Here is a 110,070-nt window from a genome sequence, read left to right as displayed (position 1 = left end):
TAGCGACATGCGCGCGGCTACTGTGCCGGCGCAATCCGACGCCATTGCGGCGCGAGCCGGCAACGCGCCGCGGCGGGCCGCCGGGCGCTGTCAGAAGCGCGGGATTGTTGATGGAGGGGTGTCGCCGGCGGACAGCTCAAACAGCGCCCTGAGCCTGCCATTTGTCCCAGCCGGCGCGGCGCAGCTTGCAGGCCGGGCATTCGCCGCAGCCATAGCCCCAGGCATGGCGCGCGCCGCGCTCGCCCAGGTAACAGGTGTGGCTTTCCTCGACGATAGTCTCGACCAAGGCGTCGCCGCCCAACTGCTTTGCCAGCGCCCAGGTTTCGGACTTGTCGATCCACATCAGCGGCGTCTCGATGGTGACGCGGCTTCCCAACCCCAACCCCAGCGCCACCTGCTGCGCCTTGATGGTGTCGTCGCGGCAATCGGGATAGCCCGAAAAATCGGTTTCGCACATGCCGCCCACCAGCACGTCCAGTTGGCGCCGGTAGCCCAGCGCCGCCGCCAGCGTCAGGAACAGCAGGTTGCGTCCCGGCACGAAAGTGTTGGGCAAGCCATTTTCCTGCATCTCGATGGCGCGGTCGCTGGTCATGGCGGTGTCGCCCACCTGGCCCAGCACCTTCAGGTCGAGCAGATGGTCTTCGCCCAGGCGCGGCGCCCATTGCGGAAAGCGCGCGCGGATCTCGCGCAGCACGTTCAGGCGCGCATCCAGCTCGATGCGGTGGCGCTGGCCATAGTCGAACGCCACGGTTTCCACATGGGCATAGCGGTCCAGCGCCCAGGCCAGGCAGGTGGTGGAATCCTGGCCGCCCGAAAACAGCACGAGCGCGCGACGTTGGTGGTTCAGCATAAAAGGGGGTTTCTGCAAAGACTAAGGGATAGAGCCAGACTTTACCGCAGCCGGCCGTCTTCCCCGTAAGGAAGCCTGCGTAAAATCGGTGCCGTTCTCATTCATGGCTTCCCCCGCAGTGCGCATCACCTGACTCCTCCCTTTCTCCAGCAGCCCGACGGATCTCCCGCCCGATGAATGCCGCCCGCCCGCAGTCCGACCCCGCAGAACCCTTGCGTCACGATATCCGGCTGTTAGGCCGATTGCTTGGCGAGGTCATCGCCGAATGTGAAGGCAAACGCGTCTTCGACACCATCGAGACCCTGCGCCGCACCGCCGTCAAGTTCCGCCGCGAAGGCAATGCCGCCGACGGCAAGCTGCTGGAGCAGCGCGTCAAGCAGTTGCAAGGCAGCGATCCCAACTCGGTGGCGCGCGCCTTCAGCTATTTCCTGCACCTGTCCAACATCGCCGAGGACCGCGACCAGAACCGCAGCCAGCGGGCCCGCGCCCTGGCCGGCGACGCGCCCGCGCGCGGCAGCCTGCGCGACGCGGTGCAGACCCTGGGCCGCCACGGCGTGACGCCCGCGCGCATCCGCCGCCTGCTGGCCGACGCCTGCGTCATGCCGGTGCTGACCGCCCACCCCACCGAAGTGCAGCGCAAGAGCACGCTCGACGTGCATCGCGAGATCGCCGCCGCGCTGTCCCAGCGCGACAACCCGCTGACGCCGGAAGAACTGGCCGAACTCGACGCCGCGCTGCTCGGCCGCGTGGCCACGCTGTGGCAGACCCGCATGCTGCGCTACACGCGCCTGACGGTGGCCGACGAGATCGAGAACGCGCTGTCGTACTACCGCAGCACCTTTCTGCAGGTCATTCCGCGCGTCTACGGCGACCTGTCCAAGCTGCTCAACCGCGATGCCAAGCCGTTCGGCGCGCCGCCGCCGCCGCTGGAACCCTTCCTGCGCATGGGCAGTTGGATCGGCGGCGACCGCGACGGCAACCCGAACGTCGATGCCGGCACGCTGGAACGCGCGCTGCTGCGCCAGGCCACCGTACTGTTCGAGCACTACCTGCAGGAAGTGCATGCGCTGGGCGCCGAGCTGTCCATCACCACGCTGCTGATCGCGGTCGACCCGGCGCTGCTGGCACTGGCCGAGCACAGCGGCGACGACTCGCCGCATCGCAGCGACGAGCCCTACCGGCGCGCGCTGGTCGGCGTCTACGCGCGCCTGGCCGCCACCGCGCTGCGCCTGACTGGCCAGAACCTGGCGCGCCGCAGCACGGTCGCGGCGCAACCCTACGACACGCCGCAGGAGCTTTCCGCCGACCTGGCCGTCATCGCGGCCTCGCTGTCCGCGCATCATGGCGCGCCCATCGGCAAACTGCGCCTGGGAGGGCTGCAGCAAGCGGTCGAGGTGTTCGGCTTCCATCTGGCCACGGTCGACCTGCGCCAGAGCTCCGACGTGCACGAGCGCGCACTGGCCGAGCTGTTCAGCCGCGCCGGCGCCACCCGTGACGGCCAGCCGCTGGACTACCTGGCTCTGGACGAAGACGCGCGCGTGGCCCTGCTGCGCGCCGAACTGGCGCAGGCGCGGCCGCTGGCCTCGCCCTGGATCGCCTACAGCGAAGACACCACGCGCGAACTGGCGGTGTTGCGCGCGGCCGCCGCCGGCCGCCAGCGCTATGGCAAGCAGGCCGTGCGTCAGACCATCGTCTCGCACACCGAAACGCTCAGCGACCTGCTGGAAGTGATGGTGCTGCAAAAGGAAGCGGGCCTGATCGCGCCCGCCGGCCAGGACATCCCGCCAGAAGACGGCCTGATGGTGGTGCCGCTGTTCGAGACCATCCCCGACCTGCAGCGCGGCGCCGACATCATGGCCGCCTGGCTCGACCTGCCCGAGATCCGCGAGCGCGTGAAGCGCGCCCAGAACGGCGCCCAGGAAGTCATGCTGGGCTACTCGGACAGCAACAAGGACGGCGGCTTTCTCACCTCCAACTGGTCGCTGTACCAGGCCGAGCGCGCGCTGGTGGACGTCTTCTCCAGCCGCCACGTGCGCCTGCGCCTGTTCCATGGACGCGGCGGCTCGGTGGGCCGGGGCGGCGGCTCCAGCTTCGACGCCATCCTGGCGCAGCCGCCGGGCACGGTGGCCGGCCAGATCCGCCTGACCGAACAGGGCGAAGTCATCCAGAGCAAGTACAAGGACGCCGAGGTCGGCCGCTGGCACCTGGAGCTGCTGGTCGCCGCCACGCTCGAATCCAGCCTGGCGCCGCGCGCCGAGGCCACCAGCGCGGAAGACGCGCACATGGCGCAGCACGGCCCGGCCATGTCGTTCATGTCCGAGACCGCGCAGCGCAGCTACCGCGGCCTGGTGTACGACACGCCGCGCTTTGCCGAATACTTCTTCGCCGCCACCCCCATCGCCGAGATCGCCGGCCTGAACATCGGCTCGCGCCCCGCCTCGCGCAAGAAGGGCCAGCGCATCGAAGACCTGCGCGCCATTCCCTGGGGCTTTTCCTGGGCCCAATGCCGCCTGATGCTGACCGGCTGGTACGGCATGGGCTCGGCCATCGAGGCCTATCTGGAGACCGGCGCGCCGGGGGCGCCGCGCTCGCAGCGCGGCCGCCTGGCCCAGTTGCGCGAGATGGCGCGGGACTGGCCGGCCTTCCGCACCCTGCTGTCCAACATGGAGATGGTGCTGGCCAAGTCCGATCTGGCCATCGCCGCGCGCTATGCGCAGTTGGTGCCGCAGCGCGCGCTGCGCGAGAAAATCTTCGGCATGATCAGCGCCGAACACGCCCGCACCCTGGCCATGCTCAAGCTGCTGACCCGGCGCGAGCTGCTGGCCGACAACCCCGCGCTGCAGGCCTCGCTGCGCGAGCGCTTCGCCTACATCGACCCGCTCAACTACCTGCAGGTCGACCTGATCCGCCGCCACCGCGCCGCGCAGAAGTCGCCCGCCGCCGAGGCCGACGAACGCGTGCAACGCGCGATCCACCTGACCATCAACGGCATCGCCGCCGGGTTGCGCAACTCGGGGTGAGACAAGAGGGCAAAGCCGCGCCGGGGCCTCGCGCTCCGGCGCGCGCTTTGCCCCCATTCCATCGATTCGACCTTCCATGCAGCACGCGACGCGGCCTTCGCAGGCGACCTCGCGCACGCTCCGCACTGTCCATCTGACGAACGCCCCAAAACGGCCATTTGTCCACCCCCGGCAACTTTTAGTACTATCTTCGTCAGAAATTCTATATACGCACAAATGTTCGCATATAGAACACAACGATTTTTCTGGCCCGCGCACAGGAAGACACCGACGGAAGAGACAGATCGCAGTTCCCTGGTTCCGCCTGTGCCGCCCGCCGCGCGCGCCCTGTAAGGCAAGCGAACCCTCATGGATACTCCCCTGCAGAACCTGGCCGTCATCGGCGCTGGCGCCATGGGCAGCGGCATCGCCGCGCTCTTCGCCTCGAAGGGATTGGACGTGGTCCTGGTCGATCCGATGGAAGGCGCCCTGGATCGCGCCCGCGCCGTCATCGAACGCCAGTTGAACGTCTACGCCCCCGGCCAGGTCGCCGCCGTGATGCAACGCATCCGCATGGCGCCCGGCCTGGACGCGGCCGCCGCCTGTGACCTCGTCATCGAGGCGGTGCCCGAGAACCTGGAACTCAAGCGCGGCCTGTTCGCCCAGCTCGACACGCTGTGCAAGCCCGAAGCGATCTTCGCCACCAACACCTCGGGCCTGTCGATCAATGCCATCGCCAGTGCTGTCACGCGCCGCGACCGCTTCGTCGGCACGCACTTCTTCACCCCCGCCGACGTCATCCCGCTGGTCGAAGTGGTGCGCAACGACGCCACCTCGGAAGACACCGTGGCGCGCGTCATGGCGACGCTGCGCCTGGGCGGCAAGCGCCCGGTGCTGGTGCGCCAGGACATTCCCGGCTTCATCGCCAACCGCATCCAGCACGCCCTGGCGCGCGAGGCCATCTCGCTGCTGGAAAAGGGCGTGGCCAGCGCCGAGGACATCGACGAAGTGGTCAAGTGGAGCCTGGGCATCCGCCTGGCGCTGTCCGGTCCGCTGGAACAGCGCGACATGAACGGCATCGACGTCCACTACGCCATTGCCAGCTATCTCTACAAAGACCTGGAAAACCGCACCGAGCCGTCCGACCTGCTCAAGAGCAAGGTGGAAAACGGCCAGCTCGGCGCCAAGAGCGGCCAGGGTTTCTACGCCTGGAGCCCCGAGGGCCGCGAACAGGTGCTGCGCGAGAAAAGCGCGGCGCTGGGCGAGCTGGCCGCGTGGCTCAACGCCAAGGCCGGCGATTCCTGACGCGGCAAGCGCAAGACCGAATACCTACACCATAAGGCGCGCGGCGATCCCTCCGACGCGCCAGCGGGCCACGAGCCCAACCACACAAAGAAACCGACCGTCCCATCCGCCAAGCGCCAACATCCGGCGCACGGCGGCGCAAGACACAAGAGCAATACGCCTTACCGGAGTTCGTAGGAGGCACCATGAATAAATTGGCATCTTTTTTCACTGAGCTGATGCGCAAGTATCTGCCCGATCCCTTTGTCTTCGCGATCGCGCTGACCCTGCTCACCGTGCTGCTGGCCATGGGCATCGAAGGCCAGGGCATCGGCGACGTGACCCGCGCCTGGGGCAAGGGCTTCTGGAGCCTGCTGGCGTTCACCACCCAGATGGCCGTGATCCTGGCCATGGGCTACGTGCTGGCCACCGCGCCGCTGACCGACCGCCTGCTCAACCGCATCGTCAGCCACGTGCACAAGCCGCACACCGCCATCATCGTCGCCACCCTGGTGGGCGGCATCGGCAGCTACCTGAACTGGGGCTTCGGCCTGGTCATCGGCGGCATCGTCGCCAAGAAGCTGGCGCTGAAGGTCAAGGGCGTGCACTACCCGCTGATCATCGCCGCGGCCTACAGCGGTTTCACCATGTACGGCCTGGGCCTGTCGGCCAGCATCCCCGTGCTGGTGGCCACCCCCGGCCACCCGACCGCCAAGCAGATGGGCATCATCCCGCTGACGGAAACCATCTTCTCGGTGCCGATGCTGATCACCAGCCTGGTGATCATCGTGACGCTGCCGCTGCTGAACGCCTGGCTGCACCCGAAGAAGGGCGAGAAGATCGTCGAAGTGGATCCGGCCATCGACCGCGACGCCAACGCGTCCAATGCGGCCGAAGACATGCTGGAGAAAGGCACCCTCGCCTCCAAGCTGAACAACAGCCGCATCCTCAGCCTGCTGATCGGCGCGCTCGGCGTGGCCTACGTCGCCTTTCACTTCATCGACGGCGGCTCGCTCGACCTGAACCTGATCAACTTCATCATCCTGTTCCTGGGCATCATCCTGCTGGGCACGCCGGCCGCCTACGTGGCCAAGCTGACCGAAGGCATCAAGACGATCTCGGGCATCATCCTGCAATACCCGTTCTACGCCGGCATCATGGCCATCATGGCCGCCTCGGGCCTGGTGACCACCATCTCCAAGGTGTTCGTGGACGTCGCCACGCCGGCCTCGCTGCCGTTCTGGGGCCTGATCAGCTCGTTCGTCATCAACTTCTTCGCGCCCTCGGCCGGCGGCCACTGGGTCATCCAGGGCCCGTTCATGATCGACGCCGCCCGCGAGATCGGCAGCGCGCTCAACCAGACCACCATGGCCGTGATGCTGGGCAACGCCTGGAACGACCTGGTGCAGCCCTTCTGGATCCTGCCGGCGCTGGCGCTGTCCAAGCTCAAGCTGCGCGACGTGATGGGCTATACGGTCATCATGATGCTGTGGGTCGGCGTGATCCACATCACCGCCGTCCTGGCCTGGGGCTATCTGACGCATTAAGCCCCCCCGTACGCGCTTGCGCGCGCCCCCCAGGGGGCGACACCTGCAGACCGGCAGAGCCGGATCTGGCGGTGTCCTCGCTGGGGAGGCAGATGGAATGTTGAGAGGCGGTGTTCTTGAGGACGTCGCGATTGAGAACTGAATTGGGAGCTGAGATGAGCAAACCTACCGCGTATCTGGTGACCGGCGGCAGCGCCGGGATCGGCGCCGCCATCATCCGCATGCTGCTGGATGCCGGGCACAAGGTCGTCAACATCGACTACCGCCTGCCCGAGCATCCGCCGGCCGGGCTGGTGTCGTACCAGGCCGACCTGACCGACGAGGCGCGCACCAAGGAAGTGGCCGCCGAAGTGACCGCGGCCTACGACATCGTCGGCCTGGTCAACAACGCCGGCGCCACGCGTCCCGGCACCGCCGACACGGCCACGCTGGCCGACCTGGACTACGTGGTCAACCTGCATCTGCGCACCGCGCTGATCCTGGTGCAGGCCGCGCTGCCGGCGATGCGCGCGGCCGGCTTCGGCCGCATCGTCAACATGTCGTCGCGCGCCGCGCTGGGCAAGCCGGACCGCGTGGTCTATTCGGCCACCAAGGCCGGCCTGGTCGGCCTGACGCGCACGCTGGCGATGGAACTGGGCGGCGACGGCATCACCGTCAACGCCATCGGCCCCGGCCCCATCGCCACCGACCTGTTCACCAAGAGCAATCCGGCCGGCGCGCCGCAGACCGAACGCATCATCAACAGCATCGTGGTCAAGCGCCTGGGCACGCCCGAGGACGTGGCGCGCGCCGCCATGTTCTTCCTGTCGCCCGACAACGGCTTCGTCACCGGCCAGATGCTGTATGTCTGCGGCGGCACGACGCTGGGCGTCGCCCCGATCTGAGACCGGCCGCCATGTCCGCCCGCCTGCCCGACTCCGCCCGCCCGCGCCGCCTAGCGGCGCAGCAGCGCGTGGTTGATCTGGTCGGCGGCGTGGCGCAGCGGCGGCAGGAAGGTCGCCAGCATTTCCTCGCGCGAGAAGCGGTTGGCATGGCCGCTGACGTTCATGGCGGCGATCACGCGGCCGCTGCGGTCGACGATCGGCACCGCCACGGATTGCAGGCCCGGTTCCAGTTCCTGCGCCACGCAGGCGTAGCCGTCGGCGCGCACACCGGCCAGGATGGCCTTGAGCGCGCCGATGTCGGTCACGGTGTCCTTGGTGTAGGCCTGGATCTGGCTCATGGCCAGCACCCGGTCCAGTTCGGCCGCGGGCAGGCCCGCCAGCAGCACGCGGCCCATCGACGTCACCCAGGCCGGCAGGCGGCTGCCCACGGCCAGGTTGATGGTCATGACCTTGTGCGTCGACAGACGCAGGATGTAGACGATGTCGGCGCCCTCCAGCACCGACACCGAGCACGACTCGCGCGTCAGCTCGGCCACTTCTTCCATGTAGGGCAGCGCCAGGTTCCACAGCGGCGTGCCCGACAGGTAGGCGTAGCCCAGTTCGAGGATGCGCGGGGTCAGCGCGAACTTGCGGTCCTCGACCGTGACGTAGCCCAGGTGCTCCAGCGTCAGCAGGATGCGACGCGCGCCGGCGCGGGTCAGGCCGGTCACGGCCGCGACCTCGGACAGCGTCATCTGGGAACGATCCGGGCCGAACGCCCGGATCACGGACAGGCCGCGCGCAAAAGATTGAACGTAGCTGTCGCTGGGTTGCTGGGTTGCTTGCTCGGCCATCCGTCTACCGCGAGAAAAAACGTTGCCGCTGCCGGCAACCCTGGACGGGGAGGATCGGGCCGCGCCGGCTTGCCTTGACGGTCGACCATCCCCATGAAACGATGTTCTTCAGAAGAACGAAAGTTCTAATTAAGAACAAATTATGACACGCCACCTATGAGCGAACACCATGATTTCTAAGCTTGTTGCAAGCGCGGCGGCCGCCCTCGCCGACGTCCCCGACGGCGCCACCGTCATGATCGGCGGCTTCGGCACCGCCGGCCAGCCCATGGAACTGATCGACGCCCTGCTCGAGCAAGGCGCCAAGGACCTGGTCATCATCAACAACAACGCCGGCAACGGCACCACCGGCCTGGCCGCCCTGCTGGGCGCCAACCGCGTGCGCAAGATCATCTGCTCGTTCCCGCGCCAGGTGGACTCGCAGATCTTCGACGGCCTGTACCGCAGCGGCAAGATCGAGCTCGAACTGGTGCCCCAGGGCAACCTGGCCGAGCGCATCCGCGCCGCCGGCGCCGGCATCGGCGCGTTCTACTCGCCCACCGGCTACGGCACCCCGCTGGCCGACGGCAAGGAAACCCGCGAGATCAACGGCCGCCAATACGTGCTGGAATATCCGCTGCACGCCGACTACGCGCTCATCAAGGCCGAGCGCGGCGACCGCTGGGGCAACCTGGTGTATCGCAAGACGGCGCGCAACTTCGGCCCCATCATGGCCAGCGCGGCGCGCGTGGCCGTGGCGCAGGTGCGTGAAGTCGTCGAACTGGGCGCACTCGACCCGGAAACCGTCGTCACCCCCGGCATCTTCGTGCAGCGCGTCGTGCAGATCGACGCCGCCCAGGCCGCCAAGGAGCAGCAATGAGCACCAAACTGACCCGCGACCAGATCGCCGCCCGCGTCGCCCAGGACATTCCTGAGGGCGCCTACGTCAACCTCGGCATCGGCCTGCCCACGCTGGTGGCCAACCACCTGCCGGCCGACCGCGAAGTCATCCTGCACACCGAGAACGGCATGCTGGGCATGGGCCCCGCGCCGGCCAAGGGCGAGGAAGACTACGACCTGATCAACGCCGGCAAGCAGCCCGTCACCGAACTGCCCGGCTGCTCGTTCTTCCATCACGCCGACTCGTTCGCGATGATGCGCGGCGGCCACCTGGACATCTGCGTGCTGGGCGCCTTCCAGGTGTCGCAGCACGGCGACCTGGCCAACTGGCACACCGGCGCGCCCGACGCCATCCCCGCCGTGGGCGGCGCGATGGACCTGGCCATCGGCGCCAAGGACGTCTTCGTCATGATGGAACTGCAGACCCGCGAAGGCCAGAGCAAGCTGGTCGACGCCTGCACCTATCCGCTGACCGGCGTGCGCTGCGTGTCGCGCGTGTACACCGACGTGGCCGTGTTCGACATCCGCGCCGACGGCGTCACGGTGATCGACATGTTCGGCGAAACCACCGCCGACGAACTGCTGCGCCTGACCGGCCTGCCGCTGAAGTTTTCCAACTGATCATTCCCCCCGCGCCCCGGCAACGCCGGGGCCGATTTCCTGGAGACACTCATCATGTTGTTCATGGTTCAAATGCAGGTCAACCTGCCCGTCGACATGCCGGCCGCCCAGGCCGACAAGCTCAAGGCCGACGAAAAGGCCCTGGCGCAGCAACTGCAACGCGACGGCAAGTGGAAGAGCCTGTGGCGCGTCGTCGGCCGCTACGCCAACGTCAGCATCTTCGACGTGCAGGACAACGACGAGCTGCACGCGCTGCTGTCGTCGCTGCCGCTGTTCCCCTACATGGACATCCAGGTGACGGCGCTGGCGCGCCATCCCTCGGCGATCTGAACGGAGCCGCCCATGCCCTACATCATCGAAACCTTCGACAAGCCCGACCACCAGGCCGTGCGCCAGCAGCATCGCGCCGCGCACCTGGAATACCTGGACGCCAACAAGCATCTGCTGCTGGCCTGCGGCGCCAAGCTGCAGGATGACGGCAAGGACCTGGGCGGCGGCCTGTACATCGTCGACCTGGACACGCGCGAGGCCGCGCAGCAATTCATCGACGCCGATCCGTTCGCCCAGGCGCAGTTGTTCCAGCGCGTGACCATCACGCGCTGGCGCAAGGCCTACGTCGACGGCACCTGCTATCTGTAATCGCCACGCGGCCGCCTCCGGGTGGCCGCGCTTTCATTCCCCGAGGATTTTCCGCATGTCTTACGCCGATCTCAGCCAGGCACGGCTGTTCTACGTCATCGATGGCCCCGCCGACGCGCCGGTGCTGGTGCTCTCCAATTCGCTGGGCACCAACGCCGACATGTGGGCGCGCCAGGTTCCCGCGCTGAGCAAGCACTTTCGCGTGCTGCGCTACGACACCCGCGGCCACGGCAAGTCCTCGGTCCCCGACGGCGAATACACGTTCGCGCAACTGGGCAACGACGTCGCCGAACTGCTGGCGCACCTGAACATCGAACGCGCCCACTTCTGCGGCCTGTCGATGGGCGGCCCCACCGGCCTGTGGCTGGCGCTGAACCGGCCCGAGCTGATCGGCAAGCTGATCCTGTGCAATACCGCCGCGCGCATCGGCTCGGCCGAAGGCTGGAGCGCCCGCATCGCCGCCGTGGCCGAACAGACGCTGGAAAAGATGGCCCCGACCCTGGTCGAGCGCTGGCTCACCGACGGCTACCGCGCCGCCGAGCCGGGCCTGTCGCAAGTGCTGGTCGATATGCTGCGCCGCACCCCCGACGCCGGCTACTCGGGCAACTGCGCCGCGCTGCGCGACGCCGACTTCCGCGAACAGGTGTCGGCCATCAAGGCGCCGACGCTGGTCATCAGCAGCACCCACGACCTGGCCGCCACGCCCGCGCAGGGCCAGGAACTGGCCGCCGCCATCAGCGGCGCGCGCTACCTCGAACTGAACACCTCCCACATCTCCAACTGGGAACAACCGGAAGCCTTCACCCGCGCGGTGGTCGACTTCCTCGCGGAGTAAGCCATGCAGCGCTGGACCCATCGGCCCGAAGGCTCCAACTGGGGCGACTTCGGACCCGACGACCAACTCGGCCGCCTCAATCTCATCACCGAAGAACAGGTCCTGAAAGGCGCGCGTGAAATCCGCGCCGGCAAGACCTTCTGCCTGTCGCTGCCGCTGGACCTGCCCGGCGGCAACGTGCTCAACCCGCGGCGCCATCCGCCGCAGTTGAGCCCGACCCGGCTGGCCGACACGCCCTACCTGAACTTCCCGCTGCGCAACGTCAACCCGGACGCGGTCGACGTGCTGAGCGACGACCAGGTGCTGCTGTCGATGCAGTACTCGACGCAATGGGACGCGCTGGCGCACGTCGGCGCGCTGTTCGACGCCGACGGCGACGGCCAGCCCGAGCTGCGCTACTACAACGGCTTCCAGGCCGGCGTCGACGTCATCGGCCCGGCCGATGGCGACCACACCGGCTGCGGCTGCAACAGCGGCGGCCCCTCGGCCGCGCTGAAGCTGGGCGTCGAAAACCTGGCGCAGAAAGGCATGCAGGGCCGCGGCGTGCTGCTGGACCTGGCGCGCCACTACGGCCCCGGCCGCACCCTGGTCGGCCACGCCGAGATCCAGCACGTGCTCAAGACGGACGGCATCGAGATCGAGCCCGGCGACATGCTGGTGCTACGCACCGGCTACGCCGAAGCCGTGGTCGCCATGGCCGGCAAGCCCGACGCCGAAGTGCTGCACACCTACGGCGCCGCGCTCGACGGCACTGACGCCGCGCTGCTGCAGTGGATCACCGACAGCGGCATCGCCGCCATCTGCGCCGACAACTACGCCGTGGAAGCCTATCCCGCGCGCGAGAAAACCGGCCCGCGCGCCATGCTGCCGCTGCACCATCACTGCCTGTTCAAGCTGGGCCTGCCGCTGGCCGAGCTGTGGTACCTGAAGGATCTGGCCGACTGGCTGCATGCCAACGGCCGCCACCGCTTCATGCTGACCGCCCCGCCGCTGCGCCTGCCGCACGCGATCGGCTCGCCGGTCACGCCGATCGCGACGGTGTAGGCGACGCGCCTCGGGTCGCGCCGGGCGCGGCCGGGAGGCCCGCCTGGCAGGCAGGGCCGTCCACGACCGTGCCGCGATCCTGGCCCACGGCAACCGATCACGCCCTGCTTGCGACGCGCAGAAAAAAGCGCCGGTCCGTTCAACGGCCGGCGCTTTTCACCTGCGCGGAATCCACGCCGCGTTCAGCCTTTCAGGCAGGTGCTCATGAAGGTCTTGCGCTTGTCGCCGGTCAGCTTCTGTTCGCCGGCCTTGGCGTTGCAATCCTTCATCTTCTGCTGCTGCGGCGTCAACTGCTTGGCGGGCGGCGGCGCCTCGCCCTTCAGGCAGGCGCTCATGTACGTCTTGCGCTCGTCGCCCTTCTTGCCTTCGGCCGACTTGTTGCAATCGGCCATGCGCTGCTGCTGCGGGGTCGGCGTCTTGGCTGCCGGCGTGGCGGCGGGCGCGGGGGTCTTGGCGGGCGCGGGCGTGGCGGCCGGCGTCTGGGCGTGGACGGCGCCCAGGAAGCAGGCGGACAACACGATGGCCGAAGCCAATTGGCTAGTACGAGAAAGCATGAGTTCCTCCCTTGATCGCCCGCCGGCGCCAATCTGGCGCGCGCCCGGGCCGCAAGATCCGCCGGCCAAGTTGCCGGCGTGGTCATCATCGGACAAAGCCGCATGCTCCGCAAGCGCCGAAAGGACAACAAATGCTAACGCCGCCGCGATCATTCAGCTTGCGGAAAGGTGGCGCCAGGCAGTTCCGGCGAAGGCCACTTTTCCTCCGAAAACCGTGCGCCCCCCACCCGCGCCATCGCGCCGAGATTCCACCCAAATCGCCTGAAACGCCCACAAGTTGGAGACATTCCGATGCACTTGTGGCATCCAGGGCGGAATCTGCGGCTATCCCCAGCAACCTGTTACCCATTCATCCCTTTGGGCCGTTGTGCCCGGGTCGGGAAAGGTGTGAGATAGACGCATGCCCTGACACGCGACGCCAAAGACCGCGACAGGGACGCCCCGCCAGCCGGGCAACAGGAGACCGCCATGAAATCCGCCCTCGCCATCCTCGCATTGCTGGCCGGCCTGACCGGCGCCGCCAACGCGCAAAGCCTGTACGGCGTCACGCTCGGCAATATCCAGGCCGTCCGCGACACCAACGAAAACCAGTCCACCATCACCGGCTTGCTCGCCAACCAGTCCAGCCGCGCCGTCAACTACGTGATGCTGACTTTCGTCCTCTACGACGACCAGGGCCGCGAGATCGGCCGGGTGCGCGATGACGACATCGGCCCCCTGGCGCCGGGCCAGATCAAGACCATCCGCGCCATCACGCCGCTCCGATTCGCGAAGGTCACCGCCCTGGACATCCGCGCCCGATGAATGGTTGGCCCCCACGCTGCGCGCTGCGCGCTTGCTGCCCCCCGAGGGGGCTGTCCGGCCTTCGGGCGGCCGGGCGGCCGGACGGCTTTTCTTGCGCGACGGACGTGCGCTTTCCACGCTGCGCTTACTTGCCCAACGGATTGCTCCGGCAAAAAAACCCTTATCTGGATAGGGTTTAGTCAAGCCGGCGTCAGGCCAATTGTGGGAAAATTCCGCAGCCGACTCGACAAAAGGGGCTTCCACACGAAGCCCCTTGTTGCGTCTGCCGGCACGCCGGCATGCCCGGCCTCGTTACCAAGGAAGTGAAAAGATCATGTTTCCCAAAAGACTCACCGAAGGCTATCAGTCCTTTCTCGCCGGCCGTTTCCATTCCGAACGCAGCCGCTACGAAAAGCTGGCCGAAACTGGGCAAAGCCCGGAAATCCTGATCATCGGCTGTTGCGACTCGCGCGTCTCGCCCGAAGCGATCTTCGACGCCGGCCCCGGCGAAATGTTCGTCGTGCGCAACGTCGCCAACCTGGTCCCGCCCTGTGATCCCGATTCCGAGTCCTCGTACCACGGCACCAGCGCCGCGATCGAGTTCGCCGTCAACGGCCTGAACGTCAAACACATCGTCGTCCTCGGCCACGCCTCCTGCGGCGGCATCCGCGCCTTCTTCGACGACGCCAAGCCGCTCACCAAGGGCGACTTCATCGGCAAGTGGATGTCCCAGATCGCGCCCGTCGCCGAAGAACTCGGCCCCGGCGGCGACGACCGCGCCGCCAACCTCAAGCGCCTCGAACTCGCCGTCATCGGCCACAGCCTGAACAACCTGATGACCTTCCCCTCCATCCGCCGCCGCGTCGAAAGCGGCGACCTGGAGCTGCACGGCACCTACTTCGGCGTCGCCACCGGCGTCCTGTTCCTGCGCGACCCCGCCACCGGCGAATTCAGTCCCTGCCTGGAAACCGGCCTGCCCGGCTGATCGCTCCGCGAACGCGGCGGCTCGGCCGCCGCGCGCAGGCAGCGCCGCCACATCCGTCACAAATAGCGCAGCGCAAGCCGGCCGCCGGCGTGCAGGCATGCGTCGCATCCGCGCCATGCAACCGCGACAAGCGCGCCACTCACGCGCCCCAATCGCCCCTGGCCATCACAGCGCAGCCACAACATCACGGCCAACGCAGCGCCACCCCGAGCGCGCAGCGTCATCCCGCCGACGCAACACACCCAAACGCCAAAGAAGGCCGCCCGCGCGGCCGCCTTTGGCGCCCCCGCAAGACCTTCCCTTACCCCCGATCGCTGGCAAAAACGCCAAGCAAACAACTAGCCCCCACGGCCCCCGTTAAGTCTCATCGCGAGCGGGTGACGGGGCAGGCGGGGGATGGCGGGGCGTGTAGATGCGCCCGAGGGAATCTGAAGGGAAGGCCGCAGGCCTGGACGAAGATGACGAAGGGGGAGTCCGGAGCGAACGCTCCGGACCGCAATCGTAGCCCCGCCATCCCCCGCCTGCCCCGTCACCCGCGGCTAAAGAACCCAACCGCCAGCCCCCTTAGACCCGATAGGCCTGCGCCAACCTCTCATAATTACTCTTGAGAATGATCCCCGCATAGTAGACATGCTCCCGCATCAGATCCTCAGCCCGCGCCCCATCCCGCGCAATAATGGCATTGACGATCCGATGATGATCATCATGCGACCGCAGAATGATCCCATGATCCTCCCACAGGATGATCCGATCCGACGCATACGGAATCGCCTGCGCCTGCGTCGCGAACCGCTTCACCCACGGATTGCCCGCCGCCTCCAGGATCCCGTTGTGCAAGGTGATGTTGACCTGCTGGTACGGCAGATGATCCTCCGCCAGCAGCACGCCCTTGCCGAGAATGCGATCGCCTTCGTCCAGGCAGTTCTTCAGCACCGCCACGGCGTCATTCGATAAACCGCGCAGTGCCGCCTGCCGACAGGCCAGGCCCTCGAGCGCCGCGCGCACCTCATAGGCCGCCACGATCTCGGCCAGGTCATAGGCCCGCACGGTGTAGCCGCGCTTGGGCAGGTGCTCCAGCAACCCCTCGTTGCCCAGCGTCGCCAGGGCCGCCCGCACCGGCGTGCGCGACACCCCCAGTTTCTCGGCCAGCGGGATTTCCTCCAGGCGGGCCCCGGGGCTGAACTTGCCATGCAGCACCCAGTCCCGCAGCGTATCGGTCACGTGTTGAGATAGCGTATCCATGCCTGCATTGTATACATGAAGAATACATGCGACACCGCCCCTTACCACCGCGCTAGGGCTTTCCCCAATGAGAACAATCAAATCCCATCGGTAGATGCGGGAAACCCCCTATACCTGCCATCCCATCATGTATACATAATCGCCAAAAATTCAGATCAGCGGGCGCCCCTCCCAAGGCAGGCGAATCCGCCTCACAGGAGACAGCATGTCCAATGTATCCACGCCGGCCGCGGGCCCGGCCCCGCGGCTCGCGCTCGTCACCGGCGGCGGCGGCGGCATCGGCGCCACCATCTGCCAGGAGCTGGCCCGCGCCGGCTACCGCGTGGTGGTGTCGGACGTGGACGCCCAGCGCGCCCGTCGCGTGGCCGACGAACTCGGCGCGCCGCACAGCGCCCATGCCTTCGACGTCAGCGACGAAAGCGCCGTCGAAACGGCGTTCGACCAGATCGAAAAGACTCACGGCCCCATCGCCGTGCTGGTCAGCGCCGCCGGCCTGCTGCTGTTCCAGGCCAACGGCGAACGCCCGCTGATCAAGGACACCACGCTCGACATCTGGGAACGCAGCTTCGCCGTCAACGCGCGCGGCGTGTTCCTGTGCGGCCGCGCCTACCTGCGCCGGCGCGAAGCCGCGCCGCTCCAGCATGGCCGCATCGTCACCTTCACCTCGGTCGCCGCGCAGTTGGGCGGCTATCGCTCCAGCGCCTCGTACATCGCCGCCAAATCCGCCGTGCTGGGCCTGACCAAGGCCATGGCGCGCGAATCCGCGCACCTGGGCATCACCGTCAACGGCATCGCGCCGGGGCTGATCGACACCGACATGCTGCGCAGCACCGTCACCAGCAGCGGCGCGCTCGCGGCGGCCGCCCAGGCGATTCCGCTGGGCCGCATCGGCACGGTGGACGACGTCGCCGCCGCGGTGCGTTTCCTGGCCTCGGAAGAAGCGGGCTACATCACCGGCAGCGTCATCGACGTCAACGGCGGCTACCGCATGCAGTGAACCCTGTGCAATGAACCCAATCCGGCGGCTTCGCCGCCAAGCAGCAACGCGCCATGGATAAAGGCGCGCACTCAAAAAACGGGAGACAAACCATGAAGCCCCTTCGCCGCCACGCGGCCGCCGCGCTATGCGCCCTTGCCCTGGGCGCCTCCGCCCAGGCCCAGCAGGAACCCGGCATCACCGACAAGACCATCCGCATCGGCCTGTTCGCGCCCCTCTCGGGCAGCGGCATGGCCTATGGCTTTGACGTGCTGAACGCCGCCAAGATGTGGTACGCCAAGGTCAACAAGGAAGGCGGCGTCCACGGCCGCCAGATCGAACTGGTGATCGAGGACGACCGCTGCAACGCCAACGACCTGGTGGCGGCGGTCAAGAAGCTGACCGAGCAGGACAAGGTGTTCCTGCTGAACGGCGGCTCATGCTCGGCCGCCGTGGTGGCCGCGCGCGAATACGTCGAGCGCGAGAAGGTGCCGCTGGTCATGCTCAACGCCTCGGGCGACGGCGCGCTGTATCCGCCGTCCAAATACATCTACGGCGCGTTCTCGATCTCGCAGCACGCCGTGGGCGGCTCGATGGTGCAGTTCGCCAACGAGCACCTGAAGGCCGCCAAGATCGGCTACATCAACCATGACGACGCCTACGGCGGCTGGAACCTGGAAGCCGCGCAGGCCCAGGCCAAGCAGTTGGGCAACGTGAACCTGCAGGTGCAATCGGTCAATCCCAACATCACCGACGTCACCGCGCCGATGCTCAAGATCCGCGCCGCCAACCCGGACGTGCTGCTGCTGACGACCTATGCCCGCCCCGCCGCGCTGATCATCAAGAAGGCGCAGGAACTGGGCTGGAACAAGCCCATCGTGCTGGCCGTCAACGGCACCGCCGACCTGAAGCAACTGGTGGAGAACGTCGGCAACAAGGACGCCTTCAAGAATGTCTACATCCAGGAAGTGCTGAGCGACATGCCCGGCGGTCCCAAGCTGACCTGGGTCTACGACATGTACAAGCAGGCCTATCCGGACCTGGCCGCCAAGCCCGGCCATCCGCAGACCTACATGCCCTACGGCCTGCCGCCGGCGATGGCGGTGGTCAATGCGCTCAAGGCCGCCGGCCCGCAGCCCACCCGCGAGAAGGTGCTGGCCGCGCTGGAGACCATGAAGTTCGATTCCGGCGTCATGGCCGGCCCGATCGAGTTCGGCCCGAACGACCGCGCCGCGCAGGAAGCGGCCATCTACATCAAGTTCGACGGCACCAGCATGTCGCTCGTGCCGGGCGCCTTCAAGAGCGTCTGGCAGTACCAACCGTAACCGCCGCCACAGGCCGGTGTGCTGTCCCGTAGATACGTGCGCACGACGTGCGGGCGCATCTGCGGGACAGCGCACCCAGTCCGCGCCGCGGCGCAGCGCCGCGCGGACCGCCGGAGACCATCATGAGCTTTGCCGATATCTGGTTGTTCCTGCAGCAGGGGGTGCTGTCGGGACTGGTGACGGGCAGCGTGTACGCGCTGCTGGCGGTCGCCGTTGTCATTATCTTCAAGACCACCGACGTGCCCAACTTCGCCCAGGGCGAGATCTTCATGGTCGGGGGCTACATCGCCCTGTTCCTGACCCTGGTGATGGGCTGGCCCTACCTGGCGGTCATTCCGGTGACGCTGGCCGTGGTGGCCGTGGTCTCCGGCCTGTTCCAGCGCGTCGTCATGGAGCGCGTCATCGCCTCCAGGGGCGTTGGCGTGCAGATGGTGATCGCCACGCTGGGCCTGGCCTACGCCCTTAAAGGGCTGGTGCGCCAGAGCGGGCTGGGCGACACGCCGCGCTCGCTGCCGCCGCTGGCTCCGACCGACGCCATCCTCATCGGCGACGCCGTGCTGACGCAACTGGACCTGGTGATCTTCGCCGTGGCCGTGGGCGTGATGCTGCTGCTGTACGGGATGTTCACCTATACGCGTGTCGGCAAGGCCATGCGCGCCGTCGGCATGAATCCCAAGGCCGCGCGCCTGGTGGGCGTGAACCTGACGCGCATCCGCATGATGGTGTGGGCGCTGTCCGGGCTGATCTCGGCCGTGGCCGCGCTGCTCATCACGCCCAAGATCCTGATCACGCCGGACATCGGCCACATCGCCATCCTGGCCTACGCGGCCGCCATCGTCGGCGGCATCACCAGCCTGCCCGGCGCGGTGGTCGGCGGTTTCGTGATCGGCGTGGCCGAGAACCTGGTGGGCCTGTTCATTTCGACCAACGCCATCGTGGTGGCGCCCTTCGTCGCCATCATGGTGGTGCTGCTGCTGCGTCCGCAAGGCCTGCTGGGCGGCAAACTGCAGGTGAAGAAAGTATGAAATCCAATACCGACCGCGCCCTGCTGGCGCTGATGGCCGTGGCGCTGGCGGCCCTGCCGTTCATGGCCAGCGGCTATGTGATCTACGTCGTCAACCTGCTGATGGTGTTCGTGGTGCTGGCCCTGGGCCTGCACATCGTCATCGGCGAGACCGGACAGTTCGCCCTGTCGCATGCCGCGTTCTATGGCGTCGGCATCTATACGGCGGGGCTGATCAACAATCTCTGGCATCCGCCCTTCTTCGTGTCGATCGTGGCCGGCGGGCTGCTGGCCGCGCTGCTGGGCTACGTCATCGGCGCCCTGGCGCTGCGCATGCGCGATATCTATCTGGCGCTGTCGACCTTCGCCTTCGGCGAGGCGATGCAGTGGGTGTTCCTGAACTGGCAGTCGGTGACCAATGGCTCGAACGGCTTCCGCATTTCGCCGGCCACGCTGTTCGGCTATGAACTGGTGACCGACATCAAGGCCTATCCGTTCGTGGTCGCGATCGCCGCGCTGCTGCTGTGGATCACCGTGGCGCTGTCGCGCTCGCAGCTAGGCTCGGCTTTTCGCGCCGTGCGCGAAAGCGACGTGGCGGCGCAGGCCATGGGGGTGAACGTCAACGCCATCAAGCGCACCGCCTTCACGCTGTCGGCCGCCTACGCCGGCATCGCCGGCGGCATGTACACCACCTTCGCCTCGTTCATCCACCCGGAAAGCCTGGGCTTCCAGACCACCATCCTGATCCTGACCATGGTGGTGGTGGGCGGCATCGGCTCGGTGCGCGGCGCCATCGCCGGCGCCATCGGCTTCGGCCTGATCTCGGAGCTGCTGCGCCAGGCGCTGTCATTCCAGGAAATCATCTACGGCGTGATCCTGATGGGCTTCATGATGTTCGCGCCCAAGGGTCTGTTCGCCAGCCGCGAGGCGCGCCGCCGCGCGCCGCCGCCGGCCGCCCCGTTGCCCGCGCGCCGGGGCGCCCAGGGCGCCACCGCCAAACCCACGCAAAGGAGCGCGGCATGAGCGCCCACCCCTACCTCGACGTCCAGGGCCTGACGGTGAAGTTCGGCGGTCTGACCGCCATCAACGGCCTGTCGATGCAGGTCGAGCGCGGCCGCATCCACGCGCTGATCGGCCCCAACGGCGCCGGCAAGTCCACCACCTTCAACTGCGTCTCGCGCTACTACCGGCCGACGCAGGGCCGCATCGTGTTCGACGGCGTCGACATCACGAAGAAGAAGCCGCACGAAATGGCCGCGCTGGGCGTGGCCCGCACCTTCCAGAACCTGGAACTGTTCAGCGCGCTGACGGTGCGCGAGAACGCGCTGCTGGGCACCTATGCGCACGGCGCCAGCACGGCCGCGCGCCTGCTGCGCCCGGCCAATGCCGAGTCGCGCGAACGCGTCGAGCACCTGCTCGAACGCGTCGGCCTGGCCGACTTCCTCGACACGCCCGCGTGCAGCCTGGACTTCGGCCGCCAGAAGATGCTGGAACTGGCGCGCGCGCTGGCCATCTCGCCCAAGCTGCTGTTGCTGGACGAGCCCGCCGCCGGCCTGCGCAACCGCGAGATCGAGACGCTCGACCGCATCCTCACCGAGCTGTGCGAACGCGACGACATCACGGTGCTGCTGGTCGAGCACGTGATGCAACTGGTGATGTCGATCTCGGATCGCATCACCGTCATGTCATTCGGCGAGAAGATCGCCGAAGGCACGCCCGCGGAGGTGCGCAGCAACCCCCGTGTCATCGAAGCCTATCTGGGCAAGGGAGCCGCCGGTGGCTGAGAACCTGCTTGAAGTCGAATCGGTCAGCGCCGCCTACGGCAATATCCGCGCCCTGCAGGATGTGTCGCTGAAGGTGCCGCAAGGCGCCATCGTCGCGCTGCTGGGCGCCAACGGCGCCGGCAAGTCCACCACGCTCAACGTGATCTCGCGGCTGGTGACGCCCACCGCGGGCAGCGTGCGCTTTGCCGGCGAAGCGATACACCGCCAGCCGGCTGACGCCATCGTCGGCCGCGGCATCGTGCAGGTGCCGGAAGGCCGCGAGATCTTCCGCGAGATGAGCGTGCGCGAGAACCTGGAGATGGGCGCCTACCTGCGCCAGGACCGCCAGGCGGTCAAGGCCGACCTGGACATGGTCTGCGACACCTTCCCGCGGCTGCGCGAGCGCTTCGAGCAGAAGGCCGCCACGCTGTCGGGCGGCGAACAGCAGATGCTGGCCACCGGTCGCGCCATGATGGCGCGACCGCGCATGATCCTGCTGGACGAACCCTCCATGGGCCTGTCGCCGCTGGTGGTGGAACAGATCTTCGACATCGTGCTGCGCCTGAACCGCGAGCAGGGCATCACCATCCTGCTGGTGGAACAGAACGTGAAGCTGGCGCTGTCGGTGTCCAGCTATGCCTACATCCTGGAAAACGGCGAGATCGCGCTGGAAGGCGCATCGGCCGCGCTGGCCAGCGACGAAGGCGTGCAGCGCGCCTACCTGGGCGGCTAGGAGCCAACACACCATGACCCTGATGATGCAAGACAAGCGAGTCCTGGTCACCGGCGCCGGGCGCGGCCTGGGCGCCACCATCGCGCAGGGCTTCGCCCGCGAAGGCGCCAGCGTGATCGTGGCCGACCTCGACCCCGCCCTGGCGCGCGCCAGCGCCCAGGCCATCGCGGCCGCCGGCGGCCGCGCCATCGACGCCGCGCTGGACGTGACCGACGCCGCCGCGGTGCGCGCCTTCGCCGCCGAATGCGAAGCGCGCCACGGCCCCATCGACGTGCTCGTCAACAACGCCGGCATCTCGGCGCGCGCGCCGTTCGACGATCCGCAGACCCCGCAGATCTGGGAACGCGTGATGAACGTGAACCTGCAGGGCACCTTCAACGTCACCCACGCCTTCGTCGAACAGCTCAAGGCCCGCCGCGGCGCCATCGTCAACCTGTGCTCGATCGTGGCCTACGGCTGCGGCATCTCGACCGCCGGCTACGTGGTCTCCAAGGGCGGCGTGCGCTCCTTCACCGAAGTGCTGGCGCGCGACCTGGCGCCGCACGGCGTGCGAGTCAACGCCGTGGCCCCCGGCCTGATGGAAACCGAGATGACCGCCGGCCAGCGCGCCCAGGCCCACGGCACCGACTGGTATATGCGGCGCGCGCCGATGGCGCGGGCCGGACGCGCCGACGAGATCGTCGGCCCCGTGCTGTTCCTGGCCTCGGCCATGGCCAGCTACGTCAATGGCGTGGTGCTGCCGGTGGACGGCGGCTACCTGGCCGTATAGGAATCGATATGGAACCCCTCAACTCCCTCGGCACCGCGCTGGTCACCGGCGGCGCCAGCGGCATGGGCCTGGCGATCGTCGAGCGGCTGGCGCACGACGGCTTTCGGGTCGTCATGGCCGACCGCAACGCGGCCCTGGCCGACCAGGAAACCCAGGCGCTGCGCGCGCAGGGCCTGGACGTGGACTACCGCGTGGTCGACCTGGCCGACGAACACGCCACCCGCGCCCTGGTGCGCGAACTGGCGCCGCTGGCGGCGCTGGTCAACAACGCCGGCCTGTTCGACGAACGCAAGTTCTTCGACGTCTCCAGCGACGACTACCGCCGCATGTTCGACGTCAACCTGCTGGCGGTGGCCACGCTGACGCAGGAAGCCGCGCGCGACATGGCCGCCGGCGGCAAGATCGTCAACATCGCCTCGCGCGCCTACCTGGGCGCACGCAACCATCCGCACTACGTGGCCTCGAAGGCCGCGCTGGTCGGCTACACCCGCGCCTCGGCCATGGAGCTGGCGGCGCGCGGCATCCTGGTCAACGCCATCGCCCCCGGGCTGATCGACACGCCGCTCTTGCGCAACCTGAGCGCCGAGCGCCTGGCGGCCCAGTTGGCCTTGCAGCCCACGGGCCGCGCCGGCCAGCCGCGAGACGTGGCCAACGCGGTGTCGTTCCTGGCCTCGCCGCAAATGGACTTCATCACCGGCCAGGTGATTTTCGTGGACGGCGGCAAGTCGCTCGGCGGGTCGGGAGCATAGGCAGCATGGACAGCATCAAGTGGGACAAGGAAGTCGACGCGCTCGTGGTCGGCTCGGGCGCGGGCGGCATGAGCGCCGCGCTGACCGCCAGCGTGGCGGGCCTGGAGGTATTGCTCATCGAGAAGACCGACCGCATCGGCGGCTCGACCGCCATTTCCGGCGGCGCGCTGTGGATACCGCTGAACGCGCAGACCGAGGCCGCCGGCCATCCGGACAGCTTCGACAAGGTCTGGACCTATCTGCAGGAAACCGTCGGCGCCGCGGCCTCCGACGAGATGAAGCGCGCCTATCTGGACGCCGGCCCGCGCATGATGGATGACCTGGTCGCGCGCGGCTTCCTGCAGGTGGCCGCGCGCACCGCCTCGCCCGACTACTACCCCGATCTGCCCGGCGCCGCCATGGGCGGCCGCTCGCTCGATCCGGTGGAGTTCGACGGCCGCAAGCTGGGCCGCCATTTCAAGACGCTGCGCGATCCGCTCAAGGAATTCACGGTGCTGGGCGGCATGATGGTCAACATCACCGACGTGCGCCACCTGCTGCGCGCCACCCGCGCGTTCGCGTCATGGCGCCACGCCATGAAACTGGTGCTGCGCTATGGCGCGGACCGCCTGCGCGGCTACCATCGCGGGACCCGTCTGCTGCTGGGCAACGCGCTGGCCGCGCAACTGTTCCACGCCATGCTGGCGCGCAAGGTGCCGTACTGGCTGAACACGCCGGCGCTGGCGCTGCTGCGCGATGCCGACGGCGCGGTGCTGGGCGCCACCGTGGAGCATCAAGGCCGGCGCATCAACATCCGCGCCCGCCGTGGCGTGGTCATGGCCACGGGCGGCTTTCCGTGGGATTCGACGCGCCGCCGCCAGACCTATCCCCACCCCACCGACGACTGGTCGATGTCGCCGCGCGACAATACCGGCGACGGCATCCGCCTGGCCGAGGAGGCCGGCGCGGCGCTGGGCCAGGGGCATTCCAGCCCCGCCTTCTGGGCGCCCGTGTCGATCCTGGAACAACCCGGCGGCAAGCGGCTGCACTATCCGCACCTGGTGTGGGACCGCGCCAAGCCGGGGCTGATCGCCGTCAACGGCGCCGGCCGCCGCTTCGTCAACGAATCGACTTCGTACCACGCCTTCGTGCAGGCCATGTACCGCAGCCACGAGCAGGTGCCGACCATGCCGGCCTTCCTGCTGTGCGACCAGCGCTTCATCGATACCTGGGGATTGGGCCTGGCGCTGCCCGGCGGACGGCCGCGCCAGCATCTCATCGATGCCGGCTACCTGCTGCAAGGCGCAACGCTGGAGGCGCTGGCGCAGAAACTGGGCGTGCCGCCCGATGCGCTGCACGCGACCATCGCGCGCTACAACGAATACGCGGCGCAAGGCCTGGACCCCGACTTCGGCAAGGGGAGCACCGCCTACAACCGCTACCTGGGCGATCCCGAGCACCAGCCCAACCCCTGCCTGGCCCCGCTCGGCGCCGGTCCGTACTACGCGGTCAAGGTCTATGCCGGCGACATCGGCACCGCCTGCGGCATCGCCGCCAATGGCAACGCGCAGGCGCTGGACGCCGCCGGCCAGCCGATTCCCGGCCTTTACGTGGCCGGCAACGACATGCATTCCGTCATGGGCGGCGCCTACCCCGCCCCCGGCATCACGCTCGGACCCGCCCTGACTTTCGGCTGGGTCGCTGGACAACACCTGGCCCGTGCCCAACACTGACGCACCACCCCTGACAAGGACCCTCATGAAGATCTACTTCTCGCCCGCCTCGCCCTTCGTGCGCAAATGCATGGTCATCGCCCACGAACTGGGCCTGGCCGACCGCATCGAGAAACTGCCCAGCGCCGCCGGCCCCGTGGCCCGCGACCAGAACATCATCCCCGACAATCCGCTGGGCCAGGTACCGACGCTGATCACCGACGACGGCCAGCGCCTGTTCGACAGCCGCGTCATCTGCGAATACCTGAACGACCTGGGCAAGGGCGCGCTGTTCCCCACCGGCGCCGCCCGCTGGGCCGCGCTGGCCGAGCAGTCGCTGGGCGACGGCATGCTGGGCGCCGCGCTGCTGGCGCGCTACGAAACCGTGCTGCGTCCCGAGCCGCTGCGCTGGGACGGCTGGTACGAAGGCCAGATGGGCAAGGTGCGCGATGGCCTGGCGCTGCTCGAGAAGACCGCCGCCCGCCTGGAAGGCCGCCTGGAAGGCCGCCTGGACATCGGCACCATCACCGTCGGCTGCGCCCTGGGCTATCTGGACTTCCGCTATCCCGATTTCGACTGGCGCGCCGGTCATCCCGCCGTCGCCGCCTGGTTCAAGGCGTTCAACCAGCGCCCCTCGATGCAGGCCACGCTGCCGCACGCCTGACCCGCTCCGGTTTGGACGGCCGCCAGGCCTGGGGAACCCGCCGGGCTCCAGGCGCAACGGCCGCCCGGTACGGCGCGCCCCCTTGGGCCCGCCGCTCGCCCCTGGCGCTTGCCAGGGGCTTTTTTTTCTTACAGATCGACATACCGCTGCGCCGACGGCCGTCTATATTGAACTTCCGAGGTCCCCGCCGGACCAACGGGTAGAACCCACAGACCAGGGAGCCCACGCATGAACGTGACCGCCGTCTCCCCCATCGCCCGCGTCGCCCCGCCGTATGCCGCGCGCGTCCCGTTGCTGGACGATACACGCCCCGTCTGGGAAGCCGAATGGGCCGCCCGCAACGCCGCCACGCGCCAGGCGCAACGCAGCGCGCAGGCGCAGGCCGCCTGGCAGGCCCAGCGCATCGCCCGCGCTGCCCCGCCGCAGGCCGACGACGCCGATACCAGCCGCGTCGTCGCCAACGCCCCGTCCAAAGCGGTCGCCCTCGCGGCCGCCGCGCCTGCCGCCATCAACGTCGACCAGTTGCGCGACCTGTACGCGGACGCCCGCCTGCGCCGCGCCATCGACGAATTCTCGGCGCGCCCCGATCCGGTGGCGCTGCGCGCCGACAGCGCCAACGACCTCGGCACCATCGAGGGCCTGACGCCGCTGCAACCCTACCGCGTGGCCATGGGCAATCCGCAAGTGCAGGAACTGCAGACCGCCGTGGCCCTGAAGGCCGCGGGCCTGGGCATCCCCAAGGTCGAGAACATCGGCCCCACCGAGAACGTGACCGACCAAGCCCGCTACCGGCCCAACGCGCGCACTTGATTGAACCGCGCAGGCGCAATCCGCGCCTGGCCCCCCGCGCGCGACACGAAGGCTCGGGTAGAAACGCCTCGGATAACGCTCACGTGCGCCGCTGCGCCGATCCAGGCAAGAAAAAAGCCGCCCACACGGGCGGCTTGTCACTTGCCGGACGGCGACGTCCGATCAGTGGAAGAACTCGGCGATCATCGTCGCGCCCAGGAAGGTACCGGCGTTGGCCGCCAGCGACACCACCACGATCTTCCAGCCCAGCTTGCGGAAGGCCGGCAGGTCTTTCAGGATCGACAGGCCGGCCATCGCCAGGATCACCGTGGTGAACGGCAGGAAGTTGACCTTGTTGACCGCGGCGATGATCTGGTCCGAGTACGGCACCGCGCCGGGGCAACCCACGGTCATGGCGATCAGCGACAGCACCGCCACGGCGGGCAGCTTGGGCACCACGCGCAGCAGCAGGTCGGCGATCACGACCAGCAGGATGATGATCAGCATGCCGGGCAGCGCGTCCAGGATCGGCACCTTGTAGCCGAACTGATTGCCGACCAGCGCGAACAGGCCGCACACGGCGTAGGCGGTCAGGCGGTCGCCGAAGCCCATCTTCACGGCGTGCGACGGCGCCTCGGTGGCGGCCGCGGCATCGGCGGCCGTGTCGGCCTTGCCGCGCGAGAAACGGCCCAGCACCGGCTCCAGCTTGCCGTACAGGAATACGGTCGTCGGCAGCGAGATGAACAGCGTGAAGTACACGCCCACCACCGTGGTCAGCAGGTTGGCGGCGGCGGCCAGCGCAGCAACCTGGTGCGCCACTTCCGGCGTCTGCTGCGAAGCGATGGCGCCCACGCCCGCGGCCATCATGCTGCCCGAGCCCACGCCGGCGCCCATGGCGAGCGAACGCGGATCGAAGATGTTCAGGCTGGTGATGAAGCCGGCCATCAACGCCACGAACAGCGCGCCGATCACGGTGCCGGTGATGTACTCGGCCATCACGCCGCGGCCTTCGGGCGAATTCATGCCATAGCGCTCGCCGATGATCGCCAGGCTGGGCTCGCGGCCCACCGAGAACGTCGCGCCGATGGCTTCGCGCTTGATGCCCAGCAGCAGCGCCAGCGGCAGGCCGATGGCCATGGTGCCGAAGAAATGGCCGAACTCCTGGAACACCAGGGCCCAGCCGGCTTCGCGCACCTGCGGCAGCGAGCCGCCCACCATCAGGCCCAGCTTGGCCAGGAACGGCAGCAGCGCGTATTGCAGGTAGCCGCTGATGCGGGTCTGCATGGCGGTGTCGATACCCGCGTTGGCCGGCAGGCGCTGGCCGAAGGCGGCCACGACCGCGCCGATGAAGATGGCCCAGAGCATGGGCTGCAGAACGATCTTGCCCGGGCCCACCGCGAAGGTGACGCTGCCGATCGCTTCGGACACGAGCACCACCAGCAAGATGGCGACAAGCATGCGAATGCGGCTCGAAAGCGACATGGCGGGCATGGCCAGGCTGGCGCTGGCATGAGACATCGGATTCCCCTGAGTACGTGAGTAGGTATGGCGCGGCCCGATCGGCGCGTGCGTGGCGCACTCCCCGGGCGCGGCGACCGGTACGGGGGATGGCTCGCGGCGCGAGCAGGCGGCAGCCGCGATTTTCGCCCGGGGGCCGGCGCGCCAACCATGACAGCGCCAGGGCTAATGTGTTGCGTAAAATGCAACGGACGCCCCTGGACAGGGAATTTTTTGCAAGAACCAGCAATATATAAGGGAAAACCCTCAATATGTTGCGGACCGAACCGATGCCTTTGCGCCACGGAGCTTCCCCATGGACGAAAAACTCGACGCCCGCCGCACCCATTACTTCATGCAGGTCATGAGCCGCGGCTCGGTGCGCGGCGCCGCCGAAGTGCTGAACATGGACCCGTCCGCCGTCAGCCGGGCGATCGCGGCGCTTGAGCGCGACTGCGGCATGACGCTGTTCGAACGGCGCGGCCGCGGCGTGGTGCCGACCGACGCCGGCCACATCCTGGCGCGCTACGTGAAGCGCCAGCAGAACATCCAGGAGAGCTTCTTCTCGGAAATCGACAGCCTGCGCAAGGCGGAGCGCGGCCACATCGACCTGGTGCTGGGCGAAGGCTTCGTCGAGCTGATGTTCGACCGCGTCCTGCCCGGCTACTGGCGCAATCATCCAGAAGTCACGCTGGACATCGACGTGGCCCGCACCTCGGAAATCGTGCAGCGCATCGTCGACGACCAGGCCTACATCGGCCTGGTGTTCCAGCCGCCCAACGATGCGCGGCTGCGCACGCACTATTCGCGCCCCGAGCCGATCCGCGCCATCGTGCGCCAGGAGCATCCGCTGACGCGCCTGCAGCGTCCGCTGCTGCTGACCGACCTGGGCGAGTATCCCGGCGCCGCGATGCAGGAAGGCTTCGGCGTGCGCCAGCACATCCAGGCCGCCGAGATCAGCGAACAGGTGCGGCTGCGCAACGTGCTGACCACCTCGTCGTTCAAGGCGCTGTGGCAGTTCGCCGCCACCGGCATCGGTTATGCCCTGACGCCGCCGATCGCCGTCACCGCCGACATGGCCGCACTGCGCCTGGCCAGCCTGCCGCTGGCCAACCCCATCCTCAACCAGGGCAGCCTGCACGTGCTCAGCCGCGCCGGCCGCCACATCTCGCCGGCGGCGCGCGAACTGCTGGACCACATCGTGCGCGGCATCGGCACGCCCGCCGACGCCATCTGATATGGTCGCCAGGGGCGAATCTGCATCTGCCGCGCCCGCGCCGGGGCGGCTACAGTGGGTCCATCCCCTGTCTGGAGACCCGCCATGCTCAGCTTCCTGCGCACGGTCAAGTCCGTGCTGTGGGGCTTTTTCGGCGTGCGCCGCGGCCGCGGCTACGACGCCGACATCGCCCACAACAAGCCCGCGCCGCTGATTCTCACCGGCCTGCTGATGGCCGCCTGCCTGGTCGTGATCCTGGTGCTGGTGGCACGCTGGGCGGTCAACGCCGCGCTGTAGATCGCCACGCGATCTGCAATGACGCCATGGCGTCAATGGGCGGACAGCGTGCCCGCGTAGCCGCGAGACAGCACGCTAGGGCAGCGCCAGCGCCGACATTTCCGTCAGCAACTGCCCGAACGCCCGCACCGCCGGCGCCTGCTGTTCCGTCTGGCGGGAAATCAACCTGAAGTCCGCATGCGTCAACGGCGGCAGGCCGTAGCGGCCGTCGATCACGTCCATGCCTGGCCGCACGTCCTCCTGCGGCAGCGCCGTCACCGCCAGACCCGCCAGCACCGCCGCGCGCAGGCCCTCCTGGCTGGGCGAGGTGAATGCCACCCGCCATTCCAGGCCGGCCGCCTGTAGCGCGTCCACGCCCACCAGCCGGTGCACACAGGGGGATGGCGCGAAGGCCAGCGGGATCGGCTCGTCAACGGGAAAATCAAATGCGTGCGCGGCGGCCCACACGAAGCGCGTGCGCCGCAGCATCGCGCCGCGCTCGGGTTCGCTGGGCAACGCCATCACCACGGCCAGGTCCAGCGCATCCGCCTCGACCTGGGTGCGCAGATCCAGGTAGCTGCCGACCACCACGTCCAGGCGCACCGCCGGAAAGGCGCGCGCGAACCGCGCCAGCAGCAACGGCAGGCGTTCGCCCATGAAGTTTTCGGGCACGCCCAGGCGCACCGCCCCCGCCACCGATGACCGCTGGAAGCGCCGCGCCAGCGCGTCCTGGGCGCGCAGCACCTGTTCGGCGTAGCGCAGGAAGTCCTCGCCGTCCTCGGTCAGCGCCAGGCTGCGGGTGGTGCGGACCAGCAGCGCGGTGCCGGCCTGCTCCTCCAGGCGCCGGATCTGGTGGCTGACGGCCGACTGGCTCAGGTGCAGCCGTTCGGCGGCGCGGGTGAATCCGCCGGCCTCCTTGACCGCGACGTAGGTGCGCAGCAACGCGGTATCGAAGTCCATGGCGTCAACTCATGATGAAAATTAATTAATTCGACGAAATTAAATCATTTCCATCATTTTTAACAGGCTCCCAGAATGAGGTCCCGCGGCGGATTCCCGCCGCCGACCTCTCGTGAGAACCCCGATGCCGCTTTCGATAGCGCAGAAAAATAGCTTTACGCTGGCCGCCGTCTGCCTGGCCGCCCTGATGTTCGGCCTGGAGATCTCCAGCGTGCCGGTGATCCTGCCCACGCTGGAACAGGCCCTGCACAGCGGCTTCCAGGAACTGCAATGGATCATGAACGCCTACACCATCGCCTGCACCACGGTGTTGATGGCCGCGGGCACGCTGGCCGACCGCTACGGCCGCAAGCGCCTGCTGCTGGCCAGCCTGGCGGTGTTCGGCCTGACCTCCCTGGTCTGCGGCTGGGCGCAGGACACCGGCGTGCTGATCGCCGGCCGCGCGTTGCAGGGCCTGTCCGGCGGCGCCATGCTGATCTGCCAGGTGGCGGTGCTGTCGCACCGCTTCCAGGACGGCGCCGCGCGCGGCCGGGCCTTTGGCGCCTGGGGCATCGCCTTCGGCGTCGGCCTGGGATTCGGCCCCGTCATCGGCTCGGCCATCGTGGCGGTAGCGAGCTGGCAATGGGTGTTCCTGGCGCACGGCCCGCTGGCGTTGATCGCCCTGGGCCTGGCGTGGAAGGGCGTGGACGAATCGCGCGATCCGCGCCAGCGCAAGCTGGACGTGGCCGGCATCGTCTCGCTGTCAGTGGCGGTGTTCGGACTGGCCTGGTTCATCACCCAGGGGCCATCGGCGGGCTTCGCCAGCTTGGCGACCCTCGCCAGCCTGGGCGCGGCCATCGTAGCGCTGATCGTCTTCGTGATCGCCGAACGCCGCTGCGCCGACCCGATGTTCGACTTCGCGGTGTTCCGCATCCGTCGCTTCTCGGGCGCGCTGCTGGCGTCAGCCGCGATGAACTTCAGCTTCTGGCCCTTCATGATCTACCTGCCGCTGTATTTCCAGAACGGCCTGGGCTACGGCGGCCTGGGCACCGGCCTGGCGCTGCTGGCCTACACCCTGCCGACCCTGGTGGCGCCGCCGCTGGGCGAGAAACTGGCGCTGCGCTACCGCCCCGACACGGTGATCCCGGCCGGCCTGTTCGCCATCTGCCTGGGCTTCGCGCTGATGAAATGGGGCAGCGGCGTCGCGCAGGCCTGTTGGCTGACGATGCTGCCTGGCTGCCTGCTGGCCGGCACCGGCCTGGGCCTGATCAACACCCCCGTCACCAACACCACCACGGGCGCGGTGCCCGGCGACCGCGCCGGCATGGCCTCGGGCATCGACATCAGCGTGCGCATGATCAGCCTGTCCATCAATATCGCGCTGATGGGATTGCTGCTGGTCGAAAGCGTCCTGGCGTCGCTGCGCCGCCATTGGCCCCAGGCGCCCGCCGATGCCACGCTGCGCGCCATGGCCGAGGCCCTGTCGGCGGGCAACCTGGGCGATGGCGCCGCGCCGGCCATCCCCGCGGACGTGGCCCGGATCGCGCTGACGCACGGGTTTGGCGATGTCATGCTGTACGGCGCGGCGGCCGTCGGCCTGCTGGCGCTGGCCAGCCTTGCCGCCTTCCGGGGCGCCCGGCCGCGTCCCCGGGCCGTCGCCGGGTCCGGCGGCTGAACGCCGCCACGCAGGTGTCTGCCGCAGGCATACGCTTATTACCAGAATGACTTAGACGGTCGAAGCGGCTGCCTGTTACGGTTATGAATCCCCCAGTCCCCGCCTACGGCGGGCCACGCTTGCGGGGACCAGACCGAGAAGACCTCAAGGGCAGTAGACATGTACGTGTATGACCCCGTCGACCAGCAGCTCGTCGAGCAGCGCGTGGCGCAGTTCGCCGACCAGACGCGCCGCTTCCTCGATGGCCAGCTCACCGAAGATGAATTCCGCGTCCTGCGCCTGCAGAACGGCCTGTATATCCAGCGCCACGCGCCGATGCTGCGGGTGGCCATCCCCTACGGCATCCTGGCCTCGCGCCAGTTGCGCACCCTGGCGCACATCGCGCGCAAATGGGACCGCGGCTACGGCCACTTCAGCACGCGCCAGAACATCCAGTTCAACTGGCCCAAGCTGGAAGACGTGCCGGACATCCTGGCCGAACTGGCCACGGTGCAGATGCACGCCATCCAGACCAGCGGCAACTGTATCCGCAACACCACCACCGACCACTTCGCCGGCGTCGCGCCGGACGAGCTGATCGACCCGCTGGTGTGGTGCGAGATCATCCGCCAGTGGTCCACGCTGCACCCCGAATTCGCATTCCTGCCGCGCAAGTTCAAGATCGCGGTCAGCGGCGCGGTGCAGGACCGCGCGGCGGTCGGCGTGCACGACATCGGCCTGCAGGCGGTCGAGCGCGACGGCAAGCTCGGTTTCCGCGTCTGGGTCGGCGGCGGCATGGGCCGCACGCCCATCGTCGGCAAGCTGATCAACCCGTTCGTCGAATGGCAGGACCTGCTGACCTACCTGCAGGCCGCGCTGCGGGTCTACAACCTGCATGGCCGCCGCGACAACAAGTACAAGGCGCGCATCAAGATCCTGGTGAAGGACCTGACGCCGGAAGTCTACGCGCAGCAGGTGGACGAACAGTGGCAGCTTATCAAGGGCGGCCCCGACACCATCACGCAGGAATTCGTCGACACCATCGCCGCGCGCTTCATCTGGCCGCAGTACGATCCGGCCGCGGCCAACGACACCGACAACACCGAGGCGCTGGCCGCCGCCGACAAGCGCTTCGCCCGCTGGCTCCGCACCAACGTGCATGCGCACAAGACGCCGGGCTACGCCGCCGTCACCGTCTCGCTCAAGGCCACCGGCGTGCCGCCGGGCGACATCACCGCCGACCAGATGGACGCGGTGGCCGCGCTGGCCGATGAATACGGCTTCGGCGAACTGCGCGTGTCGCACGAGCAGAACCTGATCCTGGCCGACGTGCGCCGCGCCCGCCTGCACGAGCTGTGGGGCAAGCTCGAAGCGCTGAACCTGGCCACGCCCAACGTCGGCCTGCTGACCAACATCATCGCCTGTCCGGGCGGGGATTTCTGCGCGCTCGCCAATGCCGTGTCGATCCCCGTGGCCGAGGCCATCCAGCGCCAGTTCGACAACCTCGACTACCTGTTCGAGATCGGCGAGCTGGACCTGAACATCTCCGGCTGCATCAACTCCTGCGGCCACCACCACGTCGGCCACATCGGCATCCTGGGGGTCGATAAGGCCGGCGAGGAGTGGTACCAGGTCACCATCGGCGGCCGCCAGAACGGCGCCGCCAAACCGCTGCCCGACATCGAATCCACAAAGGGCGGCGGCGCCGCCATCGGCCGCATCATCGGCCCCTCGTTCGCCCGCGACCAGGTGCCGGGCGTGGTCGACCGCCTGATCCGCACCTACCTGGGCCTGCGCGACAGCGAGGAAGAACGCTTCATCGACGTGGTGGACCGCGTCGGCATCGATCCCTTCAAGCAAGACGTGTATTCCGACCCCGCCTTTGCCAAGCCCGCCCAGGAGGCCGCCCATGTCTGAGCCCTACGCCCACGACGCGCCCGGCCCGCACCTGATCCGCAACGGCCGGCTGGAAGCCGACAGCGCCCGTCCCTTCGTGCCCGACCCCGAAGTGGCGGCCGACGGCCAGGTGCCGACCGACGAACCCGGCTGGATCGTGCCGCTGGCCACCTGGAAGGCCTCGCACGCCACGCTGCGGCGCCATCGCCATCCGGTCGCGGTCCTGCTGGAACCGGACGCCGACCTGCGCGACCTGCTGGAAGCCGATGGCACGCTCGATCCGGCCGGCATTGCCTTCATCGCGGTGGACTTCCCCGTCTACACCGATGGCCGCGGCTATTCGCTGGCGCAACTGCTGCGCACCCGCTATCACTGGACGGGCGAGCTGCGCGCGGTCGGCGACGTGATGATCGACACCATCCACTACCAGGCGCGCGTCGGCTTCGACAGCTTCCTGGTCAAGCCGGGCCACGACCCGCACAAGGCGCTGGAAGCGTTCAAGACCTTCACGGTGCACTACCAGAAGACCTACCGCGCGCCCGCGCCGGCGCAGGCCTGACGCGCGCAGCCGGCCTCGATGCCATCGAGGCCGGACCGAACCCTTATCGTTCAATCCGCCTCGTCGACCAAGCCGGGCAAGCTCCAGCGCTGGCGCCTGACCTCGTCCTGCCCCAACTGCGTGCGGATCAACTCGGCAATGGCGCGCTGGCGCGGCGCCTGCATGCGGTCTATCAGGCTCGAAACGCTGACCGCCAGCCGCGGATAGCCGCCCGCGTCGCACAACGCCACCCCGACGCCCAGCACGCCCGGCACCGCCGCATTGCCCACCACCGCCCAACCCCGGTCGCGCGTGTTCTCGGCCAACCGCCGCATCTGCGCCACCGTCATGCCGCCATAGGCGCGCAAGGCCTGCTCGTTCTGTGCGATCACCTCGTCGGCCTCGGCCGGCGGCAAAGCGCCCAGCAGCGCCAGGCCGGCCGCGCCCACGCCCAGCGGCTGGCGATGGCCGATGGTCACCGCCAGCACCTGCACCGGGTAGTTGCCGACCTCGCGATGCAGGCATAGCGAATCGCCGCCGGCGCGGCAGATCAGGAATGCCGAATCGCCGCTGACGTCGCTGATCTGCCGCAGCACCGGCCGCAGGCCGCGCACCGCTTCGGCGTGCGGATCGCCGGCCATCATCACGCCCAGCTCCGCCATGCGCCAGTGCGGCGCGTCCGGCTCGCGCAGCGCGTAGCCCTCCTGCGCCAGCACATCCAGGTACCGGTAGACGGTGGAGCGCTGCATGCCGGCGGCGCGCGCGATGTCGGTCACGTGCATGCCGGCCGCGCCCGCCTGGCGCAGCACGCCCAGCACCCGCAGCCCGCGCCGCAACACCCGCGGCCCGCCGTCGTCGCTTTCCGGTTTGTTCATTTTCTGGACACCTTGCGTTGATGAGGCGCCTATCAAAGCCCAATATGAAGTCGGGCAGGCAAAGATCTGTCCAGATATTAGACAAACAGGACGGAGACAACCATGCAGACATTCAGCAGGCGGCTGGCCGCCAGCGTCGCGGCCCTGGCGGGCGCCATTGCATTCAGCGCGCCGAGCCAGGCTGCCAAACCCTATCCCGAACGCCCGGTGACCCTGGTGGTCGGTTACGCCGCGGGCGGCGCCACCGACATCGTGGCGCGCCTGGTCGCCAAGGCCCTGAACGAGGAACTCGGCCAGACCATCGTGGTGGAGAACAAGACCGGCGCCAACAGCAACATCGGCGCCGAAATCGTCGCGCGCGCCGCGCCCGACGGCTATACGCTCTACGTCGGCTCAATCGCCAACACTATCAACCGCACGCTGTACAGCAAGCTCAACTACGACTTCGTCAAGGACTTCGAGCCGATCGGCCTGCTGGCGACCATCCCCAACATCCTGGTGGTCAACCCCAAGCTGCCGGTCAAGACGGTGCCGGAATACCTGGCCTACGCCAAGGCCCACCCCGGCAAGCTGACCTGCGCCTCGTCGGGCAGCGGCTCGTCCATCCACCTGTCCTGCGAACTGTTCAAGATGCAGACCGGCACCGATATCCTGCACGTGCCCTATCGCGGCAGTGGTCCGGCGGTGGCCGACCTGCTGGGCGGCCAGGTCGATTCCATGTTCGACAACCTGCCCTCGTCATTGCCCCACGTGCAGGCTGGCAAGCTGCGCGCCATCGGCGTCACCTCGCCGCAGCGGCTTCCGGCCGTGCCCGACGTGCCGACGCTGGCCGAATCCGGCCTGCCCGGCTTCGACGTCGAATCCTGGTTCGGCCTGATGGCGCCGGCCGGCACGCCGCAACCCATCATCGCGCGCCTGAACCAGGCCATGAACAAGGCCCTGGCCAACCCCGCGCTGCTGGCCTCGTTCCAGCAATCGGGCTTCTACGCGCCGCAATCGCCCAACACGCCGCAGACCTTCGGCAAGAAGATCGCCAGCGAAATCGACAAATGGGGCGAAGTGGTCAAGCGCGCCGACATCAAAGCCAACTGAGGAGCACCAGGGTGTACCCGATAGATTTCTTTTTCCGCGCCGCCGAGCAGTATCCGGACCGCGTGGCGCTGGACGCGCCCGAGGGCCAGGTGACGTATGCGCGGCTGGCCACGGACGTGCGCGCGCTGGCCGCCGCGCTGCAGGACCTGGACCCGGCGCCACAGACCCGCGTCGCCCTGTGCGCGGGCAACACCAGCCGTCATATCCTGGCGCTGCTGGCGGTGCTGGCCAGCGGCAAGATCTGGGTGCCGCTGAACACCCGCAGCACGGCGCGCGAGATCGGGCGCATCCTGGACGCCACCGAGCCGTCCATCGTCATGGTGGACGACGCCGGCGACGCGCTGGTGGCGGCGGGCGCGCCGCATCGCGTCAGCCTGGCGCCGGACATCGCCGGCCTGGCCTTCGAGGCCCTGCTGCAACGCGGCGCCGGTCGCGAGCCGCTGCGCCACGCGCTGCCGCGCGAGGCCACCCAGGCAATCAAGTTCACCGGCGGCACCACCGGCCTGCCCAAGGGCGTGATGCAGCCCTATCACGCCTGGAACGCCGCCATCATCAACCAGATCCACAGTTGGGGCCTGACGCACGAGGACCGCTACGTGGTCGCCGCGCCGGTGACCCACGGCACGGGCACCTACCTGCTGCCCGTGCTGGCGCGCGGCGGCGCGCACGTGCTGCTGGACAGCGCCACGCCGGCCTCGATCACTGCCGCCTTCCGCGAACGCGGCGGCACGCTCAGCTTCATGCCGCCGACGCTGATCTACATGATCATGGCGCAGCCGGGCGTGTCGCGCGCCGATTTCCCCAAACTGCGCAACCTGATCTATGGCGGCGCGCCCATGCCGCCCGAAAAAATCGAACGCGCCCGCGCCTTCTTCGGCCCGGTGCTGGGCACCACCTACGGCCAGACCGAGGCGCCGCAGATCGTCACGGTGCTGCGTCCCGCCGACCTGGAATCGCCCGACAACCGCGCCTCGGTCGGCCGCGTCACCTGGCTGTCGGACGTCGCCATCATGGACCCGGCCGGCGCGCTGCTGCCGCGCGGCGCCATCGGCGAAGTGGTGGTGCGCGGCGACCTGGTGATGTCGGGCTACTGGCGCCTGCCCGAGAAGACCGCCGAGACCATCGTCGACGGCTGGCTGCACACGGGCGACACCGGCCTGATCGATGAACGCGGCTACCTGTTCCTGAAGGACCGCCTGCGCGACGTCATCATCACCGGCGGCTTCAATGTGTATCCCGTGGATGTCGAGAACGCGCTGTCGTCGCATCCGGCCGTCTACGAATGCTCGGTGTTCGGCCTGCCCGACGACAAATGGGGCGAGGCCGTGCACGCCGCGGTGCAACTGCATCCCGGTGTCGCGGCCGACGCCGATGCGCTCAAGGCCCACGTGCGCGCCCTGCTCGGCCCGGTCGCCACGCCCAAGCAGATCCACCTCCACGCCAGCCTGCCGCGCTCGCCCGTCGGCAAGGTGCTCAAGAACGCCGTGCGCGACGCGGCCCTCAAGGAATCCCCATGACCACGCCCGAAACCCGCCTCTGCGCCCATCACCTCACCGGCATGTCGTACCGCGACGTCGACCTGGTGGAAGACCTGATCGGCAAGAAGACCTTCACCGAAGTCATGATCATGCAGATCCTGGGCCGCGAGGCGCGGCCGGTGGACATGCGCATCGTCGACGCGGTGCTGGTGACCCTGATGGAGCATGGCCTCACGCCCAGCGCCATCGCCACCCGCCTGATCTACATGAGCGCGCCCGAAAACCTGCAGGGCGCGGTGGCGTCCGGCCTGATGGCGGTCGGCAGCCAGTTCGTCGGCACCATGGAGAACTGCTCGCGCCTGCTGGACCGCATCCGCCAGGCCGCCGACGGCCGCGCCGAGGCGCTGGCGATCGCGCAGGAATTCCGCGCCAGCCGCCAGGCGCTGCCGGGCTTCGGCCATCACCTGCACAAGCCCGACGACCCGCGTTCGATCAAGCTGCTGGCGCTGGCGGAGGCCGAGCCGGACCTGCCCGGCGATTCGCTCAAGGCGCTACGGCTGCTGGCGGCGGCGATCGACGAGACCTACGGCAAGCACATCACCATCAACGCCACCGGCGCGGTCGCCGCGCTGCTCAGCGAAATCGGCGTGCCCACCGCGCTGATGCGCGGCTTTGCGGTCATCTCGCGGGCCGCCGGCCTGGTGTCGCACGTGGCCGAGGAGCAGCAGAGCCCGAGCGGCCGATTTATCTGGGAAACCATCGACCACGCCATTCCCTACGTCGGCAAGGGAAAGTCGCACCAGCGCGACGGAGAACCGTCGTGATCCCGCCCGCGCCCGGCGCACGGCTGGCGGGCAGGATCGCGCTGGTGGCCGGCGCCGGTTCCTCGGCCGCCGGCTGGAGCATCGGCAAGGCCAGTTGCGTGACGCTGGCGCGCCAGGGCGCGGCCATCATCGCGCTGGACGCCGACCTGGCGGCGGCCGAGGACGCGGCCCATGAAGTCGAGCGCGCCGGCGGCCAGGCCCTGCCGGTGCAGGCCGACGTGGCCGACGCCGACGCCATGCGGGCCGCGGTGGACGCGGCGCTGGCCCACTACGGCCGCATCGACGTGCTGCAGGCCAACGCCGGCATCGGCAAGGTCGGCGGCCCGGAAGACATCGACCTGGCCGACTGGGATCGCATCCAGCGCGTCAACGTCACCAGCCTGCTGATCGCCACGCGCCTGCTGGCGCCCGTGATGCGCGCGCAGGGCGGCGGCGCCATCGTCACCGTGTCGTCGATCGCCGGCATCCGCTACACCGGTTACCCCCACCTGGCCTACAGCGTCAGCAAGGCCGCGGTGATCCACTTCGCCCGCATGGCGGCGCAGCAGTATGCGGCCGACGGCATTCGCGTGAACACGGTGATCCCGGGCCTGATCGATACGCCGCGCGTCGCGAAGAACGTGGCCGGCATGTTCGCCAAGGACGACCTGGAGGCGGCGCGCAAGGCGCGCGACCGGCAGGTGCCGATGGGCCGCATGGGCACGCCGTGGGAAGTGGCGAACGCGGTGGCGTTCCTGGCGTCGGATGAAGCGTCGTACATCACCGGCACGGAACTGCTGGTGGATGGGGGCCTGACGGGCAAATACGCTTAGAGCGAACCGCAAGGAAGAGCGCGGCGGCGCGGCCCGGGCGCGTATCCGGACCGCTTGAGGCGGAGGACACGATCAGGCCGCGTCGTCACTGCACGCCGCGCCCTCGCGCCGTCAGGGCAGCACCGGAAAACGCGCGGCGATCTCGTCGCCCGTGAACCGCGCGACCCAGCCCGCCGGATCATTGAACAGCCGGATACAGGTGAACGCGGGCGCCGAGCCCATGTCGAACCAGTGCGGCAGGCCGGCCGGCACCGAGATCAGGTCGTCCTGCTCGCACAGTATCGCGTAGACGCGGCCGGCGGCATGCAACGTGAACAGGCCGCTGCCGGCAACGAAGAAGCGCACCTCGTCATCGGCGTGCGTGTGCTCGGCCAGGAACTTGCGGCGCAAGGCCTCGCGCTCGGGATGCGCCGGGTCCAGGCTGACCACGTCGACGCTGCGATAGCCGCGCTCGGCCACCAGCCGTTCGATCTCGGGCCGATACGCCGCCAGCACTTCGGCCTGCGGCGCGCCGGGCGTCAGCGGCGCCTGTGCCTGCCAGCGCTCGAAGGTCACCCCGATGGCGGCCAGTTCGCGCCGGATCTCGCCGACCTCATCGATGCGCCGGCCGGCAGCGGGATCGTCCTGCGGATAGATCGTCAGCGTCGACATCGCTTACCAGGAGGTGGAATACGCGCCAGGGAACTTCTGCGCCACGAAGGCCTTCACCTCGTCGGACTGGTAGGCCTTGATGAAGCGCGCGATGCGCGGATCGTTCTTGTTGTCCTCGCGCGCGGCGATGACCACGGCGGCGAACGGCGCATCCTTGCTTTCCAGCACCAGCGCATCCTTGGCGGGCGACAGGCCGGCCGGGATGGCGTAGGCCGAATTCACCGCGGCGGCGTCCACGTCGGCCAGCGAGTGCGGCAGTTGCGCGGCCTCGATCTCGACGAACTTGAGCTTCTTGGGGTTGTCGACCACGTCGAACAGCGAGGCCGTCACGGTCACGCCGTCCTTGAGCTTGATGAGCTTGGCCGCCTGCAGCACCAGCAGCGCGCGGGCGCCGTTGGTCGGGTCGTTGGGGATCGCCACCTTGGCGCCCGGCTGCAGGTCGTCCAGCGACTTCACGCGCTTGGAATAGATGCCCATCTGCTGCACCACGGCCGTGGCCACCGGCACCAGCTTGTAGCCGCGCGCCTTGTTCTGCGATTCCAGGAAGGGCTTGTGCTGGTAGATGTTCAGGTCCAATTCCTTGGCATCGAGCGCGGCGTTGGGCTGGATGAAATCGCTGAACTCGACCAGCCTGACCTTCAGGCCCTGCCTGGCCGCGACCTGCTGCACCACTTCGCCGATCTGGGCGTGCGGGCCGACGGTCACGCCGACTTTCAGTTCGGCGTCCTGCGCCATGGCCGGCGCGGCGGCGGCGAATCCGATCAGGGTGGCAAGGGCGGCCAGGGTGTGGCGTAGACGCATGGGAATCTCGGCAATCGAACAAGGGAAGGGAAGCCCCGGATTCTAGTGAGCGCCCTTCAAAACCGGAAGCGATGAATTTTCATATTGATATGCTTATTTCCATATAAGCGCCGCGCCATGACAAGCACGCTTGCGCACGACACAATAGCGGCTGGATTCCCAACCCCTTGCCGTCATTGCCATGCCCACCCCCAACGAACTGCATCCGCACGCGCGCGCCCTGCTGGCCGACCACTATGCCGCCGTCGATGCCGACCTGCCCGTCCTGCTCGACCTGCTGTTTGCCCGCAGCGCCGGCGAAGACTGGCACAAGGCCGGCACCTTCAAGCACCACCTGCTGGGCGTCTACCGCACCCTGGCGCTGTGGAACCAGCCGCGCGAAGTGCGGCTGCTGGGCCTGTTCCACAGCGTGTATGGCAACGAGTACGTCGATCTCACCCTGTTCGACCGCGAGCGCGAACGCAGCACGCTGCGCGAAGTGCTGGGCGCCGAAGCCGAGGAATGGGTCAGCCTGTTCTGCGCCATGCCGCGCACCCGCTTCGTGCAGGCCATCCTGCAAGGCCAGGGCCATGGGCCCGAGGGCCTGACGCTGGAAGGGGCCGACGGCCAGGTCTTCACCTTCACGCCGCGCCAGGTCGCCGCCTTCATCGTGGTGTCGGCCGCCGACATCGGCGAACAGTGGCATAGCTGGCAGGACGAGATCTTCGCCGGCTATCCGCAGCAGCAGCGCCGCGACCTCAAGTCGCACTGGGCCGCCTCGCTGTGGCCCGGCCCGCTGAAGCCGCCGTCGAACATCCTGTCGATGCTGTCGCACCTGCTGGCGCCGCTGTCGGCGCTGCCGGCCGATACCGGCATCCCCGTGCCACCCGCGTTCGACCATTGCCGCGCCACGCTCAGCCTGCGCGACGAGGCCGCCGCCAGCGCGCTGTACTGGCAGGTCGTCACGCGCATGCATCCGCAGACCGAAATGGACACCGCGCGCCACATGCTGGAAGCCGCGGTGGCGCACAACCCGTGGGTCGCCGAGCCGCGCCTGCTGCTGGCGCAACTGGCGCTGACCGCCGGCGACTTCGAGGCCGCCGAAGGCCACGCCGCCGCCGGCCTGGCTGCCTTGCAGGCCTGGGGCACCGCCTGGGACAAGCGCATCGAGTGGGCCGGCTGGATGGCCTGGGCCCGCATCGAACTGCAGAACGCCCGCGCGCGCCGCTGGCCGGAGAACCTGGCGGCCCTGAACGGCCTGGGGCTGGTGGAGTGATCGCGGCGCGCTGAACCACGGCAACCACACGCAAGACAAAACGAACACGCCCCAGGAATCGGTAGATCCCCGGGGCGTTTGACCTTCACGGCCCATAGGCCGCGACGGCGCTTATTTCATGCCTTCCCAGTGCGGACCGGGCACATGGATGTCGAACAGCTCCAGCACCCGGGCCACGGTGTGGTCCACCATCTCTTCGATGCTGGCCGGCCGGTGATAGAACGCCGGCAGCGGCGGGAACACGATGCCGCCCATCTCGGTGACGGCGGTCATGTTGCGCAGGTGCGCCAGGTTGAAGGGCGTCTCGCGCACCATCATCACCAGGCGGCGGCGCTCCTTGAGCGTAACGTCGGCCGCGCGCGTGATGAGGTTGTCGGAAAGGCCATGGGCCACGGCCGCCAGCGTGCGCATCGAGCACGGCACGATGACCATGCCGGCCGTCTGGAACGCGCCGCTGGCCAGCGTGGCGCCCACATCGCGCACGCTGTGCACGTGGTCGGCCAGCGCGTAGACATCATGGCGGCTGACATCGAGTTCGTGCTTGATGTTCAGCACGCCCGAGGCCGACACCACCAGGTGCGTCTCGACGTCGTCCACGCCGCGCAGCGCCTGCAGCATGCGCACCGCGTACAGGGAGCCGGTGGCCCCCGTGATGCCGACGACCAGTCGCCGCATGGAATCAGGCCGTGGCGCCGGATTGCTCCAGCAGGGTCTTGAGCTCGCCCGACTCGTTCATCTCATTCATGATGTCCGAACCGCCGATGAATTCGCCGGCCACGTACAACTGCGGAATGGTGGGCCAATTCGAGAATTCCTTGATGCCCTGGCGGACTTCGTCGTCCTCCAGCACATTCACGGTGACCAGCTTCTTGACGCCACAGCTCTTGAGGATCTGGATGGCCTTGCCGGAAAAGCCGCATTGCGGGAATTGGGCGGTGCCCTTCATGAACAGCACGACGGGGTGCTGGGTCACGGTTTCGCGGATGAATTCTTGAACGTCGCTCATGGTGGTCTCTTGGACAGGAGGCATAACGGAATACGCCAATTATAGGTACAGGCGGGATTTCGTCCCGGATACCCCGGAACCGCCCCGGGGAATCGACCGGTCGCCGCGCGGCGGCCGGTTACAAATCGCCCGCGCGGCGTCAGCCACGCCCGGGCCAGCGTCCGCCGGAAATGCGCTCGATGCCGGCCAGGTCGCGTCGGCTATGGACATCGCTGAAGCCCGTCGCCGCCAGCAGGCCGCGCACGGCCTCGGCCTGGTCCCAACCGTGCTCCATCCACAGCGCGCCCCCCGCCTTCAGGTGGCGATGGGCGCCGGCCACGATGCGGCGCAGGTCTTCCAGGCCATCGGCGCCGTCGGTCAACGCGCCACGCGGCTCGAAGCGCACGTCGCCCTGCCCCAGGTGCGGATCGTCGCTGGCGACATAGGGCGGGTTGGACACGATCAGGTCAAAGCCCTCGCCTGCCGGCACCGCGTCGTACCAACTGCCCTCGACGAAGCGCACCGAGGCCGTCAGCTCCCAGGCATTGCCCGCGGCCACGGCCAGCGCGGCGGCGCTGACGTCGCTGGCCATCACGCGGGCATCACGGCGCGCCAGGGCGATCGAGATGGCGATGGCGCCGCTGCCCGTGCCCAGGTCCAGCACGGCGGGCGCGGACTGTCCGGCCACGCATTCCAGCGCGGTTTCCACCAGCACCTCGGTGTCCGGGCGCGGGATCAGCACGTCCGGCGTGACGCGGAACATGTGCCCCATGAACTCGCGCTGGCCCAGCAGATAGGCCATCGGCTCGCCGGCCAGGCGGCGCTGCGCCAGCGCCTCGTAGGCCGCAACCGTTTCCGGCGCCAGCGGATCGGTGTCGTGCGCCAGCAGCCAGGCGCGCGGCTTGGCCAGCACGTGCTCGAGCAGCATGCGCACCTCGAGCCGGGGCAGGCGCGTGTCCAGCAACAGGCTCTTGATCTGGGTCGTCATGGTCGAAACGTTCTCGCCGAAGGGGCCGCCCAGCCGCTCAGATATCGTCGCCCAGCGCCGCCAACTGCTCGGCCTGGTGCTCGGCGATCAGGGCGCCGGTCAGCTCCTCCAGATCGCCTTCCATGATCTGCTGCAGCTTGTACAGCGTCAGGTTGATGCGGTGGTCGGTGACGCGGCCCTGCGGGAAGTTGTAGGTGCGGATACGCTCGGAACGGTCGCCGGAACCGATCAGGCTCTTGCGCTCGGCCGCTTCCTTGCTCTGGCGCTCGCGCGTTTCCTTGTCCTTCAGGCGCGCGGCCAGCACCTGCATGGCCTTGTCCTTGTTGCGGTGCTGCGAGCGGTCGTCCTGGCATTCCACCACCAGCCCGGTCGGCAAGTGCGTGATGCGCACGGCCGAATCGGTCTTGTTGATGTGCTGGCCGCCGGCGCCGCTGGCGCGGAAGGTGTCGATGCGCAGGTCGCTCGGGTTGATGACGATCTCCGACATCTCGTCGGCTTCGGCCATGATGGCCACCGTGCAGGCCGAGGTGTGGATGCGGCCCTGCGCCTCGGTGGCGGGCACGCGCTGCACGCGGTGCGCGCCGGACTCGAATTTCAGGCGGCCGTAGGCGCCGTCGCCCTCGATGCGCGCGATCACTTCCTTGTAGCCGCCCAGCTCCGACGGGCTTTCCGACATCAGCTCGACGCGCCAGCCGCGCTGTTCGGCGTAGCGCGTGTACATGCGCAGCAGGTCGCCCGAGAACAGCGCGCTTTCGTCGCCGCCGGTGCCGGCGCGGATTTCCAGGAACACGCTGCGGCCGTCATTGGGGTCGCGCGGCAGCAACAGCAACTGCAGCGCCGCCTCCAGCGATTCGAGCTTGACGCGGCCGCTCTTGATCTCGTCCTCGGCCATCGCCTTCAGCTCGGGATCGGACAACATCTCCTGCGCGGCCGCCAGGTCTTCCTCGCCGCGCACGAAGGCGGTGAACGCCTCGACCACCGGCTCCAGTTCGGCGCGCTCGCGCGACAGCTTGCGGAAGCGGTCCATGTCGGCCGCGGTGTCCGGTTCGGCCAGCAGCGCGTCCACCTCGATCAGGCGGTGACACAGATGCTCCAGCCGGCTGCGCATGGAAGATTTCATGATGGGAATTCAGCAAGGGAAAACGGAAATGGCGGGCGCCCGCAACGAGCGCCCGCCGCAAGGCGGGGCGGAGGCAGCGCCGCTAACGGCGCGAGTCGCGGCCGGGGAACAGGCGCGGCATCCAGGCAAGCAATTGCTTGCGGTCCTCGCCTTCGCTGCGGTTCAACGCCGCCAGCGGGCCATGCAGATATTTCTGGGTCAGGCCGTGGGCCAGTTGCTCGAGCACGGCCTCCGGCGATTCGCCGCGCGCCAGCAGGCGGCGGGCGCGTTCGAGTTCGGCGGCGCTGACATCTTCGGCGGCCTGGTGCAGGTCGCGGATGACGGGCACCACTTCGCGCGATTGCATCCAGTGCATGAAGCCCTGGACGCGGGTTTCGATGATGGCCTCGGCCTGCACCACCGCGGCGCGGCGCGCGTCGGTGCCGGTCTGGACCAGGCGGCCCAGGTCATCGACGGAATACAGGTAGACGTCGTCCAGGCGGCCGACCTCGGGTTCGATGTCGCGCGGCACGGCCAGGTCGATCATCACCATGGGGCGGTGGCGGCGCAGGCGCGTGGCCCGTTCCACCATCCCCAAACCGAGGATGGGCAGGGAGCTGGCCGTACAGGAGACCACCACGTCGAATTCGGACAGGCGGTCGGTCAGGTCCGACAGCTTCATGGTGCTGGCCGAGAACCGGTTGGCCAGCAGCTCGGCGCGTTCGGCCGTGCGATTGGCCACCACCATGCTGCGCGGACGCTGTGCGGCGAAGTGGGTGGCGCAAAGCTCGATCATTTCGCCCGCGCCGATGAACAGCGTGCGGGCCTGGTCCAGGTTGCCGAACACGCGTTCGGCCAGGCGCACCGCGGCGGCGGCCATGGACACCGACTGCGCGCCGATGGCGGTCTGCGAGCGGACTTCCTTGGCCACCGAGAAGGTGCGCTGGAACATCTGGTGGAGCAGCGTGCCGAGCGAACCGGCTTCGCCAGCCGCGCGCACGGCGTCCTTCATCTGGCCGACGATCTGGGTTTCGCCCAGCACCATGGAATCGAGCCCGCTGGCCACACGGAAGGCGTGGCGCACGGCGTCGTCCTGCTGATGACGGTACAGATGCGGGCGCAGCGTGCCGGCATCGAGGCGGTTGTGCTCGGCCAGCCACGCGGGCAACTGGTCGGCCACGTGGCCGTCGGCGGCGCAATAGATTTCGGTGCGGTTGCAGGTCGACAGGATGGCGGCTTCGCGCACCGACCCGCCGAACGCGGAACGCAGGCCTTCCAGCGCCGGCTTGACCAGATCGACGGGCATGGACACGCGTTCGCGAACCGAAACCGGCGCGGACGTGTGATTCAGACCGAAGGCTAGGACAGCTACCGACATGTAAAGGACAAGGCCGTGAGTATTAGAGCTGTGGTCCCCGCAAAGCCCATGCGGTGCAGCGTGCATGTAACAGCGGACCGGCCATGATTATACTCCCGCGGGTTATCCCCACGCCATTTGGCGTCCCGACCGCGACCCTGCGTCGCACCCCTCGCGACCCGTGTCGCCCCGCCACGTGACCTTGCGTCGCCCCCCATGCAATGGCCGTTTGCGGTAGTATGCGCCCCTTGCCCCTTTCCACGTTGGAAGGCGCCCCGGAAATTCTTCAAACTTTTTTCGAGGCGACTGGCACAAGTCCAAAAAATTGTGTATAGTTGCGGACTTCGTTGGCCTGGTAGCTCAGTTGGTAGAGCAGCGGATTGAAAATCCGCGTGTCGGTGGTTCGATTCCGCCCCAGGCCACCAGAATTAAAAAGCCCGGCTCCTTGGAGTCGGGCTTTTGCATTGCGGGGCCGCCATCGCAGCGCCGGCCGGCGGCCAACGCATCGGCAATGCTCGATGATCAAGACCCACGATGATCAAAACCCACGATGATCAAGACCCCGGCAACGCCGCCCCCATCGCCGCGAACAATCCCCCGCACACCTTGTTGAAGCGCCGCCCCGCGCGCTCCAGCCACGGCCGCACGCGGTGCGCCAGGCGCGCCAACACGTACTCCACCACGAACTCGATGGCCACGAAGGTCGCGGCCATGATCACGAATTGCGTCAACAGGCTGCGCCCCGGATCGATGAATTGCGGCAGGAACGCGCCGTAGAACAGCAGCGCCTTGGGATTGGCGATCGCCGACAAGAAACCCTGGCTGAACATGCGCGTGCCGCGCAGCCGCGCCATATCGGGCGCCGGGCGCAGTTGCACGCCGGGTGAACGCCATAGCTGGATGCCGAGCCAGACCAGATAGGCGCCGCCGGCCCACTTCAGCACCGTCAGCGCCGGCCCCCAGGCCTTGAGCAATGCGCTGATGCCCAGCATCGACAAGGCGATCAGCGCAATGAAGCCGACCGCGCCGCCAGCGATGGTGCACAGCGCCTTGCGATGCCCGTGCAGCGCACCGTGGGTCAGCGCCAGCAAGGTGTTGGGGCCGGGGGTGATCGACAGGCCGGTCACGGCAACCAGGTAGATGAGCCAGCTATGCAATGCCATGGCAATGAGACACGGGAAAATGGGGGTGGCGGCCAGTCTAGCGCCGCCGGCGCGGGCCGCGCAATTGCCGGCGAGTCCGCTATGCCTGGCCCGGATGCGTGGTTGGCACCGCCAGTCCGTACTTGACGCGGTTCATCACCACCAGCGTCGAAAAGCGCTTCACGTTGGGGTCGCCCCAGAAGTGGCGCTGCGCGAAGGCGTCGTACTCGGCCATGTCGCGCACGGTCATGGTGACGACGAAATCCACTTCGCCCGTGACCGCCAGGCACTGCATGATCTCCGGCGCGTTGCGCATCGCGCGCTTGAAGGTGTCCAGCTTGTCGGCGCGTTCGCTCTCGAGCGACACCAACACCACCATCATGATGTCGCGCCCCACCGCCGCCGGGTCCACTACCGACACATCGCCCAGCACCGCCCCGGACTCGCGCAGCCGCTTCATGCGCCGCAGGCACGAGACCGGCGACAGGTTCACGCGCTCGGCCACCTCCTGGCTGGTGCGCTGGTTGTCTTCCTGCAGGCTTTGCAGGATCTGAAGGTCGAAATCGTCTAGTTCCATGGGGGTCTCGGCGCCGCGGCGGTCCAGGCCGCGCGGGCCTGTAGCCTGATTCTAAACGGGCGCGCCGCGCGACCCGCCCCCAAATTCGACGGGAAACTTCATTTGCGCACCGCCCGCTGCAGGAATTAATCACCCGCCTTGCTTACACTGGGAACCCTCTGGCCGCCCTCGCGACCAGGCGCAGCCCGATACCCATGCCGTCACTCCAGCTTTTCCTGCTCTTCCTGGCCGCCGATGCGGCGTTGAAACTCACTCCCGGCCCGGACATGGCGCTGACGCTGTCGCGAGGCATGACGCAGGGATTCCGGCCGGCGTTCCATAGCGTGCTGGGCAATGTGGCGGCCGGTTTCATCCAGGTGCCGGCCGTGGTGCTGGGACTGGCCTCGGTGCTGCAGGCGTTTCCGACGCTGTTCCTGGCGATCAAGGCGGCGGGCGGCCTGTACCTGGGCTACCTGGGCATCAAGGCCATGCTGCGCTGCGCCCGTGACGCCGACGTGTCCCTGGCCGCGCGGCCCGGCGACGCGCGCGACGCGTTCTGGCAGGGCTTCATGACCAATCTGCTGAACCCGAAGGTGCTGCTGTTCATGATCGCCTTCCTGCCGCAGTTCACCACGCCGGACAACGGCCCGGTCTGGATCCAGATGCTGGTGCTGGGCGTGACCATGAAGGCGTTGAGCCTGCCCTATGGCAGTTGCTTTGCCTATGGCGCGTCGCGCATCCGCGGCTGGGTCGGCCGCAACCCGTGGTTCCTGCGCATGCAGCAAGGACTGCTGGGCGCGATCATGCTGGCACTGGCCCTGTACGTACTCTACTCCACCGCCCTGACCTTGAACCCCTGATCCTTCCGCAGACGCAGCACCATGACCGCCGCCACCCTTCCCTCCGGACGCGATGCCTCCGCCTCCACCCTGATGCCGACCCTGTCGCTGATCGGCGCCATGGCCTCGCTGTGCATCGGCACGTCGTTCGCCAAGTCGCTGTTTCCCGAGGTGGGCGCGCAAGGCACGACGGCCTATCGCATCGTCATCGGCGCCATCATCCTCATCGCGTTCTGGCGCCCATGGCGCTTTCCGCTGACCGCGCGCAACGCCGCCAAGATCGCGCTGTACGGCGTGACGCTGGCCTGCATGAACCTGCTGTTCTACATGGCGCTGCGCACCCTGCCGCTGGGCGTGGCGATCGCCATCGAGTTCACCGGGCCGCTGACCCTGGCGGTGGTGCTGTCGCGGCGCGCCATCGACTTCGTCTGGATCGCCTGCGCGCTGGCCGGGCTGGTGCTGCTGATCCCGACCGGCCAGTCGATGCACGACCTCGATCCCGTCGGGATCGCTTATGCGCTGGGCGCGGCGGTGTGCTGGGCGCTGTACATCATCTTCGGCAAGATGGCCGGCAACGTGCACGGCGGACAGGCCACGTCGCTGGGCCTGCTGGCGGCCACCATGGTGGCGCTGCCGGTGGGCGCGGCCCACGCCGGCATGGCGCTGCTGGATCCCAAGCTGATCCTTGCCGGCGTGGCGGTCGGCATCCTGTCGAGCGCCCTGCCCTATTCGCTGGAGATGGTGGCGTTGCGGCGCCTGCCGCAAAAGACCTTCGGCGTGCTGCTGAGCATGGAGCCCGCCATGGGCGCGCTGGCCGGCGTCATCGTGCTGAACGAACACCTGTCCGGCACGCAGTGGCTGGCGATCTGCGGCATCATCATCGCCTCGGCCGGCTGCGCCGCCACCGCGCGGCGGCAAAAACGCGCGGCGGCCGAGGGCTAAGACCCGTCAATCCACCGAGATATTCTTCTGGCGGATCACCGCGCCCCAGTTCTCGTATTCACGATGCGCGTAGTCGAAGAAATCGTTCGACGAGCTGCCCATCGGCTCCATGCCCTGCAGCTTGAGCTGCTTGATCACCTCGGGCGACTTCAACGCCGCCTGTATCGCGCCGCTGAGCTTGTCGACCACCGCCTTGGGCGTGCGCGCCGGCGCCACCACGCCCTGCCAGGCGGTCGCTTCCAGCGGCGGGCCGCCGGCCTCGCCGAAGGTGGGCACGTCGGGCAGTTGTTCCGAGCGCTCGTTGGCCGGCACCGCGATAGCGCGCAGCTTGCCCGCCTGGATCAACGGCCGCGCGGCCGCCATGTCGGCCATCATCAGCGGCACCACGCCCGCCGCCACGTCCTGCAAGGCCGGCGGCGTGCCCTTGTAGGGAATCGCCGTGGCCTTGGCGCCGAACATCGACAGGAACAACTCCATCGCCAGATGGTGCGGGCTGCCCACGCCCAGCGACGCATAGCTGGCCTTCTTGTCGTCGGCCAGGTACGCCATCACTTCGGGCATGTTCTTCAGATCGGAGGCCGGCGAGGCCACCAGCACGATCGGCAGCGCCACCAGCGTCGAGACCGGTTTCAGGTCCTTCCACGGGTCGTACGGCAATTGCTTGTAGAGCCACGGATTGAGCGCCAGCGTGCTCATGCCGGCGGTCATCAGCGTGTAGCCATCTGGCGCGGCGCGCGCGGTTTCCTGGGCGGCGACGATGGTGGCGGCGCCCGGGCGGTTCTCCACCACCACCGGCTGGCCCAGCGTCTGGCTCACGTGCCTGGCCACGATGCGGGTGGCCAGGTCGCTGCCGCCACCGGCGCTGAACGGCACCAGCCAGCGGATGGGATGCTCGGGGAATTCCCCGGCCAGCGCGGGCGCGGCTTGCGCGGCGAACGCCGCCACGGCCACGGTTGCCAGCGCGCGGCGGATGAAGCCTCTTCTGGACATGGGGTTGTCTCCTGGTATTCTGAATTTAATTAACATATTAACTATATTTCCGGCACCCGGCGAGCAGCACTGCGTAGGACGATCATGGACGCGGCATCGGCGCGGCGCCGCATCAAGCGCGGGCCGCGGCCAGCCAGCGCAGGCCGGCCGAGGTGCCGGCGGCCGGACGGTACTCGCAGCCGATCCAGCCGCTGTAGTCCAGCTCTCGCAGCACCGAGAAGACCCAGCCGTAATCCAGCTCGCCCCGGTCGGGTTCCTGGCGCAACGGCACGCCGGCGATCTGCAGGTGCCCGACGCGTCCGGTGGGCAGGTAATGGCGCAGCTTGGCGCTGACGTCGCCTTCGACGATCTGGCAGTGGTACAGGTCCATCTGCACTTTCAGGTTGGGCGCGTTGACCGCCTGCACCACCTGGTGCGCCTCGTCCTGGCGATTGAGGAAATAGCCGGGAATGTCGCGCGTGTTGATGGGCTCGATCAGCAGCGTCACGCCGGCCGAGCGCGCCTGGCGCGCGGCCCAGTCGAGGTTCTCGCGATAGCAGTCCAGCATTTCAGCGCGCGTGACGCCTTCGGGCATCAGCCCCGCCATCACATGGACCTGGGCGCAGGCCAGCACCGTGGCGTAGCCCAGCGCCTGCTCGATGCCGGCGCGGAATTCGTCCTGGCGCCCCGGCAGCGCGGCCAGCCCGCGCTCGCCGCGCGAGGCCACGCCCGGCGGCGCGTTGAACAGGACTTGCGACACGCCGGCGGCATCCATGCGCTCACGCACGAACGCGGCCGGCGCTTCGTAGGGAAACATGCATTCCACGCCCGCGAAGCCGTCGGCCGCGGCGGCCGCGTAGCGGTCCAGGAACGCATGTTCCGGGTACATCATCGAAAGATTGGCGGCGAATTTCAGCATGGCGGACTCCGGGGCGGGCGGCATGCCTGGAAATTAGCATATCCACCCGTCACGCCCGCCGCGCCGCGATCCCTCAATACGTCATGCGCACTCCAAGCATCACGCTGCGGCCCGGCAGCGGCGCCACCGACGAGATGAACGAGGCATGGTTGTAGGCCAGCTTGTTCAGCAGGTTGGTGCCGCGCAGGAAGACCTCGTAGCCCGTCGCGCCGTACCGGCCGCGATACGCCACCACGGCGTTGACCAGGTTGTAGCCCGGCGTGCTGTTCTCATACGCGGCGATGTCCTTCTGCGAAAACACGCGCGCGTACTCGACGCCGCCCGACCATTGCTGCCATTTCACGTTGCCGCGCAGGCCCGCGCGCGCCGCCGGGATGCGCGGCAGGTTGCCGTCGCCGCCGGTCAGCTTGCCGCGCACGTAATCGCCGAACACCGCCGCCGAGAACACCGGCGTGAACTGGTGCCGAAGCTCGCCTTCCACGCCGGTGAATTCGGCGTCGCGCTGGGTGTACTCGATCAGGCGGAAATCCTCGTAGCGGTCGAGCGTGTCGGCGTAGATGTAGTTCTTGACCTTGTTGTGGAACACGCTGGCCGAGAACGTCGTGTCGCCCGCATGCTTGCGCAGCGTCAGGTCGATGTTGCGCGAGGTCTCGCGGCCCAGGCCGGTATTGCCCAGTTCATAGGTGTTGGTGGCCAGGTGCACGCCGTCGGCGTACAGCTCCTGCGCGGTCGGCAGCCGTTGCGAGCGCGACAGCGACAGGGCCACCGAATACTGTGGCGCGAAGTCCCAGATGGCCGCGGCCGACAGCGAGGTGCCCGACAGGCTGCTGCGCGGCGCGCCGCCGGCGGGCGCGATGCGCTGCCAATCCTGGCGCGCGCCCAGCTCGAAACGCCAGTCGTTCAACTGGTATTCCTCCAGCACGAACAGGCCGTTGGAACGGGTGCGGCTGCGCGGCAGGAACGCTTCCTCGCCGTCGGCGCGGAAGTCGCTGTAGGCATTCTGCAGGCCGATCACGCCGCGCCAGCCAGCCAGCGGCTTGTGCTGCAGCTCGACGCGCAGGTCGTAGCCCTTGTTCTTGAAGCGGGTGCCGACCTCGCCACCCTCGATCTCCTCGTGCTGATAGTCGGTCAGGCCGCCGCGCACGCGAATCTTCTCGAAACCGGCGAACGGATCCTGGTACTCGGCTCGCAGGTCCAGGCGATCGCTGCGCAGTTTGACGTAGGGCACGCCGCCATGCTCGTGGTCATGGTCGTGATCGTGTCCCTCCTCGTCATGATCGTGGTCGTGGCCGCCGCAATGCAGGTGGGTGCCATGCGGATGGCAACCCTCGTATTCGTGATTGTGGCCGGGCAGGCCGTACTTGCTTTCCAGGTGCGTGAATGCCAGGCCCACGTAACCACGCGGGGTGATCCACGACAGGCCGACCGAGCCCTGCGTCGATTCGCTGTAGGAGCCTGCCAGCTTGCCGCCGGGCCAGTCCGGCACGTCGTAGTCGCTGGTACGCCGCTTCATGCCCTCGACCCGTACCGCGAACTGGCCTTCACCGGCGGTGATGCCGATCGCGCCGGCGCGTTCCTTGGTGCCGGTGGCCCCGCGCAGTTCGGCTTCCAGCTCCACGCCTTGCCCGGGCACCGCGGTGGGAATCTTCTTGTCCACCACGTTCACCACGCCACCGATCGCGCCGCCGCCATACAGCAGGGCGGCAGGGCCGCGCAGCACTTCAATGCGTTCGGCCAGCAGGGGCTCGACCGTCACCGCGTGGTCCGGCGAAATGCCGGAGGCGTCCATCACCTCGGAGCCGTCGGACAGCACCTTGACGCGGGGCGCGGTCTGGCCACGGATCACCGGCCGGCTGGCGCCGCCGCCAAAGGTATCGCTGTTCACGCCAGGCAGGCTCTTCAGGGTCTCGCCCAGCGTGCCGGCGCGGCGCTCGACCAGTTCATCGCCTTCAAGCACGGAGGCGGGCAGCATGGTGCTGTTCAGGTCCAGGCCCAGCGGATTGGCGGACACGGTGATCGGCGCCAAGGCGCGCGGCCGCGACCTGTCGGCCTCGGTCTCGGCCTGCGCCAGCGGCGCAGCCAGCATCAGCGAGCAGACCAGCGGCTTGAACGCCCGTGCGCCGTTCCTGCGCCGCGCCGCCACCGCGCCGCCGCGCTTGCCTCGGGTTCCGTGCGATCCCTGCGTCTTGCCTGTCATCTTTACCCTCATGGATGTTATATCATTACAAATAGCTGAAGGATGATATAACATTTCGATAACAAAGCAAGCCGATTCCCTGGATCGGCCCTGAATCCCTCAGTCTGCTGCGGCCTGCAGCCCCAGCAAGGCCTGCAATACGGCCACCCGACTTTGCCCCAGCACCGCGCCGTGCCAGTCCGGCTGGTCGCAATAGAACGCGTCCAGCGTCGCCTGCAGGATCTGGTCGCGCACGGCCGCCGGCGCATCGGGATGCGCGCGCAGCCAGTTGCGCGCGCGCAGCGCGTCCACCACCTGTTCCGACGGCTGCGTGCCGTATTCCAGCGCCATCAGCGTCGGCTGCGAGTCCGGGCAGGCCTGATAGGCCAGCCCGGCCAGATGGCCGGTGATGTCCACCGAGGCCGACGTGCCCTGGTAGGGCACGGCGACATCGGTGCCCCACCAGCGGCGCGCGCGCGCCACTTCAGCCTCGTCGCGGCGACCGGCATAGATCTTCTCGCCGTGCCCGCGCGGCCCCAGCCCGGTATGCACGTCGATCCAGCCGATCCGCGCATAGCCGGCGGCATGATCTTCGAGAATGCGGCGCAGGTTGAGCAGGGACGCGGCCGGGCGGTCGCCGCCATAGAACAGGCCGTCCGGGTGCGTGTACTGCCCGCGGGTCACGGCCTGCTTGAAGGCCGCCAGGCCGTGCTCGCCGATATAGGCGGCAATCTGCTGGCGGTTGGCGTCCGACGGCGGCCATTGCGCCGGCAGCAGCAATTCATGGATCTGCCCGTAGCCGGGGTTGGCCGGCAGAGGCTGCCCATCGAATGGCTGCGCGTTGCGGTTCAGGTCGACGTTGCCCTCGTCGGTGCGGGCGATCCATGAAAAGCCATGCGGGTTCACCGCGTGCACCAGCAGCAGCGCCACGCCGGCCTGGCGCGCGCGCTCCAGCATCTCGGCATCGTCAAGCAACGCCAGTTGGCAGCCCGAGCCACAGAAACCCTCCACGCCGTGGGTCGCGGACGTCATGATCAGCAGCCGCGTGGCGCCGGCATCGCCGATCAGGGCGACATCGGTGGCCAGGTCCTCGCCCTCGCGCCCCTTGGGCTCGATGGCATAGGAGGCGAAACGCGTCGCCAGCGGCCGGACGGCGGCGGTGAAGCGCTCGCGCGCCAGGGCATAGCTGCGGGAAAAGTAAGGGCTAGCGGATTGCATCAGGCCTCCTGGTTGTCGATATCGTCGCCGGTGCGGTCGCGTATCCAGAACAGCACCACCGTGGAAAGCGCCACCGCCGCCATCAGGTACCAGGCGGGCGCCATGGGATTGCCGGTCACGTGCAGCAGCCAGGTCACGAAGAACTGGGCGAAGCCGCCGAAGACCGAGATCCCCAGGCCGTAAACCACCGACATCCCGGTGGTGCGCACGGCTTTCGGAAACAGTTCGGGCAGCATGGTGATGCCGGGCGCCGATTGCAGCGCCAGCAGTATCGACAGCAGCCCCACCACCAGCATCAGCCGCATGCTGCTCGGCGCGGCCACCAGCCACTGAAAGCACGGCAACAGCACCGCCACCGTCGTCACCCGCGACCAGAAGATAACGCGCTTGCGTCCCGCCCGGTCGGCCAGCATGCCGACCAGCGGCGCGAACAGGAAGCCGACCGCGCCCACCACCACGCTGGCCGACAGCGTCGAGGTCGCCGGCAGGCCGAGTTCGCGATGCGCATACGACGGCATGTAGAAGCCGATGATCTGCGCGCAGACCATGCCGCCGATCATCAGCAGGATGCCCTTGGCGACCTCGCTCTTGTGTTCGGCGAACACGCGGCGCAGCGGTTGGTGGCCAGCCACGCGCGGCCGCCCGACGGCGGGCTCGTCGACATGCAGCGTCTCTTCGAGATTGCGGCGGATGTAGGCGCCCACCGGCACCGTCAGGATGCCGATCACGAACGGCACGCGCCAGCCCCAGGCCTGCATCTGCTCGACGCTGAGCGCGGCGGTCAGCGTGCCCACCACCACGGCGCCCAGCGCCACCCCGAGCGACTGGCTGCCGAATTGCCAACTGGAATAGAAGCCGCGTCGCGACGCAGGCGCGTGCTCGACCAGCAGCGTGGTCGACGCGCCCACTTCCCCGCCGGCGGCAAAGCCTTGGATCAGCCGGGCCAGCACCATCATCACCGGCCCCAACAGCCCCATCTGCGCATGGGTGGGCGCGGCGGCGATCAGCGCACAGCCCAGGCCCATCAGCCACAGTGTCAGCGTCATGGCTGCGCGGCGGCCGTGGCGGTCGGCGTAGGAGCCGATCAGCATCCCACCCACAGGCCGCATGAGGAAGCCCACGCCGAAGGTGGCCGTGGTCAGCAGCAGTTGCCCGTAGCTGGAGGCCGCCGGAAAGAACAGCGGCCCGATGACCAGCATCAGGAAGGTGAATACGGTGAAGTCGAAGAATTCGAGCGCGTTGCCGATGGTGGTGCCGGCGATGACCCGCCGGCGCATGGAAGGTGTATGCAGGCTGCGCGCGCCGGCGCCGGCCGCGATGGCGATAGACATGTTTTCCCCTTGATGTCCGATCTCTGTGCCGGCCCTGTTTCCGGAAGCCGTGGCTAGTGAATATACGGATGGCTGCCGAAACGCAAAAGACAGTATTTTTGGCGCAGTGATGACTTTTTCTTATAGCCAGCCGTGCCCGCTCCGATGAACCTGCGCCAACTGCGCGCCTTCGTGTTGATCGCCGAACACGGCAGCATCCGCGCGGCCGCCCGCGCCCTGTGCGTGACCCAGCCGGCGGCCACGCGCAGCCTGCGCGAACTGGAACAGAGCCTGGGCGCGGAGTTGGTGCGGCGCAGCGCCAAGGGCGTCGAACTGACCCCCTACGGCCAGGCGCTGCACAAGCGCGCCGTGCTGATCCTGCAGGAAGCGCGGCGGGCGCAGGAAGACATCGACCAGATGCGCGATGGCGAAGGCGGCACGCTCAATCTGGCCATCAGCTCGTCGGCGCTGCCGGTGCTGCCGGCCGCGCTGGCGGCCTTCCGCGCCCGCATGCCGCGCGTGGCGGTGGCCTTCCATGAAGTCGCGCCGCCCTACAGCCTCGAACAGCTCGAGACCGGCCGCTACGACCTGGTGGTGCAGACCGAATACGACGGCGACATCTACGACGGCTTCGCGCGCACCACGCTGTTCACCCTGCCGCTGGCGGTCGGCGCGCGCGCCGATCATCCTTTGCGCCACGCCACCGACCTGGCCGAGCTGCGCGACCTGCTGTGGCTGATGCCAGGCAACACGCAGACGCCGACCAACCTGCTGCGCCTGGCCTATACCGAACGCGGCCTGCCACCCCCCGTCGACGTGATTCCGTGCCAATCCATCGCCATCGCCCTGGCAATCCTGGCCGAGAGCGACGCGGTCGGGTTCTTCGTGCGCAACGGATTTCACCGCATGCTGGCGCCGTCGTCCCTGTGCATGCTGCCGCTGGCGCACCCGCTACCGGCGGCCCGCGTGTCGATCCTGACGCGGGCCGATTCGCCGCCAACGCCGGCTGCGCAATTTTTCATCGACTGCCTGAATCGCGCCCGTGCGACGGCGTGAGCGGGCGGGTTATCATGGGGCCCCGTCCCCGAGCCGCGCCCCGCCCCCCCCTTGCGCGGTCCCATGCCATGGTTTTTCCCAAAGTCCACTCGCCCCCCACGCTGACCGATACGGTGGCCAAGCAGTTGCTCGCTGAGATCGACGCGGGACGCGTGCCGCCCGGCGAAAAACTGCCCCCCGAAACCCGCCTGGCCGAACAGTTCGGCGTCAGCCGCACGGTCATTCGCGAAGCGGTGTCGCGGCTGCGTCAGGACGGCATCGTCGAGGCGCGCCAGGGCAGCGGCGTGTTCGTCACCGCCCATGGCGGCCAGCGCGCGCTGCGCATCGACGCGGCCGAACTATCGTCGCTGGACGCGGTGCTGCACATCGTCGACCTGCGACGCGCGCTGGAAACCGAAATCGCGGCGCAGGCCGCGGCCCGGCGCAGCAAGCGCGACATGGCGGCCATCGACGACGCGCTGGCGGCCATTGCCACCTCGGTGGAACGCGGCGGCGACGGCGTCAAGGAAGACGTGGCGTTTCACCGCTGCATCGCCCAGGCCACCGGCAACCCCTACTTTCTCGCCACCCTGGCATTCGTCAGCCAATACCTGGAAGCCGCAACCCGCGTCACGCGAGGCAACGAAGCGCGCCATGCCGACCTGATGCGCGCGGTGTTGCAGGAACACGGCGCCATCGCCGACGCCATCCGCCGCCAGGACGTGGAAGCGGCGCGCGAAGCGGCCCGCATCCACATGGTCAACGCCGCCGCACGCCTGCGCCAGGCGCATCGCTGAGGCGGCTCTTCCGTCCGCCGGGTTGGACCGCGGCGGCAATGCGCTCCGTCATGCATCCTGGCCGAAGGCCCGCGTGAAGAAATCCACGCCGCCGAAATTGCCCGACTTCAAGGCGATGCTCAGGCGCGCCCCTACCGCCGACGCCTGGCCGGCGCACCACGGCACGCCGGGATCGATCTGCTCGCCGATGGCGAGCTGCGTCAGGCCCAGCGCCTGCACCACCGCGCCCGAGGTCTCGCCGCCGGCCACGATAAGCTGCCGCACGCCGAGCCGCGCCAATCCCGCCGCGATCCGCGCGATCGCGTCCTCGACCAGCGCGCCGACGCGCGCCGCGCCCAGGCTGGCCTGCGCCGCCTGCACGGCGTCGGGCCGCGCCGTCGAATAGATCAGTACGGGGCCGTCGCGCAGGCGCGGCGCGGCCCAGGCCAGCGCATCCGCCACCACGTCGTCACCCGCGGCGATGCGCAACGGGTCGAGCGACAGTGCCGGTCCGCCCGCCGCGATGAACGCGGCGACCTGGCCCTGGGTCGCGATCGAGCAACTACCCGCCACCACCGCCTGCGCCCCCGACTCGCGCGGCAAACCGATCGCCGCGCCCGGCGCCAGGCCCCAGTTGACCGGCAGGCCGATTGCCACGCCCGAGCCCGCCGTCACCAGCGGCATGCCCTTGAGCGCCGGCCCCAGCGCCAACAGGTCGTCGTTGGAGATGGCATCGACGATGGCAATCTCCACGCCCTCTCGCCGCAGCGCCTCGATGCGGGTCCGAATCGCGTCGCTGCCGCGCGCCACCACGGCGTAGTCGATCAGCCCGACTTTGCGCCGGGTCTGCGCCGACAGCACGCGCACCAGGTTGGCATCGCTCATCGGCGTCAACGGATGATGCTGCATTCCCGATTCGTTCAGCAGCACGTCGCCGGCAAACAGGTAACCCTTGAACACCGTGCGCCGGTTGTCGGGAAACGCCGGCGTGGCGATGGTGAAATCGCTGCCCAGCGCCGTCAGCAGGGCGTCGGCGACCGGGCCGATATTGCCCTCGGGCGTGCTGTCGAAGGTCGAGCAATATTTGAAATAGATCTGCTCGGCGCCCTGCGCCCGCAGCCAATCGAGCGCGGCCAGCGACTGCGCCACGGCTTCGGCGGCGGGCAAGGTGCGGGTCTTGAGCGCCACCACGACCGCGTCGGCGGGCGTCTCGAGCGCGCCGACCGGCACGCCGATGGTCTGCACCGCGCGCATGCCGGCGCGCACCAGGTTGTTGGCCAGATCGGTGGCGCCCGTGAAGTCGTCGGCAATGCAGCCCAGCTTGATCGTCATGCGGACTCCGGCAGAGTGATTCCTGGAAAGATCTTGATGACCGCGCTGTCGTCCTCGCGCCCGTGCCCCGCGGCCGACGCCTGCATGAACATCTGGTGCGCGGTGGAAGCCAGCGGCAGCGGAAACTTGCTGTGGCGCGCGGTGTCCAGCACCAGCCCCAGATCCTTGACGAAGATGTCCACCGCCGACAACGGCGTGTAGTCGCCCGCCAGCACATGCGCCATGCGGTTCTCGAACATCCAGCTGTTGCCCGCGCTGTGGGTGATGACCTCGTATAGCGCGTCGGCATCGACCCCTTCGCGCAGCCCCAGCGCCATGGCTTCGGCGGCGGCGGCGATGTGCACGCCGGCCAGCAACTGGTTGATGATCTTGACCTTGCTGCCCGCGCCCGCGCGGTCGCCCAGGCGATAGACCTTGCCCGCCATCGCCTCCAGCACCGGACCGCATGCCGCGTAGGCGGCCGGCGAGCCGGCGGTCATCATGGTCATCTCGCCCGCCGCGGCCTTGGCCGCACCGCCCGAGATCGGCGCATCCAGGTACAGCACGCCCAGGGCAGCCAGGCGCGCTTCCAGTGCGCTCGACCAGGATGGATCCACGGTCGAACACATCACGAACACGCTGCCTAGCCGCAGCGCCGCCGCCAGGTCGCCGTCGCCGAACAGCACGTTCTCGGTCTGCTGCGCGTTCACCACCACGCTCACCACCACATCGCAGGCCGCGCCCACCGCCGCCAACGTATCGCAGGCCACGCCGCCCTGTTCGGCGAACGCCGCCGCCACGCCTGGCCGGATATCGTAGGCATGCACCCGATAGCCGGCACGCCGCAGGCTTTGCGCGATGCCAGCCCCCATGGCGCCCAGGCCAATTACGCCGACGTCGCGCGCGGCATTCTCATGATGGTTCATACCGTTCCCCGCAAGTCATCGCCGATGTAGGCGCGAATGATCTCGGCGAAATCGCTGTCGCCTTCCAGGCCCAGTCGCGCGGCCCGCCCCGTGTCCCAGCGCCCCGGCCAACTGCCGACGATGGCTTGCACCCGCGGGTCGACCTGCCAGTTGATGCGGTCGGCGACCGCATCGCCCGCGATCTCGCGCAACGCCCGCGCCATCTCGGCCGCCGTCACCGAAACGCCCGGCAGATTGATCGGCCGGCGATCCGCCAACGCCGCCGCATCCAGTTCGCAGCCCGCGATCAGCGCCTGCACCGCGCGCCGTGGCGACAACAGCCACAGGCGCGTATCCGGCGCCACCGGGCAGGCTGCCGGCTCGCCATTGAGCGGCTCGCGGATGATGCCGCTGGCGAACGACGAGGCTGCCGCGTTGGGCCGGCCCGGGCGCACGCTGATGGTCGGCAGCCGCAGCGCGCGGCCGTCGACGAAGCCGCGCCGCGTGTAGTCGGCCAGCAGCAGTTCGGCGATCGCTTTCTGCGTGCCGTAGGAAGACTGCGGATTGAGCGCGGTGTCGTCGCGCACGGTTTCGGGCAAGGCGCCGCCGTAGACCGCCACCGAACTGGTGAACACCACGCGCGGCCGGTGGCCGCGTTGGCGGCAGGCCTCCAGCAACGCCCGCGACGCATCCAGGTTGATCCGCATGCCAAGGTCGAAATCGGCCTCGGCCTGGCCGCTGACGATCGCGGCCAGGTGGAAGACCGCCGCCGTATCGGCGTCGATCGACGCGTCCAGCACCGCCGGATCCGCGATATCTCCCTGGACCGAGCGCACGCGGGTGTCGTTGATGGCGTCGCTGCGGGTGACGTCGAGCAGGTCGATCTGCGTGATGGGCTCGGGCGCGCCGCCCAGCGCCAGCCGCCCGTGCTCCAACAGTCCGCGCGCCAGGCGCTGGCCGAGAAAGCCCGCGCCGCCGGTGATCAATATCTTCATCGCTCGCCTCCCGCGAGATGGGGTCGGGCCCACGCCAGGCCCGCCGACGTCGCGCCCTTGGGCCGGTATTCGCAGCCGACCCAGCCCGTGTAGCCCAGCGTGTCGATCAGCGCCAGCAGGTAGGGGTAATTCAGTTCGCCCAGGTCCGGTTCGTGCCGGTCCGGCACCCCCGCGATCTGGATGTGGCCGATGCCCGCCATGTCGCGGCGCAGTTTCACCGCCAGGTCGCCCTCGACGATCTGGCAGTGGTAGCAATCGAATTGCACGAGCAGGTTGTCGGCGCCGACCTCGGCGCGGATGGCCTGCGCTTCATCCTGGCGGGTCAGGAAGAAGCCGGGCATGTCGCGCGGGTTGATCGGTTCGATCACAATGGTCACGCCAGCCGAGGCCGCGGCGTGCGCCGCGCTCTCCAGATTGCGCAGATACGCCTCGCGGTGGACGGCGCGGTCGCTCCCCGGCGCCACCAGGCCCGCCATCACGTGCAGCCTGCGGTTGCCCAGCGCCGCCGCATATTCCAGCGCCAGATCCAGCCCGCGGCGGAACTCGTCCTCACGCCCGGGCAACGCGGCGATGCCGCGCTCGCCCGCCGCCCAGTCGCCGGGCGGCGCATTGAACAGGGCCTGCGACAGGCCGTGATCCTGCAGCCGCGCGCGGATCTCGGCGGCTGGAAAATCGTAGGGGAACAGGAATTCCACCCCCTGGAAACCATCGCGCGCCGCGGCGCCGAACCGGTCCAGGAAAGCGTGCTCCGCATACATCATGCTCAGGTTCGCGGCCAGGCGCGGCATCTCGTTGTCTCCTTGTGTGAGTGGGCTGCATCGCCGCAGCCCGCTGGCGCGCACGGCGCCCCTCGTGTCAGTAGCGCGCGCCGAAGGTGGCGCGCAGTTCCTCGATGGCGGCCTCGGGCAGCGGCGCGGGGCGCGGATCAGCCATCAGCCACAGCCGCGCGGTCTCTTCCAGTTCCTCGAGCGCATAGGACGCATGCGACACCGAGCGTTCCCACACCACCGGCCCGAGACGCTCGAACAGCGCCCCGCGCACCTGAGCGGCCAGCGCGGCCACCTGCGCCGCCGCCACCGGATCGCCGGGGCGGCGATAGGGAATCAGCGGAATGCGCCCGACCTTCATCACCTGGTACGGCGTGATCGGCGGCAACACCTCGTCCTCGCGCCACACACCCGCCAGCGTCAGCGCGACCAGATGGGTCGAATGGGTGTGCACGACGCCGCGCGCGGCGGGGTCGGCCTGGTAGATGCCCTGGTGCAGCGCCAGGGTCTTGGAGGGCTTGGCGCCCGAGACCCACTTGCCGGCCAGGTCGACCTTGGCCAGCTCGGCCGGGTCCAGGCGGCCCAGGCAGACATCGGTGGGCGTGATCAGCCAGCCGTCGTCCAGCCGGGCGCTGATGTTGCCGGCCGCGCCGACGGTGTAGCCGCGCTGGTAGAGGCTGGCGCCGACCGTGCAGATTTCCTCGCGGATGCGGGTTTCCGGGGTCATCGCGCGCCCGCCACGAGGCGGCCGCGGGCGGCGAAAAGCGGGTACGGCATGGGGCACTCCCTGGACATATTCATATGGTCATCATACAAATTTTGCCGAAAATCCCGGTAGCGGGATTACCCGGAATGCCCCGTCGGATTCAGACCGAGTAGTGGTAGTTGCAGTTGACCGTGGCCTTGAGCGGCTGATTCGCGCCCGGTCCGCCCGGACGCGGCCCGGTGAGCTTGGCCTGGAAGGTGCCCACCACGGCGCCGGTGCCATCTTTCTTGACCGCCACGCTGGCCGGCAGCGCATACAGCGTCAGCGGCCAGACCTCGTCCGGCGCCACCAGGGTGAAGACGCCCAACGGAAAATCCGACACGACATAGGCGGGATCCCGGTCTGCGTCGAATCCCAATGTGGCGCCGACATACGTCAGCGTCAGCTTGAGCTCTTCCGAAGACGGCGACGGGATGACGCCGCGCAGCGCGACCTTGCCACTCTCCGACACACACGACAATTCGGCGGGCGCCGAGCCCGCGTGGGCAACGCCCGCCAGCAGCAGACAGGACAGGAACCAGGGGGCATGCAGCTTCATGGGACGGGCTTCCTCGGAGCGGCCGGCGGATCCGCGGCCTTGGACGATCTTCGAGCCGACATATTAGCGGCCAACAATCCGCGCTCAAAGGCCGGCGGCAGGCAATGCCAGCGTTCGCATACAAGTCGTAATATGCGGCGCCGCCGAACGGGCTAGGATGCCGGCATCGGTCCGTCCGTTCCCCGGAGCCCCCATGAGCGCCTTCCGATCCCTCGCCTGCGCCGCCCTGCTGCTGGCGGCCACCGCCTCCCACGCCGAGACCGTGGCCCTGCGCGCGCAGAGCGCCACACCCGGCATCGAACCGCAGACCAAAATGCGCTTCGTCGACGTGGTGCTGCAACCCGAGAGCCGCCAGGTCCTGGCCGACTTCACCCGCAACCGCGTCGGCAAACGCGTACAACTGCGTTCGAACGGCGTGCTGCTGTCCTCGGCCACGCTGCAAAGCCCGCTCGAGGGCGACAGCTTCCGCATCGTCGCCGGCGAGCACGGTTTTGGCGGCAAGTCCGCCGACGACATCGCCAAGGGCATCATGTCCGGCGGGGGCCTCACCGTGGACGACGAAGGCGGCGCGCCAAACGATGCCGGCACCCGCCCCACCCGGCGCGCGCCCGCCTCGGGCGCCGGCCTCTGACCCCGCCGGCCTCGCCGCAGGCCGCCGATCGCATCCACGCCTGGCAGGCCTCAGCGCCCGTTGGTGGCGGCGGATCGGGTGCGACCAGGCCTGCTGCGGCAGCGTATTGCCGCTTTCGTCATTCGCGATAAAACGCCACTGGTCGGCGGCCCGCACGCATAACCTTTGGTTATGGTCGCACCCGCACCACTCATTTGAACCTGTCGCCCGTCGCGCCCACACTCTCACCGTCCAGCGCCAGGCTGCCCGATGCGGCCAGGCGCCCTGGACATGGGACCGCTGGGCATCCACGCCTGCCGCACGGCAGGACGGGATCACAACAATAGGCCAACACCGCCGGATGCGCAGCGCGTCACGGCCCGGCCACAGATCGATAGGGACGGAGAAGACATGACCACATTGACACAGACGGCGGCGGCGCCACGCCCGCCCGCCGGCGGCTCGTTGCATCCTCGCCGGCGCAATGCCGCCATCGCGGTATTCCTGGTGGGCCTGGCCATCGCGCTGTACACCCATTTCACGCTGCCCGGCCAGACCAGCCTGTGGGGCCTGACGCCCGTGCTGGTGTTCGCCATCATCGCGCTGCTGGGCGTGGACATCGTGCTGTCCACCATTGCCGCCATCGTGCTGGGCGCCATCATGACCGGCACCACGCCCATCGCCATGGGCAAGCTGCTGGCCGACTCGCTCGGCTCGTTCATCGCGGTGGTCGGCCTGATCATCGTGCTGGGCGCTGGCGTGGGCGAGGTCGCCTCGCGCACCGGCGCCGCGGAACAGATGGTGCGCGCCATCGTGCGCCGCATCGGCCTGTCGAACCAGGTGCGCGTGCGCCTGGGCATCATGGTGACCTCGACCCTGATCTGCGGCGCGCTGGGCACCCTGGCCGGCGGCAACGCCATCATTGCCGCGGTGGTCATCCCGATCGCCGCCGCCGTGCGCCTGTCACCGCCCACGGTGGCCGCGCTGTTTCAGACCGCCGGCTCCGCCGGACTGGTGCTGGGCCCCTTCACGCCCAACGTGGTCACGGTGACCGGCCTGACCGGGCTGAGCTATCCGCAATACCTGCTGGTGGCGGGCATCCCGATGGCCGTGGCGACGCTGCTGGCCGGCTGGTTCATGTCGGGGCGCATCCAGAAAATGACCGAGGCTGGCCACCAATACGAGGAAGCCGGAGCCGGCACGGCCGCCTTCGACCTCGATGCCGCGCCCGCGCGCAGCGCCATGCGGGCGGCGTGGGCGTTCTGCCTGACCATCGTTCTCCTGGCGATCGTCGGCGTGCTCGCCAAGGCGGGTTATGCCTTCGCCATCATCGTCATGGTGGCGCTGGCCACCACCACCGGACTGGCCGGCGGCATGGGTCCGCGCGCGATCCTGCAGGCGATGTACGCGGGCGCCGGCAAGCTGATCTGGATCTTCTTCCTGTTCTGGCTGTTCAATCCGGTGCTGGTGCTGGTGGACCAGCTCAACGCCTACCACGCCGTGCTGGAGCTGGCCAAGCCGCACCTGGCCGGCATCAGCGGCGCCATGCTGTGCGTCATCGTGCTGTGGTTCAACGTCATCGGCCACATCCCGGGCGCGGCGGTCGCGCAGATGACCTTCACCGCCAAGATCTTCGGCCCGCTGCTGGCGGCCGCCGGCGTCGGCCCCGCGGCCACCACGGCGGTTATCCTGGGCAGTTCGCAGATCGACTGGTTCGGCCCCTTCCCCACCTCGGACATGTTCGGCCAGATGGGCCTGGCGCGCTCGGGCGAGCTCAAATACATGCTCTACAACGGCTGGGCGGTGATCCTGGTGAACCTCTGCCTGTTCTCGTCCCTGTTCTTCTTCCTGGTCTGAGGAGATCGACCATGTTCCCCTTGGGATCGCAACCGCTGGACCACAACGCCTTGCGCCAGCACGTCGACGCGGCGCTGGCGTCCTTGCTGGCGGCCACGCCCGCGCGGGTCTCGCTGAGCCTGCGCGACCTGGACGGCGGCATCGTGCTGGCGCACCACGCCGACCGCGTGCAGCCATCGGCCAGCATCATCAAGGTGCCCATCCTGCTGGCGCTGCTCGAAGCGGTGGCCAAGGGCCGCTACGCGCTCGAACAGCCGCTGGCCCTGCCCGCAAGCGCCGAGCGCGCCGGCGGCACCGGCATCCTCGCCCAGTTGCCCAGTGTCACCACCCTGTCGCTCGCCGAACTGGCGCGGCTGATGATCGTGCTCAGCGACAACGTCGCCACCAACGCACTGATCGAGCTGCTCGGATTCGACGAGATCAATCAATGGAACCAACGCGCCGGCCTGCCGGCGAGCCGGCTGCAACGGCGCATGATGGACGCCGCGGCGCGCGAGGCCGGGCGTGACAACTTCACCAGCGCCGAAGACGCCACCGCCTCGCTGTGCTGGATGCTGCGCGACGGCGCGCTGCCCGCGGCCTTGCGGACATTCGCGCTCGACCTGCTGGCCGACCAGCGCGAACGCGCCCACTTCGGCGCCGCGCTGCCCGCCCCCGCCCATCTGGCCAGCAAGGCCGGACAGTTGCCGGGCCTGCGCCATGACGCCGGCATTCTCACCGTGGCCGACCGCAGCGTGGTGCTGGCGGTACTGGCCGACGGCTTTACCGACTGGCAGACCGCGCAGACCCTGCAGGGCGGCGAGGGCGCCGCGCTGCTGGGGCAGATCGCGCGCGAGGTGGCGCTGGGCCTGAAGTCCCAGGCGCAAGCACACTGACAAGGGGGACCCGCATGTCCATCAGAGTGGCAGCCATACAGCTCGACAGCCGCCGTGACCGCGACGCCAACCTGGCCGCGCTCGAACATTGGATAACGGCCGCGGCCAACGACGGCGCGCAACTGATCGTCACGCCCGAATACAGCGATGTGCGCGGCGACGCACCAACGCTGCGCGCCGCCGCCAGTCCGATCCCCGGCGCGGTCACGGCGCGCATCGCCGCGCTGGCGCAGCGCCACGCTTGCTGGATCCACCTGGGCTCGATGCATGAACGCCTGGCGGACCAGGACCGGCTCGGCAACACCGGCGTCACCTTCGCCCCGGACGGCAGCATCGCCGCCTCCTACCGCAAGGTCCACCTGTATGACGCGGTGGTCGACGGCACCCCCTACCGCGAATCCGCCGACTTCGCCCCGGGCACGCGCCTGCGCACGGTCGAAGCGGCGGGCCTGACGCTGGGCCTGAGCATCTGCTACGACCTGCGCTTTGCCGAGCTGTATCGCGCGCTGCGCGCACGCGGCGCCAACGTGCTGGTGGCGCCCGCGGCCTTCAACCTGCACACCGGCCGCGATCACTGGGAAATCCTGCTGCGCGCCCGCGCCATCGAGAACCAGTGCTACGTGATCGCCGCCGCCCAGATCGGCGGCGACGGGCCGGGCCTGCCCTGCCTGGGCCGCAGCATGATCGTCGATCCCTGGGGCACGGTACTGGCCTGCATGCCAGACCGCACCGGCTACGTCATGGCCGACCTCGACCCGGAGCGCGTCGCCACGCTGCGCGCCGGCCTGCCGGCCTGGGACCATCGCCGCACCGATCTCTACCCGGGTTGACCCGCGCCGCGAGAGAAAACGGCCGGCGTCGTTGCCGGCCTTCCCTGCTGCGCACCCACCCTGACGCCGCCGCTCAATAGCGCGCCCGCCCCTCGCCCATGCGGGCGCCCATGACCATTTCGGTCACCCAGTTCACCAGTATCGAGGTATAGGCGCGTTGCGCCGGTTTTTCCGTCAGCGCGTGGTCGGCGCCGTCGATGATCCGGTGCGTCAACGAGTGCGATCGGCGAAACGCGGAGCGATAGCTCATGATGGTCGAATGCGGGATATAGCTGTCGTGTTCCGCCTCGACCAGCAGCACGTCGCCGGCGAACGCCGTGCACGCCTTCAACGCGCGGTTCTCTTCCGGCGGGACGTAGACGCTGCGATAGGCGCGCAGGGTCTCGCGATCGAGCTGGTTCTTGGGCACCAGCCATTCGTCGTCACGATACAGGGCAGGCACATGCAGCGCCAGCCAGCGCACCGGACGCAGCGTACTCAACAGGGCCGCCAGGTAACCGCCGTAGCTGCTGCCCACCACGGCGATCGAACCGGAGTCCAGCGACGGATGCTGCGCCAGCCGGTCATAGGCCGCCACCACGTCGCGCAGATTGTCCTCGCGCGTCACCTCGCGTTGCCGCGCCTGCGTGGCGGCGTGTCCGCGCAGATCGAAGGTCAGGCAGACGCAACCCAGCGCGGCAATGCCCTTGGCGCGCGACAGGTCGAACTGCTGGCTGCCGCCCCAGCCGTGGATGAACAGCACCCCCGGCACCTTGTCTTCCGGGGTGAGGAACGTGGCGTCCAGCGACACGCCATCCACGTCGAGCGCGAGCGGACTGCTATGCGCCGCCATCGGCCGCCTCCAGGATGCCGCCCGACTTGCTGATGGGTCCGACCGCCGCGTCGTGGCCGTGGAACACCAGGCGTTGCGCGATTGGCGGCGGTTCGTCGGCGCCATAGCGCTCGCGGGTTGCGGCGCGCACTTCGCGCAGCACGGGCGAGAGCGCAAAGGCCTGCATGGCGGCCAGTTCCGCGATGCTGGCGCCGCCCGCGCGCCACGATTGCTCCAGCACGCCCGCGCGCGGCCGGCCATCGGCGCCGAGACCAAACGCCACATCGTAATTGCGCCGCGAAGCAATCAGCGCGGGATAGGCGGCCGATACCGCCGCGTCATACTGGCACGCCAGGTCGATCGCCCGGCGTTCACGGTCGGCGAGATCCAGCCGGCGCAAGGCATCGAAGCCGCCCCGCGCCACCCGCAGTTCCGAGCCGCCGTACACGAGGCAGCCCGCATTGTCGGGCGTCAGCGACTGCGTGCCGACGTAGGCGATCTCCATTTCTCCCACCTTGGACCAGCCCACGCTGCAGGTTTCGACTTCGTTCAGGTCCTCCTCGATCACCAGGCCGAGCCGTCCCATCGTCCGCGCGCATTGGCGCTCCAGGGCCTGCCGCAGGGCATCCGCATCCGATGCGACCTCCTGCCCGCGCCCGGCGGTCGCATCGGCAGGTTTCAACCGCACCGACCCGCGTTGCAGCAGCCGCAGGCCACCAGCCAGCGCGTCTTCCGGGCGGAACGCCGTGTAGCCGGCAAGCACCGCGTCACCCAAAGCATCCGCCAGCGAGGCAACCCAACCCGCTGGCGCCGCCGCATCCGGCCGCGCCAGGCCATGGCTGATGGATTTGGTGGCGACGAAGGCATGCGGCACGACGCCACCATAGAGGTCGGCGATGCCCGAGATACCCAGGATGGTTGCGCGCGCCGCGCCGGCGATACTGCGGTCAGGCACGTAATACGGAAGCGGGCCGCCGCGATGGCGACTGGGCCGGTAATCGGGAACATGGCGCCCGCCCAACAGCGCGGCCAGGCGCGCCGCCAGGGCGTCATGCGACGCCACTTCGTGCTCGGACGCCCGGGCACGGCGAGGATAAGCGACCACGAGCGGGCCGTCTGCGAGAGAAAACGAGTTCATGGGCCCCACGCCAGCAAGCGACGTGCCCACGCAAAAAAGCCGGCAACGCTTGCGCGGTACCGGCTTTCAGCCAAAGGTGTCGGGAAACACCTTCAAGAATTCGACCACAGATAAGTGGTCGGGGCGAGAGGATTCGAACCTCCGACTCCTGCGTCCCGAACGCAGTACTCTACCAGGCTGAGCTACGCCCCGAGTCTGGGCATGGGCTTATACATCTCCCACACCCTACAGCTACTGACTTCGTTGCGCTCAGTGCAACCAAATCAACTTCCCGCTTCGGCTTGAAGGTTTTGCCCTTCCCGCCTCGTGAATTCCAACCTTGCTCAAAGCAGCGCTTGCAGTGCTGTTTTCAGCTAGCGATCTCGATTCACCGCGAAAGCGCAGAATTCTAACAGAGAATTTAGAAAAGGGGAAACGGGATACGAAGAAAGTGCTTCGCGAGCCCGATTCGCCTCGGCCACGGCGGCCTGGCGGGCATGCTCCAGCGCGTCCGTCGCCTGGATGGCGGCCGCCACGGCGGCGAAGTCGGCGTCGCCCGTCTTGATGGCGTCGCGGATCAACTGCTGCTGCGCCGGCGTGCCCACTTCCATCACGCGGATCAGCGGCAGCGTGGGCTTGCCCTCGCGCAGATCGTCGCCCACGTTCTTGCCCAGCGCGGCGGCATCGCCGCTGTAGTCGAGCACGTCGTCGACCAACTGGAAGGCGGTGCCCACATGGCGGCCATAGGCGGCCGCGGCGGCTTCCTGCTCCGGCGTGGCGCCGGCCAGCACCGCACCCACCTGGGCGGCGGCCTCGAACAGCTTGGCGGTCTTGTAGCGCACGACCTGCAGGTAGCGCTCCTGCGAGACGTCCGGATCATGCACGTTCAGCAACTGCAGCACCTCGCCCTCGGCGATCACCGTGGTGGCCTCCGACAGGATGCTCATGATGCGCATCGAGTCGGCCTCGACCATCATCTCGAACGAGCGCGAATAGAGATAGTCGCCCACCAGCACGCTGGCGGCGTTGCCGAACACCGCGTTGGCGGTCTCGCGGCCACGACGCAGGTCGGACTCGTCGACCACGTCGTCATGCAACAGTGTCGCCGTGTGAATGAATTCCACGACGGCGGCCAGCAACTGATGATGCGTCCCTTCGTAGCCCAGCGCGCGCGCCACCATCAGCACCATCGCCGGACGCATACGCTTGCCGCCGGCCCCGATGATGTAGTCGCCGATCGTACGGATCAGCACCACATCGGAATTCAGCCGCTCGCGGATAACCGCATCGACGGCTTTCATATCGTCAACTATGGGAGCAATGAGCGCGGGGAGATTCAAGACGTATCCGGAGAGTGAAACGAGCCATATGTAACAGCTCTTACCGCTGGGCCGCCGGGATGGCGGGGGGATTCGACCAGCGATTATACGGGCTGCCAGGAACCGGAGCCGGACGTAGCGACGCCCCTGCCCGGGGTGCGGCCTCCCCCTGCGCCACCCCACTCCGAACCGCCCCGCCCCCGTTTTTTCGGCTGCGCGCCACCCCGACGCGGCGCCCCGGCCAGACCTAAGCCCTTAGCCTGCAAGCGCTTTTTGACTTTTCCCCAGCCGCGGGCTAATATCCCGGATTCGGTCAGAGATGCCCGAATTACGTCGGTGAATTACGCGCGCTTGATCTTGGCAACCCCATCTTGGCAACCCCAATCTTGGCAACCCCAATCTTGGCAACCCCAGGCAAGCACTGCCAGCCCAGCAGGGCCGGCAAGCGAATGAGCCCATTTACCTATTTAAGGAATACCCCATGTACGCGGTCGTAAAAACCGGTGGCAAGCAGTACCGTGTTGCCATTGGCGAAAAACTCAAGGTAGAACAGATACCGGCTGACATTGGGCAAGAAATCACCCTGGATCAAGTGCTGTCCGTGGGCGAAGGCGACCAACTGAAAGTTGGTACGCCCCTCGTCGCCGGCGCCGTGATCAAGGCAACGGTTCTTGCGCAAGGCCGCCACGACAAGGTCAAGATCTTCAAGATGCGCCGTCGCAAGCACTATCAGAAGCGTCAGGGCCACCGTCAGAACTACACCGAAATCCGCATCGAAGCCATCACGGCCTAAGACGCGACTCGGCACCACATTAGCAGGAGCTAAACATGGCACAGAAAAAGGGCGGCGGCTCTACGCGAAACGGACGCGACTCAGAATCGAAGCGTCTGGGCGTCAAGGCTTTCGGCGGTGAACTGATTCCCGCTGGTTCGATCATCGTGCGTCAGCGCGGTACCCGTTTCCACGCTGGCGTGAACGTCGGCATGGGCAAGGACCACACCCTGTTCGCGCTGATCGACGGCAAGGTTCAATTCGGCTTCAAGGGCGCGTTGAACAAGCAAACCGTTTCGATCGTCGCCGCCGAGTAATCCTCGACGCAGCACGGTCCGGCCAGCGGCGCGGTTGCCTCAGCGACCCGCCGCCAGCCAGAACGGCAAAGCCCTGTCGCACGCGGCAGGGCTTTTTTTCCTTCGGGCCACCGCAAATGCGTGGCGGCCCTCGCCGCGTTGCGGCGACTCCCTATCTCATACACGCGCAGACATCATGAAATTCGTAGACGAAGCCACCATCGAAGTCGTCGCCGGCAAAGGCGGCAATGGCGTGGCGAGCTTTCGCCGCGAAAAATTCATTCCCAAGGGCGGCCCTGACGGCGGCGACGGCGGACGCGGCGGCAGCATCTTTGCCGTGGCCGATCGCAACATCAACACGCTGATCGACTTCCGTTACGCGCGCCTGCACCGCGCCAAGAACGGCGAAAACGGCCGCGGCTCGGACCAGTACGGCGCCGCCGCCCCCGACATCACGCTGCGCGTGCCCGTCGGCACCATCATCCATGACGCCGAGACCGGCGAAGTCCTGTTCGACCTGAACCGCCACGACCAGAAGGTCGTGCTGGCGGCCGGCGGCCAGGGCGGCATGGGCAACATGCACTTCAAGTCCAGCGTCAACCGCGCCCCGCGCCAATGGACCCCCGGCAAGGAAGGCGAACACCGCTACCTGCGCATGGAACTGAAGGTGCTGGCCGACGTCGGCCTGCTGGGCCTGCCCAACGCCGGCAAGTCCACGCTGATCACCCGCATCTCCAACGCCAAGCCGAAGATCGCCGACTACCCGTTCACGACGCTGCACCCGAACCTGGGCGTGGTGCGCACCTCGCCGTCGCGCAGCTTCGTCGTGGCCGACATTCCCGGCCTGATCGAAGGCGCCTCCGAAGGCGCCGGCCTGGGCCACCTGTTCCTGCGCCACCTGGCGCGCACCCGCGTGCTGCTGCACCTGGTGGACGTGTCCACCCCCGATCCCGACGCCGATCCCGTGGAGCAGGCCGTGGTCGATGCCCGCGCCATCGTCGAGGAACTGCGCCGCTACGATCCCGAGCTGGCCGCCAAGCCGCGCTGGCTGGTGCTGAACAAGCTGGACATGGTGGCCGATCCCGAGGACACCAAGCGCCGCTTCATCGAGCTGTACGACTGGAAAGGCCCGGTGTTCGGCATCTCCGGCCTGTCCGGCGACGGCACCCAGGACCTGATCTACGCGCTGCAGGACTACCTGGACGCCGAGCGCGAAAAGGAACAGGTGGCGCAGGATCAGGCCGACGGCACCTACGTCGCCGAAGATCCGCGCTTCGACGACACCCGCACCGACGCCGACAAGAGACCGGCCGCGCCGCGCGGCGACGAATAAGCCATAATCGCAATCTCGTTCGATTACGCCTTTTCTCGCGCCGCAGCCCGCCGCCATCATGTCTGCCGAATCACCCGCCGTTTCCGTCGTCACCCACGCCCAGCGCCTCGTCGCCAAGGTCGGCTCATCGCTGGTCACCAATGAAGGCCGAGGCCTGGATCGCGCCGCCGTGGCGCACTGGGCAGCCCAGATCGCCGCGCTGCACAAGCAGGGCAAACAGGTCGTGCTGGTCTCCAGCGGCGCCATTGCCGAAGGCATGGCCCGCCTGGGCTGGCGCAAGCGGCCGTCGGTAATGCACGAACTGCAGGCCGCGGCCGCCGTGGGCCAGATGGGCTTGTGCCAGGCCTACGAAGCGGCGTTCGCCGAATACGGCCTGCGCACCGCGCAGATCCTGCTGACCCACGAAGACCTGGCCGACCGCCACCGCTACCTGAACGCGCGCAGCACGCTGTTCGCGCTGCTGCGCCTGGGCGTGGTGCCGATCGTCAACGAAAACGACACGGTGGTCACCGACGAAATCCGGCTCGGCGACAACGACACGCTCGGCGCGCTGGTCACCAACCTGATCGAAGCCGATACGCTGATCATCCTGACCGACCAGCGCGGCCTGTACGATTCCGACCCGCGCAAGAATCCGGACGCCAAGTTCATGGCGCACGCCCAGGCCGGCGACCCGGCGCTGGAAGCGATGGCCGGCGGCGCCGGCAGCGGCATCGGCACCGGCGGCATGCTGACCAAGGTACTGGCGGCCAAGCGCGCGGCGCACAGCGGCGCGCACACCGTGATCGCCTCGGGGCGCGAACGCAACGTGCTGACGCGCCTGGCGCAGGGCGAATGCATCGGCAGCGAATTGCGCGCCGTGTTGCCGGTCTGGTCGGCGCGCAAGCAATGGCTGGCCGACCATCTGCGCCTGCGCGGCCGTGTGGTGCTGGACGACGGCGCCGTGCAGGCATTGCTGCGCGAAGGCAAGAGCCTGCTGCCGATCGGCGTGGTCGATGTGGAAGGCGAATTCGGCCGCGGCGACGTGGTGGCCTGCGTCGATGGCCAGGGCCGCGAATGCGCCCGCGGCCTGATCAATTATTCGTCGGCCGATACCCGCCGCATCCTGCGCCAGCCGTCATCGCAGATCGCCCGCATCCTTGGCAGCATGACCGATCCCGAACTGATGCATCGCGACAACTTGGTCGTGCTCTAACGGATACCGCCGCGTGCCCATGAAGCAAGGCGCCCACATGGGCGCCTTTTTCAATACGGCTGCATGGCCGTTTTTGTCGCGAAGCCCGCGCGGCGGCAACGGCCGTTCATGGTCATCGCCCACAATCCCCGGATGGACCGGACTATTGATGTTCGGCCGGCACGCCCTGTGGCAGCAGCATGTAGCCCCACCCTCGCACCGCCAGGACGGGCAGGTCGATATTGAGACGGCGCGCCTTGGAGCGCAGACGCGACACCAGCACGTCGACGCGCCGCGCGCCATCCATGGGATCACGCGTGGCATCGGGAAAGAAGCCTTCACGCGGCAGGCACTGGTGCGGCGCGTTCAACAGGCTGACGAAAAAGGCGCGCTCGGTGTTGGTCAGGGGCAGTCGTTCACCGGCGGGCCCTGCCAGCATGCGGCTACGGCCATCGACGCGCCACCGCGGCATGCTGTCGGCCGCGGGATGCTGGCAACGAATCAGGTTGCGCAGGACGGCGTCCCATTCGGGAATGTTCGCCTGTGGCGGCACGCACACATGGGCGCCCGCATCGAGCGCGGCGATGCGGGCCGGCGCGGAATCTTCCGGCGACTGCCAGACCACGGCGCAACTCGGCGCGGCGCGACGCAGCGCGGCAATCAACTGCGGCAGGTCGTCAGCGGTGCCCCGCAACACGACGACATCGGCGGGTTCATTGCGCAGGCGCGCCAGCAGCCCCTCGGGGGATCGGCACAGGCCGACCTCCCACTGAAATTGACGTAAGGTATGCACGAACTTGTTGCATGCCATTCCACCAAGTTGCACGACGAGGACGTAACCTCTTTCCTGCATGTGAGCGCCTCTTCGAACTTATCACTTAAGTAATATTTATATCCACCAAAGTGCCTACGGCGCAAGCTTCAATCGACGCGTGAAGACTTTTTCAGACCGACTGAAGCACGCCCGTCTTTTGCGTGGCCACACGCAGAAAACCTTGGCGCGCCTGACCCGCCTGTCGCAAAGCGCGATCGGCAGCTACGAGAGCGGGCTGCGGCATTCGAGCCGTTCCCTGCGCAAACTGGCGCAGGTATTGAAGGTGGAACTCGAGTGGCTGGAGACCGGCAAGGGTCCCATGGAACTGCCCATGGAGAGCTACGACCTGAGCGACACACTGCCCCCCACCGGCGTCTCGGAACCGCTGCCCCGTGCCATCGCGCGGCGCGGGCGGCCGTTGGCGCCCTGGCCCTACGCGACGATCTCGCCCGCGATGCTCGACACGCTCACGGCCGAGGATCGGGTGGCCCTGGAGGCGGTGACGCTGGCCTTCATTGAAGCCATGACGGCGCGTCGCGGCGTCAAGCCGCGCGGCCGCAAGAACTGAGGAAACGGCTAAAGCAGGACAAAAAAAACCCGGCATGGCCGGGTTTTTTTGTGCCAGGACAGCTCAGGGCTTGGCGGGCGCCGGGGCCGGCGCGGGCGCGCTTTCGCCACGGATCTTGGCGGCGATGTCGGAAGCGGCTTGCGCCGACGGCACGCCGAAGGCCAGCACGCCGCGGTTCAGCGGTTCGCCGATGCGGGGCGCGGCGATCAGTTCACGATCGATCACCAGCGCCAGCATATTGCCGACGTTCTTGGTGCTGATGTCGGTCAGTTTGCGCGTGCCGGCTTCCGAGAAACGCAGACCGACAAAATTGGCGCCCTGGCGATCCACGAGGGCGGCGGCTTCGGTCAGGTCGGCGCGCGTCAGCACGGGCTGCTGCTGCATGTACAGCTTGCCGTCGGGCAGGCTGACTTCGACCAGCCCAGGCGCGGATTGGGTCTGGGCCACGTAGAACTCGACCACCGAGGCGGTGGCGGGCTGCTGCTGCCCGGAGGATTGCTGCTGGCCGGCCGCATCGGGCGTGGCGGCGGCGCCGGATTTGGTCGGGGCGGTCTTGCAACCCGCAAGCGCAAGGGTCATGACCACCAGGGCGGGCGCCAGTTTGCGTAGGGTAAGTTGCATGCTCGTTTCCTTCTTGGAGTGGACTGAAGCCGGCAGGCTGACCGCCGACTGACCAAAAAAGTGTACAGAACCTGTATGGCACTGTCTCCGCAGACTGATTCCAAATGTAAAGCGGTACTACCACCATGGGCGGGCACGACGGACCATGGCTGCCGCAACGCAGCATCGGCCGCCGTTCGCGCGGCGGCCATGCAGGCTCTATACTTCGCTTTCGCGCAGGGGTACTCGTCGCGCCAGAACGGCACGACGTGTTGAGAGAGTCCCTTCGTACCAGTACGGATAATGCCGATGCTGGGAGCCGTATTTCCGCCATGCCCGCATGGCGGGAGTCCATTCCCGATCGGCTCCAAACCATTCGCTTGGAGCTTTCCATGAACGCCAATCCCAAATTCCTGGCCGCCACCGCCGAAGTCGACGCGGCCGCGGTCGCCCCGTTGCCCAAATCCCGCCGGGTCTACGAGGTCGGTTCCCGTCCCGACATCCGCGTCCCGTTTCGCGAGATCGAGCAGGACGACACGCCCACCATGTTCGGTGGCGAAAAGAACCCGCCGCTGACCGTCTACGATTGCAGCGGCCCCTACACCGACCCCGACGTCAAGATCGACATCCGCCGCGGCCTGCCGGAAGTGCGCCGCGCCTGGATCGACGAGCGCGGCGACACCGAAGTGCTGTCCGGCCCGACCAGCGAGTACGGCAAGCAGCGCCTGACCGATCCCAAGCTGACGGCCATGCGCTTTGACCTGCAGCGCCCGCCGCGCCGCGCCGTGGCCGGCGCCAACGTCTCGCAGATGCACTATGCGCGCCGCGGCATCATCACGCCCGAAATGGAATACGTGGCGATCCGCGAAAGCCTGCGCCGCGAGCACTACCTGCAGACGCTGCGCGACAGCGGTCCGGATGGCGAGAAGATGGTCAAGCGCCTGCTGCGCCAGCACCCGGGCCAATCGTTCGGCGCCGCCATCCCGGCCGCCATCACGCCGGAATTCGTGCGCGACGAGATCGCGCGCGGCCGCGCCATCATCCCCGCCAACATCAACCACCCGGAAGTCGAGCCGATGGCGATCGGCCGCAATTTCCTGGTCAAGATCAACGCCAACATCGGCAACTCGGCCGTCAGTTCGGGCATCGGCGAGGAAGTCGAGAAGATGACCTGGGCGATCCGCTGGGGCGGCGACACGGTCATGGACCTGTCGACGGGCAAGCACATCCACGAAACGCGTGAATGGATCATCCGCAATTCGCCGGTGCCGATCGGCACGGTGCCGATCTACCAGGCGCTGGAGAAGGTCGACGGCAAGGCCGAGGAACTGACCTGGGAGATCTTCCGCGACACGCTGATCGAGCAGGCCGAACAGGGCGTGGACTACTTCACGATCCACGCCGGCGTGCGCCTGCCGTTCATTCCGATGACGGCGGACCGCATGACGGGCATCGTCTCGCGCGGCGGCTCGATCATGGCCAAGTGGTGTCTGGCGCACCACAAGGAGAGCTTCCTGTACGAGCGCTTCGAGGAAATCTGCGAAATCATGAAGGCCTACGACGTCAGCTTCTCGCTGGGCGACGGCCTGCGCCCGGGCTCGGGCTATGACGCCAATGACGAAGCCCAGTTCGCGGAACTGAAGACGCTGGGCGAGCTGACGCAGGTGGCCTGGAAGCACGATGTGCAGGTGATGATCGAAGGCCCGGGCCACGTGCCGATGCAGATGATCAAGGAAAACATGGAGCTGCAGTTGGAACACTGCCACGAGGCGCCGTTCTACACGCTGGGCCCCCTGACGACCGACATCGCGCCGGGCTACGACCACATCACCTCGGGCATCGGCGCGGCGCTGATCGGCTGGTACGGCACGGCGATGCTCTGTTACGTGACGCCCAAGGAGCACCTGGGGCTGCCGAACAAGAAGGACGTGAAGGACGGCATCATCACGTACAAGATCGCGGCGCATGCGGCGGACCTGGCCAAGGGCCATCCGGGCGCGGCGATCCGCGACAACGCCCTGTCGAAGGCGCGCTTCGAGTTCCGGTGGGACGACCAGTTCAACCTGGGCCTGGATCCGGATACGGCCAAGGAGTTCCACGACGAGACGCTGCCGAAGGATTCGATGAAGGTGGCGCACTTCTGCTCGATGTGCGGGCCGCATTTCTGCAGCATGAAGATTACGCAGGATGTGCGCGATTATGCGGCGTCGCAGGGCGTGACCGAGAAGGAAGCGCTGCAGAAAGGCATGCAGGAGAAGTCGATCGAGTTCGTGAAGAAGGGAGCCGAGGTTTATCACCGGCAGTGATCTTTTGAGCGGATTTCGCTTTTGCCGGGCTGGGCGCTGATGGCGGTGGCTTGGTGGACTTGAGGCGATATGAAAGGCCTGGATGCGTTGCTCCAGGCCTTTTTGTTATCCGTGGTGTTTTTTTGCGGAGTTGGTCTGATCTTGGGTGGCGAAGGTGGGGTTGAGTTCTTAAGGCGCCCGGCGCGGCAGCCCTCGGGGGGAGGCGGGGCTACGATTGCGGTCCGGAGCCTTCGCTCCGGACCGCAATCGTGGGCGCCCGCCATCGGGTCCGCCCGACCGAGGGGCGACCTACGAAGCGCCTTCCCCCGCCAACAAGCCCTTCTTAAAGCAGCTTCCCAGGATTCATAATCCCCTTAGGATCCAAAACCCGCTTGATCTCCCGCATCAACCGCAACTCAACCGTATCCTTGCTATGCAGGAAATGCTCCCGCTTGAGCTGCCCGATCCCATGCTCCGCGCTGATGCTGCCCCCGTACCGGTTGACCTCGTCCAGGACGGCGTCGGTGATCGCGGCGCCGTGTTCGGCGACCCAGCCGCGGTCCGCGCCGGCGGGGCGCGACAGGTTGTAGTGCAGGTTGCCGTCGCCGAAATGGCCGAAGATGAAGGGGCGGATGTCCGGGTACAGCGCGCGCACGCGCGCTTCGGCGGACGCCATGAAATCCGGAATGCTCTCGATCGGCAGCGACACGTCGTGCTTGAGGTGCGGGCCGTCGGCGCGTTGCGCTTCGGAGATTTCCTCGCGCAGCTTCCATAGCGCCTGCAACTGAGCCAGCGAAGCGGAAACGGCGGCGTCCAGGCACAGGCCGCGCTCGAGCGCCGTGCCGATCACGTTTTCCAGCAGCGCGGTCAGCGCCGCTTCGTCGGCGGTGTCGGCCAGTTCAACCAGAACATAGGCCGGGTAGCGTTGGTCGAACGGCTCCTGCACGCCCGCGGCGTGGGTCAGGACCAGGTCGAGGCAGTCGCCGGAGAAATACTCGAAGGCCTGCAAGCGCGCGCCGCATTGCTCGAACAGGATCTCGAACAGTTGCAGCGCCTGGGCGGGCGATTCGACCGCGGCCAGCACCACCGAGCGCACGTCCGTGCGCGGATACAGGCGCAGCGCCACTGCCGTGATGACGCCGAGCGTGCCTTCGGAGCCGATCAGCAGTTGCTTGAGGTCGTAGCCGGTGTTGTCCTTGCGCAGGGTGCGCAGACCGTTGAAGATTTCGCCGTTGGGCAGCACCGCCTCCAGGCCCAGCACCAGTTCGCGCGCCATGCCATAGCGCACCACGTTGACGCCGCCGGCATTGGTGGCGACGTTGCCGCCGATCTGGCTGGAGTCCTCGGCGGCCAGGCTCAGGGGCAGCAGCCGGCCGGCGTCCTGCGCTGCGCGGCGCAGGTTGCCCAGGATGCAGCCGGCCTCGGCGACCATGGTGTTTGCAATGGTGTCGATGGCGCGCACCGCGTTCATGCGGTCCAGGCTCAGCACGACGTTGATGGGCGCGGCGTCGGGCGTGGCGCCGCCGCACAGGCCGGTATTGCCGCCGCGCGGCACCACCGGCACGCCGGCCTCGTTGCAGAGCGCCAGGCAGGTCGCGACCTCGGCGGTGGTGCGCGGACGGACCACCGCCTGGGCGTGGCCGTTGTACAGACCGCGCCAGTCGGACAGCCAGGGCGCGATGTCCTCGCTGGCGGTGAAGACGGTGTCGGGACCGAGGGCCTGGACCAGGCGCTGGGCGATGTCGGTTGTGCTCATGATGTCTGCCTGGAGGCGGGAAAGAGGGAATCGAGGCGCAGGCGGCTGGCCGCCTGCCGCAAGTGGCGTTCGGCCATGCGCCGCGCGCGCGGCGCATCGTGGTCGCGGATGGCCTCGAACACGGCGACGTGTTCGTGGTGCACGGCGTCCGTCATGCCGGCCAACTGGCGGCTATTGGCGCGCGCGGTGCTGACAGCCAGGCGCAATTGCAGGTTCAGGTATTGCAGGAGGTCCTGGTAGAACGGATTGTGGGTCGCGGCCGCGATCGCCAGATGGAAGGCAATGTCGTGCTCGACCCCGTGTTCGGGATGGTGCTGGTGATGTTCCAGGTCGGCCAGGGCGCGGGCCATGGCCTCCAGGTCGGCGGCGTTGCGGCGCTCGGCCGCCAGCGCGGCGGCGCCGCCTTCCAGTTCCATGCGCAGCTCGTAGACGCTGGCCAGTTGCTCGCGACTGACGGCGATATCGGCGGGCACCTGGAAGCCCTGAGCGCCGGTGCGTGCCAGCACCACGCTGCCCGATCCCTGGCGGCTCTGCACCAGGCCCTGCGCGCGCAGGCGCTCGGTGACTTCGCGGATGACCGCGGCGCTGACGCCGTACTGCTCGGCCAACACGCGGCCGGAAGGCAGCTTGGCGCCCACGGGATAGACGCCATGAGCGATGTCGCCCGCGATCTGGCGGGCGACCTGTTCGGTCAAGGTGAGGCTCTTGGTCAGCATAGCGGCCGAGTATAGCGCAGACTTTTCAGGTTATCTGATAACTTTGGGTGAATCTGAGGGAATTTGTCGTGCCGTACCCTCGGCGTAGGCTTGAAGCGTGTGGCCTCAGGCCGTCGCGGCGTCGCCGGTTTCCCGGGCTTCCTGCAGGTCCGGCGCGCCAGCGACCGCGCAGCGGCGGCCACCCTGCGCCTTGGCGCGGTACAGCGCCGCGTCGGCCGAATCCAGCACCGCCTGGGCCTTGCGGTCGACGCCGGAAATGATCGAGATGCCGATCGACAACCCCACGCTGACCCGCGTGCCGTCGGCCAGCGTGATCGGCTGGATGGCGTCGCGCAGCAGGTGGTTGCCCAGGCGCAGCGCGGCGGTGGCGTCGATGCCGGTGACCAGCACGATGAATTCGTCGCCGCCGATGCGGGCCGCGACATCGTCCACCCGCAGCATGGCGCGCATGCGCTGGGCGATGGTCTTGAGCACATGATCGCCGGCGGCGTGGCCATGGGTGTCGTTGATGATCTTGAAGTCATCCATGTCCATGTAGAACAGCGCGGCGGCGCTGTCCTGCCCGCGCGCGCTGGCGCAGATGCGCTCGAGCGCCGCTTCCAGCCCGGCGCGGTTGGCCAGGCCGGTCAGCGCGTCCTGGCTGGCGCGGCGTTCGTTCTCGCGCTCGGCCAGCATGGTGGACACCAGGATGCGGCGCAGCCGCTGCGAGGCGATGCTCATGCTGACCAGATAGAACGGGATCTGGATGAAGACGATGACGGTGACGTATTCGCCGGCGAACAGCGCGCCCAGGCACATCGGCCCCAGGCTCAGGAAGATCATCGCGGCCACCAGCCGCGGCGCACCGTAGTTGCGAAAGCAGATGCCGCCGGCCATGGCGCCGCAGGACACGCCGGCAAGCGTGGCGGCCAGCCAGTCATGGTTGAGGAAGGTGACGAAAACGCCGTAGCCGACGCTGAACGCCCATAGCAACGCCAGCACGATGTAGATGTCGGTATGGGTGTTGCCGCCCCGGGCGGCGTTGCGCAAGGCCGAGCGCAGGATGGTGACCCGCACCACGGCCAGCACGATCTCCAGGACCAGCCACGAGATATAGAGCGGCTCGGGACGGCGCCACGCGACCACGCCCGAGATCATCAAGGTGTTGATGACACCGCCCGCGAAGATGGGCAGGGTGCCGAACAGGCTGGCAATCAGCGCGGCGCGGATGTCCGCAGGCGTGTCCTGCCCGGAATCCGTCAACCATCGGGTCAGCCGCCATTTCGGCAGGCTGAAGCTCAATCCTGTGTCCACTCCGATACGTCCAATGCTGCCTGCCATGAAAGGAAGGCTGGCTGGCGTTATAGCAGGTATTTCAAACCTTTAATATTATTTACGCGGAGAATGACAGGCAGATTTTACGGGGACGGAATAATCGCCTGTCCGGCGCATCAGTGCGCGTGCGCGCCACAGACAGCGCATTCCGGATCCCGCTGGACGTTGACGCTGCGCCATTGCATGGTGCGCACGTCCAGCCACAGCAGCCGCCCAGACAGGCTCTCACCCACCCCGGACAACAGCTTGAGGGCCTCGGCCGCCTGCATGCTGCCGATGATGCCGACCACCGGCGCGAACACGCCCATGGTGGCGCAGTTGGCCTCCTCGACGTCGTCCGCCTCGGGAAACAGGCAGTGGTAGCACGGCGCGTCCGGGTCTCGCAGGTCGTAGACACTGACCTGGCCGTCGAAGCGGATGGCGGCGCCCGACACCAGCGGCTTGCGATGCTGCACGCAGGCGCGGTTGATGGCGTGGCGGGTGGTGAAGTTGTCGGTGCAATCCAGCACCAGGTCGGCCTGCGCCACCGCGTCGGACAGGGCCTGGCCCTGTAGCCGCTCGACGCGGGCATGCACGCGGGTCTGCGGATTGAAAGCCGCCAGCATGTCGCGCCCGGACTCGGCCTTGGGCCGGCCGACGCTCGCGGTGGTGTGCAGGATCTGACGCTGCAGGTTGCTGAGTTCGACGACGTCGTCATCGGCCAGCGTGATGTCACCGACGCCGGCGGTGGCCAGGTAGAGCGCGGCGGGCGAACCCAGTCCACCCGCCCCTACGATAAGCACTCGCGCCGCCAGCAGTCTTTCCTGCCCTTCGATACCCAGCTCGTCGAGCAGGATATGGCGGGCGTAGCGCAGCAGTTGCTCGTCGTTCATTTGTCCTTGCTGGGCTCGACTCCGGTCGGCGTGATCTTCATGCGCTGGGCGGTGCCGGTGCCGGGCTTGGCGTCGGCCTTGGCTTGGGCGCGGGCCGACCCCTTCTGCACCGGCTTGCCGGCCAGCAGGTTGAGCGCCTGCTGCAACTGGAAGTCGTCCTTGCCGCCGAATTCGAACACCTTGGTCGGCACGTCGACGTTGTCCTGGTCCGAGTTGGACTTCACTTCGTTGGCCGTGCCCGGGTTCGACAGGTGGCGTTGCAGGTCGGCTTCGCGCGGCAGGCGGAACAGGTCGCCGTCGGCGGTGTCGGCCACGACGTAGTCGGGCTCGATGCCGGTGGCCTGGATCGAACGGCCGCTGGGCGTGAAGTAGCGCGACGTGGTGAGCTTGACCGCGGTGGTTTCCGACAGCGGCAGGATCACCTGCACCGAGCCCTTGCCGAAGGTGCGGTTGCCCAGCACCTTGGCGCGCTTGTGGTCCTGCAGCGCGCCGGCCACGATCTCGGAAGCCGAGGCCGAACCGACGTTGACCAGCACCACCATCGGCACGGTCTTGGTCCAGGCCGGCAGGCCCGACAGGTAGTTGCTTTCGCCGCGGGCATATTCCGACGGGGTCGCCAGGTACTTGTGGCGGGCGTCGGGGGTGCGGCCGTCGGTCGACACCACCAGGGCGTCGGCCGGCAGGAACGCGCCGGACACGCCGATGGCGCTGGTCAGCAGGCCGCCCGGGTCATTGCGCAGGTCGAGCACCAGACCCTTGGGCGCTTCCTTGGCGCCGAGGTCCTTGAGCTGCTTGGCCAGGTCGACGCCGGTCTTTTCCTGGAACTGGGCGATGCGCACGTAGGCCACGCCGTTGTCCAGCATCTTGCTGCGCACGCTGCGCACCTTGATGATGTCGCGCACGATCTTGAGCACGATCGGCTGCGGCCGGTCGGCGCGCATGATGGTCAGCGTGATGGGCGACTTGGGCGCGCCGCGCATGAGCTTGACGGCGTCGTTCAGCGACATGCCCTTGGTGGGCGTGTCGTCGATCTTGATGATGAGGTCGCCGGCCATGACGCCCGCGCGCGCGGCGGGGGTGTCCTCGATGGGCGAGATGACCTTGACGAAGCCGTCTTCGGCGCCGACCTCGATGCCCAGGCCGCCGAACTCACCCTGCGTGGCCGTCTGCATTTCGCGGAAGGCGTCGGCATCCAGGTAAGCGGAATGCGGGTCCAGGTTCGACACCATGCCGGAAATGGCATTGTCGATCAGCGTCTTGTCGTCCACCGACTCGACGTAGTTGTTCTTGATGGCGGCGAAGACGTTGCTCAGTTGCCTGAGTTCATCCAGCGGCAAGGGACTGCCGCGCTGGGCGACAGCGGTGACGCCCACGCTGAGCAGGACACCAGCCACCGCACCGATGGCAATCAGACCGAAACCGCGAAACTTGCGAGTGCTCATGCACACTTCCCGAATGGTTTTCGCCCTTGAGGGTTTTTGGCTTACTGGGCCAGCCACTGGGCTGGATCCACAGGAGCGCCGCGATGGCGAATTTCAAAGTATAGGCCGGATTCCACTTGGCCGCCGGTTGCGCCTACCGAAGCAATAGTATCCCCCGCCGCGACGGAATCGCCCACCCGTTTGAGCAGACTTTGGTTGTAAGCATAGACGGTCAGATATTGCTGGCCATGATCCACAATGATGAGGTTGCCGAAGCCCCTCAGCCAATCGGCATAGACCACCGTGCCGGGGGCCACCACCTTCACGGGGGTTCCCTCGGGCGCGCGCAGCACGATGCCGCGCCAGACGCCGCCGTCCGGGCGATCGACCCCGAAACGGCCCTGCACCTGGCCACGCACCGGCGCCGCCAACCCGTGGCGCAGCCCGTTGCCGCCGCCTACCGGCGCGGCGCGCGGGGTCTGCTGGACCGATGCAGTTCGGGTTGGAGTGGATTCCGCCTCCGCGGGTTCCGCCTTTTTGGGAGGATCTGCGGGTTTTACCGGGGGCGGCGTCTCGGCCTGCCCGGTCAGGCGGGTATGGCGCGAATCGGCGGGGCGCAGGCCAGCGGCGTCGGGATCGGCCACGGCCACGGGCCCCCGCGCCTGGCGCGACGCGGCCTCGACCTGTTCGCGCGCTTCGGCGGCCTCGCGGGCCTCGCGCGCGTTACGGTCGCGACGGGCATTGTCGGCCGCGGCCTTGTCGGCGGCCGCCTTGCGGTCGGCCTCGGCCTTCCTGCGGGCCTCCTCGGCGCGGCGCTCGGCTTCGGCCTTCTTGCGGGCTTCTTCGGCGCGGCGGGCCTCCTCGGCCTTGCGGGCTTCCTCGGCGCGGCGGCGCGCCTCTTCGGCCTTGCGGGCCTCTTCGGCCTGCTTGACGATGGCCGCGTCCAGGTCGGTGATCAGGCGCGAGAGTCGCTGGTCGTCACGACCCAATTTGTTGGCTTCGGCGCGCTGGGCGGCGATCTGGCCTTCCAGTTGCGCCAGCAGGGTGCCGCGCTCTTTCTGCTGGGCGACCAGGGCGCTCTTCTGTTCGGAGGTTTCGGCCACCAGCTTTTCGATCTCGGCGCGCCGGGCGTCGGCGCGGCCCTGCAGGGCGGCCAGCCGGTCGATGTCAGCGCGCAGCGCCTCGACGGCGCGGGCGCGGGCCTGGGAGACATAATCGAGGTAGCCCAGGTTGCGGCCCAGCACCTGGGGATCGTCGCCGGACAGCAGCGCGGTCCAGGGCGACAGGCCGCTGGTGTATTGCGTGCGCAACTGGTCCGCCAGTTCGACCCGGCGCTTGGCCAGCACGGCCTGCTGGGCGGTGATCTGCTTTTCCAGGCCGGACAGGTCGGTGGTCGCCTGGCGGCTGGAATCGGCCAGTTCCTTCAGCCGCAGGTTGATCCTGGAGATCGCCGATTCCGACTGCTTCAGGGCATCGGCGGCTTCCTTGCGGGCCGCTTCGCGCGCATCGATATCCTTTTGCAGGTTCTCGATGCGATCGCGCAGTTGCGCCTGCTGCCTTTCGGCTTCGGACTGGCGGCCGGCGAGATCGTTGGGCGCGGCGCCCGCGGGCAGCGCTCCGCCGGCCAGCATGACCGCCAACAACCACCCCGCCTTGCGCACCATGTATCAGTCCTTCTTCGCCTTGCCCTGGGCCGCGACGGCGGCCATGGCCGCCTCGATCTCGGCGGCATCGCCGAGATAATAGTGGCGGATGGGGCGCAGGTCATCATCCAATTCGTACACCAGCGGCTGGCCGGTGGGGATGTTCAGGTTGACGATGTCGTCGTCGGACACGTTGTCCAGGTGCTTGATGAGCGCGCGCAGGCTGTTGCCGTGGGCCGCGATGAGCACCTTGCGGCCGGCGCGGATGGCCGGGGCGATGGATTCGTTCCAGAACGGCAGCACGCGCGCCACGGTGTCCTTCAGGCACTCGGTGGCCGGCAACTGGTCGGCCGGGATCTTGGCGTAGCGGCTGTCAAAGCGCGGGTGGCGCTCGTCGTCCAGCGACAGGGGTTCCGGCGCGATGGCGTAGGCGCGGCGCCAGATCAGCACCTGCTCGTCGCCGTACTTGGCGGCGGTTTCCGCCTTGTTCAGCCCCTGCAGGGCGCCGTAGTGGCGCTCGTTCAGGCGCCAGTTCACGCCCACCGGGGTATACATGGCGTCCATGGCGTCCAGGGCGATCCACAGGGTGCGGATGGCGCGCTTGAGCACCGACGAGTAGGCCAGGTCGAAGGTGTAGCCTTCCTTCTTGAGCAGTTCGCCCGCCTTGCGGGCCTGCTCACGGCCGGTTTCGGTCAGGTCGACGTCGGTCCAGCCGGTGAAGCGGTTTTCCAGATTCCACTGGCTTTCGCCGTGGCGCATCAGAACGAGTTTGTGCATGGTTTGGCAGGCGTGTAACGCGGGTTAAAGTTGCGGAATGCGCTCATTTTATAATTGAGCGATTTTGCCCTTGATTTTGCCCCGGCGCACCCGTCAATTTCGCCGCGCGGCGCGTCAGGGTTCGCCCTTACCAGGCTAGACGCCGCACTTCAGGATGCCCCGTGGACCTTCTGCAATTCTTGCTCGATAAAAACAACATCTTCATTGTCGCCGTAACCCTTGTTTCCGGCGTCATGCTGGCCATTCCCGCCCTGCGCAAGGGCCGCACCGGCTCGGCCGTGAGCACCACGGAAGCCATCCAGATGGTCAACCAGCGCCAGGCCGTGTGGGTCGACGTGCGCCCCGCCGAACAGTTCCAGGCCGGCCACATCGCCCAGGCACGCAGCGTGCCGGCCGCCGACCTGGAACAAAAGGCCGCCTCGCTGCCCAAGAACAAGCCGCTTGTCGTGGTTTGCGACAATGGCCGTGATTCCGCCCGCGCCGCCGCCAAGCTGCGCGCGCAGGGTTTCGCCGACGTCGTGCCGCTCGAAGGCGGCATGCGCGCCTGGCTGGCCGCCAGCCTGCCGGTCACCCAGAAGGGTTGAACCCGGGCGACGCGCCCCCATCTTATCGACAGAATCCGCCTGGAGCGCCTATGAATAAAGTTGTCATGTACAGCAAGGACTATTGTCCTTATTGCGCCCGCGCCAAGGCGCTGCTGGAGCAGCGCGGCGTGACCGACCTGGAAATCATCCAGATCGACCGCGAACCCGGCCAACGCGATCGCATGATCGAACGCACCGGCCGGCGCACGGTACCGCAGATCTTCATCGGCGATACCCATGTCGGCGGTTGCGACGACCTGATGGCGCTGGACCGCTCGGGCGGCCTGACCCCATTGCTCAACGGCTGACGCCCCTTTTTGCCCCTCCCACCAACGGAAACACTCATGGCTGATCAAGACCAAAACACCCAGCAAGAAGGCGGCAACGACGCGCCCTCGTTCAATCTGCAGCGCGTCTACCTGAAAGACCTTTCGCTGGAAATGCCGAACGCGCCCCACGTCTTCCTGGAGCAAGAAGCCCCCCAGGTCGAAGTGAGCATCACCGTGGGCGGCCAGCGCCTGGCCGAAACCGTGTTCGAAACCACGGTCACGGTCACCGTCACCACCCGTGTCAATGACAAGGTCGTGTACCTGGTCGAAGGCACCCAGGCCGGCATCTTCGAAGCCGCCAACATCCCCGAAGAGCAACTCGACCCGCTGCTGGGCATCGTCTGCCCGACGATGTTGTACCCGTACCTGCGCGCCAACATCGCCGACGCGATCACCCGCACCTCGATGCCGCCGCTGCACCTGACCGAAGTCAACTTCCAGGCCCTGTACGAACAACGCCTGGCCGAACTGCAACAGCAGCAAAGCAACGCCAACGGCAACGGCAGCGACTCGGGCATCATCCTGCCCGCCAGCGCCACCCGCCAATAAGGCAGACCGCGGCGCCCCATGAACCAGCCCACTCCGCCCAGCCTGCGCGTCGCCGTCCTGGGCGCGGGCAGTTGGGGCACCGCGCTGGCGGCGGCCGCGAGCCGCCGCCACCCCACCGTACTCTGGGCGCGCGATCCGGCGCAGGCCGCCGACATGGCCGCCCGCCACGAAAATGCGCGCTACCTGCCTGGCATCGCCCTGCCCCAGGCGCTGACGATTACCTCCGATCTCGACGCCACGCTGCGCAGCCTGCAACAGGACGGCGCGACGGGGCTGATCATTCTAGGCGTTCCCGTGGCCGGCCTCGCCGCCACCTGCGCCGAACTCTCGCGTCGCCTGCCCGCCCTGGGCCTGCAAGACACCCCCATCGTCTGGACCTGCAAAGGCTTTGAAGCCGACACGGCCAGACTGCCCCACGAAATCGTGCGCCAGGCCCTGCCCGGAGCCGTCGGCGGCGTCCTGTCGGGCCCGTCCTTCGCCCGCGAAGTCGCCCAGGGCCTGCCCGTGGCGCTGACCGTCGCCAGCGACAACGCCTCCCTGCGCGCCGCCACCACCCGGGCCCTGCACGGCGCCGCGCTGCGCGTCTACGCCAGCGGCGACCTGGTCGGGGTGGAAGTGGGCGGCGCCCTCAAGAACGTCATCGCCGTGGCCTGCGGCATCGGCGACGGCCTGGCGCTGGGCACCAATGCCCGCGCCGCGCTGATTACCCGCGGCCTGGCCGAGATGACACGCTTCGGCGTCGCGCTGGGCGCGCAAGCCGAGACCTTCGCCGGCCTGACCGGCCTGGGCGACCTGGTCCTGACCGCCACCGGCGAACTGTCGCGCAACCGCCGCGTCGGCCTGGAAATCGGCGCGGGCCGCAAGCTGGCCGACGTCCTGGCCAGCGGCATCACCGCCGAAGGCGTGCGCTGCGCGCGCGCCGCGCTGGAACGCGCCCGCGCCGTCGGCGTCGAACTGCCCATCACCGAAGCCGTGTGCGCCGTACTGTTCGACGGCGTCTCGCCCATGACGGCCGTGTCCACCCTGCTGGCGCGCGACGCGCGCGACGAACACGGCAACGCGGGCTGACATCGCCGATGCAGCCGGCCCCCACCCCCTCGTCCTCATAACAACACGACGCACGACTCCCAGGAGACATCCTTCATGACGCAAACCCGCAAGTTCCGGGTCGGCCCCCTGCTGCGCGGCCTCTGCCTGAGCCTGGCGGCCATCCTGCCCGCCGCCGCCCACGCCGACTGGCCGGACCGCCCCATCCACATGGTGGTGCCGTTCCCGCCCGGCTCGTCGCCTGACATCCTGGCGCGGACCATCGCCGAGCCGCTGGGACAAGCGCTGGGACAGCCCATCGTCATCGACAACAAGACCGGCGCCGGCGGCAACATCGGCACCCGCATCGTCGCGCAGGCCAAACCCGACGGCTACACCCTGCTCTACACGATCAACGGCCCGCTGGTCACCGCCCCCACGCTCTACAAGAAGACGCTGGGCTACGACCCGCTGCAAGATCTGGCGCCCGTGACGCTGGTGGGCACCAGCCCCAATGTGCTGACCGTGCCTGGCAACCTGAAGAACGTCAATTCCGTGCAGGACTTCGTGCGCATGGTGAAGGAGCACGGCAGCTCGCTGAACTATGGCTCCGTCGGCCCCGGCAGCTCGGCCCACCTGGCCATGGAAATGTTCAAGGAACGCGCCGGCATCGACATGGCGCATATCCCGTACGCCGGCTTCCCGCAGGTCATCAGCGCCATCATCGGCGGCGACATCCAGGCCGGCTTCATGGTCCCCGCCATCGCGGTGCCGCAGACCCGCGACGGCAAGGTCAAGATCCTCGCCGTCACCAGCCTGCAGCCCAGCGATACCCTGCCCGGCGTGCCCACCATGGCCTCGCAGGGCTACCCCGACTTCGAAGCCATCTCGTGGAACGCCATCCTGGCCCCCGCGGAAACGCCGACGCCCGTCATCGAGCGCCTGAACAGCGAACTGAACCGCATCATCAACAGCGATACGGTCCGCAAGCAGATGGCCCTGCAATACTTCACTCCCGCCGCCTCCGCCCCCGAGGCCCTGACCGTCCGCATCCAGAACGAAAAGGCTCGTTGGGATCAGGTCATCCAGAAGCTGAACCTGTCGCTCGACTGACGCCGCCCCCCAGCGCCGAAGGCGGCCGCGCGGGCGGCCTTTGGCGCCCCGCGCGCAGGCATCCGCCAGGGGCGATCAGACGCCCCCTTCATATCCCAACTGCCGCCAAGCCTCGAAAACCGTCACCGCCACCGCGTTGGACAAATTCAAACTCCGCTGCCCCGCCCGCATCGGCAGCCGCAACCGCTGCTGCGGCGCGAACATCGCGTGATGCTCCTCCGACAAACCGGCGCTCTCCCGTCCGAATACGAACACGTCCCCCGCCTCGAACCGCACGTCCCCCACGCTGCGCTGGGCATGCGTGGTCAATGCATAGAGGTGGGAAGCCGTCGCCCCTGTATCCGCCAGCGCCTCCTGCAGCGTGTCATGCACGCGCACCGGCTGCCACTCGTGATAGTCCAGCCCCGCCCGCCGCATGCGGGCATCGTCCAGCTCGAAACCGAGCGGACGCACCAGGTGCAATTGCGCGCCGGTATTGGCGCACAGACGGATGGCATTGCCGGTGTTGGGCGGAATCTCGGGGCATACGAGGATGACGTGGAACATGATGAACGGACGGAAAGACGTTGAATGACGGGCGGCCGGCCAGGGCCGCGCAGGAGCGATTGTCGCCGATTTGGACGGCCGCCCCGGCGCCCGAGGCCGCATGAGGGGGCGCCCCCGCCGCCCCTCCCCGCCCGGACATCAGGGCCGGCGCGGCGTGCGCGCCACCACCAGCACCGTCACGCTGGCCGCGCCCGCGGCCAGCAAGGCGCGCGCGGCCGCATCGGCGGTGCTGCCCGTGGTCATGACGTCATCCACCAAGCCGACATGGCGGCCGGCCAGATCGCGCGCGCAATCGAACACGCCCCGGGCGCCGCTCAGCCTGGCCTGGCGCCCCAGGGCCGTCTGCCTGGGCGTTTCGCGCCGCCGCCGCAACGCCCCGCGCAGCAGCGGCCAGCCCAGTTGCGCCGCCAGGCTGCGGGCGATCTCGGCCGCCGGATTCATGCCGCGCCGGCGCAGCGATGCGCGACTGGACGGCACCGGCACCAGCAGCAAGGCCCGCGGCGGGGGTTCGGACCACACCGCATGCGCCAGCAGCCGCGCCAGGACCGGCGCCGCGCTGAGCCGCAGTTGGGTCTTGAGCTGCCGGATCAGCACCTCGGCGGGCGGCTCGTAGTCGAAGGCGGCGACCGTGCCGATGAAGGCTGGCGGCCGCGCCAGGCAGTCGGCGCAATGCAGCGCATCCGCCGCCAGCCTCTGGGCGCAACGCGGGCAGCGCGGCGCCAACGACGCTTCGGCCAGATCGGTTTCGCAGCCCTCACACAGGCGGGCGCCGCCGACCCGCCCCCCGCACAGCGGACAGTCGCAGGGCACCCGTGCCAGCAACCCCCGCCCCATGGCCTGTAGGGACAATCGGCCGCCGCGGCCGGGATGGGCAATAATGTGAGCCATCCCCCATGAAATCATGATCCGCCCGCGGCGCCGCGCCCGGGCGCGACCGAAATGTCCCTGCCCGCACCTGCCACCCCGCCCTCGCTCCCGCTCGTCGCCGCCGACGTGCCGCGCCAATTCGCCCGCCGCGGCGATCTTTCGGACGCCCAGTTCCTGTACGGCGAAGTCGCCCGCCGCATGCTGGGCCGGCTGCAGTACATCCGCGTGCAGCCGCAGGCCATGCTCGACGCCGGCTGCGGCGCCGGCGACAACCTGGCGCTGCTGCGCGAACGCTATGCCGAAGCCGCCTACACCGGCCTGGATAACTGCGACCCGCTGCTGGAGATCGCCCGCAAGCGCCACGCCCCGGCCGGCCTGTCGGCCTGGATAGGCAAACTGGCGCGACGCGGGCCGACCAATGCCTTCATCAATGCCGATCTGGCCGCCACCGGTCTGGCGCCTGAATCGCTGGAACTGGTGTGGTCCAACCTGGCCCTGCACTGGCACCGCGAGCCGCATGCCGTGCTGGCCGAGTGGCGCCGCATTCTCAAGGTCGGCGGGCTGGCGATGTTCTCCTGTCTGGGGCCGGCGACGCTGCGCGAATTGCGCCAGGCGCTGGACGACGCCGGACTGCGCACCGCCACCCCGGCCTTCGTCGACATGCATGATTTTGGCGATCTGCTGGTGGAAAACGGCTTCGCCGATCCGGTCATGGACCAGGAAATCCTGACGTTGACGTACCGCACGCCGGAAAAGCTGCTGCAGGACGTGCGCGCCCTGGGCGGCAATCCCGCCGCCGGTCGGCGCGGCGGCCTGGTCGGGCGAGACTGGCGGGCGCGCCTGTGCGATGCGTTGGAAGCCCAGCGCCGCCCGGACGGCGTCATCGCGCTGAGCATCGAGGTCGCCTACGGCCACGCCTGGCGCGCCGCCGCCCACCGCGGCACTGCAGGCGAGACCCGGCTTTCGGTCAGCGCCATCGGCGGCCGCCAGCGCGGCACGCCCTGAAACAAGACGCCCGGACAGGCCTAGTGCAGGCGTTCGGGCAGTGGCGCGGTCACTCCCGGCTCCGCCGTCGAGAGGGGCTGCATCGGCTCGGACGTGGCGCGGATTCGCCGCCGCAACACCGCGGTCGGCTCGGCCGGCGCCGCCTGGGCGACCTCACCGCGCCAGGCTTGCGACATCGATTCCACCACCAGCGGCAGATCGCGCAAACGATGGAACTGGCTGCGCAGCCAGCGCGAATCGTTGCCGCTGCGCATGGCTTCGTCGCGCAGCGATGCGATCATGTCGCCGGTCCCCAGTTCTTCGGCCACCGGCATCAGCCGCTGGAACAGCGCCCGCAGGTGGTCCATCAAGCGCAGGCGCTCGCCATCCGGCGTCACATAGCTGCCCTGCAGGCCGAAACGGCAGGCCTGGAAGTGGTTGCTGCGGTAGGACAGCCAGGCCTTGTCGCTGGGATCTTCTTCGCGCATCAACAGCACCGACAGCGCCTGGGCGAAGGCCGCTATCTGGCAGGCGCGCTCCACGGTCAACGGCGTATCGCAGACGCGGATTTCGACCGTGCCGAATTCGGGCTTGGGACGGATGTCCCAGTACAGGTCCTTGATGCTCTCGGCCAGGCCATAGGCGCGAAGTTGCGCCAGATGGGCCTCGAACTGGTACCAGTCCTTGACCTCGGCCGGCATGTGACCGGCCAGCGGGAAGCTGTTGACCGCGTTCAGGCGCGAGCACGAAAACAGTGTATCGACGCCCTCGCAATACGGCGAGGAGGCCGACAGCGCGATAAAGTGCGGGACATAGGGCGACAGGCGACGCAGCAGCTTGATGGCTTCGTCGCCGTTTTTCACGCCCAGGTGGATGTGCTGGCCAAACACCGTAAACTGACGCGCCAGGTAACCATACATTTCCGCCAGGTACTGGAAGCGGGGCGTATCCGAGATGGAGCGTTCCTGCCAGCGCATGAACGGGTGGGCGCCGCCACCGGCCACCGAGACGCCCACGGCGTCAGCCGCTTCGACCAGGGCATCGCGCATTTCGCGCATTTCCGCCAGCAGGCCCATGGGGTGCTCGTGCACCGAGGAATTCAGTTCGATCATGGACCGCGTGATTTCGGGTTTCACGCGATCGGCAATGGGATGGTTGGCCATTTGGGCCAGCAGTTCGTCGGAGGCTGCGGTCAGGTCAAAACTGCGGGGGTCGATCAGTTGCAGCTCGAGTTCGATGCCCAGGGTGTTGGGGGCCGACGAAATGAACGGGATCTGTTCCATCTCGGACTCCTTCGGATGTTTGATGAGGGGATGCGCCGTTCGACCTTGAAGCCCGGCAACTTCCCGGGGGGCGCTAGACGGCGGCTTGTGAACGCATAATAGCCGCATGTTTGTGGCAAAACGATTGAAAATCGTGACATTTGTGTGCAACATCACGATGCATTCGGTTTTGCTCTCTAGAACAAAGTGAGCGAGCGCTCACAACGTAATGGTGGCGCGGCTCGCCGGCCCGGGAAGCCTGCAAGCGCAGGCTGGGTGCGGGTCTCCAGAGGGGATGGGATAACCCTATAAAGGGTTGTCCCTTATAAAAACAGACCTATCCCGACTGGGACGCACCGCGGCGACGGGAGGCCGGAAATTCGGGCTGTGCCGCGCACGGGCGAGGCCGCCTACTTGCGCCAGAAAATCGGCGTGAACAGCACCAGCACGGTCAGCAGCTCCAGGCGGCCGATCAGCATGGCGAAGGTGCAGACCCAGATCTGGAAATCCGACAGCACCGCGAAATTTCCCATGGGTCCGACCGGTCCCAGGCCGGGGCCGGTGTTGTTGACGCTGGCGAAGACGGCCGAGAACGCCGTGATCGGGTCCAGCCCCGACAGCAGCAGCAGGCTGGTGAAGACGGCGATGGACAGGCCGTAGAAAAGCATGAACGCCAGCACCGACGACATGGTGCGGGCCTCGACGGCGCGGCCGTTGATCCGTACCGGGCTGACCGCATGCGGATGCAACATTGTGACAAGTTCATTGCGCGCCTGCTTGATCAGCAGGATGGCCCGGATCATCTTGATCCCGCCCCCCGTCGAGCCAGCCGAGGTGGCGAAGCCCGACAGCAGCAGCATGGTCAAGGGCGCGAACAGCGGCCACTGGGCGAAATCGGTATTGGCGTAGCCCGTGGTGGTGGCCATCGAGATCGTGTTGAACATCCCGTAGCGCAGAGCCTGCAGCGGCTCCTGGTAGACGCCCTTGACGTACAGGAACACCGAGATCACCAGGCCCACCCCCAGCACCACCACCAGGTACGGAATGGCTTCCGGACAACGCAGATAAGCGCGCGGACTACGCTGGCGGAAAGCGTTGAAATGGGTGGCGAAGTTGATGCCGGCGATCAACATGAACACCATGGCCACCATTTCCACCGCTACCGAATCGAAATGGGCAAAGCCGTCGTCCCAGGTGGAAAAGCCGCCCAGGCCCATGGTGGTGGCCATGTGGCACCAGGCCTCGAACCACGACAGGCCGACCGCGCGGTAAGCCAGGAAGCACAGGATCGAGAACGCGAAATACACCGCGTACAGCGCCTTGGCGGTGCTGGCGATGCGGGGGGTCAGGCGCTCGTCCTTCATCGGCCCCGGGGTCTCGGCCCGCACCACCTGGTGGCCGCCGACGCCCAGCAGCGGCAGGATCGCCACTGCCAGAACCAGGATTCCCATGCCGCCGATCCAGATAAGGGTGGCGCGCCACAGGTTGATCGAGGCGGGCAGCGCGTCCAGATTGGTCAGCACGGTGGCGCCGGTGGTCGTCAGCCCGGACATGGCCTCGAAATAAGCCCCGGTGAACGATAGCGGCAGGCCGGCACGGTGGAAGTAGATCAACAGCGGGATCGCCGCCAGCAGCGGCAGGCCGGCCCATACCGCCGACACCAGCACAAAGCCGTCACGGGCGCGCAGCTCGCTGCGGGCCCGCCGCGTCAGCGCCGCCAGCGCCACGCCGATACCGACCGAAATCAGGAAGCCGTGCAGGAAGGCATCGCGCGCGGCGTCGCCGCCGATGTAGGCCACTCCCAGCGGGATCAGCATGGTGAGGGCGAACATCACCATCGTCAGGCCCAGGATGTGCAGCGTCGCCAGGACCCGCTTCATGCGGCCTCCCCGGCCGTCGCCGGTCCGTCGGAAAGCGGGACGCGCAGGCTCATCAGAAGAACGACGCCGAAACTTGGAACAGTTTTTCCACGCGCGGCATCTGCTTGCGCGAGGGCACGAAGACGATGACGTGATCGTCGGTCTCGATCACGGTATCCGCGTCAGGCAGGATGATCTCGTCCTCGCGCACCAGCGCGCCGATGCTGGCGCCCTTGGGCAGGCTGATCTCGCCCACCTTGCGGCCCACCACCTTGGAATTGGAGCGGTCGCCGTGGGCGATGGCCTCCAGCGCCTCGGCCACGCCCTGGCGCAACCGGTGCACCGCCGCCACGTCGCCGCGCCGCACATGGCGCAGCAGCTCGCTCATGGTGGCCTGCGACGGCGACACCGCGATGTCGATATGGCTGCCCTGCATCAGTTCGCCATAGGCCTGGCGGTTGATCAGCGCGATCACCTTGCGCGCGCCCAGCCGCTTGGCCAGCAGCGACGACATGATGTTGTCCTCGTCGTCGCTGGTCAGCGCCAGCCAGGTGTCCATGTCCTCGATGTTCTCGCGTTCCAGCAGGGCCTCGTCGGTGCCGCTGCCGTGCAGCACCAGCACGCTGTCGGGCAACTGCGTGGCCAGGTATTCGCAGCGCTTGAGGTCGCGCTCGATGATGCGCACGCTGTAGTTTTCCTCGGCCAGCGCGCGCGCCAGCCGCAGGCCGATGTTGCCGCCACCGGCGATCATCACGCGGCGCACGGCCTTTTCGGCTTCGCGCAGTTGCCGCACGGCGCGGCGCGCGTGGCGCGTGTCCACCACCAGCACCACCTCGTCGCCCGGGGCGATCACGGTGCCCGACCCCGCCCGCAACGGGCGGCCGCCGCGCAGCACGTCGATCACCCGCGCCGTGACGTCGGGCCAGACCTCGCGCAGCTTGTCGACGGGATGGTGCGCCATGGGGCTGCCGTGACCGACGCGGACCGTCACGACGCTGACCCGCCCTTCGGCGAATTCCACTACCTGCAGCGCCTCGGGGAACTCGATCAGGCTGTGCAGGTAGGTGGTGACGCTGCGCTCGGGGCTGATGATGGCGTCGATGCAGAAGCCGTCTTCGCTCATCAGTTCGGGATGTTCGGAAAATTCGCCAGAACGGATACGAGCGATGCGGCGAGGGATGTTGAAAAGCTGACGGGCGATCTTGCAGGCCACCATGTTGGCCGCGTCGGACGCGGCGCAGGCGATCAGCAGGTCGGTGTCCGCGGCGCCGGCGCCTTCCAGCACCGACACCTGCGAGCCGTCGCCATGGACGACGCGCAGGTCGAAGTGTTCCTGCAGGTATTGCAACTGGGAAGAGTCCGAATCGATCACCGTGATGTCGTTCTGCTCGGACACCAGGTTTTCCGCCACGCTGGTGCCTACGCGACCAGCGCCGATGATCAGGATCTTCATGCGCCCCGTTTGCGCGCCGACTCGATGCCCAACTGCTTGAGCTTGCGGTAGAGGTGGGTGCGCTCGAGGCCGGTGCGTTCGGACACGCGGGTCATGCTGTGGCTTTCGCGGACCAGATGGTATTCAAAATAGATGCGCTCGAACTCGTCGCGCGCCTCGCGCAGCGGCTGGTCCAGCGAGATGCTGCCCAACTGGCCGTTGGCGGTGACCGGAACTTCGTTCGCGGGGGCCAACGACAGCGTCGGCGGATCGAGTTCGTCCTCGAGCGCCACGGCGGCGCTGGCGGTCGTGGGCGCCGTCACGGGCGCCGGATGCGGCACGCGACCGCGGGCCAGGCCGGCGGCCACGGTCTTGAGCAGGCGTTGCAGCGTAATCGGCTTTTCGAGGAAATCCATGGCGCCGATGCGGGTGGCCTCGACCGCCGTGTCGATGGTGGCGTGACCACTCATCATGATGACCGGCATGTCCAGCAGGCCCTGCGAGCCCCATTCCTTGAGCAGGCTGACGCCATCGGTGTCCGGCATCCAGATGTCCAGCAGCACCAGATCGGGACGCGTGCGAAGGCGCGCGGCGCGCGCTTGCGCCGCGTTTTCGGCCAACTCGACCGTGTGCCCTTCGTCGTAAAGGATTTCCGACAAAAGCTCGCGAATACCGACTTCGTCGTCAACCACCAGAATTCTGGCCATAAAGCATCCACCTATTGCGTAGCCGCATTATCCTTTTCTTGCGCGGTCGCGTCCATAGTATCGGCCCCGGGAGCGAGCCGGGTCAACAAGATGGAAATCCGCGCGCCTCCTTCCTTGCGATTCGCAAGGTCGATCCGCCCGCCATGCTCTTCCACGATCTTGCGTACGATTGCCAATCCTAACCCAGTCCCGTGGGACTTGGTGGTTACGTAGGGCTCGAAAGCGCGCTGCATGACCTGCGGCGGGAAACCCGGGCCGGTGTCGGCGACCGTGAAACGCAGGGCCTGCTGGTCGGCGCGGTCGGGCTGCTCGCTGCGCATCAGTTGGGTCGTGACGCTGACCCGGCCTTCCCCTCCCTTCTCGGCGATGGCGTCGCGGGCATTGGACAGCAGGTTATGGATCACCTGGCGCAACTGGGTCGGATCGCCCTCGATGGCGGGCAGGTCCGCGCCCAGGCTGACGTCCAGGTTCAGCGCCTTGCCGGAGGCCGAACGCACCGAAGCGGCGCCGTCCGGCTCCCAGCCATACAGGGACAGCACATCCGCCACCAGCGCGTTGAAGTCGATACGCTGCATCACCGCCGGCGGCGTGCGGGCGTATTCGCGGAAATCATCCACCATCTGCTTGAGCGAGGCCACCTGATTGACGATGGTGTTGGTGGAGCGCTCGACGATCTGGGCCTCGGCCGGCGGCAGCTTGCCTTCCAGCTTCATCGCCAGGCGCTCGGCGGAGAGTTGGATCGGCGTCAGCGGGTTCTTGATCTCGTGGGCCAGGCGGCGCGCCACTTCGCCCCAGGCGACGGTGCGGTTGGCCGATATCACCTCGGTAATATCGTCGAACACGACCAGGTAGCCGTTGCCACGGCCGTCCACACGCAGGTGGGTGCCGCGCGCCAGCAGCGTCAGGGCCTGGGGCCCGTTGGGCGTGTCGCCCTGCTTGGGCGCGATTTCGAACTGCTGCTGCCAGTGCTGCCGTTCGGAGCCCACGGCGGCGTGGGTGGAAAAAGCCTGCCGCACGACGTTCGCGAACTCGAGCATGCCATCGACGGTTTCCAGCGGCCGCCCGATCACCGAGCGCAGGTCGGCCTGCAGGATGGTCTGGGCGCCCTGGTTGACGGTGGTGACGCGGAAGGACTCGTCGAACACCAGCACGCCCGAGGACAGGTTCGACAGCACGCTTTCCAGATAGACGTTGGACCGCTCGAGCTGCTGGCGGTTGCTCTCGACCATGCGGCGGGCCTCGTCGAGCTGGCGCGTCATGGCATTGAACGAGCGGGTCAACTGGCCGACCTCGTCGCGCTCGGGCGGCTCGGGCAGCGGCCGGTAGTCGCCCACGCCCACCGCCTGGGTGCCGCCCGCCAGGCTGAGCAATGGCCGCACCAGCCGCTTGGACAGCGACAACGCCACGGCGATGGCGCCGAACGCGGCCAGCAGCAGCGCCAGGGTCAGCGTGATGCCATACAGTTTGCGCAGGCCGAGCCGCGACAGGGCGAGTTCCTGGTAGTCGCGAAAACCCTGCTGCACCAGGTTGGCGTTGTGCGCGATCTGCTCGGGCACCGGCTGCAGCAGTTGCAGCCAGCGTGGCTCGGAGGCGGCGCCCAGCAGGTTGTCGTAGCGGTCGGGCCCGGTCAGCGGAATCACCACGCGCAGGTGCAGCCCGCCGTCGGTGCCGGGCTTGACCGGGTCATCGGCCTCGGCCGCCGAATAGCCGCGCGACAGCCGAAGTTGGTTCATGACCGTCGACGGCGGCATGGCCGGCAGCAACTGGCCGTACTGGCTGGTGGAGAACGCCACCATGCGGCCGCTGCCGGTGAAGACCATGGCTTCCTGCACGCCGTTGGCTTCGCGCAGCCGGGTCAGGGCCAGCGTCACGCCGGTATCGGAATTGCGGTTCAGCTCGGCCGCCATCGAGCGGGCCCGCGCGTCCAGGTCGGCCAGCAGCGAGTCGAGCGCGGCGCGGCCCAGGTTCAGGCCGGCCTCCAGCGCGGTGTCGACCCGCACGTTGAACCAGGACTCGATCGAGCGCGACATGAACTGCACCGAGACTGTGTAGATCAGGGCGCCGGGGACCACGCCGATCAGGGCGAAGGCCAAAGAGAAGCGGGCGGTCAGCCTGGCGCCGAACTGCCGGCGCCGGATCTGCCGCGCCAGCCGCACCGTCAGGGCCACCACCCAGACGAACAGCGCCAGCGCGAAGATGCCGTTGAGAACCAGCAGCGTGTCGTAATAGCGGGCAAAACGCGAGGCATTGCCCGTGGACCATGCCAGCAGGCCCAGCAACGCCAGGCCGCTCACCGCGCCGACCATCAGGGCCAGCCGAAGCAACAGCCTCATGAGGGGTCTTTCTCCTTGTCACCCAGCGAGAACGAGAAATCGGTCCACGGCGTGCCCTGGACCCAGGAGCTGCTGTTCAGGGCATTGACCTGGAACGGCCGGGGCAGCAGCGAAGTGTCCAGCCGCAGCCGCAACTGGCCGCCATAGACCACGCCCTCGTCGAAATCGTCGGCATCGGCCACCTGCCAGTTGCGCACATGGCGGATGACGCTCATTGCGTCGTCCAGCGACGCCACCGGGAAGGACAGCTCGCCGACCCCGGCACGCCACTGGCGCGTCAGCGCGTTGTAGATCACGCGCCAGGTGCGGGAGGTGTCGACCAGGGACTTGTTGAACCACCACCAACGCTCGCGCGTGATGGTCAGGTCGGCAGTGAAGTACAGGGGTACGCCACGCTGGGCGGCGTCACGCAGTTGCTGGTTCAGTTCGAACTCGATGTCGGCGTCGATTTCAAGCTTGTCGCCACGCACGACCGGTTCGACGCGCACCACCTTCGGTTCGGACCCGTGTGCCTGACCGGCCGGCGCCAACGACAGCGCGGCAGTTGCGAACAATAACCCCAGAAATAACCGTGAAATGATGGACATACGACACCGAAACCCCGTCATGCCCCCTATTCTTGGCGATTCAGGACTGCTTGGCAAACAAGGCGTAGAAAAATCCATCGCGTTGCGCCGCGGGTGTTGCATCGACCGCAACTGGCAGCAATTGGCCGGGCGCGTCCAGGCGCCGGGCCTCGGGGTGGCGCTGCAGGAACTCGAGCGCCTGGCGCGTGCCCTCGATCGGGAAGATCGAGCAGGTCACGTACAGCAGGCGGCCGCCGGGCGCGACCGTGCGCCAGAGCGCGTCCAGGATGCGCGCCTGCAGCGTGGCGGTGCGGCGCACATCGTTCTCGCGGCGCAGCCAGCGGATGTCGGGATGACGCCGCACGATGCCCGAGGCGGTGCACGGCACGTCCGCCAGCACCGCGTCGAAGGGCTTGCCATCCCACCAGGCGTCCAGGTCGGCGGCGTCGGCGGCCTGCAGCCGCACATGCTCGCCCGCCAGGCCGAGGCGGTCCAGGTTCTGGCCGACCCGCGTCAGGCGGTCGGCGTCGGCGTCCAGGGCGAGCAGGTCGATGTCGGCCAGCTCCAGCAGGTGGGCGGTCTTGCCGCCCGGCGCGGCGCAGGCATCCAGCACCCGCATGCCGTCCTGCGGCGCCAGCAGCTCGGCGGCCAACTGGGCGCCGGCGTCCTGCACCGACCACCACCCTTCGGCGAAACCGGGCAGTTGAGCCACCGGCCGCGGCGTGGCCAGCACCAGGCCGGCCTGGCCCACCGTGTCGGCGGCCAGGCCCGCGTCCTGGAACGCGGCCAGGACCTGCTCGCGGCTGGCGCGGCGGCGGTTGACGCGCAGGGTCAGCGGCGCCGGCACGTTGGCCGCCCGCAGGATCTCCTGCCACTGCTGCGGATAGGCCACGCGCAATTGCTTGACCCACCAGCCCGGATGGTTCCATTCGGCCTCGGGGCTGTCGGCCACGGCGGCCTCCAGCGCCGCCCGCTCACGCAGGAAACGGCGCAGGCAGGCATTGAGCAGGCCCTTGAACGCCCCCAGGGAACGGGTCGAGGACGCGGCCGTGACGGCCTGGTCCACCACGGTGTGGGGCGCGTAGACCGGCATGCCCGGCAGGCCGGCAGCGGCCTCGCCCTCGGCCTTGAGCAGCGTCAGCGAGACCAGCAGCAGCGATTCGAACAGCACATTGGGATAGCGCTGCACCAGTTCGCGGCCGACCGCATCGGCCCAGCCCAGGTAGCGCATCGCGTGGAACGACACCGCCTGCGCCGCGGGGCGCAGGGCGCCATCGACGTCGGCCAGGGCATCGGTCATCGAGCGGCCTTCCAGGACGTCCTCCACCACGCGCGCGCTGGCAAGCAAAACGGCGGAAAGCGGGGGAGCCAGATGGGGGGTATCGGAACGCGTGGACATGGCAGCAAATCAAAGGACAAGACCGCTATGGTAGCCCGGCGCGGGCTGCCGCCCCGTCGACGGCCTCGCGGGGAGCGCTGGACGAACCGCGCCGGGCGCGTCACACTGGCCGCCTGCCTCGGAGCCCGCCATGTCCACCGCCACGCTGCTGCTGTTCATCCTGGCCTCGGCCGTCGCCATCGTGACGCCCGGCCCGACCGTCCTGCTCGCCATGAGCAACGGCTCGCGCCACGGCGTGCGCACCGCCTGCTGGGGCATGGGCGGCGCGGTAATGGCGGATTTCATCCTGGTGGGCGCGGTGGCTTCCGGCCTGGGCGTGGTGCTGGCCGCTTCCGAGGTCGCCTTCCATGTCATCAAGTGGGCGGGCGCCGCCTACCTGGCCTATCTCGGCTGGAAGATGCTGCGCTCGGACGCCGCGCTGGTGCTGCCGGCCGCCGAACCCGGCGCCGCCCGGCCGGTGGGCCTCAAGCTGGGCCTGCGCAGCTTCGTGGTGGCGCTGACCAACCCGAAGGCATTGCTGTTCATGTCCGCCTTCCTGCCGCAGTTCATCAATACCCAGGCGCCCCTGCTGCCGCAATACGCCACCGTGGCTGCGGTGCTGGCGCTGATGAACATCCTGACCATGCTGGCCTACGCCACCCTGGGCGCGCAACTGGTGCGGGCCTTTCGCGGCTCGGGCCTGCGCTGGCTGAACCGGGTCTGTGGCTCGCTCATGATCGGGCTGGCCGGCACCCTGGCGCTGTACCGCCGCAGCGGCGCCTGACGCCCGACGTCGCCCTGCCCGGATATTAGGGACGCACACCAGCCGGGAATCGCCCCCGGCAACCCGCTAAAATAACGGCCCCCCGCCCTGCCGCGCTAGAATTGCGCAGTATTTGATCACTGGCGCCGGCTCGCGCCCACCGAGGTATTCCATGTCTTCCCCCAAAGTCGGCTTCGTCAGCCTGGGCTGTCCCAAAGCCCTGGTCGACTCCGAACGCATCCTGACCCAACTGCGCACCGAAGGGTACCAAGTCACGCCCGAGTACAACGACGCCGACGTCGTGGTGGTCAACACCTGTGGCTTCATCGACAGCGCCAAGGCGGAGTCGCTGGAAGCCATCGGCGAAGCGCTCGCCGAGAACGGCAAGGTCATCGTCACCGGCTGCATGGGCGTCGAGGAATCGGTGATCCGCAACGTGCACCCCAGCGTGCTGGCCGTGACCGGCCCGCAGCAATACGAGGAAGTGGTGCGCGCCGTGCATGACGCCGCGCCGCCCAAGAAGGACCACAATCCCTACCTCGACCTGGTGCCGCCGCAGGGCGTCAAGCTGACCCCGCGCCACTACGCCTACCTGAAGATCTCGGAAGGCTGCAATCACCGCTGCAGCTTCTGCATCATCCCGTCGATGCGCGGCGACCTGGTCAGCCGTCCGGTGGGAGACGTGCTCAGCGAGGCCGAGCGCCTGGTCAAGGCCGGCGTCAAGGAGCTGCTGGTGATCTCGCAGGACACCAGCGCCTACGGCGTCGACGTCAAGTACCGCAGCGGCTTCTGGAACGGCCGGCCCGTGCGCACCCGCATGACCGAGCTCTGTACGGCCTTGTCCGAGATGGGCATCTGGACGCGCCTGCATTACGTGTATCCGTATCCGCACGTCGACGAAGTGATTCCGCTGATGGCCGAGGGCAAGATCCTGCCCTACCTGGACATTCCGTTCCAGCACGCCAGCCCGCGCATCCTCAAGGCCATGAAGCGTCCGGCGTTCGAGGACAAGACGCTGGCGCGCATCAAGCAGTGGCGCGAGATCTGCCCCGACCTGACCATCCGCTCGACCTTCATCGTCGGCTTCCCCGGCGAGACCGAGGAAGACTTCCAGTACCTTCTGGACTGGATGCAGGAAGCCCAGCTCGACCGCGTCGGCTGTTTCCAGTATTCGCCGGTGGAAGGCGCGCCCGCCAACCTGCTCGACAATCCCGTGCCGGACGAGGTCAAGCAGGAACGCTGGGAACGCTTCATGGAACTGCAGCAGTCGATTTCCACCGCGCGCCTGGCGCGCAAGGTCGGCCGCGAGATCGACGTACTGATCGACGAAGTGGACGAAGACGGCGCCGTGGGCCGTAGCGCTGGCGACGCGCCGGAAATCGACGGTTGCGTCTACGTCAGCTCGGACCGCAAGCTCAAGGCCGGCGACCTGGTGCGCGCCCGCGTCACCGACTCCGACGAGTACGACCTCTGGGCCGACACGGTCTGAGCGTCATGAGGCCGGCGGCATCGGCCGCCGGCGCGAAAGGCCCGCGGCCCGGTTCAGGCCTCCAGCAGTTTCAGGCCCGCCACGCCGCCCACGATCAACGCAATGCACGCCAGGCGCGCGACGGACGGCGAATCGCCGAACAGCAGGATCCCCAGCAGCGTGATGCCCACGGACCCGATGCCGGTCCACACGGCGTAAGCGGTGCCCGCGGGCAGGTGCCGCATCGCCAGCGTCAGCAGGAAGATACTGCCCAGCGCCGCGGCGATGCCGATGGCGCTGGGCCAGAACCGCGTCCAGCCGTCCGCGTACTTCAACGCCAGCGCCATCACGATTTCCACCGCGCTCGCGGCCAACAGGATCCACCAGGCCATTCCGGCCTCCCTTCGTTATTGGAACGCGGCCAGCTTAGGGCCTATAGTTACCCAGGCACAAGTACGCACCTATTGGTAACCATGAAGGGCACCCCATGGCTGTCTCTCCCGCTTCCGCGGGCGACGTCTTCGACGCCGCCTGTCCATCGCGCCGCGCGCTCGAACTGATCTCCGGAAAATGGGTACCACTGGTGCTGCCCGCGCTCGCGCATGGCCCGCTGCGCAACAATGAGCTGCTACGCAAGCTCGACGGAATCTCGCAGAAGATGATGACGCAGACACTGCGCGAACTGGAACGCCACGGACTGGTCCTGCGCGAGGACATGCGCACGGTGCCGCCGCATGTGCGCTATCACCTGACCGAACTGGGGAAGTCGCTGAATGTGGCGCTGGTGGCGCTGGATCGATGGGCCGAAAGCCACCATGCCCAATTGGATGCGGCGGCGCGCCGCCACGACGCGGCTGCCGCGCGCCAGGGTTGAACAACCCGGGCGGGACGCGCAGCCCCATGGCGCACCGCCGGCCCACGGTGCGCCATCGACCGCTGACGGGCCTTAATGCTTGGCCAGGAAATCAGACAGATCGTCGGCGTGCTCTTCCTCGACCGCCAGGATTTCCTCCAGCAGGCGACGGGTGGTCGAATCCTGCTCGCCGATGTACTCGATCATCTGCCGGTAGCTGTCGATGGCGATACGCTCGGCGATCAGGTTTTCCTTGATCATCTCCTCGAGCGAGGAGCCCTCGACGTACTCGGAATGGCTACGCTCGAGCAGGCCCTTGGGCGACAGATTGGGCTCGCCGCCCAGTTGCACGATACGCTCGGCCAGTTTGTCGGCGTGATCCTGTTCCTGAGCGGCGTGCTCCGCGAATTCCGCGGCCACCGGCTCGGCGTTCAGGCCGCGGGCCATGAAGAAGTGGCGCTTGTAGCGCAGCACACAGACGATCTCGGTGGCCAGCGCCTCGTTCAGCAGCTTGAGCACGGTCTGGCGGTCGGCACGGTAAGTGTCGGTGACGGCGCCGGACTCGATATCCTGGCGCGCCTTGGCGCGGATCGCCTTCACATCCATGTCGAAGGGGCGGCTCGCCTTGTCTTGGTTACGGGTCGTGTTTTCCATATCGTTAGCTCCTTGTGGGGTTGGCAATACGACGCTGGACTTCCAGTCGTTCCGAACAACCCAGTCTACCGGGCGTACGAAAAGATGCTGTGTCCAAACATTGCCCATGGCGCCGGATCCGGCTTTCATGCGCCGGGTAAAAGCCCGCCCGGCGCTTCTCGTAAACTATCGGCTTCCCGGACGGCCCGTGACGCAATCTGTAACGGGCCCGACAACAAGTAGCTTCATATGACCCTGAAGAACATCTGCGTGTATTGCGGCTCCAATCCCGGCGCGCGCCCCGAATACCTGGAGCAGGCCCGCGTGCTGGCCCGTGAACTGGTCAAGCGCGACCTCGGCCTGGTCTACGGCGGCTCGGTCGTCGGCATCATGGGCGTCATCGCCAACGAGGTGCTGGCCGGCGGCGGCCGCGTGATCGGCGTGATCCCGGAACTGCTGCAGAAAAAGGAACAGGCCCATCGCGGCCTGACCGAGCTGCACCTGGTGCAGAGCATGCACGAGCGCAAGGCCATGATGATGGAGAAGGCCGACGGCTTCATCGCGCTGCCCGGCGGCGCCGGCACGCTGGAAGAGTTCTTCGAGGTCTGGACCTGGGCCCAGCTCAGCATGCACAGCAAGCCCTGCGGCCTGCTCAATATCGCCGGCTATTACGACGCGCTGATGCAGTTCGTCGACCATGCCGTCGACGAAGCCTTCATGCGCCCGCAGCACCGCGACATGCTGGTGGTGGAAAGCGATCCGGCGACGCTGCTGGACCGCTACGCCATTTACGAGCCGCCCAACGTCTCCAAGTGGTTCGAGCCCGTCAAGCCCGAGCATCGCGCCCCCTAACCCGCTCCAAGGAAAGCCCCGCAATGTCCAACGGTTCGTCGTTCCCCGCCAGCACCGAGTCCGTATTGCGCGATTACTTCCACGCCAAGGACGAAAACCGCCCACACTACATGGCGCGCGCCTTCGCGCCGCAGGCGGTGCTGAAGATGGCGCTGCGCACGCAGGCCATCGCGTTTCCGCCCGAATCCCACGGCCTGGCCGCGATCACCGACACCTTGGTGCGCAAGTTCGGCCAGACCTACGACAACGTCTACACCTTCTACCTGGCGCGGCCCGAGGCCGATGCGCGCCTGTCCGACTATTCCTGTGACTGGATCGTCGGCATGACAGAGAAGGCCACCGGCAACGTGCGCGTGGGCTGTGGCCGCTACGCCTGGACCTTCCAGCCGGAGCCATACCGCGCGACTCACCTGACCATTACCATCGAGACCATGGTGACGCTGCCCCCGGCCGCCACCGACGCGGTGTTCGGCTGGCTGCTCGCGCTGGACTATCCCTGGACCAACGCCCAGCGCGTCGTCGCTGGCGCCCCGCCGCTTGAAGACCTGGCGCCGGTGGTGCAGTATCTGCTTCACCCCATGTAGATCGGCATCGGATTTTTTCTTGAAATACGACATCGCAGCTTTTGATTTCGACGGAACCCTGGCAGACACCATGCCCTGGTTCAATTCCATCCTCAACACGGTGGCCGACAAGTACGGCTTTCGCAAGATCGACGCCGCCGAGCGCGACCAGTTGCGCCACCGCGACGCCGGCGAGATCCTGAAGTTTCTCGGCATCCCGCTGTGGAAACTGCCCGCCATCATGGCGCACGTGCGCACGCTGATGCAGGAGATCGATCCCAGCGTGCGCCTGTTCGATGGCGTTCCGGACGCGCTGGCCCGACTGAAGGCGGGCGGGCTGCGGCTGGCGGTGGTCAGCTCGAACTCGCTGGAAAACGTGCAGCGCGTGCTCGGGCCGGAGACCGCGGCGCTGTTCGACGACTACGAATGCGGCACCGACCTGTTCGGCAAGGCCGCCAAGATCGAGCGCCTGCTGCAGCGCCACGACACCCCGCCGGAACGCTTCTTGCTGGTGGGCGACGAGATGCGCGACATCGACGCGGCCCGCAAGGCCGGCGTGCGCGTGGGATCGGTGGCCTGGGGCTACAACCACGTCGACGCGCTGCGCGACCGCGGCCCCGACGAGCTGTTCATGCAGGTCGCCGAACTGCCCGCCGCGCTGGCCTGACACTGCGCCCCGACAAGGACACCCCCATGGCCCGCAACGTCGAAATCAAGGCAAGGGTCGCCAGCCTGGCGGCCCTCGAATCGCTGGCCGCCGCGCTGTCGGGCAAGGCTCCGGTCGCCATCGCGCAGGACGACACCTTCTTCGCCTGCCCTGACGGCCGGCTCAAGCTGCGCGTGTTCGCCGATGGCAAGGGCGAACTGATCTTCTACCGCCGCGCCGACGAGGCCGGCCCCAAGGAAAGCTTCTACGTCATTTCACCGACCGCCTCGCCCGATACCCTGCGCGACGCGCTGGGGCTGGCTTATGGCGTGATCGGCCGCGTGCGCAAGCAGCGCCTGCTATTCATGGCCGGCCGCACCCGCATCCACCTGGATCGGGTCGAGGGACTGGGGGAATTCCTGGAACTGGAAGTCGTGCTGCGCGACGGCGAAAGCGTCGAGGCCGGCATGGCCGAGGCCCATGAGCTGCTCGCCAGCCTGCAGATCGCGCCGGACCAGTTGTTGTCGGGCGCCTACCTGGACCTGCTGGCCGAGCGCGCCTGAGAAAGGCCGCCTGCGCCACGGCGGCCAGCCCCCTGGCAACGGCGAACGGCCTCAGGCCGGCTGCCAGCCCCGCACGAACACGTCCACCGGCTGGCGCTTGCCGCCGGCCTTCTGCAACTCAAGCAGGCGCAACACGCCCTCGCCGGTCGCAATGTCGATGCCATCAGCCTGCGCGCGCAGCACGCTGCCGGGCGCGGCCGCCGCGGACTGCGGCAGGGCCTGCGCGCGCCACACCTTCACGGGATCGGCCAGGCCGGGCAGGCGGATGCTGGCGCCGGGCACCGGGTTGAAGGCGCGCACGCGACGCGCCAGCAGTTCCGCGGGCTGGCTGCAATCGAGCGCGGCCTCGGCCTTGTCCAACTTGGCGGCGTAGGTCACGCCGTCCTCGGGTTGCGGGGTCGGCGTCAAACCGCCCTGGGACAGTGCGGCCAAGGCCGCCACGATCGCCTCGCCGCCGGCCAGCGCCAACGCGTCGTGCAATTGCGCGGCATTGGTCTCGGCCCCGATCGGCACGACCCGCTCCAGCAGCATGTCGCCGGTGTCCAGGCCCGCGTCCATCTGCATGATGGTCACGCCGGTGCGGGCGTCGCCCGCCT

General features: G+C 68.1%; 111 protein-coding genes and 2 tRNA genes (1 of these 113 running past the window's edge). 61 read left to right on the top strand and 52 right to left on the bottom strand.

What is annotated here, in order from left to right:
• Positions 1-136 precede the first annotated feature (136 nt).
• Positions 137-850 carry a 7-cyano-7-deazaguanine synthase QueC gene (queC, locus tag SB816_RS04025; protein ID WP_054500494.1) on the bottom strand — a complete coding sequence of 238 codons (714 nt, stop codon included), beginning with the start codon at positions 848-850 and terminating at the stop codon, positions 137-139.
• Between the two features lie 173 nt (positions 851-1,023).
• Between queC and ppc the strand changes: the two genes are divergently transcribed.
• From ppc to SB816_RS04005, 4 genes are all read left to right on the top strand, one after another.
• Entirely contained in the window at positions 1,024-3,870 is a 2,847-nt protein-coding gene (gene ppc, locus SB816_RS04020) for a phosphoenolpyruvate carboxylase (RefSeq protein ID WP_054500493.1), read from the top strand.
• A 348-nt stretch (positions 3,871-4,218) separates the two neighbouring features.
• Entirely contained in the window at positions 4,219-5,154 is a 936-nt protein-coding gene (locus SB816_RS04015; RefSeq protein WP_410546520.1) for a 3-hydroxyacyl-CoA dehydrogenase family protein, read from the top strand.
• A gap of 185 nt (positions 5,155-5,339) precedes the next feature.
• Positions 5,340-6,680, top strand: a complete 1,341-nt coding sequence (locus SB816_RS04010) for a short-chain fatty acid transporter (RefSeq protein ID WP_049076597.1) — start codon at positions 5,340-5,342, stop codon at positions 6,678-6,680.
• A 155-nt stretch (positions 6,681-6,835) separates the two neighbouring features.
• Entirely contained in the window at positions 6,836-7,564 is a 729-nt protein-coding gene (locus SB816_RS04005) for an SDR family NAD(P)-dependent oxidoreductase (protein ID WP_006391655.1), read from the top strand.
• A gap of 50 nt (positions 7,565-7,614) precedes the next feature.
• Here SB816_RS04005 and SB816_RS04000 read toward each other — a convergent pair whose 3' ends face one another.
• Positions 7,615-8,397 carry an IclR family transcriptional regulator gene (locus tag SB816_RS04000; protein WP_144655653.1) on the bottom strand — a complete coding sequence of 261 codons (783 nt, stop codon included), beginning with the start codon at positions 8,395-8,397 and terminating at the stop codon, positions 7,615-7,617.
• A gap of 169 nt (positions 8,398-8,566) precedes the next feature.
• On the opposite strand from SB816_RS04000, the gene SB816_RS03995 reads away from it, so the two are divergent.
• Genes SB816_RS03995 through SB816_RS03970 form a run of 6 tightly spaced genes read left to right on the top strand, consistent with a single transcriptional unit; the run spans position 8,567 to position 12,415 of the window.
• Positions 8,567-9,256: a 3-oxoacid CoA-transferase subunit A gene (locus tag SB816_RS03995; protein WP_006390038.1), complete on the top strand. Its 690-nt coding sequence runs from the start codon at positions 8,567-8,569 to the stop codon at positions 9,254-9,256.
• Complete coding sequence (locus SB816_RS03990; RefSeq protein WP_020926099.1) at positions 9,253-9,897, top strand: 3-oxoacid CoA-transferase subunit B; 645 nt, start codon at positions 9,253-9,255, stop codon at positions 9,895-9,897. The genes SB816_RS03995 and SB816_RS03990 overlap by 4 nt, the downstream gene beginning before the upstream one ends.
• 54 nt (positions 9,898-9,951) lie before the next feature.
• Positions 9,952-10,227, top strand: coding sequence for a muconolactone Delta-isomerase (gene catC, locus SB816_RS03985; protein ID WP_020926098.1), 276 nt, complete (start codon positions 9,952-9,954; stop codon positions 10,225-10,227).
• Positions 10,228-10,239: 12 nt separating this feature from the next.
• Positions 10,240-10,536 carry a YciI family protein gene (locus SB816_RS03980; RefSeq protein ID WP_006390035.1) on the top strand — a complete coding sequence of 99 codons (297 nt, stop codon included), beginning with the start codon at positions 10,240-10,242 and terminating at the stop codon, positions 10,534-10,536.
• A 55-nt stretch (positions 10,537-10,591) separates the two neighbouring features.
• The gene (gene pcaD / locus SB816_RS03975; RefSeq protein WP_049076601.1) at positions 10,592-11,371 is read left to right on the top strand and encodes a 3-oxoadipate enol-lactonase; all 780 of its coding nucleotides are present in this window, start codon (positions 10,592-10,594) and stop codon (positions 11,369-11,371) included.
• A gap of 3 nt (positions 11,372-11,374) precedes the next feature.
• Positions 11,375-12,415 carry a cyclase family protein gene (locus tag SB816_RS03970; protein ID WP_144655654.1) on the top strand — a complete coding sequence of 347 codons (1,041 nt, stop codon included), beginning with the start codon at positions 11,375-11,377 and terminating at the stop codon, positions 12,413-12,415.
• A 182-nt stretch (positions 12,416-12,597) separates the two neighbouring features.
• Here SB816_RS03970 and SB816_RS03965 read toward each other — a convergent pair whose 3' ends face one another.
• Positions 12,598-12,969, bottom strand: coding sequence for a PsiF family protein (locus tag SB816_RS03965; protein ID WP_054500489.1), 372 nt, complete (start codon positions 12,967-12,969; stop codon positions 12,598-12,600).
• A gap of 468 nt (positions 12,970-13,437) precedes the next feature.
• Between SB816_RS03965 and SB816_RS03960 the strand changes: the two genes are divergently transcribed.
• Both SB816_RS03960 and SB816_RS03955 read left to right on the top strand, forming a co-directional pair.
• A complete protein-coding gene (locus SB816_RS03960) occupies positions 13,438-13,773 on the top strand; it encodes an FxLYD domain-containing protein (RefSeq protein ID WP_049076613.1) in 336 nt (111 codons plus the stop codon).
• Positions 13,774-14,086: 313 nt separating this feature from the next.
• The gene (locus tag SB816_RS03955; RefSeq protein ID WP_049076615.1) at positions 14,087-14,737 is read left to right on the top strand and encodes a carbonic anhydrase; all 651 of its coding nucleotides are present in this window, start codon (positions 14,087-14,089) and stop codon (positions 14,735-14,737) included.
• A 564-nt stretch (positions 14,738-15,301) separates the two neighbouring features.
• On the opposite strand, the gene SB816_RS03950 is transcribed toward SB816_RS03955, so the two are convergent.
• Entirely contained in the window at positions 15,302-15,958 is a 657-nt protein-coding gene (locus SB816_RS03950) for a GntR family transcriptional regulator (RefSeq protein ID WP_231133035.1), read from the bottom strand.
• Positions 15,959-16,184: 226 nt separating this feature from the next.
• Between SB816_RS03950 and SB816_RS03945 the strand changes: the two genes are divergently transcribed.
• The 11 genes from SB816_RS03945 (at position 16,185) to SB816_RS03895 (ending at position 26,462) form a co-directional block, all read left to right on the top strand.
• Positions 16,185-16,976 (top strand): SDR family NAD(P)-dependent oxidoreductase, encoded by a 792-nt coding sequence (locus tag SB816_RS03945; RefSeq protein WP_049076620.1) that lies wholly within the window; start codon positions 16,185-16,187, stop codon positions 16,974-16,976.
• Positions 16,977-17,068: 92 nt separating this feature from the next.
• Entirely contained in the window at positions 17,069-18,280 is a 1,212-nt protein-coding gene (locus tag SB816_RS03940) for an ABC transporter substrate-binding protein (RefSeq protein ID WP_054500485.1), read from the top strand.
• Between the two features lie 122 nt (positions 18,281-18,402).
• Positions 18,403-19,305, top strand: coding sequence for a branched-chain amino acid ABC transporter permease (locus SB816_RS03935; RefSeq protein ID WP_054417916.1), 903 nt, complete (start codon positions 18,403-18,405; stop codon positions 19,303-19,305).
• Positions 19,302-20,306 (top strand): branched-chain amino acid ABC transporter permease, encoded by a 1,005-nt coding sequence (locus SB816_RS03930; protein WP_395757117.1) that lies wholly within the window; start codon positions 19,302-19,304, stop codon positions 20,304-20,306. Before SB816_RS03935 ends, SB816_RS03930 begins: the two co-directional genes overlap by 4 nt.
• On the top strand, positions 20,303-21,067 hold the full coding sequence (locus SB816_RS03925) for an ABC transporter ATP-binding protein (RefSeq protein ID WP_410546519.1): 765 nt from the start codon (positions 20,303-20,305) through the stop codon (positions 21,065-21,067). Before SB816_RS03930 ends, SB816_RS03925 begins: the two co-directional genes overlap by 4 nt.
• Before the next feature lie 4 nt (positions 21,068-21,071).
• A complete protein-coding gene (locus SB816_RS03920; protein ID WP_276323525.1) occupies positions 21,072-21,779 on the top strand; it encodes an ABC transporter ATP-binding protein in 708 nt (235 codons plus the stop codon).
• A gap of 13 nt (positions 21,780-21,792) precedes the next feature.
• Positions 21,793-22,548 carry an SDR family NAD(P)-dependent oxidoreductase gene (locus SB816_RS03915; RefSeq protein WP_144655660.1) on the top strand — a complete coding sequence of 252 codons (756 nt, stop codon included), beginning with the start codon at positions 21,793-21,795 and terminating at the stop codon, positions 22,546-22,548.
• Between the two features lie 8 nt (positions 22,549-22,556).
• Complete coding sequence (locus SB816_RS03910; RefSeq protein WP_410546518.1) at positions 22,557-23,297, top strand: SDR family NAD(P)-dependent oxidoreductase; 741 nt, start codon at positions 22,557-22,559, stop codon at positions 23,295-23,297.
• Positions 23,298-23,302: 5 nt separating this feature from the next.
• The gene (locus SB816_RS03905; RefSeq protein ID WP_410546517.1) at positions 23,303-25,009 is read left to right on the top strand and encodes an FAD-dependent oxidoreductase; all 1,707 of its coding nucleotides are present in this window, start codon (positions 23,303-23,305) and stop codon (positions 25,007-25,009) included.
• A gap of 25 nt (positions 25,010-25,034) precedes the next feature.
• Complete coding sequence (locus SB816_RS03900; protein ID WP_410546516.1) at positions 25,035-25,652, top strand: glutathione S-transferase; 618 nt, start codon at positions 25,035-25,037, stop codon at positions 25,650-25,652.
• A 228-nt stretch (positions 25,653-25,880) separates the two neighbouring features.
• Positions 25,881-26,462 (top strand): hypothetical protein, encoded by a 582-nt coding sequence (locus SB816_RS03895; protein ID WP_410546515.1) that lies wholly within the window; start codon positions 25,881-25,883, stop codon positions 26,460-26,462.
• 162 nt (positions 26,463-26,624) lie between these two features.
• Here SB816_RS03895 and SB816_RS03890 read toward each other — a convergent pair whose 3' ends face one another.
• Positions 26,625-27,959 (bottom strand): DUF3100 domain-containing protein, encoded by a 1,335-nt coding sequence (locus tag SB816_RS03890; RefSeq protein ID WP_054500480.1) that lies wholly within the window; start codon positions 27,957-27,959, stop codon positions 26,625-26,627.
• Positions 27,960-28,254: 295 nt separating this feature from the next.
• Here SB816_RS03890 and SB816_RS03885 point away from each other — a divergent pair, with 295 nt between their 5' ends.
• Both SB816_RS03885 and SB816_RS03880 read left to right on the top strand, forming a co-directional pair.
• Positions 28,255-29,175 carry a LysR family transcriptional regulator gene (locus SB816_RS03885; protein WP_058665608.1) on the top strand — a complete coding sequence of 307 codons (921 nt, stop codon included), beginning with the start codon at positions 28,255-28,257 and terminating at the stop codon, positions 29,173-29,175.
• 84 nt (positions 29,176-29,259) lie between these two features.
• Positions 29,260-29,451 carry a DUF2970 domain-containing protein gene (locus SB816_RS03880; protein ID WP_006390012.1) on the top strand — a complete coding sequence of 64 codons (192 nt, stop codon included), beginning with the start codon at positions 29,260-29,262 and terminating at the stop codon, positions 29,449-29,451.
• Positions 29,452-29,526: 75 nt separating this feature from the next.
• Here SB816_RS03880 and SB816_RS03875 read toward each other — a convergent pair whose 3' ends face one another.
• Positions 29,527-30,390, bottom strand: coding sequence for a LysR substrate-binding domain-containing protein (locus SB816_RS03875; RefSeq protein ID WP_116792963.1), 864 nt, complete (start codon positions 30,388-30,390; stop codon positions 29,527-29,529).
• 124 nt (positions 30,391-30,514) lie between these two features.
• Between SB816_RS03875 and SB816_RS03870 the strand changes: the two genes are divergently transcribed.
• The 3 genes from SB816_RS03870 (at position 30,515) to SB816_RS03860 (ending at position 34,478) form a co-directional block, all read left to right on the top strand.
• A complete protein-coding gene (locus tag SB816_RS03870; RefSeq protein WP_410546514.1) occupies positions 30,515-32,044 on the top strand; it encodes an MFS transporter in 1,530 nt (509 codons plus the stop codon).
• 159 nt (positions 32,045-32,203) lie between these two features.
• Entirely contained in the window at positions 32,204-33,940 is a 1,737-nt protein-coding gene (locus SB816_RS03865) for a nitrite/sulfite reductase (protein ID WP_054500477.1), read from the top strand.
• Positions 33,933-34,478 (top strand): DUF934 domain-containing protein, encoded by a 546-nt coding sequence (locus SB816_RS03860; protein WP_054500476.1) that lies wholly within the window; start codon positions 33,933-33,935, stop codon positions 34,476-34,478. The genes SB816_RS03865 and SB816_RS03860 overlap by 8 nt, the downstream gene beginning before the upstream one ends.
• Positions 34,479-34,528: 50 nt before the next feature.
• On the opposite strand, the gene SB816_RS03855 is transcribed toward SB816_RS03860, so the two are convergent.
• The gene (locus SB816_RS03855; protein ID WP_054500475.1) at positions 34,529-35,332 is read right to left on the bottom strand and encodes an IclR family transcriptional regulator; all 804 of its coding nucleotides are present in this window, start codon (positions 35,330-35,332) and stop codon (positions 34,529-34,531) included.
• A gap of 102 nt (positions 35,333-35,434) precedes the next feature.
• Between SB816_RS03855 and SB816_RS03850 the strand changes: the two genes are divergently transcribed.
• Genes SB816_RS03850 through SB816_RS03835 form a run of 4 tightly spaced genes read left to right on the top strand, consistent with a single transcriptional unit; the run spans position 35,435 to position 39,538 of the window.
• A complete protein-coding gene (locus tag SB816_RS03850) occupies positions 35,435-36,424 on the top strand; it encodes a Bug family tripartite tricarboxylate transporter substrate binding protein (RefSeq protein ID WP_054417904.1) in 990 nt (329 codons plus the stop codon).
• Between the two features lie 11 nt (positions 36,425-36,435).
• On the top strand, positions 36,436-37,941 hold the full coding sequence (locus SB816_RS03845) for a class I adenylate-forming enzyme family protein (RefSeq protein WP_064527332.1): 1,506 nt from the start codon (positions 36,436-36,438) through the stop codon (positions 37,939-37,941).
• The gene (locus tag SB816_RS03840) at positions 37,938-38,726 is read left to right on the top strand and encodes a citryl-CoA lyase (RefSeq protein ID WP_063588746.1); all 789 of its coding nucleotides are present in this window, start codon (positions 37,938-37,940) and stop codon (positions 38,724-38,726) included. The genes SB816_RS03845 and SB816_RS03840 overlap by 4 nt, the downstream gene beginning before the upstream one ends.
• Positions 38,723-39,538 (top strand): SDR family NAD(P)-dependent oxidoreductase, encoded by an 816-nt coding sequence (locus tag SB816_RS03835; RefSeq protein WP_336235192.1) that lies wholly within the window; start codon positions 38,723-38,725, stop codon positions 39,536-39,538. The genes SB816_RS03840 and SB816_RS03835 overlap by 4 nt, the downstream gene beginning before the upstream one ends.
• A gap of 111 nt (positions 39,539-39,649) precedes the next feature.
• Here the strand turns inward: SB816_RS03835 and SB816_RS03830 are convergent, their stop codons facing one another.
• On the bottom strand, positions 39,650-40,189 hold the full coding sequence (locus tag SB816_RS03830) for a 1,2-dihydroxy-3-keto-5-methylthiopentene dioxygenase (RefSeq protein ID WP_410546513.1): 540 nt from the start codon (positions 40,187-40,189) through the stop codon (positions 39,650-39,652).
• Positions 40,190-40,192: 3 nt separating this feature from the next.
• The gene (locus SB816_RS03825) at positions 40,193-40,990 is read right to left on the bottom strand and encodes a MetQ/NlpA family ABC transporter substrate-binding protein (protein ID WP_064527335.1); all 798 of its coding nucleotides are present in this window, start codon (positions 40,988-40,990) and stop codon (positions 40,193-40,195) included.
• Positions 40,991-41,171: 181 nt separating this feature from the next.
• Here SB816_RS03825 and SB816_RS03820 point away from each other — a divergent pair, with 181 nt between their 5' ends.
• A complete protein-coding gene (locus SB816_RS03820) occupies positions 41,172-42,245 on the top strand; it encodes a DUF6817 domain-containing protein (RefSeq protein WP_410546512.1) in 1,074 nt (357 codons plus the stop codon).
• Positions 42,246-42,356: 111 nt separating this feature from the next.
• Here the strand turns inward: SB816_RS03820 and SB816_RS03815 are convergent, their stop codons facing one another.
• The 5 genes from SB816_RS03815 to hemA form a co-directional block, all read right to left on the bottom strand.
• The gene (locus SB816_RS03815) at positions 42,357-42,920 is read right to left on the bottom strand and encodes a UbiX family flavin prenyltransferase (protein ID WP_020926056.1); all 564 of its coding nucleotides are present in this window, start codon (positions 42,918-42,920) and stop codon (positions 42,357-42,359) included.
• A 4-nt stretch (positions 42,921-42,924) separates the two neighbouring features.
• Positions 42,925-43,251 carry a Grx4 family monothiol glutaredoxin gene (gene grxD / locus SB816_RS03810; protein WP_020926055.1) on the bottom strand — a complete coding sequence of 109 codons (327 nt, stop codon included), beginning with the start codon at positions 43,249-43,251 and terminating at the stop codon, positions 42,925-42,927.
• A 139-nt stretch (positions 43,252-43,390) separates the two neighbouring features.
• Positions 43,391-44,218 (bottom strand): peptide chain release factor N(5)-glutamine methyltransferase, encoded by an 828-nt coding sequence (gene prmC / locus SB816_RS03805; RefSeq protein ID WP_064527337.1) that lies wholly within the window; start codon positions 44,216-44,218, stop codon positions 43,391-43,393.
• Positions 44,219-44,255: 37 nt separating this feature from the next.
• On the bottom strand, positions 44,256-45,338 hold the full coding sequence (gene prfA / locus SB816_RS03800) for a peptide chain release factor 1 (protein WP_020926053.1): 1,083 nt from the start codon (positions 45,336-45,338) through the stop codon (positions 44,256-44,258).
• 82 nt (positions 45,339-45,420) lie between these two features.
• On the bottom strand, positions 45,421-46,695 hold the full coding sequence (gene hemA / locus SB816_RS03795; RefSeq protein ID WP_006391699.1) for a glutamyl-tRNA reductase: 1,275 nt from the start codon (positions 46,693-46,695) through the stop codon (positions 45,421-45,423).
• Positions 46,696-47,023: 328 nt separating this feature from the next.
• On the opposite strand from hemA, the gene SB816_RS03790 reads away from it, so the two are divergent.
• A tRNA-Phe gene (locus SB816_RS03790) sits at positions 47,024-47,099 on the top strand.
• Between the two features lie 129 nt (positions 47,100-47,228).
• On the opposite strand, the gene SB816_RS03785 is transcribed toward SB816_RS03790, so the two are convergent.
• Together SB816_RS03785 and SB816_RS03780 are read right to left on the bottom strand one after the other, a co-directional pair.
• On the bottom strand, positions 47,229-47,837 hold the full coding sequence (locus SB816_RS03785; RefSeq protein WP_372414387.1) for a LysE family translocator: 609 nt from the start codon (positions 47,835-47,837) through the stop codon (positions 47,229-47,231).
• A gap of 79 nt (positions 47,838-47,916) precedes the next feature.
• Positions 47,917-48,393, bottom strand: a complete 477-nt coding sequence (locus SB816_RS03780; protein ID WP_049076679.1) for an Lrp/AsnC family transcriptional regulator — start codon at positions 48,391-48,393, stop codon at positions 47,917-47,919.
• Positions 48,394-48,587: 194 nt separating this feature from the next.
• Here SB816_RS03780 and SB816_RS03775 point away from each other — a divergent pair, with 194 nt between their 5' ends.
• Both SB816_RS03775 and SB816_RS03770 read left to right on the top strand, forming a co-directional pair.
• A complete protein-coding gene (locus tag SB816_RS03775; protein WP_081089637.1) occupies positions 48,588-49,232 on the top strand; it encodes a LysE family translocator in 645 nt (214 codons plus the stop codon).
• A gap of 21 nt (positions 49,233-49,253) precedes the next feature.
• Complete coding sequence (locus SB816_RS03770; protein ID WP_054500466.1) at positions 49,254-50,153, top strand: EamA family transporter; 900 nt, start codon at positions 49,254-49,256, stop codon at positions 50,151-50,153.
• A 6-nt stretch (positions 50,154-50,159) separates the two neighbouring features.
• Here the strand turns inward: SB816_RS03770 and SB816_RS03765 are convergent, their stop codons facing one another.
• The 5 genes from SB816_RS03765 to SB816_RS03745 all read right to left on the bottom strand — a co-directional run bounded on the left by SB816_RS03765 (position 50,160) and on the right by SB816_RS03745 (position 56,766).
• The gene (locus SB816_RS03765; protein WP_064527340.1) at positions 50,160-51,143 is read right to left on the bottom strand and encodes a Bug family tripartite tricarboxylate transporter substrate binding protein; all 984 of its coding nucleotides are present in this window, start codon (positions 51,141-51,143) and stop codon (positions 50,160-50,162) included.
• 112 nt (positions 51,144-51,255) lie between these two features.
• Positions 51,256-52,041 carry a 2-oxo-tetronate isomerase gene (otnI, locus tag SB816_RS03760; protein ID WP_410546511.1) on the bottom strand — a complete coding sequence of 262 codons (786 nt, stop codon included), beginning with the start codon at positions 52,039-52,041 and terminating at the stop codon, positions 51,256-51,258.
• A gap of 73 nt (positions 52,042-52,114) precedes the next feature.
• A complete protein-coding gene (locus SB816_RS03755; protein ID WP_175188868.1) occupies positions 52,115-54,127 on the bottom strand; it encodes a TonB-dependent receptor domain-containing protein in 2,013 nt (670 codons plus the stop codon).
• 210 nt (positions 54,128-54,337) lie between these two features.
• Entirely contained in the window at positions 54,338-55,435 is a 1,098-nt protein-coding gene (locus tag SB816_RS03750) for a M14 family metallopeptidase (protein ID WP_410546510.1), read from the bottom strand.
• Positions 55,435-56,766: an MFS transporter gene (locus tag SB816_RS03745; RefSeq protein WP_175143365.1), complete on the bottom strand. Its 1,332-nt coding sequence runs from the start codon at positions 56,764-56,766 to the stop codon at positions 55,435-55,437. The genes SB816_RS03750 and SB816_RS03745 overlap by 1 nt, the downstream gene beginning before the upstream one ends.
• 144 nt (positions 56,767-56,910) lie before the next feature.
• Here SB816_RS03745 and SB816_RS03740 point away from each other — a divergent pair, with 144 nt between their 5' ends.
• Positions 56,911-57,801 (top strand): LysR substrate-binding domain-containing protein, encoded by an 891-nt coding sequence (locus SB816_RS03740; RefSeq protein WP_054500461.1) that lies wholly within the window; start codon positions 56,911-56,913, stop codon positions 57,799-57,801.
• A 68-nt stretch (positions 57,802-57,869) separates the two neighbouring features.
• Positions 57,870-58,577, top strand: a complete 708-nt coding sequence (locus tag SB816_RS03735) for a FadR/GntR family transcriptional regulator (RefSeq protein WP_410546509.1) — start codon at positions 57,870-57,872, stop codon at positions 58,575-58,577.
• A gap of 48 nt (positions 58,578-58,625) precedes the next feature.
• Here the strand turns inward: SB816_RS03735 and otnK are convergent, their stop codons facing one another.
• The 6 genes from otnK to SB816_RS03705 all read right to left on the bottom strand — a co-directional run bounded on the left by otnK (position 58,626) and on the right by SB816_RS03705 (position 63,838).
• Complete coding sequence (gene otnK, locus SB816_RS03730; protein ID WP_054500459.1) at positions 58,626-59,888, bottom strand: 3-oxo-tetronate kinase; 1,263 nt, start codon at positions 59,886-59,888, stop codon at positions 58,626-58,628.
• The gene (gene ltnD, locus SB816_RS03725) at positions 59,885-60,793 is read right to left on the bottom strand and encodes an L-threonate dehydrogenase (RefSeq protein WP_410546508.1); all 909 of its coding nucleotides are present in this window, start codon (positions 60,791-60,793) and stop codon (positions 59,885-59,887) included. The genes otnK and ltnD overlap by 4 nt, the downstream gene beginning before the upstream one ends.
• Positions 60,790-61,767 carry a D-erythronate dehydrogenase gene (gene denD, locus SB816_RS03720; RefSeq protein ID WP_054500457.1) on the bottom strand — a complete coding sequence of 326 codons (978 nt, stop codon included), beginning with the start codon at positions 61,765-61,767 and terminating at the stop codon, positions 60,790-60,792. Before denD ends, ltnD begins: the two co-directional genes overlap by 4 nt.
• Positions 61,764-62,555, bottom strand: a complete 792-nt coding sequence (gene otnI / locus SB816_RS03715; RefSeq protein ID WP_054500456.1) for a 2-oxo-tetronate isomerase — start codon at positions 62,553-62,555, stop codon at positions 61,764-61,766. Before otnI (SB816_RS03715) ends, denD begins: the two co-directional genes overlap by 4 nt.
• A 67-nt stretch (positions 62,556-62,622) precedes the next feature.
• A complete protein-coding gene (locus SB816_RS03710; protein ID WP_054500455.1) occupies positions 62,623-63,261 on the bottom strand; it encodes an aldolase in 639 nt (212 codons plus the stop codon).
• Between the two features lie 139 nt (positions 63,262-63,400).
• Positions 63,401-63,838: a hypothetical protein gene (locus SB816_RS03705; RefSeq protein WP_054429354.1), complete on the bottom strand. Its 438-nt coding sequence runs from the start codon at positions 63,836-63,838 to the stop codon at positions 63,401-63,403.
• A 193-nt stretch (positions 63,839-64,031) separates the two neighbouring features.
• Between SB816_RS03705 and SB816_RS03700 the strand changes: the two genes are divergently transcribed.
• From SB816_RS03700 to SB816_RS03685, 4 genes are all read left to right on the top strand, one after another.
• Positions 64,032-64,469, top strand: coding sequence for a SecDF P1 head subdomain-containing protein (locus SB816_RS03700; protein ID WP_054500454.1), 438 nt, complete (start codon positions 64,032-64,034; stop codon positions 64,467-64,469).
• Between the two features lie 390 nt (positions 64,470-64,859).
• Positions 64,860-66,305 carry a gluconate:proton symporter gene (locus SB816_RS03695; protein ID WP_269874886.1) on the top strand — a complete coding sequence of 482 codons (1,446 nt, stop codon included), beginning with the start codon at positions 64,860-64,862 and terminating at the stop codon, positions 66,303-66,305.
• Between the two features lie 11 nt (positions 66,306-66,316).
• On the top strand, positions 66,317-67,180 hold the full coding sequence (locus SB816_RS03690) for a serine hydrolase (protein WP_269874888.1): 864 nt from the start codon (positions 66,317-66,319) through the stop codon (positions 67,178-67,180).
• 14 nt (positions 67,181-67,194) lie between these two features.
• Positions 67,195-68,010 carry a carbon-nitrogen hydrolase family protein gene (locus SB816_RS03685; RefSeq protein WP_116793423.1) on the top strand — a complete coding sequence of 272 codons (816 nt, stop codon included), beginning with the start codon at positions 67,195-67,197 and terminating at the stop codon, positions 68,008-68,010.
• Between the two features lie 73 nt (positions 68,011-68,083).
• On the opposite strand, the gene SB816_RS03680 is transcribed toward SB816_RS03685, so the two are convergent.
• From SB816_RS03680 to ispB, 4 genes are all read right to left on the bottom strand, one after another.
• On the bottom strand, positions 68,084-68,842 hold the full coding sequence (locus SB816_RS03680; RefSeq protein WP_054473247.1) for an alpha/beta hydrolase family protein: 759 nt from the start codon (positions 68,840-68,842) through the stop codon (positions 68,084-68,086).
• A complete protein-coding gene (locus SB816_RS03675) occupies positions 68,829-69,959 on the bottom strand; it encodes a DUF3182 family protein (protein WP_410546507.1) in 1,131 nt (376 codons plus the stop codon). The genes SB816_RS03680 and SB816_RS03675 overlap by 14 nt, the downstream gene beginning before the upstream one ends.
• A gap of 115 nt (positions 69,960-70,074) precedes the next feature.
• Positions 70,075-70,151: transfer RNA gene (locus SB816_RS03670), tRNA-Pro, on the bottom strand.
• A 161-nt stretch (positions 70,152-70,312) separates the two neighbouring features.
• On the bottom strand, positions 70,313-71,278 hold the full coding sequence (ispB, locus tag SB816_RS03665; RefSeq protein ID WP_054500450.1) for an octaprenyl diphosphate synthase: 966 nt from the start codon (positions 71,276-71,278) through the stop codon (positions 70,313-70,315).
• 460 nt (positions 71,279-71,738) lie between these two features.
• Here ispB and rplU point away from each other — a divergent pair, with 460 nt between their 5' ends.
• From rplU to proB, 4 genes are all read left to right on the top strand, one after another.
• Entirely contained in the window at positions 71,739-72,050 is a 312-nt protein-coding gene (gene rplU / locus SB816_RS03660; protein ID WP_006389960.1) for a 50S ribosomal protein L21, read from the top strand.
• Positions 72,051-72,085: 35 nt separating this feature from the next.
• Entirely contained in the window at positions 72,086-72,346 is a 261-nt protein-coding gene (rpmA, locus tag SB816_RS03655; protein WP_006216229.1) for a 50S ribosomal protein L27, read from the top strand.
• A gap of 175 nt (positions 72,347-72,521) precedes the next feature.
• On the top strand, positions 72,522-73,658 hold the full coding sequence (gene obgE / locus SB816_RS03650; protein WP_410546506.1) for a GTPase ObgE: 1,137 nt from the start codon (positions 72,522-72,524) through the stop codon (positions 73,656-73,658).
• Positions 73,659-73,716: 58 nt separating this feature from the next.
• Positions 73,717-74,853: a glutamate 5-kinase gene (gene proB, locus SB816_RS03645; RefSeq protein ID WP_064524041.1), complete on the top strand. Its 1,137-nt coding sequence runs from the start codon at positions 73,717-73,719 to the stop codon at positions 74,851-74,853.
• Positions 74,854-74,995: 142 nt separating this feature from the next.
• Here proB and SB816_RS03640 read toward each other — a convergent pair whose 3' ends face one another.
• Positions 74,996-75,625 (bottom strand): winged helix-turn-helix domain-containing protein, encoded by a 630-nt coding sequence (locus SB816_RS03640; protein ID WP_231132901.1) that lies wholly within the window; start codon positions 75,623-75,625, stop codon positions 74,996-74,998.
• Positions 75,626-75,764: 139 nt separating this feature from the next.
• Between SB816_RS03640 and SB816_RS03635 the strand changes: the two genes are divergently transcribed.
• Positions 75,765-76,214, top strand: coding sequence for a helix-turn-helix domain-containing protein (locus SB816_RS03635; RefSeq protein WP_162876648.1), 450 nt, complete (start codon positions 75,765-75,767; stop codon positions 76,212-76,214).
• A gap of 63 nt (positions 76,215-76,277) precedes the next feature.
• Here SB816_RS03635 and SB816_RS03630 read toward each other — a convergent pair whose 3' ends face one another.
• Positions 76,278-76,835 carry a SecDF P1 head subdomain-containing protein gene (locus SB816_RS03630; protein WP_054500446.1) on the bottom strand — a complete coding sequence of 186 codons (558 nt, stop codon included), beginning with the start codon at positions 76,833-76,835 and terminating at the stop codon, positions 76,278-76,280.
• A 371-nt stretch (positions 76,836-77,206) separates the two neighbouring features.
• Between SB816_RS03630 and thiC the strand changes: the two genes are divergently transcribed.
• Complete coding sequence (thiC, locus tag SB816_RS03625; protein ID WP_054500445.1) at positions 77,207-79,120, top strand: phosphomethylpyrimidine synthase ThiC; 1,914 nt, start codon at positions 77,207-77,209, stop codon at positions 79,118-79,120.
• Positions 79,121-79,442: 322 nt separating this feature from the next.
• Here the strand turns inward: thiC and SB816_RS03620 are convergent, their stop codons facing one another.
• From SB816_RS03620 to gpmA, 7 genes are all read right to left on the bottom strand, one after another.
• A complete protein-coding gene (locus SB816_RS03620) occupies positions 79,443-80,855 on the bottom strand; it encodes an FAD-binding oxidoreductase (protein ID WP_054500444.1) in 1,413 nt (470 codons plus the stop codon).
• Positions 80,852-81,571: a FadR/GntR family transcriptional regulator gene (locus tag SB816_RS03615; RefSeq protein WP_054500443.1), complete on the bottom strand. Its 720-nt coding sequence runs from the start codon at positions 81,569-81,571 to the stop codon at positions 80,852-80,854. The genes SB816_RS03620 and SB816_RS03615 overlap by 4 nt, the downstream gene beginning before the upstream one ends.
• Positions 81,572-81,676: 105 nt before the next feature.
• Positions 81,677-82,852 (bottom strand): GGDEF domain-containing protein, encoded by a 1,176-nt coding sequence (locus SB816_RS03610; protein WP_231132900.1) that lies wholly within the window; start codon positions 82,850-82,852, stop codon positions 81,677-81,679.
• 149 nt (positions 82,853-83,001) lie between these two features.
• Positions 83,002-83,757: a HesA/MoeB/ThiF family protein gene (locus SB816_RS03605; protein WP_054500442.1), complete on the bottom strand. Its 756-nt coding sequence runs from the start codon at positions 83,755-83,757 to the stop codon at positions 83,002-83,004.
• Complete coding sequence (locus SB816_RS03600) at positions 83,754-85,199, bottom strand: S41 family peptidase (protein WP_116792228.1); 1,446 nt, start codon at positions 85,197-85,199, stop codon at positions 83,754-83,756. The genes SB816_RS03605 and SB816_RS03600 overlap by 4 nt, the downstream gene beginning before the upstream one ends.
• Before the next feature lie 41 nt (positions 85,200-85,240).
• Positions 85,241-86,842 (bottom strand): murein hydrolase activator EnvC family protein, encoded by a 1,602-nt coding sequence (locus SB816_RS03595; RefSeq protein ID WP_410546505.1) that lies wholly within the window; start codon positions 86,840-86,842, stop codon positions 85,241-85,243.
• A 3-nt stretch (positions 86,843-86,845) separates the two neighbouring features.
• On the bottom strand, positions 86,846-87,598 hold the full coding sequence (gpmA, locus tag SB816_RS03590; RefSeq protein ID WP_049076754.1) for a 2,3-diphosphoglycerate-dependent phosphoglycerate mutase: 753 nt from the start codon (positions 87,596-87,598) through the stop codon (positions 86,846-86,848).
• 161 nt (positions 87,599-87,759) lie between these two features.
• On the opposite strand from gpmA, the gene SB816_RS03585 reads away from it, so the two are divergent.
• From SB816_RS03585 to SB816_RS03565, 5 genes are all read left to right on the top strand, one after another.
• Positions 87,760-88,182, top strand: a complete 423-nt coding sequence (locus SB816_RS03585) for a rhodanese-like domain-containing protein (RefSeq protein ID WP_049076757.1) — start codon at positions 87,760-87,762, stop codon at positions 88,180-88,182.
• Between the two features lie 50 nt (positions 88,183-88,232).
• Positions 88,233-88,490, top strand: coding sequence for a glutaredoxin 3 (gene grxC / locus SB816_RS03580; protein ID WP_006391755.1), 258 nt, complete (start codon positions 88,233-88,235; stop codon positions 88,488-88,490).
• A 36-nt stretch (positions 88,491-88,526) separates the two neighbouring features.
• The gene (gene secB, locus SB816_RS03575) at positions 88,527-89,060 is read left to right on the top strand and encodes a protein-export chaperone SecB (protein WP_049076759.1); all 534 of its coding nucleotides are present in this window, start codon (positions 88,527-88,529) and stop codon (positions 89,058-89,060) included.
• Between the two features lie 18 nt (positions 89,061-89,078).
• Positions 89,079-90,128: an NAD(P)H-dependent glycerol-3-phosphate dehydrogenase gene (locus SB816_RS03570; RefSeq protein WP_064524038.1), complete on the top strand. Its 1,050-nt coding sequence runs from the start codon at positions 89,079-89,081 to the stop codon at positions 90,126-90,128.
• Positions 90,129-90,203: 75 nt separating this feature from the next.
• Positions 90,204-91,199, top strand: coding sequence for a Bug family tripartite tricarboxylate transporter substrate binding protein (locus tag SB816_RS03565; RefSeq protein ID WP_410546504.1), 996 nt, complete (start codon positions 90,204-90,206; stop codon positions 91,197-91,199).
• A 75-nt stretch (positions 91,200-91,274) separates the two neighbouring features.
• Here SB816_RS03565 and SB816_RS03560 read toward each other — a convergent pair whose 3' ends face one another.
• Together SB816_RS03560 and SB816_RS03555 are read right to left on the bottom strand one after the other, a co-directional pair.
• Positions 91,275-91,745 (bottom strand): tRNA (cytidine(34)-2'-O)-methyltransferase, encoded by a 471-nt coding sequence (locus tag SB816_RS03560; RefSeq protein WP_054500438.1) that lies wholly within the window; start codon positions 91,743-91,745, stop codon positions 91,275-91,277.
• A 138-nt stretch (positions 91,746-91,883) separates the two neighbouring features.
• Positions 91,884-92,633: a ComF family protein gene (locus SB816_RS03555; RefSeq protein ID WP_367648729.1), complete on the bottom strand. Its 750-nt coding sequence runs from the start codon at positions 92,631-92,633 to the stop codon at positions 91,884-91,886.
• 51 nt (positions 92,634-92,684) lie between these two features.
• On the opposite strand from SB816_RS03555, the gene SB816_RS03550 reads away from it, so the two are divergent.
• Complete coding sequence (locus SB816_RS03550; RefSeq protein ID WP_064524036.1) at positions 92,685-93,617, top strand: methyltransferase domain-containing protein; 933 nt, start codon at positions 92,685-92,687, stop codon at positions 93,615-93,617.
• A 20-nt stretch (positions 93,618-93,637) separates the two neighbouring features.
• Here the strand turns inward: SB816_RS03550 and SB816_RS03545 are convergent, their stop codons facing one another.
• The 7 genes from SB816_RS03545 to rsmB form a co-directional block, all read right to left on the bottom strand.
• Positions 93,638-94,879: a YbdK family carboxylate-amine ligase gene (locus tag SB816_RS03545; RefSeq protein WP_054500436.1), complete on the bottom strand. Its 1,242-nt coding sequence runs from the start codon at positions 94,877-94,879 to the stop codon at positions 93,638-93,640.
• A 389-nt stretch (positions 94,880-95,268) separates the two neighbouring features.
• Positions 95,269-96,738: a TrkH family potassium uptake protein gene (locus SB816_RS03540; RefSeq protein WP_054500435.1), complete on the bottom strand. Its 1,470-nt coding sequence runs from the start codon at positions 96,736-96,738 to the stop codon at positions 95,269-95,271.
• Positions 96,739-96,790: 52 nt separating this feature from the next.
• A complete protein-coding gene (trkA, locus tag SB816_RS03535) occupies positions 96,791-98,170 on the bottom strand; it encodes a Trk system potassium transporter TrkA (RefSeq protein WP_054500434.1) in 1,380 nt (459 codons plus the stop codon).
• On the bottom strand, positions 98,167-98,856 hold the full coding sequence (locus SB816_RS03530; RefSeq protein ID WP_144655685.1) for a response regulator: 690 nt from the start codon (positions 98,854-98,856) through the stop codon (positions 98,167-98,169). Before SB816_RS03530 ends, trkA begins: the two co-directional genes overlap by 4 nt.
• A gap of 11 nt (positions 98,857-98,867) precedes the next feature.
• A complete protein-coding gene (locus tag SB816_RS03525) occupies positions 98,868-101,189 on the bottom strand; it encodes a sensor histidine kinase (RefSeq protein ID WP_054500432.1) in 2,322 nt (773 codons plus the stop codon).
• Positions 101,186-101,776, bottom strand: a complete 591-nt coding sequence (locus tag SB816_RS03520; protein WP_116792223.1) for a DUF4390 domain-containing protein — start codon at positions 101,774-101,776, stop codon at positions 101,186-101,188. Before SB816_RS03520 ends, SB816_RS03525 begins: the two co-directional genes overlap by 4 nt.
• Before the next feature lie 40 nt (positions 101,777-101,816).
• On the bottom strand, positions 101,817-103,154 hold the full coding sequence (gene rsmB, locus SB816_RS03515) for a 16S rRNA (cytosine(967)-C(5))-methyltransferase RsmB (protein ID WP_054500430.1): 1,338 nt from the start codon (positions 103,152-103,154) through the stop codon (positions 101,817-101,819).
• A gap of 130 nt (positions 103,155-103,284) precedes the next feature.
• Between rsmB and SB816_RS03510 the strand changes: the two genes are divergently transcribed.
• Together SB816_RS03510 and rimO are read left to right on the top strand one after the other, a co-directional pair.
• Positions 103,285-103,917 (top strand): LysE family translocator, encoded by a 633-nt coding sequence (locus tag SB816_RS03510; RefSeq protein WP_054500429.1) that lies wholly within the window; start codon positions 103,285-103,287, stop codon positions 103,915-103,917.
• A 151-nt stretch (positions 103,918-104,068) separates the two neighbouring features.
• On the top strand, positions 104,069-105,385 hold the full coding sequence (gene rimO / locus SB816_RS03505) for a 30S ribosomal protein S12 methylthiotransferase RimO (protein ID WP_410546503.1): 1,317 nt from the start codon (positions 104,069-104,071) through the stop codon (positions 105,383-105,385).
• Between the two features lie 53 nt (positions 105,386-105,438).
• Here rimO and SB816_RS03500 read toward each other — a convergent pair whose 3' ends face one another.
• The gene (locus tag SB816_RS03500) at positions 105,439-105,756 is read right to left on the bottom strand and encodes a DMT family transporter (RefSeq protein WP_054500427.1); all 318 of its coding nucleotides are present in this window, start codon (positions 105,754-105,756) and stop codon (positions 105,439-105,441) included.
• 95 nt (positions 105,757-105,851) lie between these two features.
• Between SB816_RS03500 and SB816_RS03495 the strand changes: the two genes are divergently transcribed.
• Positions 105,852-106,238 (top strand): winged helix-turn-helix transcriptional regulator, encoded by a 387-nt coding sequence (locus SB816_RS03495; RefSeq protein WP_054500426.1) that lies wholly within the window; start codon positions 105,852-105,854, stop codon positions 106,236-106,238.
• A gap of 72 nt (positions 106,239-106,310) precedes the next feature.
• On the opposite strand, the gene SB816_RS03490 is transcribed toward SB816_RS03495, so the two are convergent.
• On the bottom strand, positions 106,311-106,871 hold the full coding sequence (locus SB816_RS03490; protein WP_054500425.1) for a bacterioferritin: 561 nt from the start codon (positions 106,869-106,871) through the stop codon (positions 106,311-106,313).
• A 228-nt stretch (positions 106,872-107,099) separates the two neighbouring features.
• Between SB816_RS03490 and SB816_RS03485 the strand changes: the two genes are divergently transcribed.
• From SB816_RS03485 to SB816_RS03470, 4 genes are read left to right on the top strand one after another with little or no spacing between them, the layout of a single operon-like run.
• Positions 107,100-107,702, top strand: a complete 603-nt coding sequence (locus tag SB816_RS03485) for a TIGR00730 family Rossman fold protein (RefSeq protein WP_054500424.1) — start codon at positions 107,100-107,102, stop codon at positions 107,700-107,702.
• Between the two features lie 23 nt (positions 107,703-107,725).
• Positions 107,726-108,286 carry a hypothetical protein gene (locus SB816_RS03480; protein ID WP_064524030.1) on the top strand — a complete coding sequence of 187 codons (561 nt, stop codon included), beginning with the start codon at positions 107,726-107,728 and terminating at the stop codon, positions 108,284-108,286.
• Between the two features lie 19 nt (positions 108,287-108,305).
• Positions 108,306-108,932, top strand: a complete 627-nt coding sequence (locus tag SB816_RS03475; protein ID WP_054500422.1) for an HAD hydrolase-like protein — start codon at positions 108,306-108,308, stop codon at positions 108,930-108,932.
• Between the two features lie 26 nt (positions 108,933-108,958).
• Positions 108,959-109,474, top strand: coding sequence for a class IV adenylate cyclase (locus tag SB816_RS03470; protein WP_054500421.1), 516 nt, complete (start codon positions 108,959-108,961; stop codon positions 109,472-109,474).
• A gap of 51 nt (positions 109,475-109,525) precedes the next feature.
• On the opposite strand, the gene fmt is transcribed toward SB816_RS03470, so the two are convergent.
• Positions 109,526-110,070, bottom strand: partial view of a methionyl-tRNA formyltransferase gene (gene fmt, locus SB816_RS03465; protein ID WP_054500420.1) — the 3' portion only. Its footprint extends 397 nt past the window's final position; the window shows 545 of its 942 coding nt (coding positions 398-942); the start codon falls outside the window, past its right edge — the gene reads right to left on this strand; the stop codon is at positions 109,526-109,528.

Origin of the sequence: Achromobacter sp. SIMBA_011, assembly GCF_046535435.1 — a bacterium.
GTDB lineage: Bacteria > Pseudomonadota > Gammaproteobacteria > Burkholderiales > Burkholderiaceae_B > Achromobacter > Achromobacter dolens.
Note: the sequence above shows the minus strand (reverse complement) of the source record. Positions and strands in the feature narration are given on the sequence as shown.

What these genes read in the sequence shown, in the direction of transcription:
- queC (WP_054500494.1), bottom strand. Translation starts at nt 850, where the DNA reads ATGCTGAACCACCAACGTCGCGCGCTCGTGCTGTTTTCGGGCGGCCAG.
- ppc (WP_054500493.1), top strand. Translation starts at nt 1,024, where the DNA reads ATGAATGCCGCCCGCCCGCAGTCCGACCCCGCAGAACCCTTGCGTCAC.
- SB816_RS04015 (WP_410546520.1), top strand. Translation starts at nt 4,219, where the DNA reads ATGGATACTCCCCTGCAGAACCTGGCCGTCATCGGCGCTGGCGCCATG.
- SB816_RS04010 (WP_049076597.1), top strand. Translation starts at nt 5,340, where the DNA reads ATGAATAAATTGGCATCTTTTTTCACTGAGCTGATGCGCAAGTATCTG.
- SB816_RS04005 (WP_006391655.1), top strand. Translation starts at nt 6,836, where the DNA reads ATGAGCAAACCTACCGCGTATCTGGTGACCGGCGGCAGCGCCGGGATC.
- SB816_RS04000 (WP_144655653.1), bottom strand. Translation starts at nt 8,397, where the DNA reads ATGGCCGAGCAAGCAACCCAGCAACCCAGCGACAGCTACGTTCAATCT.
- SB816_RS03995 (WP_006390038.1), top strand. Translation starts at nt 8,567, where the DNA reads ATGATTTCTAAGCTTGTTGCAAGCGCGGCGGCCGCCCTCGCCGACGTC.
- SB816_RS03990 (WP_020926099.1), top strand. Translation starts at nt 9,253, where the DNA reads ATGAGCACCAAACTGACCCGCGACCAGATCGCCGCCCGCGTCGCCCAG.
- catC (WP_020926098.1), top strand. Translation starts at nt 9,952, where the DNA reads ATGTTGTTCATGGTTCAAATGCAGGTCAACCTGCCCGTCGACATGCCG.
- SB816_RS03980 (WP_006390035.1), top strand. Translation starts at nt 10,240, where the DNA reads ATGCCCTACATCATCGAAACCTTCGACAAGCCCGACCACCAGGCCGTG.
- pcaD (WP_049076601.1), top strand. Translation starts at nt 10,592, where the DNA reads ATGTCTTACGCCGATCTCAGCCAGGCACGGCTGTTCTACGTCATCGAT.
- SB816_RS03970 (WP_144655654.1), top strand. Translation starts at nt 11,375, where the DNA reads ATGCAGCGCTGGACCCATCGGCCCGAAGGCTCCAACTGGGGCGACTTC.
- SB816_RS03965 (WP_054500489.1), bottom strand. Translation starts at nt 12,969, where the DNA reads ATGCTTTCTCGTACTAGCCAATTGGCTTCGGCCATCGTGTTGTCCGCC.
- SB816_RS03960 (WP_049076613.1), top strand. Translation starts at nt 13,438, where the DNA reads ATGAAATCCGCCCTCGCCATCCTCGCATTGCTGGCCGGCCTGACCGGC.
- SB816_RS03955 (WP_049076615.1), top strand. Translation starts at nt 14,087, where the DNA reads ATGTTTCCCAAAAGACTCACCGAAGGCTATCAGTCCTTTCTCGCCGGC.
- SB816_RS03945 (WP_049076620.1), top strand. Translation starts at nt 16,185, where the DNA reads ATGTCCAATGTATCCACGCCGGCCGCGGGCCCGGCCCCGCGGCTCGCG.
- SB816_RS03940 (WP_054500485.1), top strand. Translation starts at nt 17,069, where the DNA reads ATGAAGCCCCTTCGCCGCCACGCGGCCGCCGCGCTATGCGCCCTTGCC.
- SB816_RS03935 (WP_054417916.1), top strand. Translation starts at nt 18,403, where the DNA reads ATGAGCTTTGCCGATATCTGGTTGTTCCTGCAGCAGGGGGTGCTGTCG.
- SB816_RS03930 (WP_395757117.1), top strand. Translation starts at nt 19,302, where the DNA reads ATGAAATCCAATACCGACCGCGCCCTGCTGGCGCTGATGGCCGTGGCG.
- SB816_RS03925 (WP_410546519.1), top strand. Translation starts at nt 20,303, where the DNA reads ATGAGCGCCCACCCCTACCTCGACGTCCAGGGCCTGACGGTGAAGTTC.
- SB816_RS03915 (WP_144655660.1), top strand. Translation starts at nt 21,793, where the DNA reads ATGACCCTGATGATGCAAGACAAGCGAGTCCTGGTCACCGGCGCCGGG.
- SB816_RS03910 (WP_410546518.1), top strand. Translation starts at nt 22,557, where the DNA reads ATGGAACCCCTCAACTCCCTCGGCACCGCGCTGGTCACCGGCGGCGCC.
- SB816_RS03905 (WP_410546517.1), top strand. Translation starts at nt 23,303, where the DNA reads ATGGACAGCATCAAGTGGGACAAGGAAGTCGACGCGCTCGTGGTCGGC.
- SB816_RS03900 (WP_410546516.1), top strand. Translation starts at nt 25,035, where the DNA reads ATGAAGATCTACTTCTCGCCCGCCTCGCCCTTCGTGCGCAAATGCATG.
- SB816_RS03895 (WP_410546515.1), top strand. Translation starts at nt 25,881, where the DNA reads ATGAACGTGACCGCCGTCTCCCCCATCGCCCGCGTCGCCCCGCCGTAT.
- SB816_RS03890 (WP_054500480.1), bottom strand. Translation starts at nt 27,959, where the DNA reads ATGTCTCATGCCAGCGCCAGCCTGGCCATGCCCGCCATGTCGCTTTCG.
- SB816_RS03885 (WP_058665608.1), top strand. Translation starts at nt 28,255, where the DNA reads ATGGACGAAAAACTCGACGCCCGCCGCACCCATTACTTCATGCAGGTC.
- SB816_RS03880 (WP_006390012.1), top strand. Translation starts at nt 29,260, where the DNA reads ATGCTCAGCTTCCTGCGCACGGTCAAGTCCGTGCTGTGGGGCTTTTTC.
- SB816_RS03875 (WP_116792963.1), bottom strand. Translation starts at nt 30,390, where the DNA reads ATGGACTTCGATACCGCGTTGCTGCGCACCTACGTCGCGGTCAAGGAG.
- SB816_RS03870 (WP_410546514.1), top strand. Translation starts at nt 30,515, where the DNA reads ATGCCGCTTTCGATAGCGCAGAAAAATAGCTTTACGCTGGCCGCCGTC.
- SB816_RS03865 (WP_054500477.1), top strand. Translation starts at nt 32,204, where the DNA reads ATGTACGTGTATGACCCCGTCGACCAGCAGCTCGTCGAGCAGCGCGTG.
- SB816_RS03860 (WP_054500476.1), top strand. Translation starts at nt 33,933, where the DNA reads ATGTCTGAGCCCTACGCCCACGACGCGCCCGGCCCGCACCTGATCCGC.
- SB816_RS03855 (WP_054500475.1), bottom strand. Translation starts at nt 35,332, where the DNA reads ATGAACAAACCGGAAAGCGACGACGGCGGGCCGCGGGTGTTGCGGCGC.
- SB816_RS03850 (WP_054417904.1), top strand. Translation starts at nt 35,435, where the DNA reads ATGCAGACATTCAGCAGGCGGCTGGCCGCCAGCGTCGCGGCCCTGGCG.
- SB816_RS03840 (WP_063588746.1), top strand. Translation starts at nt 37,938, where the DNA reads ATGACCACGCCCGAAACCCGCCTCTGCGCCCATCACCTCACCGGCATG.
- SB816_RS03830 (WP_410546513.1), bottom strand. Translation starts at nt 40,189, where the DNA reads ATGTCGACGCTGACGATCTATCCGCAGGACGATCCCGCTGCCGGCCGG.
- SB816_RS03825 (WP_064527335.1), bottom strand. Translation starts at nt 40,990, where the DNA reads ATGCGTCTACGCCACACCCTGGCCGCCCTTGCCACCCTGATCGGATTC.
- SB816_RS03820 (WP_410546512.1), top strand. Translation starts at nt 41,172, where the DNA reads ATGCCCACCCCCAACGAACTGCATCCGCACGCGCGCGCCCTGCTGGCC.
- SB816_RS03815 (WP_020926056.1), bottom strand. Translation starts at nt 42,920, where the DNA reads ATGCGGCGACTGGTCGTCGGCATCACGGGGGCCACCGGCTCCCTGTAC.
- grxD (WP_020926055.1), bottom strand. Translation starts at nt 43,251, where the DNA reads ATGAGCGACGTTCAAGAATTCATCCGCGAAACCGTGACCCAGCACCCC.
- prmC (WP_064527337.1), bottom strand. Translation starts at nt 44,218, where the DNA reads ATGACGACCCAGATCAAGAGCCTGTTGCTGGACACGCGCCTGCCCCGG.
- prfA (WP_020926053.1), bottom strand. Translation starts at nt 45,338, where the DNA reads ATGAAATCTTCCATGCGCAGCCGGCTGGAGCATCTGTGTCACCGCCTG.
- hemA (WP_006391699.1), bottom strand. Translation starts at nt 46,695, where the DNA reads ATGTCGGTAGCTGTCCTAGCCTTCGGTCTGAATCACACGTCCGCGCCG.
- SB816_RS03785 (WP_372414387.1), bottom strand. Translation starts at nt 47,837, where the DNA reads ATGGCATTGCATAGCTGGCTCATCTACCTGGTTGCCGTGACCGGCCTG.
- SB816_RS03780 (WP_049076679.1), bottom strand. Translation starts at nt 48,393, where the DNA reads ATGGAACTAGACGATTTCGACCTTCAGATCCTGCAAAGCCTGCAGGAA.
- SB816_RS03775 (WP_081089637.1), top strand. Translation starts at nt 48,588, where the DNA reads ATGCCGTCACTCCAGCTTTTCCTGCTCTTCCTGGCCGCCGATGCGGCG.
- SB816_RS03770 (WP_054500466.1), top strand. Translation starts at nt 49,254, where the DNA reads ATGACCGCCGCCACCCTTCCCTCCGGACGCGATGCCTCCGCCTCCACC.
- SB816_RS03765 (WP_064527340.1), bottom strand. Translation starts at nt 51,143, where the DNA reads ATGTCCAGAAGAGGCTTCATCCGCCGCGCGCTGGCAACCGTGGCCGTG.
- otnI (WP_410546511.1), bottom strand. Translation starts at nt 52,041, where the DNA reads ATGCTGAAATTCGCCGCCAATCTTTCGATGATGTACCCGGAACATGCG.
- SB816_RS03755 (WP_175188868.1), bottom strand. Translation starts at nt 54,127, where the DNA reads ATGCTGGCTGCGCCGCTGGCGCAGGCCGAGACCGAGGCCGACAGGTCG.
- SB816_RS03750 (WP_410546510.1), bottom strand. Translation starts at nt 55,435, where the DNA reads ATGCAATCCGCTAGCCCTTACTTTTCCCGCAGCTATGCCCTGGCGCGC.
- SB816_RS03745 (WP_175143365.1), bottom strand. Translation starts at nt 56,766, where the DNA reads ATGTCTATCGCCATCGCGGCCGGCGCCGGCGCGCGCAGCCTGCATACA.
- SB816_RS03740 (WP_054500461.1), top strand. Translation starts at nt 56,911, where the DNA reads ATGAACCTGCGCCAACTGCGCGCCTTCGTGTTGATCGCCGAACACGGC.
- SB816_RS03735 (WP_410546509.1), top strand. Translation starts at nt 57,870, where the DNA reads ATGGTTTTTCCCAAAGTCCACTCGCCCCCCACGCTGACCGATACGGTG.
- otnK (WP_054500459.1), bottom strand. Translation starts at nt 59,888, where the DNA reads ATGACGATCAAGCTGGGCTGCATTGCCGACGACTTCACGGGCGCCACC.
- ltnD (WP_410546508.1), bottom strand. Translation starts at nt 60,793, where the DNA reads ATGAACCATCATGAGAATGCCGCGCGCGACGTCGGCGTAATTGGCCTG.
- denD (WP_054500457.1), bottom strand. Translation starts at nt 61,767, where the DNA reads ATGAAGATATTGATCACCGGCGGCGCGGGCTTTCTCGGCCAGCGCCTG.
- otnI (WP_054500456.1), bottom strand. Translation starts at nt 62,555, where the DNA reads ATGCCGCGCCTGGCCGCGAACCTGAGCATGATGTATGCGGAGCACGCT.
- SB816_RS03710 (WP_054500455.1), bottom strand. Translation starts at nt 63,261, where the DNA reads ATGACCCCGGAAACCCGCATCCGCGAGGAAATCTGCACGGTCGGCGCC.
- SB816_RS03705 (WP_054429354.1), bottom strand. Translation starts at nt 63,838, where the DNA reads ATGAAGCTGCATGCCCCCTGGTTCCTGTCCTGTCTGCTGCTGGCGGGC.
- SB816_RS03700 (WP_054500454.1), top strand. Translation starts at nt 64,032, where the DNA reads ATGAGCGCCTTCCGATCCCTCGCCTGCGCCGCCCTGCTGCTGGCGGCC.
- SB816_RS03695 (WP_269874886.1), top strand. Translation starts at nt 64,860, where the DNA reads ATGACCACATTGACACAGACGGCGGCGGCGCCACGCCCGCCCGCCGGC.
- SB816_RS03690 (WP_269874888.1), top strand. Translation starts at nt 66,317, where the DNA reads ATGTTCCCCTTGGGATCGCAACCGCTGGACCACAACGCCTTGCGCCAG.
- SB816_RS03685 (WP_116793423.1), top strand. Translation starts at nt 67,195, where the DNA reads ATGTCCATCAGAGTGGCAGCCATACAGCTCGACAGCCGCCGTGACCGC.
- SB816_RS03680 (WP_054473247.1), bottom strand. Translation starts at nt 68,842, where the DNA reads ATGGCGGCGCATAGCAGTCCGCTCGCGCTCGACGTGGATGGCGTGTCG.
- SB816_RS03675 (WP_410546507.1), bottom strand. Translation starts at nt 69,959, where the DNA reads ATGAACTCGTTTTCTCTCGCAGACGGCCCGCTCGTGGTCGCTTATCCT.
- rplU (WP_006389960.1), top strand. Translation starts at nt 71,739, where the DNA reads ATGTACGCGGTCGTAAAAACCGGTGGCAAGCAGTACCGTGTTGCCATT.
- rpmA (WP_006216229.1), top strand. Translation starts at nt 72,086, where the DNA reads ATGGCACAGAAAAAGGGCGGCGGCTCTACGCGAAACGGACGCGACTCA.
- obgE (WP_410546506.1), top strand. Translation starts at nt 72,522, where the DNA reads ATGAAATTCGTAGACGAAGCCACCATCGAAGTCGTCGCCGGCAAAGGC.
- proB (WP_064524041.1), top strand. Translation starts at nt 73,717, where the DNA reads ATGTCTGCCGAATCACCCGCCGTTTCCGTCGTCACCCACGCCCAGCGC.
- SB816_RS03630 (WP_054500446.1), bottom strand. Translation starts at nt 76,835, where the DNA reads ATGCAACTTACCCTACGCAAACTGGCGCCCGCCCTGGTGGTCATGACC.
- thiC (WP_054500445.1), top strand. Translation starts at nt 77,207, where the DNA reads ATGAACGCCAATCCCAAATTCCTGGCCGCCACCGCCGAAGTCGACGCG.
- SB816_RS03620 (WP_054500444.1), bottom strand. Translation starts at nt 80,855, where the DNA reads ATGAGCACAACCGACATCGCCCAGCGCCTGGTCCAGGCCCTCGGTCCC.
- SB816_RS03615 (WP_054500443.1), bottom strand. Translation starts at nt 81,571, where the DNA reads ATGCTGACCAAGAGCCTCACCTTGACCGAACAGGTCGCCCGCCAGATC.
- SB816_RS03605 (WP_054500442.1), bottom strand. Translation starts at nt 83,757, where the DNA reads ATGAACGACGAGCAACTGCTGCGCTACGCCCGCCATATCCTGCTCGAC.
- SB816_RS03600 (WP_116792228.1), bottom strand. Translation starts at nt 85,199, where the DNA reads ATGAGCACTCGCAAGTTTCGCGGTTTCGGTCTGATTGCCATCGGTGCG.
- SB816_RS03595 (WP_410546505.1), bottom strand. Translation starts at nt 86,842, where the DNA reads ATGGTGCGCAAGGCGGGGTGGTTGTTGGCGGTCATGCTGGCCGGCGGA.
- gpmA (WP_049076754.1), bottom strand. Translation starts at nt 87,598, where the DNA reads ATGCACAAACTCGTTCTGATGCGCCACGGCGAAAGCCAGTGGAATCTG.
- grxC (WP_006391755.1), top strand. Translation starts at nt 88,233, where the DNA reads ATGAATAAAGTTGTCATGTACAGCAAGGACTATTGTCCTTATTGCGCC.
- secB (WP_049076759.1), top strand. Translation starts at nt 88,527, where the DNA reads ATGGCTGATCAAGACCAAAACACCCAGCAAGAAGGCGGCAACGACGCG.
- SB816_RS03570 (WP_064524038.1), top strand. Translation starts at nt 89,079, where the DNA reads ATGAACCAGCCCACTCCGCCCAGCCTGCGCGTCGCCGTCCTGGGCGCG.
- SB816_RS03565 (WP_410546504.1), top strand. Translation starts at nt 90,204, where the DNA reads ATGACGCAAACCCGCAAGTTCCGGGTCGGCCCCCTGCTGCGCGGCCTC.
- SB816_RS03560 (WP_054500438.1), bottom strand. Translation starts at nt 91,745, where the DNA reads ATGTTCCACGTCATCCTCGTATGCCCCGAGATTCCGCCCAACACCGGC.
- SB816_RS03555 (WP_367648729.1), bottom strand. Translation starts at nt 92,633, where the DNA reads ATGGCTCACATTATTGCCCATCCCGGCCGCGGCGGCCGATTGTCCCTA.
- SB816_RS03550 (WP_064524036.1), top strand. Translation starts at nt 92,685, where the DNA reads ATGTCCCTGCCCGCACCTGCCACCCCGCCCTCGCTCCCGCTCGTCGCC.
- SB816_RS03545 (WP_054500436.1), bottom strand. Translation starts at nt 94,879, where the DNA reads ATGGAACAGATCCCGTTCATTTCGTCGGCCCCCAACACCCTGGGCATC.
- SB816_RS03540 (WP_054500435.1), bottom strand. Translation starts at nt 96,738, where the DNA reads ATGAAGCGGGTCCTGGCGACGCTGCACATCCTGGGCCTGACGATGGTG.
- trkA (WP_054500434.1), bottom strand. Translation starts at nt 98,170, where the DNA reads ATGAAGATCCTGATCATCGGCGCTGGTCGCGTAGGCACCAGCGTGGCG.
- SB816_RS03530 (WP_144655685.1), bottom strand. Translation starts at nt 98,856, where the DNA reads ATGGCCAGAATTCTGGTGGTTGACGACGAAGTCGGTATTCGCGAGCTT.
- SB816_RS03525 (WP_054500432.1), bottom strand. Translation starts at nt 101,189, where the DNA reads ATGAGGCTGTTGCTTCGGCTGGCCCTGATGGTCGGCGCGGTGAGCGGC.
- SB816_RS03520 (WP_116792223.1), bottom strand. Translation starts at nt 101,776, where the DNA reads ATGTCCATCATTTCACGGTTATTTCTGGGGTTATTGTTCGCAACTGCC.
- rsmB (WP_054500430.1), bottom strand. Translation starts at nt 103,154, where the DNA reads ATGTCCACGCGTTCCGATACCCCCCATCTGGCTCCCCCGCTTTCCGCC.
- SB816_RS03510 (WP_054500429.1), top strand. Translation starts at nt 103,285, where the DNA reads ATGTCCACCGCCACGCTGCTGCTGTTCATCCTGGCCTCGGCCGTCGCC.
- rimO (WP_410546503.1), top strand. Translation starts at nt 104,069, where the DNA reads ATGTCTTCCCCCAAAGTCGGCTTCGTCAGCCTGGGCTGTCCCAAAGCC.
- SB816_RS03500 (WP_054500427.1), bottom strand. Translation starts at nt 105,756, where the DNA reads ATGGCCTGGTGGATCCTGTTGGCCGCGAGCGCGGTGGAAATCGTGATG.
- SB816_RS03495 (WP_054500426.1), top strand. Translation starts at nt 105,852, where the DNA reads ATGGCTGTCTCTCCCGCTTCCGCGGGCGACGTCTTCGACGCCGCCTGT.
- SB816_RS03490 (WP_054500425.1), bottom strand. Translation starts at nt 106,871, where the DNA reads ATGGAAAACACGACCCGTAACCAAGACAAGGCGAGCCGCCCCTTCGAC.
- SB816_RS03485 (WP_054500424.1), top strand. Translation starts at nt 107,100, where the DNA reads ATGACCCTGAAGAACATCTGCGTGTATTGCGGCTCCAATCCCGGCGCG.
- SB816_RS03480 (WP_064524030.1), top strand. Translation starts at nt 107,726, where the DNA reads ATGTCCAACGGTTCGTCGTTCCCCGCCAGCACCGAGTCCGTATTGCGC.
- SB816_RS03470 (WP_054500421.1), top strand. Translation starts at nt 108,959, where the DNA reads ATGGCCCGCAACGTCGAAATCAAGGCAAGGGTCGCCAGCCTGGCGGCC.